The organism is Bradyrhizobium prioriisuperbiae, from assembly GCF_032397745.1.
Lineage (GTDB): Bacteria > Pseudomonadota > Alphaproteobacteria > Rhizobiales > Xanthobacteraceae > Bradyrhizobium_A > Bradyrhizobium_A prioriisuperbiae.
Map to the genome: position 1 here is coordinate 687,747 of NZ_CP135921.1, position 115,343 is coordinate 803,089.

The 115,343-nt window shown below is 64.1% G+C and carries 104 protein-coding genes and 2 pseudogenes (1 of these 106 only partly in view); 37 read left to right on the plus strand and 69 right to left on the minus strand.

Annotated elements, in window-relative coordinates; genetic code table 11:
- Positions 1–163: 163 nt before the first annotated feature.
- The 3 genes from RS897_RS03220 to RS897_RS03230 form a co-directional block, all read right to left on the minus strand.
- Entirely contained in the window at positions 164–1,024 is an 861-nt protein-coding gene (locus RS897_RS03220; RefSeq protein ID WP_315835161.1) for a 23S rRNA (adenine(2030)-N(6))-methyltransferase RlmJ, read from the minus strand.
- 192 nt (positions 1,025–1,216) lie between these two features.
- Positions 1,217–1,939 carry a ribonuclease T2 family protein gene (locus RS897_RS03225; RefSeq protein ID WP_315835162.1) on the minus strand — a complete coding sequence of 241 codons (723 nt, stop codon included), beginning with the start codon at positions 1,937–1,939 and terminating at the stop codon, positions 1,217–1,219.
- A 150-nt stretch (positions 1,940–2,089) separates the two neighbouring features.
- Positions 2,090–2,572 carry a hypothetical protein gene (locus RS897_RS03230; protein ID WP_315835163.1) on the minus strand — a complete coding sequence of 161 codons (483 nt, stop codon included), beginning with the start codon at positions 2,570–2,572 and terminating at the stop codon, positions 2,090–2,092.
- A gap of 167 nt (positions 2,573–2,739) precedes the next feature.
- On the opposite strand from RS897_RS03230, the gene RS897_RS03235 reads away from it, so the two are divergent.
- The 3 genes from RS897_RS03235 (at position 2,740) to RS897_RS03245 (ending at position 4,381) form a co-directional block, all read left to right on the plus strand.
- Positions 2,740–3,054: a hypothetical protein gene (locus RS897_RS03235; RefSeq protein WP_315835164.1), complete on the plus strand. Its 315-nt coding sequence runs from the start codon at positions 2,740–2,742 to the stop codon at positions 3,052–3,054.
- Positions 3,055–3,142: 88 nt separating this feature from the next.
- Positions 3,143–3,619: a DUF3617 domain-containing protein gene (locus RS897_RS03240; RefSeq protein ID WP_315835165.1), complete on the plus strand. Its 477-nt coding sequence runs from the start codon at positions 3,143–3,145 to the stop codon at positions 3,617–3,619.
- A 207-nt stretch (positions 3,620–3,826) separates the two neighbouring features.
- Positions 3,827–4,381 carry a DUF3617 domain-containing protein gene (locus RS897_RS03245; protein ID WP_315835166.1) on the plus strand — a complete coding sequence of 185 codons (555 nt, stop codon included), beginning with the start codon at positions 3,827–3,829 and terminating at the stop codon, positions 4,379–4,381.
- A 60-nt stretch (positions 4,382–4,441) separates the two neighbouring features.
- Here RS897_RS03245 and RS897_RS03250 read toward each other — a convergent pair whose 3' ends face one another.
- The 6 genes and pseudogenes from RS897_RS03250 to RS897_RS03275 form a co-directional block, all read right to left on the minus strand.
- Complete coding sequence (locus RS897_RS03250; protein WP_315835167.1) at positions 4,442–4,837, minus strand: thioesterase family protein; 396 nt, start codon at positions 4,835–4,837, stop codon at positions 4,442–4,444.
- A gap of 153 nt (positions 4,838–4,990) precedes the next feature.
- A pseudogene (locus RS897_RS03255) lies at positions 4,991–5,194 on the minus strand (tautomerase family protein); the annotation flags it as partial.
- Positions 5,195–5,245: 51 nt separating this feature from the next.
- Complete coding sequence (gene hisS / locus RS897_RS03260) at positions 5,246–6,712, minus strand: histidine--tRNA ligase (protein WP_315835168.1); 1,467 nt, start codon at positions 6,710–6,712, stop codon at positions 5,246–5,248.
- Between the two features lie 141 nt (positions 6,713–6,853).
- Positions 6,854–8,524 (minus strand): TadG family pilus assembly protein, encoded by a 1,671-nt coding sequence (locus RS897_RS03265; protein WP_315835169.1) that lies wholly within the window; start codon positions 8,522–8,524, stop codon positions 6,854–6,856.
- A gap of 464 nt (positions 8,525–8,988) precedes the next feature.
- Positions 8,989–10,656, minus strand: a complete 1,668-nt coding sequence (locus RS897_RS03270; protein WP_315835170.1) for a pilus assembly protein TadG-related protein — start codon at positions 10,654–10,656, stop codon at positions 8,989–8,991.
- An 11-nt stretch (positions 10,657–10,667) separates the two neighbouring features.
- Positions 10,668–11,111 carry a TadE/TadG family type IV pilus assembly protein gene (locus tag RS897_RS03275; RefSeq protein ID WP_315835171.1) on the minus strand — a complete coding sequence of 148 codons (444 nt, stop codon included), beginning with the start codon at positions 11,109–11,111 and terminating at the stop codon, positions 10,668–10,670.
- Between the two features lie 247 nt (positions 11,112–11,358).
- On the opposite strand from RS897_RS03275, the gene aptA reads away from it, so the two are divergent.
- The 3 genes from aptA (at position 11,359) to RS897_RS03290 (ending at position 15,389) form a co-directional block, all read left to right on the plus strand.
- Positions 11,359–12,705, plus strand: coding sequence for an omega-aminotransferase AptA (aptA, locus tag RS897_RS03280; RefSeq protein ID WP_315835172.1), 1,347 nt, complete (start codon positions 11,359–11,361; stop codon positions 12,703–12,705).
- A 163-nt stretch (positions 12,706–12,868) separates the two neighbouring features.
- On the plus strand, positions 12,869–14,377 hold the full coding sequence (locus RS897_RS03285) for an EAL domain-containing protein (protein WP_315835173.1): 1,509 nt from the start codon (positions 12,869–12,871) through the stop codon (positions 14,375–14,377).
- Positions 14,378–14,534: 157 nt separating this feature from the next.
- The gene (locus RS897_RS03290; protein ID WP_315835174.1) at positions 14,535–15,389 is read left to right on the plus strand and encodes a TIGR01459 family HAD-type hydrolase; all 855 of its coding nucleotides are present in this window, start codon (positions 14,535–14,537) and stop codon (positions 15,387–15,389) included.
- A 48-nt stretch (positions 15,390–15,437) separates the two neighbouring features.
- On the opposite strand, the gene mbfA is transcribed toward RS897_RS03290, so the two are convergent.
- From mbfA to RS897_RS03325, 7 genes are all read right to left on the minus strand, one after another.
- Entirely contained in the window at positions 15,438–16,409 is a 972-nt protein-coding gene (gene mbfA / locus RS897_RS03295) for an iron exporter MbfA (protein WP_315835175.1), read from the minus strand.
- Positions 16,410–16,592: 183 nt separating this feature from the next.
- Entirely contained in the window at positions 16,593–17,897 is a 1,305-nt protein-coding gene (locus tag RS897_RS03300) for an ABC transporter ATP-binding protein (protein ID WP_315835176.1), read from the minus strand.
- Between the two features lie 14 nt (positions 17,898–17,911).
- Complete coding sequence (locus RS897_RS03305; protein ID WP_315835177.1) at positions 17,912–19,645, minus strand: ABC transporter permease; 1,734 nt, start codon at positions 19,643–19,645, stop codon at positions 17,912–17,914.
- 3 nt (positions 19,646–19,648) lie between these two features.
- Positions 19,649–21,625: a carbohydrate porin gene (locus tag RS897_RS03310; protein WP_315835178.1), complete on the minus strand. Its 1,977-nt coding sequence runs from the start codon at positions 21,623–21,625 to the stop codon at positions 19,649–19,651.
- Between the two features lie 53 nt (positions 21,626–21,678).
- Entirely contained in the window at positions 21,679–22,125 is a 447-nt protein-coding gene (locus RS897_RS03315; protein WP_315835179.1) for a hypothetical protein, read from the minus strand.
- Positions 22,126–22,490: 365 nt separating this feature from the next.
- Positions 22,491–23,126 (minus strand): response regulator transcription factor, encoded by a 636-nt coding sequence (locus tag RS897_RS03320; protein ID WP_315835180.1) that lies wholly within the window; start codon positions 23,124–23,126, stop codon positions 22,491–22,493.
- A 49-nt stretch (positions 23,127–23,175) separates the two neighbouring features.
- Positions 23,176–24,180, minus strand: a complete 1,005-nt coding sequence (locus RS897_RS03325; protein WP_315835181.1) for a sensor histidine kinase — start codon at positions 24,178–24,180, stop codon at positions 23,176–23,178.
- A gap of 738 nt (positions 24,181–24,918) precedes the next feature.
- On the opposite strand from RS897_RS03325, the gene RS897_RS03330 reads away from it, so the two are divergent.
- The 4 genes from RS897_RS03330 to RS897_RS03345 all read left to right on the plus strand — a co-directional run bounded on the left by RS897_RS03330 (position 24,919) and on the right by RS897_RS03345 (position 30,606).
- Positions 24,919–25,101 (plus strand): hypothetical protein, encoded by a 183-nt coding sequence (locus tag RS897_RS03330; RefSeq protein ID WP_315835182.1) that lies wholly within the window; start codon positions 24,919–24,921, stop codon positions 25,099–25,101.
- Between the two features lie 278 nt (positions 25,102–25,379).
- Positions 25,380–25,850 (plus strand): hypothetical protein, encoded by a 471-nt coding sequence (locus RS897_RS03335; protein ID WP_315835183.1) that lies wholly within the window; start codon positions 25,380–25,382, stop codon positions 25,848–25,850.
- A 104-nt stretch (positions 25,851–25,954) separates the two neighbouring features.
- Positions 25,955–26,779, plus strand: a complete 825-nt coding sequence (locus RS897_RS03340; RefSeq protein ID WP_315835184.1) for a hypothetical protein — start codon at positions 25,955–25,957, stop codon at positions 26,777–26,779.
- 125 nt (positions 26,780–26,904) lie between these two features.
- Complete coding sequence (locus tag RS897_RS03345) at positions 26,905–30,606, plus strand: phage tail family protein (RefSeq protein WP_315835185.1); 3,702 nt, start codon at positions 26,905–26,907, stop codon at positions 30,604–30,606.
- Positions 30,607–30,723: 117 nt separating this feature from the next.
- Here RS897_RS03345 and RS897_RS03350 read toward each other — a convergent pair whose 3' ends face one another.
- The gene (locus RS897_RS03350; protein ID WP_315835186.1) at positions 30,724–31,119 is read right to left on the minus strand and encodes a response regulator; all 396 of its coding nucleotides are present in this window, start codon (positions 31,117–31,119) and stop codon (positions 30,724–30,726) included.
- 271 nt (positions 31,120–31,390) lie between these two features.
- On the opposite strand from RS897_RS03350, the gene RS897_RS03355 reads away from it, so the two are divergent.
- On the plus strand, positions 31,391–32,365 hold the full coding sequence (locus RS897_RS03355; RefSeq protein ID WP_315835187.1) for a bifunctional riboflavin kinase/FAD synthetase: 975 nt from the start codon (positions 31,391–31,393) through the stop codon (positions 32,363–32,365).
- A 16-nt stretch (positions 32,366–32,381) separates the two neighbouring features.
- Here the strand turns inward: RS897_RS03355 and RS897_RS03360 are convergent, their stop codons facing one another.
- Both RS897_RS03360 and RS897_RS03365 read right to left on the minus strand, forming a co-directional pair.
- Positions 32,382–32,747 (minus strand): DUF1048 domain-containing protein, encoded by a 366-nt coding sequence (locus RS897_RS03360; protein ID WP_315835188.1) that lies wholly within the window; start codon positions 32,745–32,747, stop codon positions 32,382–32,384.
- A 2-nt stretch (positions 32,748–32,749) separates the two neighbouring features.
- Positions 32,750–33,079, minus strand: coding sequence for a PadR family transcriptional regulator (locus tag RS897_RS03365; protein WP_315835189.1), 330 nt, complete (start codon positions 33,077–33,079; stop codon positions 32,750–32,752).
- Positions 33,080–33,489: 410 nt separating this feature from the next.
- Between RS897_RS03365 and ileS the strand changes: the two genes are divergently transcribed.
- From ileS to arfB, 6 genes are all read left to right on the plus strand, one after another.
- Positions 33,490–36,534: an isoleucine--tRNA ligase gene (gene ileS, locus RS897_RS03370; RefSeq protein WP_315835190.1), complete on the plus strand. Its 3,045-nt coding sequence runs from the start codon at positions 33,490–33,492 to the stop codon at positions 36,532–36,534.
- The gene (gene lspA, locus RS897_RS03375; protein ID WP_315835191.1) at positions 36,524–37,060 is read left to right on the plus strand and encodes a signal peptidase II; all 537 of its coding nucleotides are present in this window, start codon (positions 36,524–36,526) and stop codon (positions 37,058–37,060) included. Before ileS ends, lspA begins: the two co-directional genes overlap by 11 nt.
- A gap of 154 nt (positions 37,061–37,214) precedes the next feature.
- A complete protein-coding gene (locus RS897_RS03380) occupies positions 37,215–37,928 on the plus strand; it encodes a hypothetical protein (protein ID WP_315835192.1) in 714 nt (237 codons plus the stop codon).
- Positions 37,929–38,206: 278 nt separating this feature from the next.
- On the plus strand, positions 38,207–39,583 hold the full coding sequence (locus RS897_RS03385; protein WP_315838506.1) for a M16 family metallopeptidase: 1,377 nt from the start codon (positions 38,207–38,209) through the stop codon (positions 39,581–39,583).
- 20 nt (positions 39,584–39,603) lie between these two features.
- Complete coding sequence (locus RS897_RS03390; RefSeq protein ID WP_407654526.1) at positions 39,604–40,962, plus strand: M16 family metallopeptidase; 1,359 nt, start codon at positions 39,604–39,606, stop codon at positions 40,960–40,962.
- Between the two features lie 76 nt (positions 40,963–41,038).
- Complete coding sequence (gene arfB, locus RS897_RS03395) at positions 41,039–41,455, plus strand: alternative ribosome rescue aminoacyl-tRNA hydrolase ArfB (protein ID WP_315835193.1); 417 nt, start codon at positions 41,039–41,041, stop codon at positions 41,453–41,455.
- Positions 41,456–41,666: 211 nt separating this feature from the next.
- On the opposite strand, the gene RS897_RS03400 is transcribed toward arfB, so the two are convergent.
- Complete coding sequence (locus tag RS897_RS03400; protein WP_315835194.1) at positions 41,667–42,521, minus strand: LysR family transcriptional regulator; 855 nt, start codon at positions 42,519–42,521, stop codon at positions 41,667–41,669.
- Positions 42,522–42,636: 115 nt separating this feature from the next.
- Here RS897_RS03400 and dapA point away from each other — a divergent pair, with 115 nt between their 5' ends.
- Both dapA and mutL read left to right on the plus strand, forming a co-directional pair.
- The gene (gene dapA / locus RS897_RS03405) at positions 42,637–43,539 is read left to right on the plus strand and encodes a 4-hydroxy-tetrahydrodipicolinate synthase (protein WP_315835195.1); all 903 of its coding nucleotides are present in this window, start codon (positions 42,637–42,639) and stop codon (positions 43,537–43,539) included.
- Between the two features lie 95 nt (positions 43,540–43,634).
- Positions 43,635–45,488 (plus strand): DNA mismatch repair endonuclease MutL, encoded by a 1,854-nt coding sequence (gene mutL, locus RS897_RS03410; protein ID WP_315835196.1) that lies wholly within the window; start codon positions 43,635–43,637, stop codon positions 45,486–45,488.
- A 42-nt stretch (positions 45,489–45,530) separates the two neighbouring features.
- Here mutL and RS897_RS03415 read toward each other — a convergent pair whose 3' ends face one another.
- Positions 45,531–45,671: a hypothetical protein gene (locus RS897_RS03415; RefSeq protein WP_315835197.1), complete on the minus strand. Its 141-nt coding sequence runs from the start codon at positions 45,669–45,671 to the stop codon at positions 45,531–45,533.
- Between the two features lie 206 nt (positions 45,672–45,877).
- On the opposite strand from RS897_RS03415, the gene RS897_RS03420 reads away from it, so the two are divergent.
- Entirely contained in the window at positions 45,878–46,969 is a 1,092-nt protein-coding gene (locus RS897_RS03420) for an alpha/beta hydrolase family protein (protein ID WP_315835198.1), read from the plus strand.
- A gap of 103 nt (positions 46,970–47,072) precedes the next feature.
- Here the strand turns inward: RS897_RS03420 and RS897_RS03425 are convergent, their stop codons facing one another.
- Positions 47,073–47,627 carry a MarR family winged helix-turn-helix transcriptional regulator gene (locus tag RS897_RS03425; RefSeq protein ID WP_315835199.1) on the minus strand — a complete coding sequence of 185 codons (555 nt, stop codon included), beginning with the start codon at positions 47,625–47,627 and terminating at the stop codon, positions 47,073–47,075.
- 354 nt (positions 47,628–47,981) lie between these two features.
- On the opposite strand from RS897_RS03425, the gene RS897_RS03430 reads away from it, so the two are divergent.
- Both RS897_RS03430 and RS897_RS03435 read left to right on the plus strand, forming a co-directional pair.
- Positions 47,982–49,502 (plus strand): porin, encoded by a 1,521-nt coding sequence (locus RS897_RS03430; protein WP_315835200.1) that lies wholly within the window; start codon positions 47,982–47,984, stop codon positions 49,500–49,502.
- A 322-nt stretch (positions 49,503–49,824) separates the two neighbouring features.
- A complete protein-coding gene (locus RS897_RS03435) occupies positions 49,825–51,822 on the plus strand; it encodes an alpha/beta hydrolase domain-containing protein (protein ID WP_315835201.1) in 1,998 nt (665 codons plus the stop codon).
- A gap of 79 nt (positions 51,823–51,901) precedes the next feature.
- Here the strand turns inward: RS897_RS03435 and rsmD are convergent, their stop codons facing one another.
- Complete coding sequence (gene rsmD / locus RS897_RS03440; protein WP_315838508.1) at positions 51,902–52,471, minus strand: 16S rRNA (guanine(966)-N(2))-methyltransferase RsmD; 570 nt, start codon at positions 52,469–52,471, stop codon at positions 51,902–51,904.
- A 120-nt stretch (positions 52,472–52,591) separates the two neighbouring features.
- Positions 52,592–54,721 (minus strand): pseudouridine synthase, encoded by a 2,130-nt coding sequence (locus tag RS897_RS03445; RefSeq protein WP_315835202.1) that lies wholly within the window; start codon positions 54,719–54,721, stop codon positions 52,592–52,594.
- Positions 54,722–54,998: 277 nt separating this feature from the next.
- Here RS897_RS03445 and RS897_RS03450 point away from each other — a divergent pair, with 277 nt between their 5' ends.
- Positions 54,999–55,445, plus strand: coding sequence for a nucleoside deaminase (locus RS897_RS03450; protein WP_315835203.1), 447 nt, complete (start codon positions 54,999–55,001; stop codon positions 55,443–55,445).
- Between the two features lie 100 nt (positions 55,446–55,545).
- Here the strand turns inward: RS897_RS03450 and RS897_RS03455 are convergent, their stop codons facing one another.
- The 6 genes and pseudogenes from RS897_RS03455 to RS897_RS03480 all read right to left on the minus strand — a co-directional run bounded on the left by RS897_RS03455 (position 55,546) and on the right by RS897_RS03480 (position 60,221).
- Positions 55,546–55,992: a GNAT family N-acetyltransferase gene (locus RS897_RS03455; RefSeq protein ID WP_315835204.1), complete on the minus strand. Its 447-nt coding sequence runs from the start codon at positions 55,990–55,992 to the stop codon at positions 55,546–55,548.
- A gap of 3 nt (positions 55,993–55,995) precedes the next feature.
- Positions 55,996–56,898 carry an alpha/beta fold hydrolase gene (locus tag RS897_RS03460; RefSeq protein ID WP_315835205.1) on the minus strand — a complete coding sequence of 301 codons (903 nt, stop codon included), beginning with the start codon at positions 56,896–56,898 and terminating at the stop codon, positions 55,996–55,998.
- Between the two features lie 132 nt (positions 56,899–57,030).
- Positions 57,031–58,311, minus strand: a complete 1,281-nt coding sequence (gene purD, locus RS897_RS03465; RefSeq protein WP_315835206.1) for a phosphoribosylamine--glycine ligase — start codon at positions 58,309–58,311, stop codon at positions 57,031–57,033.
- Positions 58,312–58,369: 58 nt separating this feature from the next.
- Positions 58,370–58,672 carry a winged helix-turn-helix domain-containing protein gene (locus RS897_RS03470; RefSeq protein WP_315835207.1) on the minus strand — a complete coding sequence of 101 codons (303 nt, stop codon included), beginning with the start codon at positions 58,670–58,672 and terminating at the stop codon, positions 58,370–58,372.
- Entirely contained in the window at positions 58,665–59,219 is a 555-nt protein-coding gene (locus RS897_RS03475; protein WP_315835208.1) for a hypothetical protein, read from the minus strand. The genes RS897_RS03470 and RS897_RS03475 overlap by 8 nt, the downstream gene beginning before the upstream one ends.
- Positions 59,219–60,221 (minus strand): annotated as a pseudogene (locus tag RS897_RS03480) (alpha/beta hydrolase). The gene RS897_RS03475 and the pseudogene RS897_RS03480 overlap by 1 nt, the downstream one beginning before the upstream one ends.
- A 128-nt stretch (positions 60,222–60,349) precedes the next feature.
- Here RS897_RS03480 and xseA point away from each other — a divergent pair.
- Together xseA and RS897_RS03490 are read left to right on the plus strand one after the other, a co-directional pair.
- The gene (gene xseA, locus RS897_RS03485) at positions 60,350–61,969 is read left to right on the plus strand and encodes an exodeoxyribonuclease VII large subunit (RefSeq protein WP_315835209.1); all 1,620 of its coding nucleotides are present in this window, start codon (positions 60,350–60,352) and stop codon (positions 61,967–61,969) included.
- Between the two features lie 119 nt (positions 61,970–62,088).
- The gene (locus tag RS897_RS03490) at positions 62,089–62,313 is read left to right on the plus strand and encodes a DUF2093 domain-containing protein (RefSeq protein WP_315835210.1); all 225 of its coding nucleotides are present in this window, start codon (positions 62,089–62,091) and stop codon (positions 62,311–62,313) included.
- A 179-nt stretch (positions 62,314–62,492) separates the two neighbouring features.
- Here the strand turns inward: RS897_RS03490 and lpxK are convergent, their stop codons facing one another.
- The 6 genes from lpxK to RS897_RS03520 are packed head-to-tail and all read right to left on the minus strand — an operon-like array spanning position 62,493 to position 68,055.
- Positions 62,493–63,509, minus strand: a complete 1,017-nt coding sequence (gene lpxK, locus RS897_RS03495) for a tetraacyldisaccharide 4'-kinase (RefSeq protein WP_315835211.1) — start codon at positions 63,507–63,509, stop codon at positions 62,493–62,495.
- Positions 63,502–64,806, minus strand: a complete 1,305-nt coding sequence (locus RS897_RS03500; RefSeq protein WP_315835212.1) for a 3-deoxy-D-manno-octulosonic acid transferase — start codon at positions 64,804–64,806, stop codon at positions 63,502–63,504. The genes lpxK and RS897_RS03500 overlap by 8 nt, the downstream gene beginning before the upstream one ends.
- A complete protein-coding gene (locus RS897_RS03505; protein ID WP_315835213.1) occupies positions 64,796–65,503 on the minus strand; it encodes a lysophospholipid acyltransferase family protein in 708 nt (235 codons plus the stop codon). Before RS897_RS03505 ends, RS897_RS03500 begins: the two co-directional genes overlap by 11 nt.
- Before the next feature lie 21 nt (positions 65,504–65,524).
- The gene (locus RS897_RS03510; RefSeq protein ID WP_315835214.1) at positions 65,525–65,770 is read right to left on the minus strand and encodes a DUF4170 domain-containing protein; all 246 of its coding nucleotides are present in this window, start codon (positions 65,768–65,770) and stop codon (positions 65,525–65,527) included.
- A 58-nt stretch (positions 65,771–65,828) separates the two neighbouring features.
- Positions 65,829–66,656, minus strand: a complete 828-nt coding sequence (locus tag RS897_RS03515) for a 3'(2'),5'-bisphosphate nucleotidase CysQ (protein ID WP_315835215.1) — start codon at positions 66,654–66,656, stop codon at positions 65,829–65,831.
- Entirely contained in the window at positions 66,643–68,055 is a 1,413-nt protein-coding gene (locus RS897_RS03520) for a TldD/PmbA family protein (RefSeq protein WP_407654424.1), read from the minus strand. The genes RS897_RS03515 and RS897_RS03520 overlap by 14 nt, the downstream gene beginning before the upstream one ends.
- A gap of 289 nt (positions 68,056–68,344) precedes the next feature.
- Here RS897_RS03520 and RS897_RS03525 point away from each other — a divergent pair, with 289 nt between their 5' ends.
- Positions 68,345–68,872, plus strand: coding sequence for a DUF6101 family protein (locus RS897_RS03525; protein WP_315835216.1), 528 nt, complete (start codon positions 68,345–68,347; stop codon positions 68,870–68,872).
- A 5-nt stretch (positions 68,873–68,877) separates the two neighbouring features.
- On the opposite strand, the gene RS897_RS03530 is transcribed toward RS897_RS03525, so the two are convergent.
- The gene (locus RS897_RS03530) at positions 68,878–69,438 is read right to left on the minus strand and encodes a carboxymuconolactone decarboxylase family protein (protein ID WP_315835217.1); all 561 of its coding nucleotides are present in this window, start codon (positions 69,436–69,438) and stop codon (positions 68,878–68,880) included.
- 76 nt (positions 69,439–69,514) lie between these two features.
- On the opposite strand from RS897_RS03530, the gene RS897_RS03535 reads away from it, so the two are divergent.
- A complete protein-coding gene (locus RS897_RS03535) occupies positions 69,515–69,904 on the plus strand; it encodes a winged helix-turn-helix transcriptional regulator (protein WP_315835218.1) in 390 nt (129 codons plus the stop codon).
- Positions 69,905–70,053: 149 nt separating this feature from the next.
- Here RS897_RS03535 and RS897_RS03540 read toward each other — a convergent pair whose 3' ends face one another.
- From RS897_RS03540 to RS897_RS03570, 7 genes are all read right to left on the minus strand, one after another.
- Positions 70,054–70,494, minus strand: a complete 441-nt coding sequence (locus tag RS897_RS03540) for an NfeD family protein (protein WP_315835219.1) — start codon at positions 70,492–70,494, stop codon at positions 70,054–70,056.
- On the minus strand, positions 70,494–71,492 hold the full coding sequence (locus RS897_RS03545) for an SPFH domain-containing protein (RefSeq protein WP_315835220.1): 999 nt from the start codon (positions 71,490–71,492) through the stop codon (positions 70,494–70,496). The genes RS897_RS03540 and RS897_RS03545 overlap by 1 nt, the downstream gene beginning before the upstream one ends.
- A 202-nt stretch (positions 71,493–71,694) precedes the next feature.
- Positions 71,695–72,732 (minus strand): ferrochelatase, encoded by a 1,038-nt coding sequence (hemH, locus tag RS897_RS03550; protein WP_315835221.1) that lies wholly within the window; start codon positions 72,730–72,732, stop codon positions 71,695–71,697.
- 103 nt (positions 72,733–72,835) lie between these two features.
- Positions 72,836–74,017, minus strand: coding sequence for a nickel/cobalt transporter (locus RS897_RS03555; RefSeq protein ID WP_407654527.1), 1,182 nt, complete (start codon positions 74,015–74,017; stop codon positions 72,836–72,838).
- 23 nt (positions 74,018–74,040) lie between these two features.
- Positions 74,041–74,691 (minus strand): DUF1007 family protein, encoded by a 651-nt coding sequence (locus tag RS897_RS03560; protein ID WP_315835222.1) that lies wholly within the window; start codon positions 74,689–74,691, stop codon positions 74,041–74,043.
- 121 nt (positions 74,692–74,812) lie between these two features.
- Positions 74,813–76,408, minus strand: coding sequence for a gamma-glutamyltransferase family protein (locus RS897_RS03565; protein WP_315835223.1), 1,596 nt, complete (start codon positions 76,406–76,408; stop codon positions 74,813–74,815).
- Between the two features lie 75 nt (positions 76,409–76,483).
- Positions 76,484–78,571 (minus strand): M3 family metallopeptidase, encoded by a 2,088-nt coding sequence (locus RS897_RS03570; protein WP_315835224.1) that lies wholly within the window; start codon positions 78,569–78,571, stop codon positions 76,484–76,486.
- A gap of 309 nt (positions 78,572–78,880) precedes the next feature.
- On the opposite strand from RS897_RS03570, the gene RS897_RS03575 reads away from it, so the two are divergent.
- The 5 genes from RS897_RS03575 (at position 78,881) to RS897_RS03595 (ending at position 84,552) form a co-directional block, all read left to right on the plus strand.
- Positions 78,881–79,135, plus strand: a complete 255-nt coding sequence (locus RS897_RS03575) for a hypothetical protein (RefSeq protein ID WP_315835225.1) — start codon at positions 78,881–78,883, stop codon at positions 79,133–79,135.
- Positions 79,136–79,811: 676 nt separating this feature from the next.
- A complete protein-coding gene (locus RS897_RS03580) occupies positions 79,812–80,954 on the plus strand; it encodes a type III PLP-dependent enzyme (RefSeq protein ID WP_315835226.1) in 1,143 nt (380 codons plus the stop codon).
- A gap of 113 nt (positions 80,955–81,067) precedes the next feature.
- Positions 81,068–81,661 (plus strand): GNAT family N-acetyltransferase, encoded by a 594-nt coding sequence (locus RS897_RS03585; RefSeq protein ID WP_315835227.1) that lies wholly within the window; start codon positions 81,068–81,070, stop codon positions 81,659–81,661.
- Between the two features lie 279 nt (positions 81,662–81,940).
- Positions 81,941–82,930 carry a cation diffusion facilitator family transporter gene (locus RS897_RS03590; RefSeq protein ID WP_315835228.1) on the plus strand — a complete coding sequence of 330 codons (990 nt, stop codon included), beginning with the start codon at positions 81,941–81,943 and terminating at the stop codon, positions 82,928–82,930.
- Positions 82,931–83,115: 185 nt separating this feature from the next.
- On the plus strand, positions 83,116–84,552 hold the full coding sequence (locus RS897_RS03595; protein ID WP_315835229.1) for a homospermidine synthase: 1,437 nt from the start codon (positions 83,116–83,118) through the stop codon (positions 84,550–84,552).
- Positions 84,553–84,696: 144 nt separating this feature from the next.
- Here RS897_RS03595 and RS897_RS03600 read toward each other — a convergent pair whose 3' ends face one another.
- The 11 genes from RS897_RS03600 to RS897_RS03650 form a co-directional block, all read right to left on the minus strand.
- On the minus strand, positions 84,697–85,440 hold the full coding sequence (locus tag RS897_RS03600) for an acetoacetate decarboxylase (RefSeq protein ID WP_315835230.1): 744 nt from the start codon (positions 85,438–85,440) through the stop codon (positions 84,697–84,699).
- 139 nt (positions 85,441–85,579) lie between these two features.
- Positions 85,580–85,972 carry a hypothetical protein gene (locus RS897_RS03605; RefSeq protein ID WP_407654425.1) on the minus strand — a complete coding sequence of 131 codons (393 nt, stop codon included), beginning with the start codon at positions 85,970–85,972 and terminating at the stop codon, positions 85,580–85,582.
- 101 nt (positions 85,973–86,073) lie between these two features.
- Positions 86,074–86,790: an MgtC/SapB family protein gene (locus RS897_RS03610; RefSeq protein ID WP_315835231.1), complete on the minus strand. Its 717-nt coding sequence runs from the start codon at positions 86,788–86,790 to the stop codon at positions 86,074–86,076.
- 107 nt (positions 86,791–86,897) lie between these two features.
- Complete coding sequence (locus tag RS897_RS03615; protein WP_315835232.1) at positions 86,898–87,920, minus strand: WD40 repeat domain-containing protein; 1,023 nt, start codon at positions 87,918–87,920, stop codon at positions 86,898–86,900.
- Positions 87,920–88,978: a CobW family GTP-binding protein gene (locus RS897_RS03620; RefSeq protein WP_315835233.1), complete on the minus strand. Its 1,059-nt coding sequence runs from the start codon at positions 88,976–88,978 to the stop codon at positions 87,920–87,922. The genes RS897_RS03615 and RS897_RS03620 overlap by 1 nt, the downstream gene beginning before the upstream one ends.
- A gap of 77 nt (positions 88,979–89,055) precedes the next feature.
- Positions 89,056–89,934 carry a metal ABC transporter substrate-binding protein gene (locus tag RS897_RS03625; RefSeq protein ID WP_315838512.1) on the minus strand — a complete coding sequence of 293 codons (879 nt, stop codon included), beginning with the start codon at positions 89,932–89,934 and terminating at the stop codon, positions 89,056–89,058.
- A 39-nt stretch (positions 89,935–89,973) separates the two neighbouring features.
- Entirely contained in the window at positions 89,974–90,843 is an 870-nt protein-coding gene (locus RS897_RS03630) for a metal ABC transporter permease (RefSeq protein WP_315835234.1), read from the minus strand.
- 5 nt (positions 90,844–90,848) lie between these two features.
- The gene (locus RS897_RS03635; protein ID WP_315835235.1) at positions 90,849–91,601 is read right to left on the minus strand and encodes a metal ABC transporter ATP-binding protein; all 753 of its coding nucleotides are present in this window, start codon (positions 91,599–91,601) and stop codon (positions 90,849–90,851) included.
- 2 nt (positions 91,602–91,603) lie between these two features.
- Positions 91,604–91,786 carry a hypothetical protein gene (locus RS897_RS03640; RefSeq protein ID WP_315835236.1) on the minus strand — a complete coding sequence of 61 codons (183 nt, stop codon included), beginning with the start codon at positions 91,784–91,786 and terminating at the stop codon, positions 91,604–91,606.
- Positions 91,787–91,953: 167 nt separating this feature from the next.
- The gene (gene crcB / locus RS897_RS03645) at positions 91,954–92,328 is read right to left on the minus strand and encodes a fluoride efflux transporter CrcB (protein ID WP_315835237.1); all 375 of its coding nucleotides are present in this window, start codon (positions 92,326–92,328) and stop codon (positions 91,954–91,956) included.
- A 157-nt stretch (positions 92,329–92,485) separates the two neighbouring features.
- Positions 92,486–93,085, minus strand: coding sequence for a superoxide dismutase (locus RS897_RS03650; protein WP_315835238.1), 600 nt, complete (start codon positions 93,083–93,085; stop codon positions 92,486–92,488).
- 258 nt (positions 93,086–93,343) lie between these two features.
- Between RS897_RS03650 and RS897_RS03655 the strand changes: the two genes are divergently transcribed.
- Both RS897_RS03655 and RS897_RS03660 read left to right on the plus strand, forming a co-directional pair.
- Positions 93,344–93,871 (plus strand): GNAT family N-acetyltransferase, encoded by a 528-nt coding sequence (locus tag RS897_RS03655; protein ID WP_315835239.1) that lies wholly within the window; start codon positions 93,344–93,346, stop codon positions 93,869–93,871.
- Between the two features lie 180 nt (positions 93,872–94,051).
- The gene (locus RS897_RS03660) at positions 94,052–95,458 is read left to right on the plus strand and encodes an MATE family efflux transporter (protein WP_315835240.1); all 1,407 of its coding nucleotides are present in this window, start codon (positions 94,052–94,054) and stop codon (positions 95,456–95,458) included.
- Here RS897_RS03660 and RS897_RS03665 read toward each other — a convergent pair.
- Complete coding sequence (locus RS897_RS03665) at positions 95,455–96,609, minus strand: DUF3095 domain-containing protein (protein ID WP_315835241.1); 1,155 nt, start codon at positions 96,607–96,609, stop codon at positions 95,455–95,457. The genes RS897_RS03660 and RS897_RS03665 overlap by 4 nt on opposite strands.
- 390 nt (positions 96,610–96,999) lie before the next feature.
- Between RS897_RS03665 and RS897_RS03670 the strand changes: the two genes are divergently transcribed.
- Positions 97,000–97,470 carry a DUF2147 domain-containing protein gene (locus RS897_RS03670; protein ID WP_315835242.1) on the plus strand — a complete coding sequence of 157 codons (471 nt, stop codon included), beginning with the start codon at positions 97,000–97,002 and terminating at the stop codon, positions 97,468–97,470.
- Positions 97,471–97,506: 36 nt separating this feature from the next.
- On the opposite strand, the gene RS897_RS03675 is transcribed toward RS897_RS03670, so the two are convergent.
- The 5 genes from RS897_RS03675 to RS897_RS03695 all read right to left on the minus strand — a co-directional run bounded on the left by RS897_RS03675 (position 97,507) and on the right by RS897_RS03695 (position 103,028).
- Positions 97,507–98,481 (minus strand): Bug family tripartite tricarboxylate transporter substrate binding protein, encoded by a 975-nt coding sequence (locus RS897_RS03675; protein ID WP_315835243.1) that lies wholly within the window; start codon positions 98,479–98,481, stop codon positions 97,507–97,509.
- A 121-nt stretch (positions 98,482–98,602) separates the two neighbouring features.
- The gene (locus RS897_RS03680; RefSeq protein WP_315835244.1) at positions 98,603–99,808 is read right to left on the minus strand and encodes an FAD-dependent oxidoreductase; all 1,206 of its coding nucleotides are present in this window, start codon (positions 99,806–99,808) and stop codon (positions 98,603–98,605) included.
- A gap of 19 nt (positions 99,809–99,827) precedes the next feature.
- The gene (locus tag RS897_RS03685; protein ID WP_315835245.1) at positions 99,828–101,090 is read right to left on the minus strand and encodes an MFS transporter; all 1,263 of its coding nucleotides are present in this window, start codon (positions 101,088–101,090) and stop codon (positions 99,828–99,830) included.
- A gap of 129 nt (positions 101,091–101,219) precedes the next feature.
- A complete protein-coding gene (locus RS897_RS03690) occupies positions 101,220–102,416 on the minus strand; it encodes an amidohydrolase family protein (protein WP_315835246.1) in 1,197 nt (398 codons plus the stop codon).
- Between the two features lie 27 nt (positions 102,417–102,443).
- On the minus strand, positions 102,444–103,028 hold the full coding sequence (locus RS897_RS03695; RefSeq protein ID WP_315835247.1) for an amino acid synthesis family protein: 585 nt from the start codon (positions 103,026–103,028) through the stop codon (positions 102,444–102,446).
- Positions 103,029–103,099: 71 nt separating this feature from the next.
- On the opposite strand from RS897_RS03695, the gene RS897_RS03700 reads away from it, so the two are divergent.
- On the plus strand, positions 103,100–103,771 hold the full coding sequence (locus tag RS897_RS03700) for a DUF4286 family protein (protein ID WP_315835248.1): 672 nt from the start codon (positions 103,100–103,102) through the stop codon (positions 103,769–103,771).
- Positions 103,768–104,469, plus strand: coding sequence for a GntR family transcriptional regulator (locus RS897_RS03705; protein WP_315835249.1), 702 nt, complete (start codon positions 103,768–103,770; stop codon positions 104,467–104,469). Before RS897_RS03700 ends, RS897_RS03705 begins: the two co-directional genes overlap by 4 nt.
- A gap of 48 nt (positions 104,470–104,517) precedes the next feature.
- Here the strand turns inward: RS897_RS03705 and RS897_RS03710 are convergent, their stop codons facing one another.
- The 8 genes from RS897_RS03710 to RS897_RS03745 form a co-directional block, all read right to left on the minus strand.
- Positions 104,518–105,573, minus strand: coding sequence for a 2-oxoacid:ferredoxin oxidoreductase subunit beta (locus RS897_RS03710; RefSeq protein WP_315835250.1), 1,056 nt, complete (start codon positions 105,571–105,573; stop codon positions 104,518–104,520).
- A complete protein-coding gene (locus RS897_RS03715; RefSeq protein ID WP_315835251.1) occupies positions 105,570–107,405 on the minus strand; it encodes a 2-oxoacid:acceptor oxidoreductase subunit alpha in 1,836 nt (611 codons plus the stop codon). Before RS897_RS03715 ends, RS897_RS03710 begins: the two co-directional genes overlap by 4 nt.
- Positions 107,396–109,177, minus strand: a complete 1,782-nt coding sequence (locus tag RS897_RS03720; RefSeq protein ID WP_315835252.1) for an FAD-dependent oxidoreductase — start codon at positions 109,175–109,177, stop codon at positions 107,396–107,398. The genes RS897_RS03715 and RS897_RS03720 overlap by 10 nt, the downstream gene beginning before the upstream one ends.
- A gap of 230 nt (positions 109,178–109,407) precedes the next feature.
- Positions 109,408–110,691 (minus strand): adenylate/guanylate cyclase domain-containing protein, encoded by a 1,284-nt coding sequence (locus RS897_RS03725; RefSeq protein WP_315835253.1) that lies wholly within the window; start codon positions 110,689–110,691, stop codon positions 109,408–109,410.
- Positions 110,692–110,883: 192 nt separating this feature from the next.
- Positions 110,884–112,410, minus strand: coding sequence for a hypothetical protein (locus RS897_RS03730; protein WP_315835254.1), 1,527 nt, complete (start codon positions 112,408–112,410; stop codon positions 110,884–110,886).
- Positions 112,400–113,731, minus strand: coding sequence for a 2-hydroxyacyl-CoA dehydratase family protein (locus RS897_RS03735; RefSeq protein ID WP_315835255.1), 1,332 nt, complete (start codon positions 113,729–113,731; stop codon positions 112,400–112,402). The genes RS897_RS03730 and RS897_RS03735 overlap by 11 nt, the downstream gene beginning before the upstream one ends.
- A 13-nt stretch (positions 113,732–113,744) precedes the next feature.
- Positions 113,745–114,875 (minus strand): trypsin-like serine peptidase, encoded by a 1,131-nt coding sequence (locus RS897_RS03740; protein WP_315835256.1) that lies wholly within the window; start codon positions 114,873–114,875, stop codon positions 113,745–113,747.
- A gap of 302 nt (positions 114,876–115,177) precedes the next feature.
- Positions 115,178–115,343, minus strand: partial view of a LysR family transcriptional regulator gene (locus tag RS897_RS03745; protein ID WP_315835257.1) — the 3' end only. It continues 764 nt past the right edge of the window; 166 of the gene's 930 nt are visible here — the last part of the coding sequence; its start codon lies off the right edge, out of view; the stop codon is at positions 115,178–115,180.

Sequence of the window (115,343 nt, forward strand, 5' to 3'; positions counted from 1 at the left end):
CTGCCCTGACAATCCAGAAACCTTCTCACTCCGCCACGACCATTCGCGGACGCGGAACGTAAAGCCCGCCCTCACGTGACGAGCATAATACGCTTCCATGCAAATTGACTATGGCTCAATTGCAAAAATGGATCGGTCGCAGGAAATCATCCCATTCCGATTGTCAGATCTTGCCCGTTTCAACCCGAAAGCGCGCTGCGCCGCCTTGGCCGAGCGGTTTCTGCAACTCGGGCAGCAGGGTTTTCAACTCGCCGGCGAGTGTCCAGGGCGGGTTAACCACCAACAGCCCCGCCGATGCCAGCGGACCATCGACAGTCTGGGGCGCGACGCTGAATTCAATGCGCAGCACCTTGTCGTCGCCGGGCTTAGCCGCCGCAGTCTGCACCACACTTCGGGCCAGGGTTTCGGTCGCCCGCCGTTCTTTGACGGGATACCAGAGCATGTAGCTGCCGGTCGGCCATTTCGCGAACGCCCCGGCAAAGCCATCGGCGAGCCGCGTGAACTCGTCTTTGGCCTCGAACGGCGGATCGATCAGCACCAGGCCCCGCCGTTCGTTGGGCGGCACGAAGGCCGGCAGCGCCGTCCAGCCGTCGAGATCGACCACCCGCCCCTGCTCGTCCCGGCGCAGCGCAGAGATCAGGCGCTTGCGCGCCTGCTCCTCGACCTCACAGGCCACCAGCCGGTCCTGTGGACGCAGCATGGCGCGGGCGATCAGCGGCGATCCCGGATAGGTCTTGAGCTGTCCCGGCGGATTGAACGCCCGCACAATGTCCAAATACGGGCCGACCAGCGGCTGTGCGGCTTCCGAAAACCGCGCCTGCATCAGGCGTGCGATCCCGGTCAGCCATTCGCCGCTGCGGGTCGCCTCGGAGCCCGTGAGGTCATACAGGCCGGCGCCGGCATGGGTGTCGATCACCCGAAACGCCGCCGGCTTGTCCTGCAGATAGCTGAGGATCCGCACCAGCACGATGTGCTTGATGACGTCAGCGAAATTTCCGGCGTGAAAGGCGTGACGATAGTTCATATCCAAGGCCTAAAGCATTTTGCGCTGGAGTGGAAACGTTCGGCGGGGACGCCCCCCCCCCGGACTCCACGACAACCACCGGACAAAAAAACGCCCCCGTGTCCGACACGAGGGCGTCAGTTGAGGCCAACATGGCGTTGGCGCGAAGAAGCATTGGGCGCGAAGAATTGGAACCGGGTGCGAGGGTCAGCGTCAGCTGCCGCGCATCGGCGGCATTTCCACCTTGTCGCGGCGGCAGGCGCGGCGGTCGATTTCCTCGCAGGCGCGGAACTGCAGGTCTTTGCTCAGGCAGACCCGCACCTCGCTGAGCCGCCGGCTGTCGCAGGTCACCGAAATCGCCGCAGTGCTGAGGCCGGGATTGGCCTTGACGAAGGCGTCCTCGAGGTCGGCCGGCGTCACCATCCGGCTCTCCGACAGATCAAGGTATTCGGCCGGGATTTTCACCGCCGCGCGGGCCTTGCGGACCGTCTCGAAATAGGCGCGCGCGCCGAGCCCGGAGCAGGTGCCGTGCTTGTCCCATTCATTGAAGATCAGCCCCGGCGCCGGCATCAAATCCAACATCGACGACACGATGTTGCGGTCGAGCCGCGGCGCGGGCCGCTGGCAATAGTTCGGGAAGCCGCGGTCGTATTGCGGCCACAGCCCGTGCACCACGAACGAATAGGGCCGGCCACCGCACTGGATCTGCTGATTGCGCCCGGTATTGCCGCGCTCGCTCGCCGCCTCGCAGAACGACGGCGACCAGGACAGCGACAGCACATAGAAATCGAATTCGCCCGGCGCATTCTGCCGGTGATCCTGCGCCCGGGCCGGATTGAGGGCCAACGCGCTCCCCAACAGGGCTATCAGCGCCAGGAAGACAAAAGCTTTTGAAATGCCGCGGATCGAGAAACGCTGAGACGGAAACTGGATCATGGCAACGCCCCTTACAGACACACAACCACCTTGAACCACTCCTCAAGCCTAGCCAGCCAACGAGAACATTTCAAGAACAAACTTAAACGCCGCGCGCTTCACAGCACGCGGCGTCAAAATCTGGCTCAAATCTCGAGTGTTCAGAAGTGGTTACGGACGGGCAGCCTTGCAGGCCGGATTGTAGGCCCAGTTGCGGTCGAGCCCGGTGACGCACCATTCGACGCCGGAGCCGTAGCCGGCGAAGCCACCGTCCTCGATGATCGAATAATGCACCCAACGTGCCTTGCCGTCGCTCAGCATGGCGTGCGCGGAGCAGAAGCGGCGCGGAATGGAGTTCGCTGCCCAGGGCCGGAACGCGACCTCACGCACTTTCTCATAACCCGTGATCTGCAGGCTGGAATTCCAGTACTTGCCTTCCTTTTCGGAAAACCGGGACGAGATGGTGTCCAGCGCCTGCTCGCAGGCCGGCACGTTGCTGTCATAACGCGGGCCGGACAGCCAGAAGTTCATTTCCAGCGGATTGGCCGCCTCGGCCGCGGTGCCGAATGCCAGCAGGCCAAGAAGCAGAGCAAGACATGCGGCGAATGCCGCACCGGCGCTGGATTTGCTGAAGGATTTGAAAAGCTCGCGCATGGACCGCCTGCCGATTGTTGATTGCGGCGGACGGTGCCGCGAAGCCGGCAGCAGGTCAAGTGCACGACGGCAACACCGGCCAACTACTCCCCCGCAATGCCGCATCCCGGCTTCTCAGCGCCCCGGCCGGCCGGTAAGTTAGGCGCTGGAATCGAATGGAGATCGAGATGCGAATGAAAACCACCGGCGCACTGGCGGCCGCCTTGGGAGTTGCCTTGGGAGTTCTGCTGTCCGCAGCAGCGACCAGCACGGCACGCGCATATTGGGTGCCGCCGTTCAAGGGCAACGACACCGGTGGCATCATTTCGTATGAGCTGGTCCGCCGGGCAGACGCCAGGGCGATGGCGATCGATCACTGCGCGCAATACGGCAAGGTCGTGAAGCTGACCGGGATGCAGCCGGTGTATGGCGGCTATCTCTCGTTTGCCTGCATCTGGCCGCGGGCGGGACGCGCTGACCACGCGTTGCGCGTTCGCTACTGACATCGTTCTGAGAAAATCATCGGTTAAACGCGGGCGCACCGATCAATCGGTCGCCCGTTTTTATTGTTCATTTGGAGGAGAGATTTTCATGTCGAGTTTCTTCCCGTCTCGCGCGCTCGGCGTGCTCGTGCTCTGCACCGCCCTTCCCACGCTCGCCCATGCCGTCGATCTGCCCACGCGCAAGCCTGGATTGTGGGAGGTCAAGATGATCATGGCCGGCGCAAAGACGCCGGCGATGACCATGCACGAATGCACCGACGCCAGCACCGACAAGGAGATGACCTCCTCGTTCGCAGGAACGGACAAGGACGCCTGCACGAAAAACGACATCAAGAAGACGGCGACCGGCTTCGCGGTGGACTCGCAGTGCAAGGCCGACGGCGCACCGATGACCATGCAGGCCGACATCTCCGGGGATTTCAACTCCGCCTACACGGTGAGGGTGAAGTCGAAAGTCGGCGGCAAGGCGCCGCAGAGCACCGATGTGACGATGGACGCGAAGTGGATCGGCGCCTGCCCGGCCGGCCAGAAGCCCGGCGACGTGGTCCTCCCCGGGATGAAGTAGCGCCTGCTTTCTGCCGCCGGGGCACGGCCGGTTTCCGGTGGCCATCTCTCATTTGCGAGTATCTCGCCACCTGCACGGCAGGTAGAACGGCCACCGCACATTCGCTGCGACATAATTCCCGGTCGAATCATGCTGTAGCTCCGGATGCGCGTCACCGGCTCTGCGCCGGCCGATCCATATTGATGTTGATTTGAGGAGCTATTCCCGATGCGAAGCCTGCTGACCCATGGCGCGATCAGTGCCGCGCTGATCTGCCTCGCCCTGCCCGCAACAGCCCACGCCGGGGAACTGGAGCTGCCGACGCGCAAGCCCGGCCTGTGGGACATGAAGATGTTGTCCGCGGAAAGCCAGAAGACGCCGATCTCGATGCAGCAGTGCACTGACGAGGCAACCGACAAGGTGCTGATGGCCCGGATCAACTCGCAGCCGGTCAGCGCGGCCTGCAGCAAGCGCGACATGCAGAAGACCGCGACCGGCTACATCATGGACACGGAGTGCGGCACTCCGGGCATGACCATGAAGTCGCACACCGAGATCACCGGCGACTTCAACTCCGCTTACACCATCAAGATGACGTCGCAGCATCTCGCCAATGGCGTGTCGCGCGACACCAACATCACCGTCGAAGCCAAGTGGGTCGGCGCCTGCGCCGCCGACCAGAAGGCCGGAGACATGATCATGCCCGGCGGCGCAAAGATGAACGTCAAGGATCTGGAAGAAGCCGCACGCAACATGAAGAACAACATGATGAAGAAGCAGTGAGACGCGGCAGTCGCCACTGCATCCATCAGCGGCCCATGGTCCGCCGCAGCCGCGCGGCGATCATGTGCCGGGGAACTGCTTCCTGAACTTCACGACATCGACCACGCCGCGCCGGTGGGTGCCGTCACCGATCTTGCGGTCGCCGTCGAAGGCTGTGACCTCGAACAGCACGCTGCGGGCCTCGACCTCGATCACCCGGGCGATGGCGCGCACCACGCGCCCCACCGGGGTCGCCGCGAGATGCCGGACATTGACCTCGGTGCCGACGCTGACGAAACCCTCCGGCAAATGCGGCGCGATCGCCGCCGCCGATGCGGTTTCCATCAGCAGGATCATCATCGGCGTGGCGTAGACTTTCGGCATATGCGCCACGAAATGACCGACGGTGAGTTCGTCGGTCACCGTCACGCTGTCTTCGCCGCTCATGCCGACAGCGATGGCATCCAATGCGCTCATTCAATCGCTCCGAAATGAAGTGAAAACCCTCATCCTGAAGAGCGGCCTTTTGGCCGTGTCTCGAAGGATGAGGCCCGCATGCAGAGACGTGTCGGCCTCATGGTTCGAGACGGCGCACATGCGCCTCCTCACCATGAGGGGGCATCGGTCGCGTTACGTCTTCGTCTGGCGTTCGAGGAAGGTCTGGCCGTTCTTCATCTTGTCGGTGAGCTTGGCTTCGATGATCTGCACGGTGACGACGTCGGAGGGGACCCCGAGGTTCTTCACCAGCGCCTGGGTGATATCGAGCATCATGCCCTTCTTCTGCTCGTCGGTCCGGCCGGCGGCCATGAACACGTGGACTTCAGGCATTGTTTGCTCCTTTTGTTGGTTGGACGTTACTCGTGATGAACGTCGGTTGCCCCGAAATCAACCCCAGTTCACGTCATGGCGCGCCAGCACGTCGCGCACGGCGTTGACGAGATTGTCTTCCCTGGCCGCGAACTGGGCCGGACGGGTTTCCCGCCATTCCTGATTGGAGGCTATGGCGGCCGCGGCCTTGGCGCCTTCGATCAGATCCTTGATCTGGACTTCGCCGCGCGCCTTTTCGTCCGAACCCTGGATGATGACGCACGGCGAATTGCGCCGGTCGGCGTATTTGAGCTGGTTGCCCATGTTCTTGGGATTGCCGAGATAGAGCTCGGCGCGGATGCCGGCTTTGCGCAGCACCGTGACCATCGCCTGATAGTCACCGATACGATCGCGGTCGAACACCGTGACCACCACCGGGCCGAATTCCGGCGTGGTGTCGAGCTTGCCGATCAGAGTGAGCGCCGCCTGCAGCCGCGACACGCCGATCGAGAAACCGGTGGCCGGCACGGGTTCGCCACGGAAGCGCGAGACCAGACCATCGTAGCGGCCGCCGCCGCCGACCGAGCCGAAGCGCACCGGGCGCCCTTTCTCGTCCTTGGTCTCGAGCAGCAGCTCAACCTCGTAGACCGGGCCGGTGTAGTATTCGAGACCGCGCACGACCGACGGATCGATCTTGATACGATCCTCGCCATAACCGCCCGCGGTGACGAGTTGCCTGATCTGGTCGAGCTCGGCCTGTCCCTCGGCGGCGAGTTTCGACTCGCCGCCCGGGCGACCTTCGGTGAACGCGATGACTTGCTCGATGGCCTCCGGCGCGAGCTCGGCGCCCTTGGTGAAATCGCCGCTTTCGTCCTTGCGACCCGCGCCGAGCAACAAACGCACGCCATCGGTGCCGAACTTGTCGAGCTTGTCGATGGCGCGCAGCACTGTGAGCCTGCGGCCCGCATTGGTCTCGCCGCCCAGCCCGATTGCCTCCAGCACGCCGTCGAGCACCTTGCGGTTGTTGACCTTCACCACATAAGCGCCGCGCGGAATGCCGAGCGCCTCCATGGTGTCGGCGGCCATCATGCAGATCTCTGCATCCGCCGCCGGCGAGGCGCTGCCCACCGTGTCGGCGTCGAACTGCATGAACTGGCGGAAGCGGCCGGGGCCCGGCTTTTCGTTGCGATAGACATAGCCGGCGCGATAACTGCGATAGGGTTTCGGCAGCGTCTCGAAATTTTCCGCCACATAACGCGCCAGCGGCGCCGTGAGATCATAACGCAGGCTGATCCACTGCTCGTCGTCGTCCTGGAACGAGAACACGCCCTCGTTGGGGCGGTCCTGATCGGGGAGGAATTTGCCGAGCGCGTCGGTGTATTCCATCGCCGGCGTCTCCACCGGCTCGAAGCCATAGAGCTCGTAGACCTGCTGGATGGTGGCGATCATGCGCCGCGTCGCCGCGATTTCGGCGGGACCACGATCGGCGAGGCCGCGCGGCAGCCGGGCCTTGAGTTTCTGAGGTTTTTTGGATTTTTCGGACATGTCACTCGGATCGGGCCGGCAGGCCACCCGGTGCCGCGGATGCGGGGCACCGACCTGCGAATTCCGCTCCGGGTTACCAGCCGAAAGAGGCAGGGGCAAGCATATCGACCGCATTCGCGGACATGCCTGCCCCGGCCGGCCTCAGTTCACCAGCACCGCGCTGTCGCAGCGGATCCCGGTGGTCCAGACGTCGGCCTGGCCAAGACTGACGCCGAGCGTCTGCAGCACAGAGGCCAGCAGTTGGTCGACCGGCGCCGTCACCGCGGCCAGGATATTGCCGACCAGTTGGAGCAGCGGCCCAAGATCCAGGCCCAGCCCGAGAATCGACACTCTCAAATCCAGATTGCCGAGCAGGCTCCCCAGCAGCGACGAGACGAACGAGGTGCTGTTCACGGTCTTCCTGGTCTGCGCCTGGATGTCGGCATAGCTGAAATTGACGCTGGTCGGCGTGGTGTTGCCGATCAACGCGTGGGCGCGACCGGTCACCTTCACAAGGCCAAGGACATTCACCAGGGTTGCGGCCGGCGGATTGGGCTGGACGCTGAAGTTGGTCAGCTCGGCCGTCGAGACGCCGCCGATCCAGGCGTCGACGACGCCCGGCTTCACCCCCAGCGTCACCGATGAGGTGCCGATGTCAGGATACCCGCATTGCAGGGCGTCCAGTGTCGCGGTGGCCGATGCGACCTCGACATACAGCGGCAGATTGACGACCGACGCCGCCCCGCTGCCAAGCAACTGGACCTGCAGCAGCACGCGGGTCTGGGCCGTGTGAACGCTGGCGCCTTTGGTCCCCACCGTGATCCAGCTCGTGCCCACCGGACGCTCGCCGACCGCAGCCTGCAGCTGCACGCTCGCAATGCCCGGTATATTCAGATTGAGCCCTGCGGCAATCTGATGCGTGCCGTTGCCCAGCACCGCGATCGCCTGCAACAAATCGAGCACCGATATCGGCAGGCCGAACAGCGGCTTCTGTCCCGCCTGCAGCACCGCATAAGGGCCGGGATCGATCAGGCTCTGCGGTACGATCTTGGTCAGCAATCCGATGAGGCCCTGGCTGACCTTCGAGAGTGCGATGGTCGCGGCATCGTTGCCGTTGGTCGAACGCTGCGCATTGAGCAGCGCCGCGACAAGATCCGGAAGCTTGACCTCCCCCTGCAGCAACTGGTCATAGGTCCCTGCGGTGAGATTGACCTGGGTCGCCAGCGCCGACAGGAAGCTGAATGCATCGACCTTGGCGCTGAGCAGGGCGTTGTAATCCATCAGTGACAGCGACAGCTTGGTGCCAAGCAGCGTTCCCAGCAGTTGATTGAGCACGCCGTCGTTCAGAGAGGCGAGCCGCGAGCCGATCGCAAACGAAGCCATCGCCGTCGTCGCCGCGGTTGCGGAGGTACGGATGTCATAGCTGTCCTTCCCGGTCAGTAGTTTGCCGAAAAACAGCGGCGTCTTGGTCTGCACCGTCACCCGCACGGCGTTGGTGGTGGGTCCGGGAGCGGCCGCGGGCGTGAAGCGCTGCGGCACCGTCAGTGTGGCATCCGCAACATAGGTGCCGTACTCCACCGACACGAGCGAGTCGGCCGGGTAGTTGTTCTTCACCACCGCCGCCTTGGCCGCTTTGGCCGCGTTGGCGGGATCGCCCGCCGCAACGATCGCCGCGAGATCCGCGACGCTTTGGGTTTTTCGCCGGTCAGCGAAGATCGAACCGAGATCGACACCGAATGCAGCGAAACCGCACACCGTCAGCATCGTGAACGCGCCCATCATGGCAATGTTGCCGCGCTGATCGCGCCGAAAGCGTCTCAACAGGTCTCGCATCACGCTTGACTCCTGATATCGCCGCGTGCGGTCGCGGCTGAAATTGTTCTGAACGGCGCGAAACGCACGCCGACGGTGAACGGCTGATGATCTGGGGATTAGGTCGCCGGGAATTGGCGACATGGAACATGCGGCGGCTTATTTTTGCCGAGAGCTCCCCGGCTGCAGCCCGCGGTTTTTGAGACTGCTCGGTTCTGTCAGGGTGCTTGATCGCTGCGTGTGCCATGTGCCGATAGCAACACACAGCATTTAAGTGCAAATTAAACCAATACTAAACTCAGGGTAGCAGGATTATGCCGCTATTCCCTGCCTGAAACCCGTATCGAAGGCTTAAAAAAAGAAGGCTTTGAAAAAGAGGATTTTAAAAAGACAGCTCGAAAAACCGTCACGCCGGTTGCGATGGCAACCGCGCCGAGAAAACAGCACGGTTGTTCGCAAGAAACCACTTCAGGGAAAGGAAACGTTCAGATCACCAGCACGCCACCATCGCAGCGGATGCCGTTGACCCAGGTGGTGGCCTGACCGAGGCTGACCCCGAGAGCCTGCAACACCGACGCCAGCAGCGCATCCACCGGTGCAGTAACGGCCTGGATCAGCGAAACAAGGATCCCAGGAACCGGAATCGGAATGAACAGCACCTTGACCTGCAGATTGCCGAGCAGGCTGGTCAGCAATGACGAGAGAAACGATGAGGTGTTGGTGGTCTTCTTGACCGGTGGATTCGCGGTGATGTCGGCGTAGCTGAACGTCACCGCGGTCGGCGTGGTGTTGCCCATCGAGACATGGGCGCTCCCCGACACCAGTCCGATCAAGAGAATGCTGACGAGGTTGACGGGCGCCGGATTAGGCTTGGTCGTGAAATTCTTCATGTCGGCGGCCGACACATTGCCGATCCACGCATCGACGATCCCCGGCGTCACGCCAAGCGTGACCGAGGAGGTGGTGATGTCGGGATAACCACAGCTGATATTGTCGAGCGTCGCGGTGCCTGACGCGACTTCGACATAGATCGGCAAATTGACCACGGAAGCAGCACCGCTGCCCAGCAACTGGACCGTCAGTAGGACCCGGACCTGGGCGGTGTGCACACTTGCGCCTTTTGTGCCGACAGCCATCCAGCTGGTTCCGACCGGGCGCTCGCCGATCGTGGCCAGCAATTGCACGGTGGCGATGCCGGGGATATTGACGTTCAGCCCGGTCGCGATCTGGTTGGTGCCATTGGCGATTTGCGCAATCGCCTGCAGCATGTCGAGCACCGACACCTTCACGCCGACCAGCGGTTTCTCGCCGACCTGCAGCGTCGCATACGGCCCGAGATCAAGCAGCTGCTGCGTCGAGATTTTGGTCAGCAGCGCCAGGACGGCCTGGCTGACGCTGGACATGGCGATGGTCCCTGCATCATTTCCGTTGGCAGTTCTCTGTGCGTTCAGCAGTGACGTGATCAGATCGGAGAGCTTGACCTGCCCTGTCAGCAATTGCTCATAGGTGCCGGCGGTCACGTTGAGCTGGGTGGCCAGCGCCTTCATGAAATCGAAGGCATCGACCTTGGCGTTCAGCAGCGCATTGTAATCCGCTACCGACAGCGACAGCGTGGTGCCGAGCATGCTGCCGAGCAACTGATTGAGCAGCCCGCCGTTCAAGGACACCAGTCCCGAACCGATCGCGAACGACGCCATCCGGGTGGTGGTCGCGGTCGCGGTGGCCTGCACATCGTAGCTGTCCTGGCCGGTCAGCACCTTGCCGAAAAACAGCGAGGTTGTGGACTTGACCGTGACACGAACGGCGTTGGTGGCCGCTCCGGGCGTTGCTCCGGCGGTGACGGTGAAGCGTTGCTGCGCGCTCAGCGAGGTGTCGGCAACGTATGTCCCGTACTCCACGGACACGAGGGAATCGGCAGGATAATTATTCTTCATCACCGTCGCCTTGGCGGCAGCCGTCGCATTGGTGAGATCGCCCGCCGCGACGATCGCCGCGAGATCGGCCGTGCTCTGCACCCTGCGCCTGTCGAGGAAAACCGAGCCGATATCAACGCCGAAGGCCGCGAAACCGCACACCATCATCATGCTGGCCGCGCTCATCATCGCGATGTTGCCGCGCCGGTCACTCCAAAACCGCCGGACCAGTTGCCGCATCGTCGTGCTCCCTAGTAGCCACCGCGCGGAATCGCTGCCGAACGCACGATCGTCTTGGACGGCGCAGGAACGAACGTCGGCAGCGAATAGATGAACATGTCGGAGGCATCGTAATTGACCGTCACGACGAAGACGTTGGCATCGCTGGCCGACGCCGCGGCGTTCACCGTCAGATGACTGACGTCCAGCAACGGATAGGAATTGGCATTGGCCGTCACGTAACTCGTCGCACGCGTGGCGCGCTCGGTGGGAGTCAGTCCGGCAATCGAATTGCGCGCGGCTTCGGCTGCCAACTGCTGGACACCATGAACGGCCGCGAGATAGGCGCCGTATATGACGATGCCGAACACCAGCATCAGGAACATCGGTGCGATGATGGCAAATTCAACCGCGGAAGCCCCGCTGTCGCTGGTCCGGAATCGACGAAACCGTTGCAAAGGGGATGCGTGTGCCATGCCGCGCATCCCAACACACAACCTTTAAGTGCGAATGAATCCAACCATTACTCAGGGTAGTAGCGTGATGCCCACAGCGATCCGGCAAATCCCGTATGATGGATGGCGCCGATCTGCGCGCAATGCGCTCGGACTGCGCACGCGCCGCACTTCCGTGCTGCCTCCAACCTGATAGGGTTGCGACCGTCTCCCCCACCACAGGCGAAAGACATCGCCTCAAGAACCGTTTCAAGAACAGCAGGTCATCATGTCCCCGAACAGCAGTGCCGCCCTCGCATCCGCCGCCCCGAACGATCTCGCCGCCTACTGGATGCCGTTCACCTCGAACCGCGCGTTCAAGCGCGCGCCGCGGATGGTGGTCGGCGCCAAGGACATGCACTATTTTACCTCCGATGGCCGCAAGCTGCTCGACGCCGTGGCGGGCATGTGGTGCAGCAACGCCGGCCACAACCGCGACCCGATCACCGCTGCGATCACCAAACAGGCCGAAACGATGGACTATGCGCCGCCGTTCCAGTTCGGCCATCCCCAGGCTTTCGAGCTTGCCAGCCGGATCGCGGCGCTGGCGCCGAAGGGCCTCGAGCACGTATTCTTCTGCAACTCCGGATCGGAAGCGGCCGACACCGCGCTGAAGATCGCGCTCGCCTATCACAACGTGCGCGGCGAAGGCGCAAGGACCCGGCTGATCGGCCGCGAACGCGGCTATCATGGTGTCGGCTTCGGCGGCATCTCGGTCGGCGGCATGGTCAACAACCGCAAGATGTTCGGCAGCCTGCTCTCCGGCGTGGACCACCTGCCGACCACCTACAATCACGAGCAGCAGGCCTTTTCCAAGGGCGAGCCGGAATGGGGCGCGCATCTTGCCGACGACCTGGAGCGTCTGGTCGCCCTGCACGGCGCCAACACCATCGCCGCCGTGATCGTCGAGCCGATGGCGGGATCGACCGGCGTAATCCCGGCTCCGAAGGGCTATCTGCAGCGGCTGCGCACGATCTGCGACAAGCACGGCATCCTGTTGATCTTCGACGAGGTCATCACCGGCTTCGGCCGCCTCGGCTTCAGCTTCGCGGCGGAACGTTACGGCGTGCTGCCGGACATGATCACCTTCGCCAAGGGCGTCACCAACGGCGCGGTGCCGATGGGTGGCGTGCTGGCGCGCGATGCGGTCCATGACACGTTCATGACGGGCCCCGAACATGTGGTGGAATTGTTCCACGGCTACACCTATTCGGCGCACCCGCTGGCCTGTGCCGCCGGCCTCGCCACCCTCGAGCTCTACCGCCAGGAAGGCCTGTTCGAGCGCGCACGCAAGCTGGAGCCGGTGCTGGCGGATGCGGTGATGTCGCTGAAGGATGCGCCGAACGTGATCGACATCCGCACCGTCGGCCTCACCGCTGCCATCGAGCTTGCACCGAAGGGAAATGCCCCCGGCGTTCGCGGCGCCCAGGCGCTCGACAGTTCGTTCCACGACCACGACCTGATGCTGCGAGTCGCGGGCGACGCGCTGGTGATCACACCACCGCTGATCATCAGCGAAAGCCAGATCGGCGAGATGGTCGACAAGTTCGGCAAGGTGATCCGCGCCGTCGCCTGACGCCGTACACATTGCGACACAGAGCAGAGCCTCTCCCGGATCATTCCGGGGGAGGCTTTTTTACGGCGACAATTTCGACGTCGAATCAACAATAGTGCTAGTGTACCGGCCGAGACGTTCCCCCAAGGGGAAAAGCGTGCTGGGGGCAAGGTTTTAGTCGGTCATGATTCGCATTTCGACGATTTTCATCGCCATCTGCATGGTGCTGATCGCGGCATCACTTGGCTTGGTGCTCCATGCACTGGCCGGCTTCAGCGTCTCGGAATCCGCCATCGTGGCGCTGGCAGCCCTGACCTTGCTGATTCTCTACAATGCAGTCTCGATGCGACTGCGCGACCGCACTGACGTCAACAAGCAGATCACCGATCTGTCGCACGGCACGGCTGAACTGGCGCGCCAGGTCGGCGAGTTCGGACGCCGCCTCGCTGCTATCGAGCAGCGGACGACCGCGCTGGACGCCACGTCGCAGGAGCGGGTGCAGACTGCGCTGGGCGAAATCAACGAACTCGGCGCGCTGGTCAAGCAGCTGGCGGTGTCGACCGCGGCCCATGAGGAGCAACTGGCCGGGAAACCGCACGTCCTCGAGATCGAAGCGCCGACTGTCCAGGCTCTCCTGAGCCAAATCTCCGAATCTGAGGCGTCCTTGGCGGCCGACGGCGGCAGCAGGCAGGCCGCACCGCCGGCAGCCTCCGACCTCGAATGGGTGGAATCGCCGCTGCCGCCGCAGCCGGCCATCGTTGCGGCTCAAGCCGCCGCCCCGGTCTCCCCGGAGAAACCTCAGGGCCCGCCGCTGAACGCCCAGCAGGTGCTCGCCGCCGTGAAGAGGGCTGTCGACACCAACCAGATCGATCTCTACCTGCAGCCGCTGGTCACGCTGCCACAGCGCAAGGTGCGTTTCTATGAGGCGGTGTCGCGGATTCGCGACGACAACGATCAGTTGATTGCCGCCAGGGATTTCATCGCGGCCGCCGAGACGAGCGGCCTGATGGGCCAGATCGACCGCATGGTCCTGCTCCGCTGCATCCAGGTGCTGCGCCGGCTGATGGTGCGCAACAAGGACGTCGGCGTGTTCTGCAACATGTCCGCCGCGACGCTGGGCAATGCCGATGCCTTTGCGCAATGCCTCGACTTCCTCGAAGCCAACCGTGCGCTGGCACCCTCCTTCGTGCTGGAATTCAAGCAGGCGGCGTTGCGCACGCTCGGACCGGTGGAAAGCGAAAATCTTGCCGCGCTGGCCCAGCGCGGCTACCGTTTCTCGGTCGACCACGTCAGCGATCTGCGGATCGAACCGCGCGAACTGGCCGATCGTGGCGTCCGCTTCATCAAGGTGCCCGCCCACCTGCTGCTCGACCAGAAGCAGATGTCAGCCGCCGACATCCACCCAGCCGATCTGTCCGACCTGCTCGGACGTTTCGGCATCGACCTGGTGGCGGAGCGCATCGAGGGCGAGCGCGCGGTGGTCGATCTGCTCGACTATGACGTGCGTTTCGGCCAGGGCTTCCTGTTCGCACCGCCGCGGCCACTGCGTCCCGAAGGCGCGGCGAGCGCGAACGGCGCGGCCGATGCCGGGAAACCCGATGCAGTGAAATCCGATACGGTGAAATCCGTTCCCACTGAGGCCGCCGCCCGCACCGGCAAGGCCGCACTGGTACCCCGCTTCCGAAGTTCGTAGTGCGCCGCGGCAACCTCTCACACGAAGTTCGGACGCATATAGAGTATCAGAATTCGAGTTTTCCAGTGTCCTGACCGAGCTCGAAGTTCGTGATAAGGGTGTCACGATCCGGCCGTCCCGCCGGACCGAACTCAATATCCGAGATGACACCGATCACATGACATCGATCCGATTTATCGACCACCTGAACGAGCTCGCGCGCGACGTCGACATCATCCTCAGCGATATCTGGGGCGTGATCCACGATGGCCTGGTCGCATTCCCCGAGGCGTGCGCCGCCTTGCAGACCTTTCGCGAGGGGGGCGGCACGGTGGTGATGATCACCAATGCGCCGCGGCCGGCGGACTCGGTGCAGCGGCAATTGCGCAAGCTCGGTGTCGCCGACGCGACCTACGACGCCATCGTGTCCTCGGGCGATCTCACCCGGCAGTTCATCACCGGGCATCGCGGCGAGAGCGTGCACAAGATCGGTCCCGAGCGCGACAATTCGATCTTCCGGGAGCTCGACGTCACCTTCGCTCCGCTGGATCAGGCTGACTACATCGTCTGCACCGGGCCGTTCGACGACGAAACCGAAACCCCGGACGATTACCGCGACATGATGCAGCAGGCGCTGGCGCGAAAACTGACGTTGATCTGCGCCAATCCCGACATCGTGGTCGAGCGCGGCGACCGGCTGATCTACTGCGCCGGCGCCATCGCCGAGCTCTACCGCTCGCTCGGCGGCGAGGTGATCTTCTACGGCAAGCCGCACCGGCCGATCTACGACCGGGCGCTCGGCATCGCCCACGAGTTGCGCCGGAACACCACCGGCCGGGTGCTGGCGATCGGCGATTCCGTCCGCACCGACCTGACCGGCGCCAATGCGATGGGACTCCATTGCGTGTTCCTGACCCGCGGCATCCATGCCGACGAGTTCAAGGGACTCGATCGGCTCAATGAGAAGGCCGTGCGCAAATTCTTCGGCGACACCAAGCCGCCGCTGGCGCTGATGCATGAGTTGAAGTGGTAGATCAGATAGTCCGCCGTTGCCATCCGACGTCGACAAATCAAGAGCTATCTAGGCCGCACCTATCGCAATGCCTACGCCGAGCACGATGATGCCACCGAGCACGATCTGGAACACCGCCTGCATGAACGGCGTGTCCATGTAGCGGGCACGGATGTAGGCGATGGCCCAGAGTTCGAAGAACACGACAACAGCCGCGATCGCCGTGGCGATCCAGAACGCGTTTGACCATGAATCGGGAACGAGATACGGCATCGTGTGACCGAGCCCGCCGAGTGTCGTCATCAAGCCGCAGATCCCGCCGCGCAGCCAAGGCGAGCCGCGCCCCGTCATCGAGCCATCATCGGACAAGGCCTCGGCAAATCCCATGCTGATGCCCGCTCCGATCGAAGCCGCAAGTCCGACCAGGAACGTCTGCCAGTTCTGGTGAGTGGCGAAGGCCGCAGCGAACAGCGGCGCGAGGGTCGAGACCGATCCGTCCATCAGCCCGGCAAGACCGGGCTGCACGTACTGAAGAACGAACATCCGCTTGCGGGTCTTGTCTTCCTCCGCGCGAACATCCGGACTGAGGATTTTATCTGTCAGTCTCGCCGCAAGGCTTTCGTGGCCTTTTTCCAACTCGGCGAGGTCGCCGAGAAGCTTGCGAACTCCCACATCGGTGGCCTGCTCCGCGGCCTTCGCATAGAAACGCTCGGCCTCGAACTCCATCGTCTCGGCTTCCTTGCGGATGGCATCGAGCGAGAGATTCTTGGTCAGCCAGATCGGACGCCGGCGCAGGAAACCTTTGACATCGCCGCGGCGGATCGGAGGCAGATTGGGTCCGAAGCGCTGCTCGTACATTTCGAGCAGCAGATGACGATGGCCTTTTTCCTGTTCAGCCATCTCCTCGAATATTTTTGCGGAATCCGGATATCGCCCGGCCAGATCTTCGGCGAAGCTCATGTAGATGCGGCTGTCTTCCTCTTCCCCCGAAATCGCGACAGCCAGGACTTCCCGCTCGGTCAACTCGGAAAATGCCTTCACTTCTTGACCCTTTTTCACACTTTAGAATAATTCTAAAGTGATTTATAGAGTCGTTTTGGCGGCGGTCAAACCTTTTGTGCGGCAACGGCAATCGCCCGAACGGTCCCCGCTGGGGCTTTTGCATTCGATTTGAAATTTTGCGCCGTCCCGGCCGGACCGCGAGGGCTCTTCAATCGCGTCGAGCTAATGCGGGTTCTCCAGGCTGAATAGCTCGGACTGCTCGTCATAGGCGAACAGTTCGGCGTAGCGGCCCCAGGACACGATGGTGTGCAGGGTCTCGTCGGCATACTCCTCCGACATGTAGTCCTCGAGCTCGTTGCGGAAACGCGCGGCGGGGGCGGTGTGCGAGGGGCGTTCGTCCAGCACGCGGCGGATCAGGCCGATGACAGGCACATAGGCGACGAGATGCTCGGCGAACAGCTTCTTGCGCGCATCGGTCGCGAGATTTGCAAAGTGCCGGCCGGCCTCGGTCAACATCAGATCGCCTTCACTGAGCTGGGCGAACCGCAGCAGTTGCAGTGCTTCGCCCAGGTGAAACAGCTCGTCAGCTTCCAGTTGCAGGCTTTCCGCCAGCACCGGCAGATCGGCGTGCCCGTTGTAGGGAGGCCCCGCCAGCGTCTCGATCAGGCCCGAAATCAGGTTCGACGACACATGGTTCAGGATCATGCCGACGCCGGTGCCATGAAAACCCTCGACCGCCGGCGCGCGCGGCTCCGCGCGCTGGGTCATGCGGGCATAGATGCTGTCGACGAGTTGCCGGAACACCGGATCGAGACGGTTGCGCGGATGCGGCAACTCGACCTTGATCTCCGCCGCCACCCGTCCCGGATTGGAGGAAAACACGAGAATGCGGTCGCACATCAGCACCGCCTCCTCGATATTGTGCGTCACCATCAGCACCGACTTGATCGGAAGCCGCCCTTCGATCCACAGATCGATCAGGTCGGTGCGCAGCGTCTCCGCAGTGAGCACGTCGAGCGCGGAAAACGGCTCATCCATCAGCAGCAGGTCCGGATGCACCACCAGTGCGCGCGCAAAGCCGACGCGCTGGCGCATGCCGCCGGAGAGCTCCTTGGGAAACGCCGATTCGAAACCGTCGAGGCCGATCAGATCGATCGCGGCGAGCGCCCGCTTGCGCCGCTCGGCCCGCTCGATCCCCAATGCTTCCAGGCCGAGCTCGACATTCTGCAGCACCGTCAGCCAAGGAAACAGAGCGAACGACTGAAACACCATGGCGACGCCGTGCGGCGGCCCCTGGATGGTTTCGCCGCGACAGAGCGCGCCGCCCGATGAGGGCGAAATCAATCCGGCGATGATGCGCAGCAGTGTCGACTTGCCGGATCCGGAACGGCCGAGCAGGCCGACAATCTCGCCGGAACGGATGGTGAGATCGACATTGTCGAGCACCAGCAGATCCTCGCCGCTGCCTTTTGGAAAGGACCGGCAGACATGGCTGATGTCGATGAGTGGCTTGGCGATGTCGAGCATGGGGATCTCCTGAATTATCCAAGACGAAGGCGGCGTTCACCGAAGGCATAGAGCGGCCTCCAGAGCAGACGGTTGAACAGCGTGACGAACACGCACATGACGGTGATGCCGAGCACCACGCGCGGAAAGTCGCCGGCCTCGGTCGCCTTGGCGATATAGGCGCCGAGCCCGGTCGCGGTCAGTTTCTCGTCGCCCCAGCTCGCCACCTCGGCCACGATCGAGGCATTCCACGATCCGCCGGACGCGGTGATAGCGCCGGTCACGTAGTATGGAAAAATGCCGGGCAGGATCACCTTCAGCCACCAGCGCCATCCGCGCAGATGAAAGCTGCCCGCGGCCTCCTTCAGGTCGGTCGGAAACGCGCTGGCGCCGGCGATGACGTTGAACAGGATGTACCACTGAGTGCCCAGGATCATCAGCGGGCTCAGCCAGATGTTCGCATTCAAGCCGAAATGAACGATCAGGACGACGAAGGCCGGAAAAGCCAGGTTCGCCGGAAATGCGGCCAGAAATTGCGCCAGCGGCTGGATTTTTTCCGCCAGTTTCGGCCGCAGGCCGATCCAGACCCCGATCGGGACCCAGACCAGGCTTGCGATGGTCATCAGCACAATGACGCGGACCAGAGTGATGAAGCCGACGCCAATGGCGGTGACCACATCGCTCCAGGCGAGCGTATCAGCGAGATAGCTAACCGCCTGCCATCCCGCATAAAGCGTGCCCACAACGATCAGTGCGATCCAGATGGCATCGCCAAAACGCGACGGCGGCCCGGGCCTGACCGGCAGCCGAAGTTGTCGCGGCCAGCTAAAATTCGCCGAGGAAATCGCCCGGTTGAGGACCACGAACGGATAGGACAGCGCACGCAGCGCCCGCGTGCGGCGAAACAGATCGAGCATCCAGGACTCCGGCGCGGTGGCCGATGCCGTCTGCTCGAAACGGAATTTGTCGGCCCAGGCCACGATCGGGCGAAACAGCAGCTGATCGTAGGCAACGATCACGCACAACATGGCCAGCACCGCATAGCCGATGGCGGCGAGATCCTGCTGCTTGATCGCCAGCGCCACATAGGCGCCGATGCCCGGCAGTGTCACAGTGGTGTCGCCGACCGTGATTGCTTCGGACGCGACGACGAAGAACCAGCCGCCGGACATCGACATCATGGTGTTCCAGACCAGGCCGGGCATCGCAAACGGCACGTCCAGCCGCCAGAAGCGCTGCCAGGGCGTCAGATGGAAGCTCTGCGTGGCCTCCTCCAGATCCTTCGGCACGTTGCGCAGCGCCTGGTACATGCTGAAGGTCATGTTCCAGGCCTGGCTGGTAAAGATCGCGAACACGCACGCGAGCTCCGCACCGAGCACCCGCCCCGGAAACAGGTTCATGAAAAACACCACGGTGAAGGTGAGAAAACCGAGAATCGGCACCGACTGCAGGATGTCGAGAATCGGAATCAGCACCATCTCGGCGCGCCGGCTCTTCGCCGCCAGCGCAGCGTAGAGGAAGGTGAACACCAGCGAACAGACGATGGCGGCGAGCATGCGCAGGGTGGTCCGCAGCGCATACATCGGCAGGTTCGACGGATCGAGCGAGACCGGCGCCATGTCGAGCACCGACAGTGGCGCGTTGGTCTGCTCGGCACCGTAGGCGATCAGAACCATGGCGCCGATGATCAGCACCAGCGCGATGCCATCCCAGATGTTCGGCAGCAGGGTGCGGCCGAGCGCCGGCGGCGAGATTTTTTGCAGGGCCATCGGTCAAAACTCCGCGTGCACGCGTCCGGAGAAAATCGACACCGGCCCGCGGTCCGCATTGTAAGCGGGGTTGGCGATCAGCTGATAATCGGCGGTCAGCGTCACGCTCTTGTCGATGGCGAAGGCGTAATAGGTCTCCAGAATCTTCTCGGTCGAATAATTGAGCCGGCCGTCGCCGATCAGCAGGCCATTGCCGCCGGCGGCAAGGAAGTCGCGGTGCGCGCGCGACAGGCCGTTGACGGCGCCGCCGAAGCCGATGGTGTCGTTCGGGCGGCCCCAGTAACTCCCTTTCACCGAGATTCCGCCCGACAGGCTGCGGTCGATGTCGGTGAAGGAGAGGATTTCGTTCTGTCCGTCGTTCCAGCTGAAGCGGCCGAACAGGCCGATGTCGGTCGCGACCTGCTGTTCGCCGTTGAGATAGAAGCCGTACTTCCAGTTCTCCTTGCGGATCGCCGCCGTCACAGCGTTGATATCCAGCGCCGGATCGGCGACCACGATGCCCAGCGCATCGCGATAGTTGGCGGTGTTGCCGCGGGTGCCGAACACCCCGAGGCGCAGCTTGCCGGGCTGACCGAGGATCGCGTAACGCTCTTCCAACTCGACCACGCCGCCGCCGCTGTTCCAGGTCAAAGAATCGCTGTTGGGTTGCGACGGCACCTGGAAAACGCCGGCGCGCAGCGCCCAGTCTTTCTTGTTGAGTTCGACCACGGCGCCGCGGGTGAAGCCGGGCAAATCGGCCGGGAAGTCATAAGCCGCGGACGCCCACATCGCCCAGTTCATGAAGTCGGCGCGCGGGTCCTTGGCGTAGGAATTGCCGTCGAAATAATCGCCCACCGCAAACCGCCCAATGGTCAGTGTAACGCGATCGATGTCGCGCTTGCTGGCCAGTTGCATCGGGCCGTCGGCGACATCCTCCTGTTCGCCGCCGAGGCCGAAGGTCTGGCGGAAGATGTAGCGCTGCGGCCGGAATTTTGGATACTCCGCGCCGCCCTTCTGTGCCTCGCCATTGGAGAAGCCGGCAAGGCCCAGCGTGCTGCCGATGCCGAAGCCCTGTGCCAGCTCCGGATTGAAATAGAGCTCGCCGCCCTGCCACAGCCGCACGCCGATGAAGGCGTCCACGGTCCAGGTCTCGCGTCCCCGGCCGAGGCCCGGCAGGCTGTTGCTGCCCTGATAGGGCGCACGGAACGTCGGATAGGCCTGGGTGATCAGCGTGGTCTGGCCATGCACATTCCAGTTGGTGGACTCCGGCAGCACGAGTTTCGGCGCCACGCCGGACTGCCACGGCGGGGTGTCCCAGAGCCGGTAGTTCAGCCCGAGCTTGAGCATGTGCAGCTTGGGATCGACCCGCGCACCGAATGGCGGGGCGTCGAACGCGAAGTCGCGCGCGCCCAAATCGATGTAGTTGTATTCGAGCTTGCCGCTCCAGCCCTGGCCCAGCGCGAGTTCGAGGCCGGCGCCAGCTGCCCAGCCGACATGCAGCCGCGCATTGTGGCCGGCCACGCTGCCATCGGCATCGTTGACGTCCACGACCGTGCGCCCCCAGGCGAGGCCGCCGGTGACATACGGCAGCCACGCGCCGGTGGCGTAGCCGATCCGGCCGCGTACGGTGCCGAGATGATCGAAGGTGGTGTCGAACGGCGCCGGTGTCCGCTTGCCCTGGTCGATCGGCCCCATGAACGACATGTCGGCCTCGAGGCCCAGCACCACGCGGTTCGGCAGTTGAACGTTATAGCCGGCCTGGAAACCCCCGGTCATGCCGGTGAGGCTGTGCGGCAGGAACACGGCCTGCAGCGGCAATCCGTTGCTGTCCGGCCCGAGGTTGCCCGCGCCATAGCCGACATGGCCGCCGAGATAGAGGCCAGTCCAGTTGATGAAGGGGACGGGGGCGACGGCTTTCAACGGCAAATCCGCGGCCTTCGCCTGATGGCCCGTCATCAGCGCGATCAGGATGGCGTTTGCAAATACGATGGTCTGTTTCATGAATCACTCGGCTTGTCGTCGGTGTCAGTTGGTTGGCTGTTGTGCGGGAGAAGTCATCGCCACAATCTCCAGCTCAGGCGGCGCAATCCTGCGCTTGCCTCCATCAGCAACCTGATGCCGGCGCGACCGATCACTCCGGCAAGGACAAAACGGAGCGTCAGCTTCAGCAGCCATTCAGCCGCGGAAAGCAGGACACTTGCAGCCGTGAGCCGCATGCGCTCGCACCGGCGCCGCGTGCGCGAGGCCCGAGAGAAAGACGGCCAAGCGGCCGGAGGCGTGCGCGGCGGCGGCAAACGATCGGTGTTTCGACCGGCTTCGCTGTCGCGCGCGGCTCGCATGTGCTGAACGGGAAATTTGTGCGCTTGTACAGCAGACGCGCTCACGAACGCCGCGTTCATGAAGCGCACGAGAACGATACACTCGTCTCGCGTGGCGATCGCTTCGCAGTTTCGTACAGAGGTCGTTGAACGGGATCGAAAATCGACGGGAATGATTGTCATCGCTGGCTCCGTTGGCTGGCGAGCGGCCAGCACGGAACGAGCGAACGCCTGTCGCTACGACAAGGCAGTCCGCACAGTGCCGCGGAAATTGTGGCCGTGGGAGATCGTGAATGATTTCTGAGTCAGGCCCATGCGCCTTGCAGCATCGCGCGCTTGGCGGACGGGCAAGCGTCTACTTCCCTCGATCATGTCGCCTCCTTCGTGATGCAGTTGCGGATCAGGACATCCCGGCACCGGGATTGTCTTCAGCGAACTCTTGATGCGTCGCGGAAATTGCACATTCGGACCGCAAAGGCGATTATACCGAGGTATCGAATTCAAAAAATTTACTCTCGCGATTCAGTCGCATGAACATGTCCGGCCTTTTATCGGGGTTTGGCGGCCGCATCCGAGACGGCGAGGCTGTCGGCCATCCTGACCAGATCGACCACGGATCGGGCCTGCATCTTGCGCATCATCTGGCCACGATGGACCTTGACGGTGATTTCGCTGAGCCCGAGCGTCGCCGCGATCTGCTTGTTGGCCTGGCCCGCAGCGACAAACGCCATGATCTCCCGCTCCCGCGACGTCAGCAACGCACACCGGGCCTGCAAGTCCCCGAGTGCGCGATCCCGGTGGCGGCGCGCACGATCCTTCTCGAACCCGGCCTGGATCGCGTCGAGCAGATCCCCGTCCTGGAACGGCTTCAACAGGAACTCGATGGCGCCGGCCTTCATCGCCCGCACCGACATCGGTACATCGCCGTGGCCGCTGATGAAGACGACCGGCAGGCCGATGCCGTGCGAGACCATCTCGCGCTGGAAATCGAGGCCGTTGATGCCTGGGAGCCTGACGTCGAGCACAAGGCATCCCGGGACGTCGGGAAGCTTGCTCCGCAGCAAGGCATCGACGGACTCGAAGAATATCGCGCTCAGCCCGACCGATTGAAACAGGCTATCCAGCGCCTCGCGCACGGCCAGATCGTCATCGACGACAACAACAATGGGAATCTCGTCCGTCATTGAAGGTCCGCTCGGGCCATGGCAGCAAAGGACTGCTGCTGTCCCTCTCTCATCCTGCCCTGGTATCTACACGCCTGACCGGCAGGGTAAACCGGAAAATGGCGCCGCGCGGCTGTCGCGACGCAGCCGAGATCGCTCCGCGGTGCGCCTCGATGATGGTGCGGCTGATCGCGAGCCCCATCCCCATGCCCTGCGGCTTGGTGGTGTAGAACGCATCGAACAGGCGGTCGCGCGCTTCGACTTGAAAACCAATTCCGGTGTCTTCGATCGTAAGCGAAACTGCCGCGGCACCTTCGTCGGCCGTTCGCAGAGTCAGTATGCGCTGGCCGTCCACCACCGATCCCATGCTCTCGATCGCGTTCATGATCAGGTTGAGGACAGCCTGCTGTAGTTGCACCTTGTCTCCGCTTACCGGCGCGATGTCCGCCTGCAAAATAAGCTGCAGCGAGACCTCGTGTCGTTGAATCTCACCGCGGATCAAGGCAAGCGTGTCGACGACGAGATCGTTCAGACTCAACGGCGCATTGCCCGGCGTCGCGTGCCTGGCAAGGGCACGGACCCGTCCGACGATCTCGCCGGCACGGTTCGCATCCCTGACGATGCGCTCAAACGCCTGTTTCGCTTTGTCGAGATCCGGCGTCGCATTGGCGAGCCAGCGCAGGCCCGCGTTGCCATTCGTGACCACCGCCGCCAGTGGCTGGTTCACCTCATGGGCAATCGAGGCCGCCAGTTCCCCCAGGGTCGTAACCCTGGCGACATGGGCAAGCTGGGCGCGCGCCTCCTCGGCCGCGATCCGCGCCGCTTCCATCCTGACAACGAGATAGGTCGTCGCCGCGATCGCCAACAGGCTGATGACGCAGTTGATCAATCCTGATCGGGGCGAGCCGGACGGCGTGATCAGATAACTGACCAGTGTCAGGGCCACGCAGATACCGCCAATCAGAAGGATGCCGCGTCTCTGGCAGAAGCCGACCGATAGCAGGATGACCGCCACATAAAACACGGCGGCGGCGATTTCGAGATCGGTGATGGTGTCCAGGGCGAAGATCGCCATCGCCAGCACCGCCGCGACAAGCGGCAGCACCGGCCCGCGGCCGTTGGCCCAGATGCTCGCGCGACGTGTCTTCGGCAACACCGGTCTCCCCAGGCGATTCGAAAGGAATTCGGATGTTAGAGCATGATCGGGGCAAGGGGATGCCAGTTTCTGCGGCCGCGAACCGGCCCTCTGATTGCAACGCGTTCAGGAAGCAGCCAAGCCGCCGCTGGCGCTGATGCATGAGTTGAAGTGGTAGGCAGGCATTCCGAGGCGTCGCGAAGCGACGAACCAACGTCCCTCATCCTGAAAGGCTGACCGGATGAGGTGCCGTGCAAATGACCGCAACGTGGCCATGTTCGGTGATAGTAGCACCTTTTAACGAACACCTCATCACTCTCAGCGTCACCCGCGGGCTTGACCCGCGGGTCCAGCTTAAGCGCTCAAGCTGTGTTTTGATATCGTTGAAGAAAGCTGGATCACCGCCCGGTGATGACGCAGAAATTGGTGATACGCCTCGTCGCGCGCCAATTCGCAGCGTGCCGCAATCAGCAGTAAACAATTTTCTGTCGTATACGGCACATGCCGTATCGCTGACGCGGGCTATTGTTTGCCATGGTGCGGTGTCACCCAGATCATTCGCCGAACATCTCATCTCCCCGCCATGAGCCGTGTCAACCGATCGTCACGCGACATGACCGCAAGAGACATGTCTCTCGGAGGCATGACGCGAGGACATCCATGGGCCGGACATCTGCGATGAACTGGCTGCGCGACTGGTTCAACCGCGCAAGCGACAGGGATATCACCGCTATCGTCGCAACGTTCATTGCGACGGTAGCCTTCGTCCTCTGGATGGGGGTGATTGGGGTGTCCTATTATCGCAGCATGATGCCCTGCGGCAGTGCATGCCTAACGGATTTCTCGGCAAGCCGGCGCTAGGCCGCCGCGCGCAAAAAAGCATCAATGGCCAGGCCTTGGCCGGCGCGTGTGTTGTGCACCAAATCGCAGCGTGCAGAAATAAGCAGTAAACATTTTTTGTGCCGTATACGGCATATGCCGTATCGCTGACGCGGGCACTGCCTGCCATGGTGCGGCGTCATCCAGTTCGTCCGCCGAACATCCCCGCCATGAGCCGTGTAGACCGATCGTCACGCGACATGACTGCAAGAGACGTGTCTGTCAGTGGCATGACTCTCGGAAACATGACTCGCAGAAGCATGGCTGTCAGAGATCTGCCGATTGGCAGACTGCTCGCAGCCCTCTGCGTGCTTCTGCTCGCGGTCGCGCGGCCGGCCGCGGCACAAACACAGGACACCACGCCCTCGGGCATGGTGGCGTTCTTCGCGGCGGCGGACCCGACCACCGGGGCATGCCCGGCCGGCTGGTTCGTGCCGCCGCAGGCGCAGGGGCGGCTGCTGGTGGGCGTCGGCGACGCTGGCACCGTTGGGATCACCTCGGGGACACCGATGGCCAACGCCAGCGATCCGACCCACATCCACGGCTATTATCCCAGCATCACCCTGGCGGGGCAGGCCATCCTCGGAGCATCCGGCGGCAAGGACCACGAAGGGGCCCATAACGGCACCTACACCCTGCAAACGGGCTCGCCGCCCGTGGCCTCCGTCTTCACCCAGCCTTCGCCGTCGAACCTGCCCTACATCCAGCTCATCGTCTGCCAGAAACAATGAGGCCTTGCATGATCCTTTGCGTGATCTCTTGCATGCACCTCTGCAGGACTCTTTGTAGGACTGTTGGCAAGACCCTTGGCAAGACGCTTGGCAGGACTCCGAACATGACCGCGACGACATTCTGGTGCGCGGCGCTGGTGCTGACCGGCCTCGCAAGCCCCGCAGCCGCCGCGCCGGTGTCGGAGGACGCCTATCCGCTCGGGACGGTGGCGTTCTTCAATGCGCAGAGCTGTCCGACCGGATGGCAGACGGCGTCGAAGCAGAGCGGATTCACCCTGGTGCCGTTCACGTCGATCCCATCGGGCGCGCAAGGCAGCACCACGAATGCCGCGCTCGGGAGCGGCCAGACCTTCGGCCACAGCCATGCCAGCCTGTTGTCGAGCATCACCCTTCGCACCAACAGATACGGCGGATTCTCAGGCCACGGCGACCACTCCACCTCGAAGAGCGGAACGCTGCCGGTCAATGGCGGCACCGACTTCGACGACGCTAATATTCCCTATCTGCAACTGCTGATCTGCGCGAAGGTCGCATTCCAGTCCCTGCCGAATCCGCCCGTCGGCCTCCCGCCGAACATCGCCGCGCAATTCCTGCTCGACGCCTGCCCGGGGGGCTGGAAGCCGTTTGCAGCCAGCAACGGCCGCTTCCTGGTGGGCCTGCCCGCCGGCGGCACGCCGGGCACGCAGTTCGGCGGCCCCGCGTACACAAGCATCGGCGCCAACAACACCCACGTCCATCCCTTTTCGGGTTCGTTCAACGTTCCTTCGACCAGCGTCGCGCTGGCGCCATGCTGCAACGGCAGCTACGGCTCCGCAGGCGCGTATCCGTTCCAGGGCATCACGTCCGCCGCCCTCATTCCCGTTCCCTACGCCGCCGTGTCGCAGTGCATGCCATGCGCGGCCAACGACCCGGCCTGCAACTCTCAATAAAGCCGGAGCGCGATGACACCGCGCTCCAGCTTTCTTCAACTGGCGCGTCATCTCCGCGCGACAAACGCGACGCGTTTGCGCGGGGATCATGCGCGGTCCCGTTCACCTTTGCCCGGAGACAGACCATGGTTGCGACTGCCAGCGATATCCAGATCACCGCGAGCCTGATCGACGACTACCTCTTGACCATGGACGCTCCGGTCGGCCCGAACCCGAACGGCCGCTTTGTCGCGGTGCAGGACCCAACCGCGACGGCGCAGTGGGCGAGCCTGCTGGCGGTGGATTCCTCCGGTGATAATCTGGTGCTGTTCACTCCGGACTCCAGCTCGCATTCGGGCTGGTCGACCGCCACCACGAGCGGCGTGCCGGTGCCAAGCGGCGCCTCCGGCGAGATCGCGCGGCTCGCCGCCTTCGCGCAATTGGGCACCACCCAGGCACTGGCCTATTTCCCGATCAGCACCCCCATCGGCAACGGCAATGCGGCGACATGGATGCAATGGAGCGCGGCCGGCGGCTGGACCGCGGCCGCCCTGACCGGCAATGCGCAGAACGCGCTCGGCTTCACCTTCCAGACCGACACCTATGTCGACGCCGCCGGCAACGCCTATCTCTACGGCGTCTCCGGCAACATCAGTGACGGCCAAGGCAAGCACCACACCGGCGCGTTCTTCGTGGTCGGGTACGATCCGAGCGGCGGCGACGGCACCGGCGCCTGGGATGTGCTGTACGAACAACTGCTTGATATCTTCACGCCGAAGATCACGACCGGTGCCGCGTTCCGCCTGCTGCCCGGCAACGATGGCGGCGTCAACGTGGTGTGGATCGACCAGGACATCATCTATTGCCAGGGCGCCACCATCGCCATCGACCCGACAACGTCGAGCCCGAGCTTCGCCATGCCGGGCACCCCGTCGTCCTTCGCCTCCAGCCTCACCGGGCTGACCGTCAGCGCGATCGTGCCGCTGCCCGGCAGCGCGGGCGCGGACAATCTGCTGATCGTCGATGGTATGGGAACGCTGTACATGGTCCTGGGCTACACCCAGTCGATCGGCGCCGTGAGTCCCCTGACCGGCGTCGACGACAGCCAGCCGGCCGGCGTCGTGTCGGCGTCAGCCGGCGTGGACGCGACCGGCAATCTGCACGTGATGGTGTCGGAGACGACAACGCAGATGCTGTGGATCCTGCGCCAGTCCGGCAGCAACGGCAACACGCCGAGCTTCGACGCGTGGGTGCCGCTGGGCAACACGGTGAGCGCGATCGCTGCGCCGGCTGTGATGGCGGGCGGCCCCGAGCTGTTCCTGGTCGATCCGAGCCTGACTGCCTATCACATGACGCAGAACCTGACCGACCTCACCTGGTCGACGCGGGCGATCGCGGCGCCGGCCGCGAGCACCGCGACGCCGACCAACATCGCCGGCACATCGATGAACCTGACGGTGGTGGACGCCAACCAGGTGCCGATCCCCAAGGCGCTGATCTCGGTCTCAAGCGACCAGCCGGTGGTGCTGCTGGTAGCCGGCGTGTCCTATCCGATCGGCCCCGGGACGCCGCCGGTGCAGATCCAGGCTGATCCTGTGGGCCAGGCCTGCGTGCTGATCGAAACCACCACGCTGTCGATGCCGCCTTTGCTCTTCCAAGTGACCAACACCGACGGCTCGACCGCGCAGCGCAGCTGCCAGGGCGACCAGGTGGAGTTGAAGCAGGGCGAGACGCTACCGGTGCCGGCGCACGCGCCGGCCTGCGTCGCTTCGCGCCTCGCCGGGCAGGACCCGAACTGGCCGCTGACCGCCAGCACGCTGCAGAACCCCACTCCGCCGCTGCTCCCGCTGCTCAACACGACGTATCCGGATCCCTCCGGGATTGTGACGTCGATCAACAACGCCGGGCAATGGCTGCTGCCGCAGAATGTCGACACCACCACCAATACGCTGTCGCTTGCCAATGTGGCGGTGAAGCACTGGAGCATCGATTTCGGCCGGGACGGCGAGGCGGCAAAATTTCAGGTGCTGAGCGAGGCCGAGGGTTTCGCCGCCAGACAGCATGCGCAGGCACAAACCGCGGTCGGCAGTATCATCGGCACGATCTTTGGCGACGTCGCCAACTTCTTCAAGCACGCCTGGCAGCAGCTCGAAAAGATCACCGTCACCATCGGCACCGAGCTGACGGTGATTTTCAACGACGCGCTGCCGCTCGTGGTCAACACGGTGCGCGAGGCCGGCCAGGCGCTGGAGACGATCTTCAGCCGGATCGTGCAGGGCGTGGCCGGCGCCGCGATCGACGCCTATGACGCGGTGAAGAACGCGATCAACTGGCTGAAGCAGCTGTTCGAGTGGGACGACATCCTGATCACGCAACGCGTGATCAGGAAGGCGGTGACGTCCGGCCTCACCGCGGCGCAGGGCGCGATCGGCACGGCGGAGAGCTTCGTGCAGGCCAAGTTCAGCACATTGCAGGGCGACGTCACAGATTTCTTCACCAACCTGGAATCGTATTTCGAACAGACGCAGACCTTCAACACCATGGCGAGCGGCGCCGGATCAAGTCCGCTCGGCGGGACGGGCGGCGCGCTCGCCGGCCAGCCGGCCTCGACCGCCTACAACCAGAACGGGGCGCGATCGAACTACGTGCACAACCATATGAAGGCGTATTACAGCAGCACCAGCAGTAGCAGCGGCGGCGGCAGCGGCACGGGCTCGATGCAGAGCGTGCTGAGCCTGATCCAGAGCAACGTGGCCGGCGACACCTTCAACGGCCATGTCCATACGCTGCAGACGACGCTCCAGGCGCAGGTCAGCGACTTCCGCCAGTTCTTCGATATCGTCATCGTCGACCTGCTGAAGGCGCTGAACGACCTCACCAACTTCGCGCTCGGCGCCATCGAAGACATCATCATCGCCATCCTGAAGCTGCTCAGCGACGCGATCGACGCCATGCTGGGGATCTGGAGCAACACCACGCTCGATATCCCGATCATCTCCTGGCTCTTCACGCAGATCACCAAGACGACGGACAATCCCGCCGGCGAACCCTTCACCATCCTCAACGCGCTGAGCCTCGTGCTCGCCGTGCCCTGCACGATCCTCTACAAGGTGCTGATCAGCAAGGGCGTGGCGCCGTTCACCGAAGCGGAGGCCGTGGACATCGAGACCAACGGACTGCCCTGGCCGCAGCTCGCAAGCGCGCCGGCGATGCTGGCGAAACGTCCGCAGCTCACCGCCGCGGCCGTGCCGACTTACATGCGGACGGCGGGCGTCATCGCCGGCCTCGCCAACCTCCTCCTCATGGTGACGTCGACAGGCGCGGACGTTCTGGCCTTCCAGCCGGAGGAGGAGGAGGAGGAGCCGCTGCCGGACTTCAAGAAGTACTTGTCCTGGGGGACGCTGTTCTGCAGCGCGACGGCGCAGGTCTTGAGCGCGCCCTTCAATCTGATGAACGGCCTGTCGGGCGCGGCGGACGGCTGGACACTCGGTGTCTGGCTCGGGTCCCTGTTCCCGTTCGGATGCGATTTGATCGCCACCGGCGCGACGGGCGGCCTGATGCGCTTCACGGATCAGTACGGTCCGCCCATCGATACCTGCTTCGGGGCGGTCATGATCACCGTGGCCGCGATCGCCCTGCATGAGCAGGGCGACGACAAGGCGGCCTATACGGGATGGGACCAGGCCAACATCATCGTTCCGCAGATCGGACGTCTGTTCAAGTTCCTGATCATGACCAAGGACAGTGCGCCGACCGCCGCCGTCGCGCTGCCGACACTGGTCGCGCTGGACGTGCTGCTCGGCCTCGGCAGCACGGTGACGCAGCTGGGTGCCGCGATCGACGGGTGATGCATCGACGTCGCAGCGGTCGTGCGGGGAATGCTTGCCGTACAACCATCACAAACAACAACGGCCGGGACAAAGCCCGGCCGCAAATCTATCCAGCAGTGAAATCCGTCGCGCGTCTTACGCGTTGGCGTGATCCGGGAATACCGCTTCGATCTTGGTCTTCAGCGTCGCCGCGTTGAACGGCTTGACGATGTAGTTGTTCACGCCGGCCTTCTTGGCGGCGATGACGTTCTCGGTCTTGGATTCCGCGGTGATCATGATGAACGGGGTCATCGCCAGATTGGGATCGGCGCGGACCTCCTTCAGCAGGTCGTAGCCGGTCATCGGCTCCATGTTCCAGTCGGAAATCACCAGACCGTACTTCTTGCCGCGCATCTTGTTGAGCGCCGCCGAGCCGTCGCTGGCATCGTCGATGTTCTCGAACCCGAGCTGTTTCAGAAGATTCCGAATGATGCGGATCATGGTGCTGTAGTCATCCACCACCAGAACCGACATCGACAAATCCATCGCCATCACATGTGCTCCCTGTCGCCGTCCTGGCGCGCCCCCGCTGATGCCGCGGTGGGATGGCCCCGCCGGCTTGGCACCGCGATGTCACGGCCCCTGCGGAAAATGCCGGGGCTGTTCCACTCGCTCTCAACACCTAGCATCAGCCCTTAAACAGCACGTTAACCGGCCACCATCGGACCCGCTCCTGGAACGGCGCCCTGCCGGCTTGACTTCCGGCACGGGGAGGCTTCACCGTCGCCCGATCATGACCGCTCCTTCGCCTCCGCAGACTGCGATGCCGACCGATTTCACCGTTATTCGCGACAACACTCCCCTCGACGCAATCCCCAGGGGCGCCGTGGTGGCGCTCGGCAATTTCGACGGCGTCCATCTCGGGCACCGGGCGGTGATATCGGCCGCGCTCGATATGGCCCGCGTCCGCGGCCGGCCGGCGCTGGCCGTGACGTTCGAGCCGCATCCGCGCAGCTTTTTCAGCCCCAACACCCCACAATTCAAACTTACCGACCTGCCGGACAAGCTGCGGCTGCTGGCCTCGACCGGGCTCACCGGCGCGGTGGTGATGACTTTCGACGCCGCGCGCGCCCGCACCACCGCCATGGACTTCATTAACCACGATCTGATCGGGCGGCTCGGCATCAGCGGCATTTCGGTCGGCTTCGACTTCCATTTCGGCAAGGGCCGCACCGGCTCGCCGGCGCTGCTGGCGGCCGAGGCGCCCAAGCTCGGCATCGAGGTGCACATCCAGTCGCATATCGATGTCGAGGGACGGGCGGTGTCGTCGACCGCCATCCGCAATGCGCTGGGACAGGGCCAGCTCGATGAGGCCGGCGCGCTGCTCGGCTATCCCTGGTTCATCTCCGGCGAGGTGATCCATGGCGAGAAGCGCGGGCGCGATCTCGGCTACCCCACCGCCAATATCCGGCTCGATCCGGCCTGCGGGCTCCGGCACGGCATCTATGCGGTGCGGATCGGGCGCGGCAGCGAACGCTTCGACGGCGTGGCGAGCTTCGGCCGCCGCCCGACCTTCGACAACGGCGCCCCGCTGCTCGAGGTGTTCCTGTTCGATTTCAAGGGCGATCTCTACGGCAGCCGGCTCGATGTCGCCTTCATCGCCTATCTGCGCGAAGAGCTGAAATTCGAGGGCATCGAACCGCTGATCCGGCAGATGGATGACGACAGCGCCCGGGCCCGGGCGGCACTGGCGGCCGCGCCGGAGGCGTTTCCACCCCTTGGGATTGTCACGGATTGATCCCGATCTCCGTTCGTTACGGTTCATTGCCCGCGACGCGATCAATGGCCTCGACCAGCCGTTTCCGCTCCTTGTCGATCCACTGGCCCTCCGCGTAGTTCTGGAGAAACGTCTCCACGAACTCCACCGGGTTTTCCCCGACGATCGCACGGATCGGTGTTCCGCTCGCCGCGCTCTGCTCGAAGAGATCGACGAGATCCTCCAGCATCGACACCACGGTGTCGCCTTTCGTGATCCCGCCGAAATACGTCAGGTACCGATCCAGTGCCTCGATCGCCGTGCGATAGTTCGTAGGAAGCTGCTTCGTGCGCTCCTTGTACTGCCAGTAGCGCTTCTTCTGCTCAATCGACCCTGTGACCTTTTCGATCCACCCTGCAACCATGTCTAAGTCCTTCCTTCGCGAAGCTGTTCGAGTCGTTCTGTGAGGAAGCTCCACGTTCTCCAGAACTCGTCGAGATACTCTCGTCCCTGCGCGTTGAGCGAATACACCTTGCGCGGCGGCCCCTTCTCGGACGGGATCTTCTTCACGTCGACAAAGCCGCGTTGCTCGATCCTGATCAGCAGGGCGTAGACGGTGCCTTCGGCGATGTCGGAGAAGCCCTGTTCCCGCAACCGTGCCGTGATCTCGTAGCCATACGCGGGCTGCACGGACAGAAGCGCGAGGACGATGCCCTCCAGCGTGCCCTTGAGCATCTCCGTCATCTGCTTGCCCACGGGACCACCTCCTCGATCTACTAAGCGTTACTAACTACTAGTATATAGCGTCACTTAGTAGTTGCCGTCAAGCCTACGCAGCGACGGGGCCGGGACGTGTCGGCTCTTGCCACCTCAAGGTCCGAACAGCAGGTATCGTCAGACCATCAGCGACGGGTGCACCTAACCCAGAGGGGCAGACTCCCCTTGGGAGCCGAACGCCGAACTTTTGAGCCCGTTGCGGGCCTTTCCGATGCCCCGTCGGTTTGCTAATGAGCAGCCTATGACCGCGCGGCGCATCATCAGCAGCATTAGCGGCCCGGCTTCCGCCTGAGCGTCACGCTCGCGCGCAAGACCGGGATGGCCTCGTTACCCCCTGAAATTCCGCGCTGAATCGCTTTTTCGCGCCGTACCGCCGAGCCTTATTCATCATGACCGACAAGCCGACCAAGACCGACGCTCCCGCCGAGGGGCATGACTATTCCAAGACCCTGTACCTGCCGCAGACGGAATTCCCGATGCGCGCCGGCCTGCCGCAGCGCGAGCCGGAAATCCTGAAACGCTGGACCGAGATCGACCTGTACGGCCAGTTGCGAGCAACCGCGAAGGGCCGCGCCAAATTCGTGCTGCATGACGGGCCGCCCTATGCCAACGGCCACATCCATATCGGGCATGCGCTGAACAAGATCCTGAAGGACCTGGTGACCCGCAGCCAGCAGATGCTCGGCTTCGATTCCAACTATGTGCCGGGCTGGGACTGCCACGGCCTGCCGATCGAATGGAAGATCGAGGAAGAGAACTACCGCTCCAAGGGCAAGCAGAAGCCGGACCTGAAAAATTCCGCCGCGATGATCGCGTTCCGGCGCGAATGCCGCGCCTACGCCACCCACTGGCTCGACGTGCAACGCGAGGAGTTCAAGCGGCTCGGCGTGGTCGGCGACTGGGCGCATCCCTACACCACCATGAGCTTCCCGGCGGAAGCCCAGATCGCGCGCGAGATCATGAAGTTCGCCGCCAACGGCACGCTGTATCGCGGCTCCAAGCCGGTGATGTGGTCGGTGGTGGAAAAGACCGCACTGGCCGAAGCCGAAGTCGAATACGAGGACTACACCTCCGACGCGGTCTGGGTGAAGTTTCCGGTGGCGCAGATTGAACTCGCCTCGGGCAAGGACGCCTCGCCCGCCGTGGTGCAGGCGGTCACGCACGCCGCGGTGCTGATCTGGACCACCACGCCCTGGACGCTGCCCGGCAACCGCGCCGTCAGCTTCTCGTCGAAGATCGCCTACGGCCTGTATCGCGTCACCGACGCGCCCGCCGACAACTGGGCCAAGACGGGCGATCTCCTGATCCTTGCCGACGCACTGGCGGAGGCCGTGTTCAAGCAGGCGCGCGTGACCAGCTTCGAGAAGGTCGGCGACCTGCCGGCCTCGGTGCTGGCCGCCATGGAATGCAGCCATCCGCTGGCCGGGCTCGACGGCGGCTATCAATTCCGCGTGCCGCTGCTCGACGGCGACCATGTGACCGACGACGCCGGCACCGGTTTCGTGCATACCGCGCCCGGTCACGGTCGCGAAGACTTCGACATCTGGACGAGCAATGCCCGCGCCCTCGAAGCGCGCGGCATCAGCTCGACGATCCCCTACACGGTGGACGAAAACGGCGCGCTGACCGAGCAGGCACCGCACTTCACCGGCAAGCGCGTAATCAACGACAAGGGCGAGAAGGGCGACGCCAACGAGGCTGTCATCAAGGCGCTGAGCGCGCGCGGCATGCTGCTGGCGCGCTCGCGCCTGAAGCACCAGTATCCGCATTCCTGGCGCTCCAAGAAGCCGGTGATCTTCCGCAACACGCCGCAATGGTTCATCGCCATGGACAAGCCGATCGCCGACAACGGCACGGCCAAGCCCGGCGACACGCTGCGCGCACGCGCGCTGCATGCGATCTCGGTGACCCGGTGGGTGCCCCCGCAGGGCCAGAACCGCATCAACGGCATGATCAGCGGACGCCCGGACTGGGTGGTGTCGCGCCAGCGCGCCTGGGGCGTGCCGATCGCGGTGTTCGTGCGCGAACAGGGCGACGGCTCGGTCGAAATCCTCAAGGACGACACCGTCAACCTGCGTATCGCCGAGGCCTTCGTGCAGGAAGGCGCCGATGCCTGGTATGCCGAAGGTGCGCGCGAACGTTTCCTCGGATCGCTCGCGGCGGACGACTGGCACAAGGTCGACGACATCCTGGACGTCTGGTTCGATTCCGGCTCCACCCACGCCTTCGTGCTGGAGGACGCGCAGAATTTCCCGAGCCTCGCCGGCATCAAGCGCAAGATCGACGGCGGCCAGGACACCGTGATGTATCTGGAGGGTTCGGACCAGCATCGCGGCTGGTTCCACTCCTCGCTGCTGGAGAGCAGCGGCACCCGCGGTCGCGCGCCCTATGACGTGGTGCTGACCCACGGCTTCACGCTCGACGAGCAGGGCCGCAAGATGTCGAAATCGATCGGCAACACGGTGGAGCCGCAAAAGGTGATGGCGCAGTCCGGCGCGGATATCCTGCGGCTGTGGGTGGCGAGTTCCGACACCGCCGACGACCAGCGCATCGGCCCGGAAATCCTGAAGAACACCATCGAGACCTATCGCAAGCTGCGCAACACCATCCGCTGGATGCTCGGCACGCTGCGTCATTTCACCCCGGACGACCGGGTCGCGGTGACGGCGATGCCCGAACTCGAGCGGCTGATGCTGCACCGTCTCGCCGAGATCGACGCCGTGGTGCAGCAGGCCTATGCGGACTTCGACTACAAGACCGTGGTCTCAAGTCTTGCCGCGTTCATGAACACCGAACTGTCGGCGTTCTACTTCGACATCCGCAAGGATACGCTGTACTGCGATCCGCCGTCGTCGCTTCAGCGCAAGGCGGCGCTGACCACCGTCGACCTTTTGTGCGACGCCATCCTGAAGTGGCTGGCGCCGATCCTGTCGTTCACTTGCGACGAAGCCTGGCTGATGTATACCCCCGACGCCGAGCCGTCGGTGCACCTGACCACGTTCCGCGACGATCTCGCTGATTATCGCAATGATGCGCTGGCGAACAAGTGGGACACCATCCGCGCGGTTCGCCGTGTCATCACCGGCGCGCTGGAGCTGGAGCGCGCGGCCAAGCGGATCGGCTCCTCGCTCGAAGCCTCCCCGCTGGTCTATGTCGCGGACGAAACGGTGTTCGAGATCCTGGCCGGCGTCGACCTCGCCGAGGTCGGCATCACCTCGAACGCGATGCTGAGCACCGAGGATCCGCCAGCGGACGCTTTCGCCCTGAGCGACGTGCCCGGCGTGGCGGTGGTGATCGAAGCGGCCGTCGGCACCAAGTGCGCGCGCTCCTGGAAGATCCTGCCGACCGTCGGCAGCGATCCGGAGTATCCCGACGTTTCGCCACGCGACGCGCAGGCGCTGCGTGAATTGAAAGCGCTGGGCCATGCGGTCTGACACCGGCAGCGCAACGGCGGCTCCCGCGACCTCGTCTTCCCTGCGCTGGGGCGTGGTCGCGGCGCTGGCCACGATCGTCATCGACCAGGCCGCCAAATCCTGGCTGCTCTACAGCTTCGATCTCCCCCGCCGCGGGGCGGTGGCGGTCACCCCGTTTTTCGACCTGGTGCTCGCCTGGAATACCGGCATCAGTTATGGCTGGTTCCAGAACGAGGGACCGCTGGGCCAGGCCATCCTGGTGGGGGTAAAGATCGTGGCCGTGGTCGCACTAGCGATCTGGATGGCCCGTTCCCAGGCCTGGATTGCGACCATCGGCCTCGGCCTGATCATCGGAGGCGCGATCGGCAACGCCATCGACCGGCTGATTTATGGCGCGGTGGTCGATTTTGCCCTGTTCCACGTCCAAATCGGGGGAGAAACCCGCAACTGGTATGTGTTCAACCTCGCCGATGTGGCGATTGTTGCCGGGGTCGTAGGCCTCTTGTATGATTCCTTTTTTGGAAAAGTCGCCGTAAAAGCGCCCTGATGCCGGCCGAATACGGCTTGGGCGGCGGCCCAGTGGCCTGTGCAAGTTATTGAAGCAGAGCCGATTTCTGCGACCGTTGAAACGATGTGATCGGGATTACAGCACGATGCGCAAGACCGAAGATGTTGGTCGGTATTTGGGTTGGCAGTCGCCCATGTCGAAGAGCTCGCTGACGCGCAGCCTGCGCGTGGCGGCTTGTGTGCTCGGCATCGGGCTTTGTCTCGCAACCGGCGCGGCGCGGGCGGGCGATGACGACGAAGACGATACGCCGCTCGAAGACCGCATCATGAAGAACATCATGAGCGGCCTCGGCGGCACCAACATGGACAACAAGGGCATCGATTATCGCGAGCGCTCGCCGCTGGTGGTGCCGCGCTCGACGGATTTGCCGCCGCCGGAGGCCGGCAAGGCCGAGGCGACAACGCCCGCGAACTGGCCGAAGGATCCGACGGTTGCCCAGCGCAAGGCTTCGGCCGAAGCTGCCAAGCAGGCGAAGCCGGACATGTTCGAAATGAACCGGACGCTGACCCCCTCCGAACTGGCGCCGAAGCGGAGCAAATCGGCGCGCTCGACGACGGTCCAGCAGCCCGGCAGCACGCCCGACGCCTACGGCGGCACCGGCAGCGGACCGATGCTGAACCCCAATCAGCTCGGCTTCAGCAGCAGCATGATTCCCAGCCTCTTCAAGGGCAATTCGACCGAGACCGGCAGCTTCAAGGGCGAACCGACCCGCGATAACCTAACCCAGCCGCCGGTGGGCTACCAGACGCCATCGCCGAACTATGCCTATGGCTCGGGCCCGATGAAGCCGCTCGACCAGCAGACCCCCAATCCGCTCGATCCCAATTCGGGCGTCAAGCGCAACTAAGATCTGGCGTGCTGAGCCGATGCACGCGCGCGCTTGAGACACGAAGTCTTGAGATTTGGCCGGCATGTTGCGGCTCGACAAATCCGCAACCGTCCGCATGATCAGCCGCGGGATCGTCGTCATCTGCTTATCTTCGAGCCAACTTACTTTGAAATGTATTGCGCGTATCCCGATCGCACAGCCGGCGCCCTTCCCGCGCACGCCGCGCTAGACTGCGATCCATCAGCGAGAGCATGAACCTGTCCCATCGTGTTGCCGACCTCATCCGCCCCGCAACGATGCTGATGGCGGCGTCGCTGTCGCTCGTGTCCGTCATCTCCGCTGGTGCACAAACCGCGCCGCCACAACAGGCCTCGCAGGCCACCGCAAGCCAGCAGCCCGCGACATTCACCCTTGCCAACGGCCTGCAGGTGGTCGTGGTCCCCGATCATCGCACGCCGGTTGTGACCCAGATGATCTGGTACAAAGTCGGCTCCGCCGACGAGACGCCGGGCAAATCCGGGCTCGCCCATTTTCTCGAACACCTGATGTTCAAGGGCACGTCCAAGCATCCCGCCGGCGAATTCTCGCAGACCGTGATCCGCATCGGTGGTAACGAGAACGCCTTCACCTCCACCGACTACACCGGCTATTTCCAGCGCGTGCCGCGCGACCAGCTCGCAAAAATGATGGCGTTCGAAGCTGATCGCATGACCGGCCTGACGCTGAAGAACGAGGAAGTGCTGCCGGAACGCGACGTGGTGCTGGAAGAGTACAACATGCGCGTCGGCAACAGCCCGGATGCCCGGCTCACCGAGCAGATCATGGCTGCGCTTTATCTCAACCATCCCTATGGCCGGCCCGTGATCGGCTGGCACCAGGAGATCGAGAAGCTCAATCGCGAGGACGCGCTGGAATTCTACAAGCGCTTCTATGCGCCGAACAACGCCACCCTGGTGATCGCCGGCGATGTCACCGCCGAGGACATCCGTCCGATGGTGGAGCAGACCTTCGGGCCGATTGCGGCCCAGCCCGCCATCCCGGCCAAACGCATCCGTCCGCAGGAGCCAACACCCATTGCGGCGCGCACGGTGACGCTGGCCGATCCGCATGTCGAGCAGCCCGGCGTGCGCCGTTACTATCTGGTGCCGTCGGCGACCGCCGCGGGCGACGACAGCACCGCGCTGGACGTGCTGGCCCAGGTGCTCGGCAGCGGCAGCAATTCCCTGCTTTACCGCGCACTGGTGGTGGACAAGCCGCTCGCGATCTCGGCCGCGGCCTGGTACCAGGGCACGGCTGTCGACGCCACCCAGTTCGCCATCGCGGCATCGCCCAAGCCGGGCGTCGAGTTCGCGCAGATCGAGCAGACCATCGATGCGGTGATCGCCGAAGTCGCGCAGAACGGCGTCTCCAGCGAAACGCTCGAACGCGCCAAGACCCAGCTGATTGCGGAAGCGGTCTACGCCCAGGACAGCCAGAGCACGCTGGCGCGCTGGTATGGCGCGGCACTGACCGTGGGGCTGTCGCTCGACAACGTGATCGACTGGCCGCGAAAGATCCGTGCCGTCACCGCCACCCAGGTGCGCGACGCCGCACGGACCTGGCTCGACAAGAAGCGGTCGGTCACCGGTTATCTGGTCAAGGAAGCGCCGCGGCGCGAGGAGAAGCGCTCGTGAAGCTGAGCCGTCACCAATTCATGCGCGGCGCTCTCGCGTCCGCAGCCCTGCTCGTCATGCTGCCGCTCGGCATGCCCTCGGCGAATGCCGCCACCAAGATCCAGCGCGTGGTGTCGCCCGGCGGCATCGAGGCCTGGCTGGTGCAGGATGCCACCGTGCCGCTGGTGGCGATGGAGTACGCCTTCAGCGGCGGCGCCGCGCAGGATCCGGCGGACAAGCCCGGCGTCAGCGACATGATGGCCAACCTGCTCGACGAAGGCGCGGGCGAGCTGGATTCCAGCACGTTTCACGACCGCCTCGAACGCCGCGCCGTCCAGATGACGTTCCAGACCTCGCGCGATTATCTGCGCGGCGCGCTGCGGATGCTCAAGGACGATCGTGACGAGGCGTTCGACCTGCTGCGGCTGGCCCTGACCGAGCCGCGCTTCGATGCCGAGCCGGTGGAGCGCATCCGCTCGCAGATGATCTCGGCGCTGCGCCGGGAAAGCACCACGCCGACCTCGCTCGCAACCCGCGCGTTCTGGAAGCTAACGTTTCCCGATCATCCCTACGGCAAGCCGTCCAACGGCACGCTGGAAACCCTGCCGACGCTGCAGGTCGCCGATCTCAGGGTCTACCAGCGCCGGGTGCTGGCAAAGGACACGCTGAAGATCGCCGTGGTCGGCGACATCGATGCGACGAGCCTGGGCAAGCTACTCGACCAGACCTTCGGCAAGCTGCCGGCGAAGGCGGAGCTGACTCCAGTGTCGGAGGTTGCGGCCGCGGCGCCGCCGCAGCGCCTGTTCGTGCCGCTGGACGTGCCGCAGACCGTCATCATGTTCGGCGGCCCGGGATTGAAGCGAGCCGATCCGGACTTCATGACCGCCTATGTGCTGAACCACATCCTGGGCGGTGGCTCGCTGTCGTCACGGCTCTACAAGGAAGTTCGCGAAAAGCGCGGCCTCGCCTACTCGATCTATGAATCTCTGCTCTGGATGAATCGCTCGGCGGTGTTCGTCGGGTCGACCGCGACCCGCGCCGACCGCGCCGGCGAGACCGCCGACGCCGTGGCCAGTGAAATCCGCCGGATGGCGGACGAAGGCCCGACCCAGAAGGAGCTCGACGAAGCGAAATCCTATCTCAAGGGGTCGCAGATGCTCGCGCTCGACACCTCGTCGAAGATCGCCGGCGCCCTGGTGCAATACCAGCTCGACAATCTCGGCATCGACTACATCGAAAAGCGCAACAGCCTGGTCGATGCGGTCACGCTGGAGGATGCCAAACGCGTCGCCAAGCGATTGTGGGGCCCCGGGCTGCTGACCACCGTGGTCGGACGCGCGATGGAGGCATCCGCACAGCCGGCCCAGCCGCAGACGGTGCCGCCGACCGGCAAAAATTGAGCCGGTCAATCCTCGCATAACGCGGTATGTTGGGGACCGAATCCCATCTGGGGATTCGGTCAATGCCGGTTGTGCCATGCTGCGGATTACCCATTCGATCTCGATCGACGAAAACGACATCGAGATCAGCTTTGTCCGCGCCTCCGGCCCGGGCGGCCAGAACGTCAACAAGCTCTCGACCGCCGCGCAGCTGCGTTTCGACGCCCGCCGTGCGGCGCTGCCGACCGACGTGGGCGTCCGGCTGGAGCGCCTCGCCGGCCAGCGCATGACCAAGGACGGCGTCATTGTCATCCATGCGCAGCGCTATCGCACCCAGGAGCGCAACCGCGAGGACGCGATCGAGCGGCTGGTCGATCTGTTGCGTGATGCCGCCGTGCGCCCGACCCCGCGCCGCGCCACCAAGCCGACATTCGGCTCGAAGCAGCGCCGCCTTGAAGGCAAGAAGAAGCGCGGCGACGTCAAGGCGATGCGCGGCGGCCGGATCGACGATTGATTGCAGGAGACGAAACATCCCACTGCTGTCATCACCGCGCTTGTCCCGGTGATCTCGCTTGGGAGGGCAGTGCGTCCCTAAGCGGGGTTGCCGGGACAAGCCCGGCAACGACAAAAGAACGCGATGTGTCGCGACGAGGCCGCATCAGAGAGAAGTGTGAATCCGATAGCCGCAGAGCTGGGGTATGCGACCAGCCCGTATAGTCGGAACCTTACAAATTCGCAGCGATGCAGCGCCGCGCATGATCGGCGAAGGCCAGCACCACGGGTTTCGGATTCGCCACCTGATAAAGATTGATCTTGAACGTCGGCAACTTCGGCAAACTCTTGCTGGTCAGAATCTCGAGAGAGTCCGGCACCGAATGGCCGAGCAGCGGCGCGACCGCGAGGTCCGCCTCCAGTGTCGCGCGCACCGGCTCCATGTTGCTGACCTCGCAGACCGCAAGCCATTCGCGGCGCGCCTTGCGCAGCGCCGCGATCGCGATGGGGCGGAACACGCAGGCGTCGGCGCCGAGCGACACCGGCAAGGGATCACGCCGGTGCGCCTCGCCGCCGCGGGCACCGGCCCAGACCAGCCGATCACTGCGCAGGGTCTCGCCGCCCTTGCCGCAGCCGAGCTCGGTGGTCAGCGCCAGATCGATATTTCCGGCCTTCAAGTCCGACAGCAGCACCACCGAATCCTGGCAGATCAGCGTCACCCGGATAGCGGGGAAAGCCTTGCTGAAACGGCGCAGGATCGGCGGGGTGTAGCTGCCGATGATGTCGTAGGGCGCGCCGAAGCGGACCTCGCCCTGGAACACCGGTTGGCGCAGCGACGCCCAGAGCTGGTCGTTGGCGGCAACGAGCTGCGTCGCCGATACGGTGAGGTTGCGCCCCTCCGGTGAGAGAATCAGGCGGCGGCCGGCGCGGGCGAACAGCGCGTGGCCGGACAGCTGCTCCAGCCGCTTGATCTGCTGGCTGATGGCGCCCTGGGACAGGTTCATCAGCTCCGCAGCGCGGGTGACGCTGCCGGTTTCTACCACCGCAAGGAAGGCGCGAACGATGGTGATGTCGATGTCCCGGTGCATGTCTCGGCCAATCTATTAGATATTCTAATGTAATTCTTTAAGTACATTAGATATCATAAATCTGGCCTCTGGCCTAGATTCCGGGCCTGGATTGTCTGCCATCGGGATCAGGACCATGACCACACTTACCGGCGTCTTCGCGCCGCTGATTACGCCATTCAGGGACGGCGCCATCGACCTCACGAGTTATCGCCGCCTGATCGACCATTTCCTCGCCGCCGGCGTGTCCGGGTTCGTGCCGCTGGGAACCACCGGCGAAGCGCCCGCTCTGGACGACGACGAGATCGACACCCTGGTGGCGGAGACGGTCGAAGCGGTGGCCGGACGCGCGCCGGTGTTTGTTGGCATCGGCGGCAACGCCACTCACAAGGTGATCCGCGCGGTCAAGCGGCTGTCGCGCCACGGCTTCACCGGCATCCTCTCGGTCTGCCCTTATTACAACCGCCCGACCCAGGACGGATTGCGCCAGCACTTCACGGCGATCGCGGAGGCCACCGACCGTCCCATCCTGATCTACAACATCCCCTACCGGACCTCGGTCAATCTGAGCAACGACACCCTGCTGCGGCTAGCGGAGCTGCCGAACATCGTCGGCGTCAAGGACTCCTCCGGCAACATGGCGCAGTCGCTGGAGCTGCTCGCCAACCGCCCGAAGGGCTTTTCAGTGTTGACCGGCGAGGACGAGCTGTTCCTGTCCAACCTCAGCCATGGCGGCGACGGCGGCATCCTCGCCTCCTGCCACCTTGCGACCGACGCCTTTGTGGACGTGTTCCGGCTGCATGTCGCCAACGATCATCGCGGTGCGCTGGCGACATGGGCGCCGCTGATGCGGATGATCCCGGCGCTGTTCAAGGAAGCCAATCCGATCCCGCTCAAATACTGCCTGTGGCGCCAGGGCCTGATCGCCTCCCCCGAATGCCGCCTGCCGCTGACGGCGGTGTCGCAGGGATTGGCGGAGGAACTCGACCGGCTGCTGGAACAGCTGCCCTCGCCGCTCCGGCACACGGCTGCGGCCTGAATTGAGGCACGGGGATAAAGCCCCATTCGCCCTCCCGCAGACGGCCCAAAACCCCTAAATTGGTGGGCCGTTCCGCGAGTCGTCCCTAGCCGCCCATGCCCGTCCGCCAACTGCCCGAAATCATCGTCAACCGCATCGCCGCAGGCGAAGTGGTGGAGCGGCCGGCTAGCGCCGTGAAAGAGCTGGTGGAGAACGCCATCGACGCCGGCGCCAGCCGGATCGACATCTTCACCGAAGGCGGCGGCCGGCGGCGGATCGCCATTACCGACGACGGCCATGGCATGACCAGGGACGACCTCGCGCTGGCAGTCGACCGCCATGCCACCTCCAAACTCGACGACGAAGACCTGCTGCGCATCCGCACCCTGGGGTTTCGCGGCGAGGCGCTGCCGTCGATCGGGGCGGTGGCGCGGCTTGCCATCACCACCCGCCATGCCAGCGAGCCGCATGCCTGGGGCATGACTGTCGAGGGCGGCGCGAAATCCGCCATCGCGCCCGCGGCGCTGACCCAAGGCACCCGTGTCGAAGTCAGCGATCTGTTTTTCGCCACGCCCGCGCGACTGAAATTCCTCAAGACCGACCGCACCGAGGCGGAAGCGATCCGCGAGATTGTGCGCCGGCTGGGCATGGCCCGCCCTGACGTCGCCTTCACCCTCGCCGGCGAAGAGCGCGCGCCGGTGACCTGGGCCGCCGCATTGCCCGGCGCGCCGGGGCGGCTGACCCGGCTCGGCGACATTCTCGGCGCGGACTTTCGCGCAAGTGCGATCCAGGTCAGCGCCGAGCGTGAAGGCACCGTGGTGGAGGGCTACGCGGCGGCGCCGTCGCTGACGCGGGCCAATGCGCTTGGACAATACCTGTTCGTCAATGGCCGCCCGGTGCGCGACAAATTGATTCTCGGCGCGGTGCGCGCGGCTTATGCCGACTACCTGCCGCGTGACCGCCATCCGGTGGTGGCGCTGTTTGTGACGCTCGACCCGCAGGAGGTCGACGCCAATGTGCATCCCGCCAAGACCGAAGTGCGTTTCCGCAACGCGGGCCTCGTACGCGCACTCATTGTGCATGCGTTGAAAGAAGGCCTTGCCCGCGAAGGTCGGCGCACGGCCGCCAATGGCGGCGATGCCGCGGTGGCGGCGTTCCGGGGCGGCGTCAACAGACCGCTGAACTGGGACTGGCAACGTTCGCCGTTTTATCCGGCGGCAACGCCGTTCGACCGTACGGCCGCAGTCGCGGAGTCCGCGTTCGCCGAACCAGCGTTCACCGCACCGGCTCAACCGGGCTTCCAGGCCTCGCCGCAACCGCGTTTCGATGTCGGCGCGCCGACCGCCGACGTGCGCGCGGCGATGGCTGCGCCTGCGCCAGACCTGCTCGACCGGCCGCTCGGCGCCGCGCGCACCCAGATTCACGAGACCTATATCGTTTCGCAGACGCGCGACGGCCTGGTGGTGATCGACCAGCACGCGGCCCATGAACGCATTGTCTATGAAAAGCTGAAGGCGTCGCTGGCGCGCGATGGCGTGCAGCGGCAGATCCTGCTGATCCCCGAGATCGTCGAGCTGGACGAGGCGACCGTGGAGAAGCTGCTGGCGCGCGCCACCGAGCTGGAAACATTTGGCCTCGCCATCGAGTCGTTCGGCCCCGGCGCGGTGGCGGTGCGCGAGACGCCGTCGCTGCTGGGCAAGACCAATGCGGCGTCGCTGTTGCGCGATCTCGCCGACCATATGGCGGAGTGGGACGAGGCGCTGCCGCTGGAGCGCCGGCTGATGCACGTCGCCGCCACCATGGCCTGCCACGGCTCGGTGCGCGCCGGCCGCATTCTCAAGCCGGAAGAAATGAACGCGCTGCTGCGCGAGATGGAAGTGACACCGAACTCCGGCCAGTGCAATCACGGCCGTCCCACCTATGTGGAGCTGAAACTCGCCGACATCGAACGGCTGTTTGGGCGGCGCTGACGCCGGACTCCATTGCGTGTCGACTTCAAGTGAGTCTCGATTTCATGCACGCAAATGGTGTATGCGGCGGAAACGCAACCCGATATCGACATCAACGGCAACAATTTTGACATCAGCGGCGATATCGATGCGCCATGCCGTGCCGTTGAGCACCGGCACGATGAGAAAACCGGCATCGCTCATACATTATTTGCTTGATCAATAGCACCGACGACGGATTAGTGAGGCTCATCGACCGATACGAGGGGCACGTGTCAGAGACGATAAAAAGATGTCACCCGCTGGCCGCAGCGGGAGGACGCAGCATATGTCCCTCAACCGCTTCCTGCGCGGAGTGACTTGCTGTGTTTCTCGACGTGTCTCTGCTCCGCTCCGATCCTACCGCCTGGATGCGCTGGCCCCGGAATGAACATTACTGCCTGCAGTTCCTGCGCGTACTGGGCGCGTCGCAGGACGGCGGCAGCACAATTACCGAATGTTGCCAGACGGCGAACCGGATTACGCCCGGCGACGATGAAAGCTGGCATCGGGAATGGAAGATGATCGCCGACATCAACAAGGAGCGCGGCGATCTCGCGCTCGCCGACGGCAACATCTGCACCGCGCAGAACAACTGGCTGCGGGCGGCGAACTACTATCGGGCCGCGGCCGCCTTTCTCGGCGATGACGACCTGAGACATCCGACGCTGGCGGACAACCTGCGATCGTGCTCGCACCACTACCTCGCGCAACTGCAGCCGGCAGGCGAGATCGTCCGGATTCCCTATCGGGAAGACGGCTACGTGCCGGGCTACTTCCTGCGGGCGCCGTCGAGCGGCGCCCGCACGCCCGTCGTCATCTGCTTCGGCGGACCGGCGTCCTGCAAGGAAGAGCATCTGTCGACTATGCCGCGCCACGCGCTGGCGCGCGGCCTGTCGCTGCTGCTGGTCGATCTTCCAGGCCAGGGCGCGATCCCGCAGAAGCGCAACATCGGACGCCATGACATCGAGATCTCCATCAGCCATTGCGTGGATTACCTGATCGCGCGCGGCGACGTCGACGCGCAGCGGATCGCGATCTATGGCGACGGCCTGGGTGCGGCCTTTGCGTCCCGCGCGGCAGCCCTCGATCATCGCTTCGCAGCGGCAGTCTGCGACGGCGGCATCTGGGATCTGCGCGAGCGGGCTTTCCTGCTCGGATGGCTTTCCGATGACGGCGAGGCCGACGACGTCAGGGCGCAGCTTCGCAAGCTGTCCCGGTTCGGCATCGCCAGGAGGATCAGATGCCCGATGCTGGTGGCGCTGTCGGAACAGGATCCGGCCCACGCCGGCGAGACCGCCGAACTCATCGACATCTACCGGGACGCTGGCCTCGACATCCGCGTGCGATCGTTCACCGGTCATGAAGGGGCCGCGCTACCGGGACAGAGCGTCAATCCGGCGATCGACAACGACTTCATCTATGACTGGATCGCCGCGCGTCTGGCGAACCGGCCAGCCTAGAGCCTTTTCCGTTCTGGTTGAATCACAACTGAGGCTCTAGCTTTTTGTTTTGACGCGTTTTCTTCACGCGAACCGGTATCCACTTCGCTCGAAACGCTCTAGATCAGCTCTCCGCGGCGAGCTTTAGCGACGCCTTTTCCAGCCTGCCCTCGAGCAATTTCAGCTTGTCGACGATATCCCGCAGGGCCTGATCGTCCAGGTCCGAGAAGATGAACGCGTCGAGGGACTGCTGACGGAGAGCCAGCGACTTGATCTCGTTGCGGGCCTTGTCGGTGACCGACATCAGCACGATGCGGGCATCTTCGGCGGACACGGTCCGGCTCATGAAGCCCTGCTTTTCGAGACTCTGGGTCTGCGTGGTGATGAACGAGCGATCGACATGGAGCTTCCTGGCGACGTCGCGGACCGACACCCCGCCGTCCTGATCGAGATCATGGATGGCCATCAGGATCAGCCATTGCGGGCCGCTGATGCCGAGGACGTCCGCCCAGGCGTAGCGAATGTCCTCAAAATGCATGTAGACGGCCAGAATTCCCCAGACGAACTCCCGGGCTAGGTCCTGCCGCCGCACAGCATCACCCTCGCCGCGAGCCGCTGCCTCATCGGAGGGCTCGTCAGCAGCCGTCTCACTGGGCGACGAACCCCGTCGGGCAGACATGTACCCCCCTCATGTTTTGTGAAGTCTTTGTTAAATGGGCCAAATAGCCAGCGCAAGGCGCCAGACCCTGCTGCTCCCGTAACATCCCTGTGACTATTTAATCACACTGGTCGCACAAAGAATTCATTTATAAACTCACGTATTGTAATCACATGTTTTACTCACGCATTATTGACCCAACGAAGCGGGGGGCTTTCCCGGGATCGTTCCGTCTGGGCGTTGTCGCCGATGTCGTCCGAGGGGCGTCTAAAGGCTCGGCGCCAGGCGGTGAATGGGGACAAGGGGACCATCCAGCTCGTGCGATCGCACCGACGGAACCGGAACTCTCCCTTTTTGAGCAAACTTGGAGGTTACATGAAGATGGTCAAGAGCCTTATGCTCGGCACCGCGGCCGGTTTTGTCGCGCTGACCGGCGCACAGGCAGCCGATCTTCCCGTCAAGGCCAAAGCGGTCGAGTACGTGAAGATCTGCTCGCTCTACGGCGCGGGCTTCTATTATATCCCGGGCACCGACACCTGCATCCGCATCGGCGGCGCGCTGCGCATCGACACCGCATTCAACGGCGGCGTCTACGATGCGCCGTTCTGGCGCGGCGGCGCGGGCGCTTCGGGCGCCTACTCGCGCGACTACTACACCACCCGCGCACGCCAGAACCTGTTCATCGACACCCGCACCGCCACCGAATACGGCGTGCTGCGCACCTACGCCAACATGCAGTTCGACTGGTCGCGCGGCCGTGAGAACATCGCGGGCGGCTTCGTCGAGGTCGACTTCGCGTTCATCCAGTTCGCGGGCTTCACCTTCGGTAAGGCGGTCTCGCAGTTCGATCCGCAGTGGGCGCTGTCCAAGCCGACCATTACCTCCGGCTTCCTCACCGGCTCGAACAACGCGACCGGCATCAACCAGATCGCCTACACCGCGTCGTTCGGCAACGGCGTGTCGGCGACGATCTCGCTCGAAGACTCGGTGCCCTATCGTTCGGCTGGCGTCGTCAACACGCTCGGTGGCGCGGCTTCGTTCATCGGGCCGTTCGGCGCCGTCGCAGGCACCTACGGCACGTCGGCGGTCACGTTCGCCGGCAATGCGCAACTCGGCGACCATGTTCCCGACGTCGTCGGCAACATCCGCCTCGACCAGGCCTGGGGTTCGCTGCACTTCGGTGCCGCCGCTCACGAAGTGCACGGCACCTACTACACCGCGGCCAACAGCGACACCGGCAAGCCGTCGTCGACCTGGGGCTATGCGGTCACCGGCGCCTTCGAACTCAAGAACCTGCCGACCGGCGTGGGCGACAGCTTGAAGGTTGAAGCCACGTTCGCCCATGGCGCAGCCAAGTACGTCTGGGGCGGCACCGTCGACACCACCGGCGGCGGTCTGTTTGCGATCGCGACCCAGAACACCCTGGGCTTCGGCTATGTGCTCGACGGCGTGTACGCCGGAACCAGCAGCGCGAACGGCACCGGCATCTCCCTCAGCAACGCCTGGGACGTGAGCGCCTACTACGAGCACTACTGGACCCCGCAGTGGCGGACCTCGGTGTTCGGATCGTACAGCCAGATCGACTACGGCTCCGCGGGCAATGCGCTGCTGCTCACGGCCGCCAACACCGGCGTCCTGAACACCGGCACCTTCGCCGGCACCGCCGGCGGCAGCTTCAAGCTGGCGGTCGCCCAGGTCGGCACCAAGACGTCCTGGACCCCGGTTCAGAACCTGACGCTGTCGGCTGAGTTCATCTACAGCCGCCTCGACCAGAACCTGACCGGCACCTTCACCAGCACCGGCACGGCGATCCCGGGCTATGCTGCCGGCTCCGCCTTCACGATGAAGGATCAGAACCGCTACAACGGCGCGGTCCAGATCCTGCGCAGCTTCTGATCAACAAGAAAGGAGGCTCTTCTCAACTCTTGTAGATCTCCAGAAGCCTCCGGCGGTGCCCCGCCGGAGGCTTTTCTTTTGCGCATATTTCCTTGATGTGAACCGGTATCCACCCCCGGATCAGGGGGCATACTTCGCTCGACGCAGGAGTGCGCCGCCATACGATCGACCGACGACGTTTGGGTGATTTCATTTGCGCAGGCCATGCCCTAACATCGTGGCATTGCCAGTGTTTATTTCGAGAGTAAATTGCCAATCAGTTGTGCGGAAAACGCATAGCAACGAGCGACCACCAAGTCGCCGGACCAGGGAGGCACTGTTCATGAAGAAGAGGTCGCGGGCCGCGCTTGCTGGCCTTGCCGTAGTCGCGTGCATCGCGGCATCCACGGCGCAGGCCCGGATCACCAAACTCACCATCACCAAGGTGGAATCCCCGGCCTTCGAGGGCCGCAGCTTCGGCGGCGTCGGCACCTATGAGAAACTGACGGGACGCGCGACCGGCGAGGTCGATCCCAGCGATCCGCGCAATGCGGTCATCACCGACATTGCACTGGCGCCGCGCAATGCGCGCGGCATGGTGGAGTACGAAACCGATGTGATGATGCTGCGGCCGACCGACCGCGGCAAAAGCAACCACCGGCTCTGGTACGAACTGACCAACCGCGGCCGCGTGCTGTCGTTCGCGCAGTTCAACGATGCAGCCGAGACCAACACGCCGAGCAGCTCAACCGACGCCGGCAACGGCTTCCTGATGCGCGCGGGATACAACATCCTGATCAGCGGCTGGGACATCAGCGCGCCGACGGGCGGTGGCAGTTTCACCACCAAGGTCCCGGTCGCCGTCAATCCAGATGGCTCGCAGATCACAGGGCCTTCGATGGAAGAATTCGTCATCGAGGACGGCAAGACCCTCACCGGGGCGCTGACCTATCCTGCCGCCTCACTCGACAAATCGAAGGCCACCCTCACCGTTCGTGTGCGTTATGACGACACGCCGACGGCGATCCCGGCCGATCAGTGGGATTACGCCAACGAGGCCGGCACCGCGATCAAGCTCGCCGGCGGCGCGCCGTTCCAGCAGGGCACGCTGTACGAGTTCAGCTATGTGGCGAAAAACCCGGTGGTAGCCGGACTTGGTTTCGCCGCGGTGCGCGACCTCGCGAGTTTCGCCCGGCGCGCCGAGAAAGATGATGCGGGCACTGCCAATCCGTTCGCTGGCGACGTGCAGCAGGTCTACACCGCCTGCGTCTCGCAGCCCTGCCGCACCATGCATGATTTCGTCTGGCTTGGCTTCAATGCCGACGACGGCGGCGGCAAGGTCGTGGACGGCGTGGTCAATTGGGTCGGCGGCGCCACCGGCATGTTCATGAACCACCGCTTCGCGCAGCCGTTCCGCACCCATCGCCAGCACATCGGCCGGCACTATCCGGAATTCCAGGGGCCATTCACCAACCAGGTCGTGGCCGATCCGGTGAGCGGCAAGACCGACGGCCGGCTGCGCCGTTGCCTCGAAACCAACACCTGCCCGAAAATCTTCGAGGCCAATTCGGAGAACGAATACTGGTCGAAGAACATGGCCATGCTCCATGTCGACACGACCGCCAAGGACATCGGCGAACCGCCGAACGTGCGCTCGTACCTGGTGGCGGGCGCGCCGCATGGCGGTGGCGTGCCCAACACCGGCAAGGGCTATTGCCTCAGGGAGCGCAATCCGCTGGTCGGCAATGCGGTGCTGCGGGCGCTGCTGGTGGCGATGGACGACTGGGTGAGCCGCGGCACCGAGCCGCCGGCAAGCCAGTTGCCGCGCTCTGCCGACGGCACGCTGACCACGTCCGAACAATCCAAGATCGGTTATCCGGCTATACCCGGCGTTACCTATAACGGCCGCATGCACACCGGCGATCTCTGGGACTTCGGGCCGGAATTCGACAAGGGCCTGCTGTCGACGCTGCCGCCGCGGCTGGTGGGCACGCCCTATCCGGCGCTGGTGCCGAAGGTCGACGACGATGGCAACGGCATCGCCGGCATTCGCCTGCCCGACATCGCGGTCCCCGTCGCGACCTATAACGGCTGGGGTACGCGCGCCTCCGGCGACGGCTGCGATCACTACGGCCAGATCATCCCGTTCGCCAAAACCAAAGCGGAGCGGCTCACATCGGGCGATCCCAGGCTCTCGCTGGAAGAGCGCTACGGCAGCAACATCAACTATGCCAAGGCGGTCACCAATGCGGCGACCGCGCTGAAGGCGCAGCGGCTGCTGCTCGATGAAGATGTGCAGCGTTATGTGGTGAAGGCCGGCGAAAGCGGGGTCGGGAGATAAAGACGAACTGTCTCGTAGCCCGCATGAGCGCAGCGACATGCGGGGGCGGGAGCCCCGGATATCGCTCCGCTCATCCGGGCTACATTTCCGTTTGAGAGACCGCGCGCATGATGACGAACTCGGTGTCGTCATAGGCGCGCCGCTCCAGTTCCTCGAAACCATCAGGCACAACAAACGCGGCGGCTTTCGCCTCTTCCACGATCACCAGCGCGCCCGGGACAAGCCAGCCGCCGTCGCGCAGCGCGGCCACGGCCTTGTCGGCCAGACCCTGGCCGTAGGGCGGATCGAGGAATGCCAGCGCGAACGGCTCCATTGGGTGCGCCGGCCCCGGGGTGGTGGCGTCGCGGCGGTACACCTTGCTGACACCGCCGAGGCCCAGCGCCTCGATATTCTGCCGCAGCAGCGCGCGCGCCTCCGCGCCGTTGTCCACGAACAGGACAAAACCGGCACCGCGTGAAATCGCCTCGATGCCGAGCGCGCCGGTGCCGGCGAACAGGTCGAGGACGCGTGCGTCCGTGACGGGGTCGCCGTAGGCATGCATCAGGATATTGAACAGCGACTCGCGCAGACGATCCGCCGTGGGACGGATGTCGCGCGAGACCGGCGACGCAATGTTGCGGCCGCGCAGCCGCCCGCCGACCACCCGCATCAGAGCACGCTTGTGCCGGAGCACGATCGTGCTCTGAGTTTTTTATTGAGCATGATCTCCGCGCAAACGCTCTGCGTTTGCGCGAGGGAAAACCGGTTCCCACTTTTCCGGATCATGCTTTTAATCTTCTCGCGGCTTGATATCGCGTTTGCCGTGATAGCCGCGCTTGGGGCGGCTATAGGGTTTCTCCGCGCCACCTTCGCGCTCGCCGGAGCGCTCGACCAGCACGCGACGGCCCTTGCGATCGGCTACCGAGGCAGCCCTGGTGGGTCGCTTCACCGGCCTTTCGTTCAGCGGTTCGCGGCCCTCGATCTGATCCGGCTTTGACGGCGATCCGAAGTCCGCACCGGAGAGGGCGACGATCTTTTCGCCGAGCTGCTCACGCAGCACCCTGGTCTTGATCTCGTCGACTTCGCCTTCGCCGAGCTCGGCCAGCTGAAACGGACCGTACGACACGCGGATCAGCCGGTTCACCTCCAGCCCCAGATGCGCCAGGACGTTGCGCACTTCACGGTTCTTGCCTTCGCGGATCGCAAACACGATCCAGACGTTGGCGCCCTGGTCGTGCTCGAGCTGGGCATCGATCGAACCGTATTTCACGCCGTCGACCTCGACGCCCTTGCGCAACTCGTCGAGCTGGCCCTGGGTCACGGTGCCGTGTGCACGGACGCGATAACGCCGCAGCCAGCCGGTATCGGGCAATTCCAGCGCACGCGCCAGGCCGCCGTCATTGGTCAGCAGCAGCAGGCCTTCGGTGTTGAAATCGAGCCGGCCGATGCTGATCAGCCGCGGCAGATGCCCCGGCAGATTGTCGAACACCGTGGGACGTCCCTCGGGATCGTCATGGGTGGTCATCAGGCCGCGCGGCTTGTGATAAAGAAACAGCCGCGTGCGCTCGCGCTCCGGCAACGGCTGGCCGTCCACGGTGATGACGTCGCGCTCGGTGACGTCGAGCGCTGGCGAGGTCAGGACCCGCCCGTTGATGGCCACGCGCCCCTGCATGATCCACTCTTCGGCGTCGCGCCGCGAGCACAACCCCGCGCGCGCCAGCCGCTTGGCGATCCGTTCGCCGGGCTTTTTCGGCGCGGGCGCGGCCTCGGCCGGACGCTTGCTGCGCCGATCGGTTTCCTGCCTGCGCTCCCGATATGCGCCGCGGCCGCCGAACGCCGGACGCTTGGCGAAGATCTTCGACTCATCCGGCTCGCCGCGCGGCCGCTCGTCGCGCCCTTCGCTGCGCGGATGCTCCTGCCAGGCATTGCGCTCGCCACGCGGACGCTCAAAGCGGGGGCGATCGCCCGCGCCACGATCGTCGTCACGCGGCCGGCTGAACTTGCGCGCGCCGCGATCGTCAGCCGCACGCTCCGGGCGATCATCGCGCGAACGGGAAAAGCGCGGACGTTCGTCGCCGTCGCGGCGCGGGCGGTCACCGCGCGGCTTGTCGAAACGCTGGCCATCGCGCGCGGGCGCCTCGCGGCGCTGCCACGGCTTATCACCGCTGCGATCGCCGCCAGCAAAATCCTTGCGCGGTCCCCGCGAGAATGGCTTGTCCCCGTCCTTGCGGAATCCTTCACCTCTGGCGCCCGGCTTTGCACCGAACGGCCGCTTCTCGCCATCAGGACGCTTGTCACCGAATTTCTTCTCCGCAAACCGGCCGGCGGGACGCGTTTCGCTGCGATCACCACGTGGAGCCCGATCGTCGCGATTGCGCGGCGTGAACGGGCGCTCACCACCACGATCCTCCCGCGGCTTGAAACGCGGCCGATCCTCGCCGCCGCGATCCGGGCGCGGGGTAAATTCCTTGCGCGGCCCACGGTCCGGGCGCGGCGCAAACTCCTTGCGCGGCCCACGGTCCGGACGGTCGTCACGGCTGCGCTCTGGACGCTCATCGCGGTTGAAGCGGGGTTTCGGACGATCGCCATCATCGCGGAAACGGGCGCCGCCGCCAGCCCCCTTGGCCGCAAACGGCCGATCCGAGCGCGGGCGATCAGCGGCAGGCCGGGGCGAGTAAGGACGCTTCACACCGGGCTTGCGGTCTCCGAATGGCTTGTCGCCGAACGATTTCTTGTCTCCGAAAGACTTTTTTTCGCCAAATGACTTCTTGGCGCCGAACGACTTGCCGCCGCTGCGGGCCGGACGCTCGTCGCGCGAACCACCGCCATCGCGCCCCTTGCCGAAACTCTTTCCGGCATGGCGGCCAGCGCCGCGGGTGCCGCGCGGCGTGGCGTTGTTTTTATCTTTGTCGCGGGGCATGACGTCTCTCGCTGTAAATGATGGCGCTCGCTGAAGATTGACTCAACGCAGTTGAATCAGACTCTCGCGATTGTCGTTCTGAGGATGATCTTTAGCGCGTATTCCGCAAAAGTGGATACCGGTTTTGCGCAGGGAATACGCGCAAGTCTTTATGGTAAGTCTTTGAAGTAAAGCATCTTCTTGGGGCGAACCAAGGTCCGCGTCGCTGGAGGATGCTGAAACCGGTGTCTACTTCTCCGGATCATGCTCTAACAGAGTTATTGCTGCGAGACGAGCTATGACTGCACATTCTTTCATGGATTTGGCCCTCAAACAGGCCCAAATCGCCGGAAATGCGGGTGAAGTCCCGATAGGTTGCGTGATCGTGCGCGATGGCGAGGTCATTGCGAGCGCCGGAAACCGCACGCTGACCGACCGCGACCCCTCCGCCCACGCCGAAGTTCTGGCGATCCGGCAGGCCGCAGCCCTGCTCGGCAGCGAGCGCCTGATCGACTGCGATCTCTATGTCACGCTGGAGCCGTGCACCATGTGCGCCGGCGCGATCTCATTCGCCCGGATCCGGCGGCTGTATTATGGCGCCGCCGATCCAAAGGGCGGCGCGATCGACTCCGGTGTGCGCTTTTTCGCCTCGCCGACCTGCCATCACGCGCCGGAGGTGTATTCGGCCGTGGGGGAGATCGAAGCGGCGGCGCTACTGCGCGAATTTTTCAAGGCTCGGCGATGATGATCTGTAGGATGGGTTGAGCCAAAGGCGAAACCCATCATGGATCAATTGGCGTGGGACGATGGGTTTCGCTGCGCTCAACCCATCCTACGATTCATCATCACAGCTTCAGCTTCATGCCCTCGTGCGAGGCGACGAAGCCGAGGCGGCGGTAGAAGCGGTGGGCGTCGCGGCGGTCCTTGTTGGTGGTCAGCTGCACCTGCCAGCATCCCCTGGCGCGCGACATCTTGACCGCTTCCGCCATCATCTGTTCGCCGATCTTGCGGCCGCGAAACCGGCGATCGGTCCGCACGCTTTCGACCTGCGCCCGCCAGCCGCCGCGCTGCAGCAGCCCCGGCAGGAAGGTCAGCTGGAAGCAGCCGACGATCTCGCCGTCCTGCTCCCAGACATAGGTCGTATTGTTGGGGTCAGCGTCGATCGCATCGAATGCCGCCAGATACGGCGTCAGGTCGCCATTGGGATCGTCGCGCTGATCGCTGATCTGATCCTCGGCCAGCAGTTGCAGCAGGCGGGGAACGTCGTCTCGGACCGCTTCACGCAGGGACATCGTCTACTCCGAAAAGAACTTCAGCAGCGCGGCTCCGGTCGCATCCGGATTTTCCTCGGGCAGGAAGTGTCCGGACTCGATCGGGCCACCCGACACGTTGGTCGCCCACGCGCGCCAGCCGTCGAGCGGCGAGCCGCCCGCAGAGGCGAAACCAGTCTCGCCCCACAGCGCCAACAGCGGCGCGGTGATCTTCTTGCCGGCGTCGCGATCGGCCTTGTCGTGATCGAGATCGGCATAGGCGCCGGCGCGATAGTCCTCGCAGGCCGCGTGAATCCGCAGGGGATCGCGTAGCGCGGTGAGATAGTGCGCGACCGCACGCGGATCGAACGGGTTCGGCTTGTCCTTCTTCGCCCAGGAGCGGAAAGTGTGGCCGAAATACTCGTCCGGATTCGACTGGATCAGGTTCTCCGGCATGGGAGCCGGCTGCGCCAGGAACAGCCAGTGATAGGCGCGCAGCCCGAACGCACGATCCATCCGCGCCCAGTAGTCATAGGTCGGCAGGATATCGAGGGTGGCGAGCTTCGACAGCCGGCCCGGATGATCCAGCGCGAGCCGATAGGTGACACGCCCGCCGCGGTCGTGGCCGGCCAGCATGAACTGCGCATGTCCCAGCTTGTCCATCACCTCGATCATCGCCTGCGCCATGGCGCGCTTGGTGAACGGCGTATGGTCGGCATCGGTCTTCGGCACATCGGACCAGCCATAGCCGGGCAGATCGGGAATGATCAGCTTGAATTTGGTGGCGAGCTGCGGCGCCACCTTGTGCCACATCACATGGGTCTGCGGATAACCATGCAGCAGCATCAGCGGCGGGCCGCTGCCGCCGACGCGCGCGAAAATGCGGCCGCGGCTGGTCGAGATCCACTCGGAAGCATAACCGGGAAACAGATCGGCAAGATCGGACATGACGTTGCTCTCACATGATCAGGCGCCGCCGCCAGACCTGCGCAGCGCGACATCGATGGTTCAAGCACCGGCTGCCGCGGCTGGCAACACGCGCGATCGCATACGCGATCGTCACCTCCGCACGAGCGTTGCTTACGCGCCCGTTTCCCGCGCCACCGCCTGCCAGCCGATATCGCGGCGGCAGAAGCCCTCCGGCCAGTCGATCCGGTCGACAGCCTGATAGGCGCGCTGCTGCGCCTCGCGCACGGTCCGGCCCATCGCCGTGACATTGAGCACCCGGCCGCCATTGGCCAGAATTTGATCGCCATCGGCGCTGGTACCAGCATGGAAAATCTCGACACCCTCGATGCTCGAGGCCGCATCCAGGCCGGCGATCCCCGTTCCCTTGGCATAGTCGCCGGGATAGCCCTTGGCGGCCATCACCACCGTGAGCGCCGCGTCGGGATACCAGCGCAGGTCGAAATGCTTGAGCTGGCCGTCGCAGACGGCAAGCAGTGCCGGAACCAGATCCGACATCATGCGCAGCATCAGCACCTGGCATTCGGGGTCGCCGAAACGGACATTGTATTCGAACAGTTTGGGGCCCTGCGGCGTCAGCATAACGCCGGCATAGAGCACGCCGCGATAAGGCGTGCCGCGCGCCTTCATGCCAGCGACTGTGGGCAGAATGATCCGCTCCATGATCTCCGCATGGACCTCCGGCGTCACGAACGGCGTCGGCGAATAGGCGCCCATGCCGCCCGTGTTCGGACCTTCATCGCGATCGAAGACGCGCTTGTGATCCTGCGCGGAGGCGAGTGCAATCGCGGTCTCGCCGTCCGAAAACGCGAAGAAGCTGACTTCGCGGCCGGGCAGAAACTCCTCGATGACCACCTCGGCACCGGCCGACCCGAACGCACCGTCGAACATCATGGCAACGGCGTCTTCCGCCTCGCGCAAGGTCGTGGCCACGACGACGCCTTTGCCGGCGGCAAGTCCATCGGCCTTGACCACGATCGGCGCCCCCTGCGCACGAACGAACGCCAGCGCATCGGCGGCATTCGTAAAGCGACCGTACGCGCCGGTCGGGATACCGAACTCGGTGCACAGGTCCTTGGTGAAGCCCTTCGAACTCTCGAGCTGCGATGCCGCCTTGCTTGGGCCGAATGCCTTGATGCCGACCGCTGTGAGATCGTCAACAATGCCCGCCGCCAGCGGCGCTTCGGGTCCGACCATCACCAAATCGACCTTGTTGGCGCGGCAGAAGTCGATCACGGCCGCATGGTTCGTCACATCGAGCGCGATGCATTCGGCCTCTTGCGCGATCCCGGCATTGCCCGGGGCGCACCATAGTTTGGTCAGCAGCGGCGAGCCGGCGATTTTCCAGGCCAGCGCATGTTCGCGCCCACCGGAACCGAGAAGAAGGATGTTCATGGCGATCTCCTGATCCGTCCGGTTAACGGGTCAGGACGACTGAGACAAGGGGCTGTTATCAGCCGTTTCCGCCGGTTTCGATGATCTGGCGCAGCAGCGCCACATGGCGGGCGAACGCGCCCCGGCCGGCAGCCGTCGCGATCACTTTGGTCTGCGGCTTTTTCCCCACAAACGACTTGTCCACTGTGACATAGGCGGCCTTCGCCAGGGTCTCGATGTGCGCCCCGAGATTGCCGTCGGTGGCCCCGGTCAGTTTCTTCAGGCGGGCAAATTCCAGCCCCTCGCCGGCTGGCAGCGCGTGCAGGGCCGCCATGATGCGCAACCGCAGTGGCTGGTGAATGATATCGTCGAGATCAGTCACGGCGCATCCAAAGGCCGCCCAGAATCAGACCGCCGCCGTTGACCAAGGCCATCCAGAGATCGAACCAGGGCCCTGCAAAGAAATACCCGATCAGGGTCAGAACCGTAATGCTGATGCCGATCGCGACAAAGGCAAGCCCGACCCACAATCCGACCAGTGTGTAGGCCAGCATGACATAGGTCGCCCAGAATGCGCCGAGCTGACGCCCGCTGAAATGTGCGAGCCCGCTCGACCAGAGCACGCCGAAAGCAAAGAACAACAGGAAAGCCAGAAACAGCCGCGCCTCGAACTTGCGAACATGCGGTTTGCCGCGCTGCATGACAGCGATGACGAACGAGCCTCCAATCCCAAGCACGTTAATCGTGTTCCAGACATACATTGGGCTGACTGGACGAAGCTGGTTGAGGACGTAACCGACGAAGATCAGCACGCCCCAGAGCACGAGAATGAGACTGGCGCGCTGGTAGAACAGCGATTGCCTGACGCGGCGCGAGATGTCGTCGATCTCTACCAGCGTTGCCGCGGCGTCACGTGGATCGATGGCCATCATGACCTCACATCGGTTCTGGCAACGTCCTCGGCAATGCGCGCGATGGCGGCGGGATCGCTGACGATGCCCATGTGATTGACGCCGTTCAATGAGGGTGACGATGGCGCGGTCGCCGACCGCGGCCTGGTATTTGTCCGGGAACATCAGTTCGTCGGCGGCACCGGAGAAGATCGCGACGGGCCTGGTGGCGCCCGCGAAATCGTGCCGGAAATCCCGTGAGACCGCAAAGTTGCGCATCAGGCGGTATGAGTAGGTTTGCGTCAGCGTCTTGCCTGAATTGGGCGGCACCGCGAACGCAATGGTCGGCAGGGATTCAGCCCATGGAAAGCCGAGACCGCGCAGCACCGACAACGCGATAAAACGCGGGATGTCGGCGCTGGCCCAGCCGCCGGAATTGGGACGGGTGGTCGGCGCGTCGTAGCCGAGATAAGGCGCCAGTAGCACCGTACGCGCGAACAAGGCCTGGATCGGCGAACCGGCGACACGGAGCGCAAAACCGCCACCGGACGAATGACCGATCAATGTCAGCGGTGCGGATGGGCGCGTTTTACGAATTTCACCGACGAGATCGGCGAGGTCGTCCTCGAGCTGCCCGAGATAAGCGATGTCGCCACGGGTTCCCGACGCGCCATGACCTCGGATATCCACCGCATAGGTTTCCACACCCCGTGCCACCAACCCCTGGGAGAGCGCGTGGATGGTCCCCCGGCTGGAGCCGCTTGACCCATGGATGACGATCGCGATGCGATTCGTGGCCGGCGTTGATGCGGCGGGGACGTAGTAGCGATAGGTCAGCTCCGTGCCATCGCGCGCCTGGAAACGCTCCGCGGCCGGCAGGGTGCTGAAATCGACCGTTTTGCGGGACTCCGAGATCGACGCCAGTTCAGGCGGCGGGCTGATCGGCCAGGCGATCAGTCCACCGAGCAGCAGGGCCGCCAAACCCGCAGCAGCCAAGACCCAACGACATGCCCCCAGCAGTCCACGCAGCGCGGCTCTCATCACGGCTCCTCCGCTTATATGGGCATTATAGAGTACTCTGCGTAACAGAGTAAAGGCCACAGTTTGACCCGATTGGCGCCGGGCGCGGGGAGAGCTTAGGTTTGCGGCACCCTTGGAACGCGATTCGAATGTCTGAAACAGCCCCGTCCCCCCTGCCCAATTCGCCGGAATTCACCGTCTCGGAGCTCTCCTCCGCCCTGAAACGCACCGTGGAGGACGCCTATGGCCATGTCCGCGTTCGCGGCGAGATCTCCGGCTTTCGCGGCGCCCATTCGTCCGGGCATTGCTATTTCGCGCTGAAGGACCAAACCGCCAAAATCGAGGCGGTGATCTGGAAGGGTGTGCACGGTCGGATGCGGTTTCGGCCGCAGGAGGGCCTCGAGGTCATCGCCACCGGCAAACTGACCACCTACCCCGGCTCCTCCAAGTACCAGATCGTGATCGAGGCGCTGGAGCCCGCCGGCGTCGGCGCCCTGATGGCGCTGATGGAGGAGCGCAAGCGCAAACTCACCGCCGAGGGGCTGTTCGACGCGGACCGCAAGAAACCACTGCCCTGGCTGCCGGAGGTGATCGGTGTCGTCACCTCGCCGACCGGCGCGGTGATCCGCGACATCCTGCACCGGCTGGAAGATCGCTTTCCGCGCCGGGTGCTGGTGTGGCCGGTGCGCGTGCAGGGTGAGGGATCCGCCGAGCAGATCGCGGCCGCCATCCGCGGCTTCAATGCCTTCCCGGAGCGCGGCCGGCTCCCGCGCCCCGACCTGCTGATTGTCGCGCGCGGCGGCGGCTCGCTGGAGGACCTGTGGTCGTTCAACGAAGAAATCGTGGTACGCGCGGCGGCGGAGAGCACCATCCCGCTGATCTCTGCCGTGGGCCACGAGACCGACGTGACGCTGATCGATTTCGCCGCCGATCGCCGCGCGCCGACGCCGACTGCGGCGGCTGAGATGGCCGTGCCGGTGCGCGCCGAACTCGCGGTCGAGGTGGCCGACCTGGGGCAACGCAGTTTTGCCTGCTGGCATCGCAGCCAGGAGCATCGCCGCAGCGACCTGCGCAGCGCGGTGCGCGCGCTGCCGAGCGCGACTGAACTGCTCGCGATCCCGCGCCAGCGCTTCGACGGCGCCACGGCGGCGCTGCCGCGCGCACTGAGGGGCAACACCCACGCGCATTTCCGCCACTTCGCGCAGACCAGTACACGGCTGACATTGCGCGTGCTCCGCGCGCAAGTGGATCACGCCGCCCATCGCCTGACCGTGACCGGCGACCGCCTGGCGCTGGGCGCACAGTCGCTGGTGCGGCGACGCCGCGACCGCTTCGCCGGCCTCGAAGTGCGGCTGAAAGCCTCGCGGCTCGCCAACGTCCAGGCGCAACGCAATGTGATCGCCCGCGACCGCGAGCGCGCACAGCGCCTCACCGAACGCGCGGCGCGGGCGCTGCGCACGCTGATCCAGCGCCATGATGCGCGGATCGCCCATGCCGGGCAGTTGCTCACCGCGCTGTCCTACCGCAGCGTGCTGGCGCGCGGCTTCGCACTGGTGCGTGACGCCGGCGGCGCGCCGCTGCATGCGGCGGCTCACGTGACCGAGGGCACCCGCCTCAGCATCGAGTTCGCCGACGGCCGGGTGGGTGCTGTCGCCGATGGCAGCGCGGCTCAGCCCGTCGCATCGCCCGCTCCTGCCTCGCAGGCGCCCCCGAAACCCGCGCCGGCCAAGCGGGCGGCCAAGGTCGACAATCAGGGCGACCTGTTCTAACCGCCCCGTTCGCGGCTTCCGCCGTCTGGAAAAGCCGTTGAGCCGTGCACATTTATGCTAGACTAGACCACTCAATCCGACCTTTCACATCCATCCAGGGAACCAGCAGGGGAACCCGCGTGCTCAACAAGTTCAGCTCCTCCGGCCAAGGCGAAGCCAAAGTGCAGTATCTCGACGGAGATTTCCGCGTGATCTCACCGGGAAGCTACGTGGTGTGCGCGATCACGGGCATCCACATCGCGCTGGACGAGCTGAAGTACTGGAGCGTCGACCGCCAGGAGCCCTATGCAACGCCCGCGGCGGTGCTGGAGCGGCACTATCCCGGCGAATTGAAATCCGGTTGAGGACTGCTGCGCCATATCTCCTCATGGTGAGGAGCGCGGCACGCGTGTCTCGAGACGATGCTACCCATCGCTCGGAGAACCATGAGGCCCGAATTGCGGCACCTGTGGCCTCGTCCTTCGAGACGGCGCTTCGCGCCTCCTCAGGATGAGAGATTAAGTTTGTATATGACGCAATAGGATTAGGACGCAGCCACGCGTCGTCTCTTCAAGACATCGGCAACAATGGTTCGCAGCGCAACGCCATCACCGAGGTCGAGGCTGACCTTGAACGGCATGATTCCACTCGCATAGACCGCTAAACGCGAATCACTGCACAAACGAACAAAGTCCTTTTCCGTCGTCACCAGCGTGAGCCCCTCCCGCGCCGCCTGCTGTTCAAGCGCCTGGATTTCGGAGGGCGAAAACGGATGATGGTCCGCAAACGCTCTCTGGTTCGCGACATCGACGCCGCTGGCGCGCAAGGTCGCGAAAAAACGGCGGGGATCGCCGATGCCGGCAAAGGCGAGCACGCGCTTGCCGACCAGCGCCGATACGGACGCCGGATCCGGCTTCAATCGCACCGAGAGCACCGGCTTGTTGCGCGCGGCGACCGCACTTGCGACCGTCTCAGCGGCATGGCCCTCACCAACCACGATCAGCGCATCGGTGCGCGCAAGCTGCGGCGCCAGCGGCGCGCGCAGGGGACCGGCGGGAAACACACAACCATTGCCAAGCCCGCGACCGGCATCGATAACGATCAAAGCGACATCCTTGGCCAGCGCCGGGTTTTGAAATCCGTCGTCGAGCACGATCACGCTGGCGCCCTGCGTGCGGGCCAATTGCGCACCCGCGACACGATCGCGCGCCACGATGACCGGCAAAGAGGCGGCCAGCATCAGCGGCTCGTCGCCAACATCGGCGGCTGTATGCTGCGCCGGGTCGACCGCGACGGGCCCCGCAAGCCGTCCGCCATAGCCGCGGCTCACCACCCAGGGCCGCTCGCCAAGCTCCGTCAGCAGAGCCCCCAGCGCCAGCACCGTCGGGGTCTTGCCGGCGCCACCGACATGGTAGTTGCCGACACAAAAGACCGGTACGCCGACTCGTTGCCCTGCCCTCGTCATCCGCCGCGCGGTAATGGCGCCGTAGAGCCCGCCAAGCGGCGACAACAACAGTGATTGCCAGGATGAGCGCGCCTGCCAGAAGGCCGGCTCACGCATGATGCGCCCCGCGCTCGATCCGCAGCTGCATCAGATAGGGTTCGAGCGCACTCAGCGTGCGATCCAGCGCGCCGCCGAGCCGGTCGACCACGCCGTGGCCGGCTTCGACCGCGCGCTGCCGCGCCACCTGATCGGTCAGCCAAAGCCCGATCTGGGTCGCCAGCCCTTCGGCCGTCTCGATCTGCCCCGCACCACGGGCATCGTCGAGCGCACCGTACACATCGGTGAAATTGAACACATGCGGTCCGTGCAGCACCGCTGCGCCGAGCTTGATGGCCTCGATCGGGTTCTGCCCACCGTGCGCGACCAGCGAGCCGCCCATGAACACGATCGGCGCCAGACGATAGAACAGGCCGAGTTCGCCGAGCGTATCGGCGACATAGATATCGGTATCGGCCGCCGGCAATTGCTCCTGCGAGCGCACCGACACGTGCAGGCCAGCGGAATAAGCCATCTGCGCGATCGCCGGACCGCGCGCCGGGTGGCGCGGCACGATGACCGTAAGCAGTTTCGGGAATTCGCGAGACAGCCGCTGGTGCACGTTGGCGAGGATCTCTTCCTCCCCTGCATGGGTGGAGGCGGCGACAATCACCGTGCGGTCGCGCGTGACCGCCTGCAGCCGCTCGAGCTTGGCGTGATCCGCCGGCGGCGCCTGCACATCGAGCTTCAGATTTCCGGTCGCGACCACATCACGGCCGCCCAGCGCCGCGAACCGCTCCGCATCGGTCTCCGATTGCGCAAGACAAAGATCGAACCGGCCGAGCAGCGCGGAGATGGTGGCGTAGGCGCGCTGCCAGCGCGGGAACGAGCGATGCGACATCCGGCCGTTGATCAGCACCATCGGAACGCGGCGCGCCGCGCTCGCCATGATGAGATTCGGCCAGAGATCGGATTCGATAAACAGCGCCAGCGACGGCTGCCAGTGATCGAGGAAACGGGCCACATAACGCGGTGCATCGAACGGCACGTATTGATGGATCACATCGGCTGGGAAACGTTTGGCGACGATCGCCGCCGAGGTCACGGTGCCGGATGTCAGCAGGATGCGGACGTTGAGCGCACGCAGCCGCTCGATCAGCTCGGCCGCCGCCAGCACCTCGCCGACGCTCGCGCCATGGATCCAGATCAGCGGTCCGTTGGGACGATCGACGCCGGCAAAGCCGCGCCGCTCGCCGACACGGGCCGCTTCTTCCTTGCCCTGCTTCAGCCGGCGGCTCAGCAGCAAGCCCGAAACCGGCATCGCCATGGCCGACAGCTTGCGGTAGGCCCGCAATGTCAGGGGCACATCACGCGACATGCAGGCCCTCGTCCGGACATCCGACGATCGCGTAGGCGCGACGGTTGACTTCGTTCAGGCTGGCTTCGAGCTGCACGCGAAGCGTCTCCATGGCGGCATCGTCGGCATCGGCCGGCACCGTTACCGCTTGGCCGATAGCGACGACACCACGACCGAACGGCAGATGAATCACCGAGCGATCCCAATTGTTCAGCCGCTTGAACCGGCTGGTGGCGATCGCGGCCGGTATAATGGGCCGGCCGGACTCCCGCGCAAGCATAATAATCCCAAGACCCGCAACGCGGGACACTTTGGGAACGTCGGCGGTCATGGCCATGCTGCCACCGCTCTGCAGATGGCGCAGGATCGCCTTGAAAGCCGGAACGCCGCCTTTGCGGTGAAACGACGATCCATGGTCGCCCGATCCGCGCACGGTGCCGATCCCGAACTGTTCGACGACAATGGCATTGATTTCGCCGTCACGATGACGGGAGATCAGCACCTTGAAGCGATGATGCCTGCGCGTGCCGAACGGCATCAGGAAATGCTGACCGTGCCAGAATGCAATGATCACCGGCATCCTGGGCTCGATCTGCTGATACAGATCGGGCGGATCGTAGCTGATGCGATTGGTCAACCAGACGACGCGCAGAATTTGCGCCGCGACAAATCCGGCGGCGTGCTGGAACCAGCTGGAGCGCGTTATGTTTCGAAACATGAAATATGCAGTGAATTCGGCTCAATGAGCCGCTTTGGCGTCGGTCCCGGGATCGAGCAGGCGATGCAGGTGCACGATGAAATAGCGCATATGGGCGTTATCGACCGTCTGCTGGGCCTTCGATTTCCAGGCCGCATAGGCCGATGCGTAGTTCGGATACACGCCGACGATCTCGACCTTGTCCAGATCCTTGAAAGTGATGTGTTCGAGATCGATCAGCTCGCCCCCGATGACGAGGTGAAGCAGTTGCTGCGGGGTATCGGACATGAATCGTTTTCCTGGAAAGACGGTTTCCGGCCGGACGACTGTAAAGCCAAGAACGTTTCTAGAACAGTGGATGTTGCCTGAAGTGCTCGACAACGCGGGCGTGGCGCGCTTGCCCCGCCGCCACCAGGGTCTCGTGCTTCACCTCAGGGCGGTTGTAGACAATGACATCGCCGGTCAGCGCGGTCATGAGCCCGCCGGCTTCGTGCACGATTAAATCGGCCGCCGCAAGGTCCCAATCCCGGCTATGACCGCCGGCAAATGCGACGTCAAGCCGTCCCTCGGCCGCACGGCAGATTTTCAGCGCAAGCGACCCGATCCGAGGGTGAATCTTGCCCGGTTCTAGGGCATCGCCCAGGCGTTCGACCAGCGGCTTTGGCCCGACAATGCGCGCGGGATCAAGTTTTGCGCCCGGAGCGGTGTGAATGATGCTGCCGTTGCGGGTGGCACCTGCCCCGCGGGTTGCAAAAAAGAACTCATCAGAGGTCGGCACGAACACCGCGCCGAGCACCGGTATCCCATCCTCGACCAGCCCCACGCTGACACACCAGTCCTCCAGGCCCGCCAGATACGAGCGGGTGCCGTCGATCGGATCGACGATCCACACCCGTCGCTTGCCGAGGCGCGCCGGATCGTCGACGCTCTCCTCCGAGAGCCAGCCGTAGTCCGGCGTCGCGTCGCGCAGGCGACGCTCGAGCAGATCGTTGACGGCGATATCGGCTTCTGACACCGGGGACGACTTGCCCTTGATCCAGTTGCGCAGTTCGGTGCGAAACAGGCTGAGCGCCAGGGCACCGGCTTCACGGACAACGCCGGTCAGCAGGACCGCGTCGCGGGCAAAAACGCCATCGGCAACAGCGTGATCGGAAACAGTCTCAGCGTCCGGCAATCGTCAGCCCTTCGATGCGCACCGTCGGCGCGTTGACGCCGTAACGGAACTCAAGATCGTTCGCCGGCGTCAGGGACTTGAAGATCTCGAACAGATGACCGGCAATCGTGACCTCGCTGACCGCGTAAGTGAGCTCGCCGTTCTCGATCCAGAAGCCGGCCGCGCCGCGGCTGTAATCGCCGGTGACGCCATTGACTCCCGAGCCGATCAGGTCGGTGACATAAAAGCCCTGCTTGATGTCCAAGATCAATTCCTTCGGCGACAGCGATCCCGGCTCCATATGCAGGTTGTATGAACCGGGTGACGGTGATGACGACACGCCGCGCTGGGCATGGCCGGTGGTGACAAGGCCGAGTTCGCGCGCGGTCGCGCAATCCAAGACCCACGACGTCAGCACGCCCTGATCGATGATCGCGAGCTTCTTGACCGCGACGCCTTCGGCATCGAACGATTGCGACCGCAGCCCGCGCACGCGCAGCGGATCGTCGATGATGCGGATGCTCGTGTCGAACAGCTGCTTGCCCAAACTGTCCTTCAGGAAGCTGGTCTTGCGCGCGATCGATGCGCCGTTCACGGCGCCGACCACGTGACCCACCAGCGAACCGGAGACGCGGGGATCGAACACCACCGGCGCCTTGCAGGTCGCAACCTTGCGCGGATTGATCCGCGCCACCGTGCGTTCTCCCGCGCGGGTGCCGATGCTTTCGGGCGACAGCAGATCGGAGCCGTGGATCGCCGATGTGTAGTCGTAGTCGCGCTCCATGCCGATGCCCTGGCCAGCAATCGCCGTCATCGAGATGCCCTGGCTGGATCGCAGATACTTGCCATGAAACCCGGTGCTGGTGACCAGCACCATGCCGCCGATGCCGCACGAGGCGGATGCGCCGCCGGATTTGGTGACGCCCTTGACCGCAACACCGGCCGCTTCCGCCGCCAGTGCGCGACGTTCCAGTTCGTCGGTCGAGGGCATATCCGGATCGAGCAGATCGAGCGCCAGAAAATCTCGCGCCAGCAGCGCGGGATCGGCGAGCCCGACATAGGCATCGTCCGGCGCCACCCGCGCCATGGCGACCGCACGTTCGGCAAGTTTGGCGGCGCCATCACCGGAGACATCGTTGGTGGAGACCACGGCCTGTCGCCGACCGACAAAAACCCGCAGGCCGACATCGTCGCCTTCCGAGCGCTCGGATTCCTCGACACGGCCGTCGCGCACCTCGACGCCCTGCGACATGCCGCGCACCGCGACGGCATCAGCGGCGTCGGCGCCCGCGCGCTTCGCGGCCTCGACCAGGCGCTGGGCGAGATCGCTCAGGGCCGACTGATCGAGCAGATCGGACGCAGCTTTAGATGCAGCGGTTTGGGAGGCAGGCAATGATGGCGCGTTTGGTGAAGAGATCACGAACACATCCCGAATCTGGAGCAAGTTGAAGGCGGGAACCGCCCCACAAAGCATGGCATGGGAACGGCCGGCCGCAAACGCGGCAACCACTCAGATGTGCCGATTCCACGCGCGTTTCAAGCATACCGGAGTCTGGAAATAAAACAAATTTCGGCTCCGCGGCAAGGCTTCGTCAATCATGTCGCCGGATGAGAGACGATTAACCAGCCTTCTTAAGCGGTTTCGGGCCTCACCCGTGGCAAGGTCCTCGCATCGATCGGGAGCATAATCTCGACGGGGAGATAAAATCTTGAGGCGTCAATTCGGAGCTGGCGGGACACCCGCCGGGTCGAGCCGCGTGCTGCGGCTCGACCCATTTTCCTTGCCCTTACGGTTCGACACGCGCGACGCGCGCGCCGACGGCGGCATGCGGCAAGTCGAAATCAGTCGTGATCGCGTGGTGCTTCGCCGCGCGGTGCGCGGCATGCGGATGGCGATCAACGTTCGCGTCAATGATTTTCTCGGCATCGCGGTGCGCGAAGCCGATGACGGCCAGATGCTGGTGCTCGTCCATCGCGATCCGTCCTTATCGATCCCGCTGCTGGTCTCGACCGACGACACCGAGATCGAACAGGCCTGCGATGCCTGGGGCGAAATTTTCGCGCTGCCGCGGATCAGCGAAGACACCGAGCAGGTGCGTGAACCGGCCCCGCGCCGGCGCCGGCACAACGTCATCAAGACCCGCCGTCCGAGAATCCTGATGCGCCGTCGCAACAACCGCCTGCTCTCGGAGATGGCGGTGCATCGCGACGAGCGCGAAATCGTCGCTCGAGACTAGCAACCTCAAACCGGGAAACGCGCCGCCGTGGCTTCCAGCGGAAGAGCCAGCGCATTCGCGAAGCAGGAGACCGTTCGATAAAAACCGCAGAGCTGGATGATTTCGAGAACCTGTTCATCGCTGTAATGGCGCTTCAGCGCCGCGAATTCCGTTTCCTTCCAGGTGGTATGATGATGCAGAGCGTCGACGGCGGCAATCAGGGCCTGCTCCGCGTCGGACCAGCAGGCAGCGTCGGCTGCTTCCAGCACGGTCGCCCGCACCTGCGCGTCGGTCAGCCGCGCGCGTTCGGCAAAGATCGCGACGTGAATACCCCATTCGTACTCGCATCCGGCCAGCGCGCAGGTGCGATCGATCACGATTTCCCGTTCCCGCAGCGACAGCGGCCCGCGATCGAGCAGGCTGCCGGCACTGAATTTGCGCCAGGCGCGCTCGCTGGTGGCGATGGTGCGAAACAGCAGCAGCGGCGGCACACCGGGCGGCATGATGCGATCGAAATGCGCCTCCAGCTCGGGCGTATAAGGGGGCTCCAGCGGAGCGATGCGTGAGGCGGCCTGCGATTTTTCCATCTGCAATTTCTCCGGCGCTGCTACAATATCGGTAGCAACGCTACACTTTATGTAGCAAGATGCAAGAAGGCATATGATGAGCGCGCACCGCAAGACGAACGGAACCAAGGCCGTTCGCGGATCGAAGTCCGGGCGTCCGATCATGGCGCTGCTCGATCTGCTCGGGCGGCGCTGGACACTGCGGATTATCTGGGAATTGCGCGACCACGCGCTGACCTCGCGCGCACTGCGGCAGGCCTGCGACGACGCCTCGCCGACGGTGCTGCAGGCGCGGCTGGGCGACCTGAAAACTGCGGGCCTGGTGGAAAGCGTGCCGGCAGAAGGTTATTGCCTGACTGCCGCGGGGCGCGAGCTGCTCGGCGCATTTGCGCCGCTGAATGCCTTTGCCGAGCAGTGGAGCGTCAAGAGCGGTCGGCGTCAGAGGACTGCTACGAAGGTGGCGTCGGGGCGCGGGAAGTCTGCGTAACCATCCCCTCATGGTGAGGGAGCGGCCTCTTAGCCGCGTCTCGAACCATGAGGCCACGGAGCCGCAGCGTCACCGGCCTCGTCCTTCGAGACGACGCTTCGCGCCTCCTCAGGATGAGGGTTTAGGACCTCAATTCTCGCAAGGACGCTTTACGCCGGCTCCACCCGAAGACTGGCGCCATCGGCCGCCACGATCTTGACCTGGCTGCCGGCCGGCGCATCGCGGCCGGCGACACGCCACACGGTGTCGTCGATCCGCACCACGCCCGAGCCATCCACGATCGGGCGCTCCAGGGTGAACACCCGCCCCACCAGTGCGTCGGCGCGGCGGTTGAGGAACGGCTGATCGGTCTCAACGTGCGTTCGGCCAATGCGGCGCCAGATCGGCACCGCGGCCAGCGCAAACGCTGAGAACGCCAGCAACTGAACCTGCCATGACCAGCCGATGAAAAACGACAGCAGCCCGACCAGCAGCGCGGCGAGCCCGAGCCACAGCATGAAGACCCCGGGCGCCAGCATCTCAATGCCCACCAGAACCAGGCCGACGATCAGCCAATTCCAGGTTCCCAGTGAGCTCAACAGATCCGCCATCAATTTCCCCCCTGTGACGAGCCGGGCCCCGGCCCGGTGTTCGGGACGGTCGGCCGGCGCGCGGCGGCTGCGGCCGAGGCTGCGCTTTCGCCGAATGTCGCCTTGGCAATTTCGCCGATGCCTGCTAGCGACGACAGGATGCCGGTGGCCTCGATCGGCAACATTACAATCTTCTGGTTGGGCGAGTGCGCGATCTCGCCGAACGCCTTGATGTATTTGTCGGCGATGAAGTAGTTCAGCGCCGCGACATCGCCGCTGGCGATGGCGTTGCTGACCATTTGGGTCGCCTTGGCTTCGGCTTCCGCCGAGCGTTCACGCGCCTCGGCGTCGCGGAAGGCAGCTTCCTTGCGGCCTTCGGCCTGCAGGATCTGCGATTGCTTCGCGCCTTCCGCGCGCAGGATTTCGGACTGCCGCTGGCCTTCGGCCTGCAGGATGTCGGCGCGCTTGACGCGCTCGGCCTTCATCTGCCGGCCCATGGCTTCCACGAGATCGGCGGGCGGCACGATGTCCTTGATCTCGATGCGGTTGACCTTCAGGCCCCACGGCGACACCGCGGCGTCGACCACCCGCAGCAGCCGCTCGTTGATCTCGTCACGGTGCGACAGCACCTGATCGAGATCCATCGAGCCCATCACCGAACGGATGTTGGTCATGGTCAAAGTGACGATAGCCTGGTTGAGGTTGGAGACCTCGTAGCTCGCTTTGGCGGCATCGAACACCTGATAGAACGCGACGCCGTCCACGGTGACGGTGGCGTTGTCCTTGGTGATGACCTCCTGCTCGGGAATGTCGATCACCTGCTCCATCATGTTGATCTTGCGCCCGACGCGATCGAAATACGGGATGATGAAATTCAGGCCGGGCCGCAGCGTGCGGGTGTATTTGCCGAACCGCTCGATGGTCCAGTCATAGCCCTGCCCGACCGTCTTGACCCCGGCAAACAGCGTGAGGATGACCAGCAGCACCACGACAAGCGCAAAAATATCGAATCCGGACATGATGGCTCCCTGCGTGACCAATCCACGGCTGCAACAGCCGGATCATTTAGTCGCTGAGACAGGATGGACGGTTCGACGCCAGCCGTCGAGAGGCAAAACTGGCGCAGTCATGAATGACCCGTAGCCCGGATGAGCGGAGCGATATCCGGGAGCGATGGTGCGGTTGCTCCCCGGGGTCGCTTCGCTCGCCCGGGCTACAGGACTAGATCCAGCCTTGCAGCTCGCGCAGCACGAGCTGGCGGATCACGTCCATGCCGCCGTCGCTGTCGTTCAGGCAGGGAATCGCGGTGAACTGCTCGCCGCCGGCATGCTTGAAGATCTCGGCGTTTTCCTGCGCGATTTCCTCGAGCGTCTCCAGGCAGTCCGCAGAGAAGCCGGGCATCACCACGGCAATCCGCCGTACGCCGTCCTTGGCCAGCCGTTGCATGGTCTTGTCGGTGTAGGGCTGCAGCCATTCGTCGAAGCCGAAGCGAGACTGGAAGGTCAGCAGCAGCTTGTCCTCGCCGAGGACCATCCGCTTGCGTAATGCATTCACGGTGGCGACACATTGCGCCTGGTAGGGATCGCCCTTGTCGACATAGGCCTGCGGCATGCCGTGGAACGAGGCCACAATCACCTCGGGCTGGAACGGCTGCGTCGCGAGATGCTGCTGGATCGAGACCGCCAGCGCCTCGATGTAATCGGGATCGTCATAATAGGGCGGGGTCACCCGCAGTGTCGGCTGCGCCCGCTTGTCGGCCAGCACCCGGAACACTTCGTCGCAGACCGTGGCGGAGGTGGCGGCGGAATACTGCGGATAGAGCGGCACCACCAGCAGCCGGTCGCACCCCTGCGCGATCAGCGCATCGAGGCGCGAGCGGATCGACGGATTGCCGTAACGCATCGCCCAGTCGACCAGGACATGATCGTGGTCGGCGATCGCCGCCGTGAGCTTGTCGGACTGCGCGCGGGTAATCGTCTTCAGCGGCGATTCGTTCTTCTCGGTATTCCAGATCTTCTGGTAGTCGCGCGCTTTGCGCCGGGGACGAATCCGCAGGATGATGCCGTTCAGCACCAGCTTCCAGTACAGCCCCTGGTTTTCGATCACGCGGGGATCGGACAGGAACTCCTTGAGATAGACCCGCACACCGGCGGCATTGGCGCTGTCGGGAGTGCCGAGATTGACCAGCAGCACGCCGACGCGCTCGCGCGCTGGGGCGGCGGCGGTTCGATGGGCATCGATGGAAACGACCACGCTCATGATGCTGATGGCATCGCGCGCCGTTTAGAACTTGTCAAGAATGGCTATCAGGAACTGGCTTGGTGGGAACCGCCACAGCACACGCAAGGCTCAGAATCCGCGCTCAAAAACACGTGACCCGCTCGGCTGCGACATAACCGAGCAGCAGGCCGACGCCGAACAGCAGCACCAGGCCAGCGGCACCGAATTCGATGCCACGCAGGATCACGGCACCGCCGCCGTCGCGGCCCGCGCTCATCCGCCGCGCCAAGCCCTTCGCCGTAACGACCATGATCGCGATGGCAGCCACCGTGATGGCGGTGCCGAGCCCCATCAGCAGGGTTGCGGCGATACCGGCCCAGAACATGCCCTGGGCCAGCGCAAACACCAGCACCAAGATCGCTCCCGAGCAGGGACGCAGACCGACCGCGAAGATCGCGCTCAGGCCGCGCTGCCAGCCGCCGGGGCCAGCGAGCTGATCGGGCGTGGGGCCGTGGTTGTGGCCGCAATGTTCGTCATGAACATGGCCGGGCTCGCCGTGCGCCGGAGCATGCACCGAAGAATGGGCCGCATGATCGTGGTGGTGATCATGATGATGATCGTGCACGTGGCCGTGCGCATGGTGGTGGTCGTGCGAACCGGAATGGCGATGCACGGCCTCGTGAACCTGCTCCGCCACCGGGGCCATGGCCGGCGCCAGCGCCGGCGAAGCCACCGCGCCGAGCGGAAACCGCAGCGACTGCAGCGCACGAAGGAAGCCGCCGCCCTTGGTCCAGCACAGACGCACACCGAATGCGGCGATCAGCGCGTAGCTGGCGATCTCAATGACCCGCTCGGCACCGCACATGGTTTTCGCCGTGGCGTTGAGCAGCCAGGCGCCGACGCCAACCACGAGGATGGCGACCAGCGCCTGCAGCAGCGCCGAGGCGAACGCCAGCACAATGCCGCGCCGCGCAGTCTCTTCATTGGCGATGAGGTACGATGAAATCACCGCCTTGCCATGGCCGGGGCCGGCGGCGTGAAAGATACCGTAGGCAAACGAGATCCCCAGCAGCGTCCACACCGCGCTGCCGTCGCTTTTGGCGGCGCGAATGGTCGCCGACATCTGGCGGTAGAATTGCGATTGCTTGTCGAGCAGCCAGCCGATCACACCGCCGACTTGGGGATCGGCCGTGCCGGGACGGCCGACGCCGAACGGCGATTGCGCAAGGACAGCGTGCATCAGCCCGTCGCCCCACAGCGCGACAGCGACAGCAGTCAGCAACATCGCCGGCAGACGCAGATCGACCTTGCAGCACGGCGGCATCGAACCGCTGGCGTTCGCAACGCTCATGGACAGTCCACCGTCACCTTATTGGCGAACATGGCGCCGTAGTTGGAATTGTCGCCGTTGAGAAAGTTCTGCTCGCCGAGGGTCTGCGCCTGGGCGGAGCCGTCGGTCGGCCGCTCGATGTTCAGCTTGCAGTCCGCCGGCGCCCCGACCAGCTTGATCGGATTGTCCTTGGCCAGTGCGAAATCGACGAAATAGGTCGGATCATAGATTTCGACCGCCATTTGCCTGGCCTTGACCGGGGTCTTCAGCGGCAAGGTGAAATGCAGGACCAGCGCGCCGTCCTTGTGCTCGAGGTAATAATCGACCGGATCCTCGAACTTCTGTTTCTTGCGGCTGCCGCCGTCGCCGATGCGGGCAAAGGTGAAGAAGCCGAACTCCTTCAGGGATTCCACATTGGTCTGGGCCAGCGGCGCCAGTTCCTCACGGGTGAAGACGCCCTTGGTCTTGGTCTCGATGCCCTGCACCGCATAGGTCGAGAACATGTCGTCGAAGGTCCAGGCATGCCGCACGCCGGTGAGCGAGCCGTCGGGCGCATAGATCAGCTCGCTGGTGGAGGTGACCCAGACATGGGGATGCGCCCACGCCACGCTGCCCGTCAGGCAGAGGGCGCAGAGGGCAGCGAAAATGCGCGTGATGCGGATGATCATGAAACTGAGAGAATCCTGATTCCGGCGATGCGCGATGTTACCCGGAAGTGGGGCCGAAACGAGACGTCGTTTTCACATGTCCCGATCAGAAACACGCGATCATATCGGGCCGAAACCGGCGTCAAACGCCCGCCGCCCCACCATCCGCGCGCGGATCGTGGCCGCCTTCCAGGCCGCCGTTGGGATGCAGCACCACTGCGCCGGCATGGCCCATGGTGTCGGAATAGGCCTCCGGCACAACCTCGACATCGTGCCGCGCCGACAGCAGGCGATCGACCAGGTTGCCGTCGAAACGGGATTCCAGCCGCAAGTTGGTGTGGCTGGATCCCCAGGTGCGGCCGAGCAGCCAGCGCGGCTGGTCCAGCGCCAGTTCCAGCGGCTGGCGGAACGGCACGTGGCGCGAGAAGATCATGGCCTGGGTCTGCGGCTGGCCGTCACCACCCATGGTACCGTAGCCCATGATGCGGCCATCCCTGAGCACGGCCAGCGCGGGATTGAGGGTGTGGAACGGCAGCCGTCCCGGGCTGAGCGGATTGGCGGCCTTCGGGTCGAGCGAGAAGCTGGCGCCGCGGTTCTGCATCAAGACGCCGGTTTTCGGCAGCACGCAGCCGGAGCCGAACTCCCAGAAGATCGACTGGATGTAGGACACCACGAGACCGGAGGCGTCGGCGGCGCCCATCCAGATGGTGTCGCCCTCGCTCCAGGTCGACGGCCAGGGCGCTGCTTTCTTCATGTCGATTTTCCTGACCTCGGCATCGAGGAAAGCCGGCGCCAGAAAACGATCGAGCTCGGCGGTGAGCCGGCGCGGATCGGTGACAAAGCGATCACGGACACGGAAGGCGCGCTTGGTGGATTCGACCAGGCCGTGGATGTAGTCGAAGCCCTCGGCCTCCTGCACGCGGAGCCGATCGAACAGGCCGAGGATGATCAGCGACGCCAGGCCCTGGGTCGGCGGCGGGGCGTTGTAGAGCGTGCCGGCACCAATCGTGGTCGACAACGGCTCCGCCACCCAGGCCTTGGCGGCTTCGAGATCCGCGCGGGTGACCGGACTGCCGATCCGCTCCAGGTCGGCGGCAATCTCGCGGCCGACATCGCCGCGGTAGAAGTCGTCGAGGCCGGCCTGTGCCAGTTGCTCCAGCGTTGCCGCCATCGCCGCCTGCTTCAGGGTCGCGCCCTCCTCGGGCACCTTGCCGTCGACCAGGAAGGTCTCGGCGAAGCCCGGCGCGTCCTTCAGCTCATCCAGCTTGCTGCGGGTCAGTTCGACCTGGCTGCGCGTGGCGACATACCCGTCGCGGGTGCTGCGGATGGCGGGCGCCAGCAGCACGTCGAGCGGCAGCTTGCCGCCCAGCGCCTTGGCGGCTTCCAGCGCCAGCATCCAGCCACCGATCGCGGCCGGCACGGTGAGCGCCGCCAGCGGCCCGCGCGGCGGGATCTGGTCATGGCCGTGTTCTTTGTAGAATGCCGGCGACGCCTTGCTGCCGGCGGGCCCCGCGCCCATCAGCGCGCGCACCCGCCCCGATGGCTCGCGCACCAGCCAGAAGCCGTCGCCGCCGATATGGTTCATGTGCGGATAGACCGCGGCGATCGACGCCGCCATCGCCACCATGGCCTCGAGCGCATTGCCGCCCTCGGCAAGAACATGGCGCCCCGCCTCGACGGTGGCGGAATGGGGCGCAGCGACGACGCCCCGGCGATGTCCAGAGGAATGCAATGTCATGATCTCAATCCGCGAGCCGAGAAAACCGAGCCAAGGAAACAAGGAGCCCCGGGCGGGGCTCCCCTTCAGGGGTCTTTATGCAGCTTCCGGGGTGTCCAGCAACCCTCGGCCACGCAACAGCGCGTCGACTTGCGGCGCTCGGCCACGGAAGGCGATGTAGGCGTCCTCCGGATCGCGCGAGCCGCCCGACGAATAGATGTCGTCGTGCAGACGTTTGGCCACCGCCGGATCGAAGATGTCGCCTGCTTCCTCGAAGGCGCCGAAGGCATCGGCGTCCATCACCTCGGACCACATGTAGCTGTAATAGCCGGCGGCATAATGATCGCCGGAGAAGATGTGGCCGAACTGCTGGGGCCGGTGCCGCATCACGATCTCCGCCGGCATGCCGATCTTGTCCAGCTCCTGCCGCTCGAACGCCCGCACGTCGGTGATAGTGTCAGCCGGGTGCGAGTGGAACTCCATGTCCATCAGTGCCGAGGAGACGAACTCCACGGTGGCAAAACCCTGGTTGAATTTTCGCGCAGCCAGGAAACGCTTCAGAAGGTCGTCGGGCAGCGGCTCGCCGGTCTGGTAGTGGCGGGCGAACTGCTGCAGCACTTCGGGCCGCGTCTGCCAGTGCTCATAGAGCTGGGACGGCAGCTCGACAAAGTCAGTGAACACGCTGGTGCCGGACAGCGACGGATAGACCACGTCCGACAGCATGCCGTGCAGGCCGTGGCCGAACTCGTGGAACAGCGTGCGGGCGTCATCCGGCGACAGCAAGGAGGGATGTCCCTCCGAGCCCTTGGCGAAATTCATCACATTGATGACCAGCGGAGCGACGGTGCCGTCGAGCTTCTGCTGGTCGCGCAGCGAGGTCATCCAGGCGCCGGAGCGCTTGGAGGCGCGGGCGAAGTAGTCGCCATAGAACAGCGCCTTGTGGGCGCCGGCGGCGTCCTTGACCTCCCACACCCGGACGTCCGGATGCCAGACTGGGACATCCTTGCGCTCGCTGAAGGAGAGCCCGAACAGCCGGTGGGCGACATCGAACGCCGCCTCGATCATGTGCTCCAGCACCAGATACGGCTTGATCGCCGCATCGTCGAAATTGGCGCGGCGCTGGCGCAGCTTCTCGGCATAGAAACGCCAATCCCAGGGCTCCAGCGCGAAGTTGCCGCCGTCTTCCCGGATCAATTCCTGCAGCGCGTCGCGGTCGGCCAGCGCCTTGGCGCGCGCCGGCGCCCACACCCGCTCCAGCAGGCCGCGCACCGCCTCGGGCGTCTTGGCCATGGAATCCTCCAGGCGATAGGCGGCGAAATTGGCGTAGCCCAGGATCTTCGCCGACTCCTCGCGCAGCGCCAGAATCTGGCGGATGGTCGCGCTGTTGTCGTTGGCGTTGCCGTTGTCGCCGCGCGCGGTGAAGGCCTTGAACACTTTTTCGCGCAGGTCGCGCCGGGTCGAGCTCTGCAGGAACGGCTCGACGGATGAGCGCGACAGCGTCACCACCGCCTTGCCCCCAAGGCCCCGCTCGGTGGCGGCGGCCTTGGCCGCGGCCACGAACGCCGGGCTGAGGCCGTCGAGGTCATCAGCACCGAGCTCGAGCGTCCACTCCTGCTCGTCGCCGAGCAGATGATGGCTGAAGGTGGTCGAGAGCTCCGCCAGCTTCTCGTTGATGGCGCTCATGCGCGCCTTGGCCGCCTCGTCCAGGCCGGCGCCGGCGCGGTGCATGCGGGTGTAGAGCCGCTCCAAGAGCCGCTTCTGCTCGCCGGTCAGCGTCAGCGTGTCGCGGTCGTGATGCAGCCTGGCGAGCCGGCCGAACAGCACCGCGTTCATCATGACCGGATTCCAGTGCCGCGCCATCCGCAGCGCCACTTCGCTTTCGATCGCCAAAAGCTCAGGGCTCGAGTTCGCCGACACCAGGTCATAGAACACCGCCGCGACCCGGTTCAGCAGCTTGCCGGAGCGCTCCCAGGCGGTGACGGTGTTGTCGAAATCCGGCGCAGAGGGGTCGTTGACCATCGCCGCGATCTCCTGGGCATGGTCGGCAAAGGCCTGCTCGAACGCCGGCATGAAGTGTTCCGGCCTGATCTGCGCGAACGGCGGCGTCTCCAGCGGCGTCTGCCACGCCTGCAGCAGCGGGTTGGCGGTGTCGGGGGCGGTCGAAACGTCGCGGACTTCGGTCATGAAAAAACCTGCATATGTGCTTCTTGGAGCCAAATTGGACGAAGCACATATATAGCATCCGGTGTCCCGAATCCGAAGTTCGCCCAGCCTAGCGGCACGCTCTGTCGGCGAACTTCGGATTCGATAAGGACACCGGGAAAACAACGATTTTCGTGCGGTTTATGGTTCAGAAATTCCCTTGAAGAACTTGCGGAAGCGCTGAAGGGAATTTCTGAACCACCGCACGAATGGCCTTTTTTGGGCCATTCCGCGCTTGATCAGGGGGCCGATTTCGACGAGATTGCCGCCCGCAAACAGGATCTTCAGCCCATGAGCTCGCCGACCCCGTCTTCCGCCCGCAGCCAGATCTACTGGCCGAGCGTCGTCACCGTCCTCTCTGCCGCGATCCTGATCGGCGCCGAGGTGTTCGGCGCCGCCTTCGCCGGCGGCTGGGCGCTCGCGATCCTGTTCGACCTCGGCGACACCGGCGCGCACGTCATGCAGGCGGCGCTGTTCGTGCTCGGCGTCATCATCATGGCCTACTTCATCCGCAACGCGCGGCGCATCGAGCCGTTTTCGCGCTGACACTGGAAAACAAGGCTCGCGCGCACGCGCGCCACAGCTCGATCAGCCACTGAAAACCGCTCGCCACGCTGACGCTTCGTTAAACAACTTTAACATCCGTTCATCTACGCGCGCTCAAGCGCGCTCTCACGGCAACAGATCGCACGCATCGTGGAAAAAACTTCCACTTGCCTAAAAAAAATGTTGCGCAGCGGAGTCAAAAGACCTATTTCCCGTTTTGCCCAATTTCGCACGTGCCTGTGGTCGTGTGTCGGTCGGTAGGTATCCGGACAAGAGGCCGGACAGCCGCCAAGGGAATGAGAAGCCCAGCGTCTCTCTCAAAGAGATGCGTCAAAGAGGCCCTCACTTCCTTGCAACCGTGATCGGCAGCCGGAGGCGAACCGGCGCACCCCGCGCTCAACGGGGGACGCGACTTAAAGCAACGACGGAGCGGGCTTTTTTGGTCTCTGCCAGCTTTCCACCAGCTGGCGCGAATACCGAAGAGGCTTGTCCTTCATTGCCAGGTGTGCGGATGGGTCACCCCCTCCAATCCACGGCAGCACAATTCGGTTCGAGCTACAGGCTTTGTCGCGCCTCCATCGCGTGACCCGGCCCAAAGCGCGTATCCGAACACATTTTTCGACGGCCCGTTGCTGGGCCGCTCGACGGCCCGTCGCTGGGCCGTTTGGAGGGTGCTATGACCGATCGCATTCAGGAATTCCTGCGCAACCGCCGCAGCGAGGGCCAGGACACCGAGCCGTGCCTCGTGGTCGACCTCGAAGTCGTGCGCGACAACTACCAGACCTTTGCCAAGGCGCTGCCGGACAGCCGCGTGTTCTATGCCGTCAAGGCAAACCCGTCGCCTGAGGTGCTGTCGCTGCTCGCCTCGATGGGCTCCTGCTTCGACACCGCGACCGTCGCCGAGATCGAAATGGCGCTGGCCGCCGGTGCGACGCCGGACCGCATCTCCTATGGCAACACCATCAAGAAGGAGCGCGACATCGCGCGCGCCTTCGCGCTCGGCATTCGCCTGTTCGCGGTCGACTGCTCCGCCGAAGTCGAGAAGATTTCGCGCGCCGCACCGGGCGCCAAGGTGTTCTGCCGCATCCTCTATGACTGCGCCGGCGCCGAGTGGCCACTGTCGCGCAAGTTCGGCTGCGATCCGGAGATGGCGGTCGAAGTGCTCGACCTTGCCAAGCGCCTGGGCCTGGAGCCGGTCGGCATCTCGTTCCATGTCGGCTCGCAGCAGCGCAAGGTGAAGGCGTGGGACCGCGCGCTGTCGATGGCCTCGACGGTGTTCCGCGACTGCGCGGAGCGCGGCATCAGCCTCTCCATGGTCAACATGGGCGGCGGATTCCCGACCAAGTACCTCAAGGACGTACCGCCGGTGCTGCAGTACGGCCGCTCGATCTTCCGTGCGCTGCGCAAGCACTTCGGCAACCAGATCCCGGAAACGATCATCGAGCCGGGCCGCGGCATGGTGGGCAACGCCGGCATCATCGAGACCGAAGTCGTTCTGATCTCGAAGAAGAGCGACGAGGACGAAGTGCGCTGGGTCTATCTCGACATCGGCAAGTTCGGCGGCCTCGCCGAGACAATGGACGAATCGATCCGCTACGCCATCCGCACCCCGCATGACGGGGCGGACATGACGCCGTGCGTGCTCGCGGGCCCGACCTGCGATAGCGCCGACGTGCTCTACGAGAAGGTGCCGTATCCGCTCCCGGTGACACTCGAGATCGGCGACAAGCTGCTGATCGAAGGCACCGGCGCCTATACGTCGACCTACTCGTCGGTGGCCTTCAACGGCATTCCGCCGCTGAGGACCTACCACATCTGAGCTTTTCGAAGCTCTGACCTCGCGGGGCCGGCTTGCCGGCCCCCATCCTGTCACCTTCCATTTGATGACAACACTTCGCCGCCACCACGCGGAGGAGTGGGGACTGACGTGCCATGACTGCGATCAAAACGACTGTCCAGACGACCCCAGCCTCGACTTCGCAGGCCGTTCCGTACGCGATCCGTGCGGAACGCACCTCCGACGTCACGGCGCGAGAGGCGCTGCTCGATGCATGCTTCGGCCCCGGCCGGTTCGCACGCACCTGCCAGCGCCTGCGCGACGGACGCATGCCCGCGGAAGGCCTCGCCTTCTCCGCGGTCCGCAAAGGACGGGTCATCGGCTCCGTGCGGTTGTGGCACGTCAGCGCCGGGGGCGCCCCGGCGCTGATGCTCGGACCGCTGGCGGTGGATCCCGCCTGCCGCGGCCTGGGCCTTGGCGCGGCGCTGATGGCGCATGCGCTCGCTGAAGCAGCGGCCCGCGGCCACCGTGCCGTGCTGCTGCTCGGCGACGCGCCCTATTACACCCGCTTCGGCTTCTCGCTGGAGAAGACGTCGGAGCTATCGCTGCCGGGCCCGTTCGAACGCGAGCGCCTGCTCGGCTATGAGCTGGTTGACGGCGCGCTCGATGGCGTGGCGGGCATGATCGTCGCGACCGGCGCTGCCGAAGGCGTTGCAAAGCCGCGACGGCGCGGCGCGCTCGCGGCGTAGACCAACCAGAGCGGGATGGGTTTGAGTTGAATCAACTCCGTCATCCTGAGGTGCGAGCATAGCGAGCCTCGAAGGATGCACGGCACGGGCCGTCGCCCTTCGAGGGCCGCGCTTCGCGCGGTCACCTCAGGATGACGGATTACATTGAGCAAACCATATCTGCGCTCAAACAACCGACACGCCGCGCAGCCTGCTACGTTATATCATCGCATTGATCACATTTGCCGCGGCCGGAGTGATTCCAGGTTCGCGCGCACGATCCCGTGATAGGCTCGCCTGATGAGCAGTCACGAACAGCATACCCATTCGCACGATCATTCTCACAATCATGCGCAAGGTCATGATCACGGACACGCGCATGGGCACTCTCACGGTTCTGGCGGGCATGTGCATGCGCCGGCGAATTTCGGCCGCGCCTTCGCAATCGGGATTGCGCTCAACACCGTCTTCATCGTGGTCGAAGCCGCCTACGGCTTCCTGTCCAATTCAACAGCGCTGCTCGCCGACGCCGGGCACAATCTCTCCGACGTGCTTGGCTTGGTGGTCGCCTGGATCGCCGCGGTGCTGTCGCAGCGGCAGCCGACGCCGCGCTTCACCTACGGCCTGCGCAATTCCTCGATCCTCGCCGCGCTGATCAACGCCGTGCTGCTCTTGATCGCCTGTGGCGCCATCATGCTGGAAGCAGTGCAGCGGCTGCTCAATCCCGAGCCGGTGGCGAGCCTGACCGTGATCATCGTCGCGACCATCGGCATTGGCATCAACGGCATCACCGCCTGGCTGTTCGCCTCGGGCAGCAAGGGCGACATCAACATCCGCGGCGCCTACCTGCACATGGCGGCGGATGCCGCGGTGTCCGCGGGCGTGGTGATCGCTGGCTTTCTGATCATGTGGACAGGATGGTTGTGGCTGGACCCGCTCACCAGCCTGCTGATCGTGGTGGTGATCGTCTGGGGCACCTGGGGCCTGTTGCGAGAGAGCACGGCGATGTCGCTCGCCGCGGTTCCCTCCAGCATCGATCCCGCCGCGGTGCGCGCCTATCTCGCCGGCCTGCCCGGCGTGGCCTCGATCCACGACCTGCACATCTGGCCGATGAGCACCACCGAGACCGCGCTGACCGCCCATCTGGTGACACCAGCGGGCAATCCCGGCGACGCCTTCCTGCTGGACACCTGCCGCGAGTTGAACAAGCGTTTCGGCATCGGCCACACCACGCTGCAGATCGAGACCGCCACCGTCACCTGCTCGCTGGAGCCGGATCACGTGGTGTGACGACGGTATGACAGCACGTCTCTTGCCGGTTGTTTAAGCAGGCTTTTTCACGGATCGGCCGATCACCAGCGTTCGCAGAAAATGCGAAAAACCCTTGATTTCATCGGCCATTTGTCGTTTTGAACGCACTGCGTCCGCGCCTGCCGCGGTTCCTTTTCAAGCCACCCGTCAGCTGGAGATTTTGGATGACCTCATCCGTGCATGCGCGCATCACAGGCCCCATCGTCATGGTCGGCTTCGGCTCCATCGGCAAAGGCACGCTGCCGATGATCGAGCGGCATCTCGACTATGACAAGTCGCGCATTACCGTGATCGATCCCAAGGACGAGGGCCGCAAGGCGCATTGCGAGAAGCACAATGTACGCTTCATCCAGAAGGGCGTGACCAAAGACAATTACCGCGAATTGCTGACCCCGCTGCTCACCGAAGGCGGCGGCCAGGGCTTTTGCGTCAATCTCTCGGTCGATACCGGCTCGACCGACATCATGGAGCTCTGCAACGAACTTGGCGCGCTCTATATCGACACCGTCAACGAGCCCTGGCTCGGCTTCTACTTCGATTCGTCGAAGGGGCCGGAAGCACGCTCCAACTATGCGCTTCGCGAAGTGACGCTGGCCGCCAAGAAGGCACGCCCCGCCGGCTCGACGACGGCTGTCTCCTGCTGTGGCGCCAACCCCGGCATGGTCTCCTTTTTCGTCAAGCAGGCGCTCATCAACGTCGCCGCCGATCTGAAACTCAATGCGCCGAAGCCGAAGACCAGGGCCGAATGGGCCGACCTGATGCGACAGGCCGGCATCAAGGGCATCCACATCGCCGAGCGCGACACCCAACGCTCGAAGACGCCGAAAGAGCCGGACGTCTTCGTCAACACCTGGTCGGTGGAAGGCTTCCTGTCGGAAGGCGTTCAGCCGTCCGAACTCGGTTGGGGCACGCATGAAAAATGGATGCCGGAGAATGCGCGTACCCACGAAGCCGGTTGCGGCGCCGCCATCTATCTGATGCAGCCCGGCGCCAACACGCGCGTGCGTTCCTGGTGCCCGACCCGCGGCCCGCAATACGGCTTCCTCGTCACCCACAACGAGTCGATCTCGATCTCCGACTACTTCACCGTGCGCGACGCATCGGGCGCGGCGATCTACCGGCCGACCTGCCATTATGCCTATCATCCGGCCGATGATGCGGTGCTGTCGCTGCATGAACTGTTCGGCCGCGCAGCGCGGATGCAGGCCAAGCACCACATCCTCGACGAGAACGAAATCGTCGACGGCATCGACGAACTCGGCGTGCTGCTATTCGGCCATGACAACAATGCCTACTGGTACGGCTCGCAGCTCTCCATCGAAGAAACCCGCAAACTCGCGCCCTATCAGAACGCGACCGGCCTGCAAGTGACCTCTGCCGTGCTCGGCGGCATGGTGTGGGCGCTGGAAAACCCGAACGAAGGCATCGTCGAAGCCGACGAGATGGATTACGACCGCCTGCTTGAAATCCAGATGCCGTATCTCGGCCCGGTGAAGGGTTATTACACCGACTGGACCCCGCTGGAGGGCCGTCCCGGCCTGTTCGCCGAGGACATCGACACCAGCGACCCCTGGCAGTTCAGGAATATCCTGGTTCGGTAAGTCATCTCGCACCAAGTTACTGTTCAAATGGCCGGGGCTCGCTCCGGCCATTTCGATTCGTAGCCCGGGTGAGCGAAGCGACACCCGGGTTCTATTGGCTCGGTTTCCCGGATATCGCTGCGCTCATCCGAGCTACGCGTTCAGCTACTTCTCAGCCAGATAATCGTACGCGACCTCGCCCAATCCCAGCGTGAGGTCGACCTTGAAGTGCAACGCCGAGACCACCTCGCGCACCGGCAGCCGCGCCACGTCCGCAAGCGCGTGGGGGAACAGGCCGAGCGCGGCGGGGCCGGTCCAGGCTTCCTTCAGCACCACATCCTGCAGATGGAAGCGCACCAGTTCGCAGATCCGCGGCGTGCCGTCGACATGCGGGATGATTTTCAGAATGTAGTTCGGCGTCTGCAGCGCATGCATCACCGCCGCCGGATCGGCCGGGCGGTGCTTGTAGCCCATGGTGCCGCTGGCACAGAGCACTGAGCCATAGTGCAATGTGCCCACGAGCACGTCACTCTCGGTGACGATTTTCGGCGATGCCAGCTTTTTCGGAAAACCCCACAATTCGCGGCCGCCAGCGATGGGCGCGTCATCGTCGAGATACATCGCGTGGGTGTAGACGCCCTCCTCGCCGTTGAAACGCACGGGGATCGCCTGCCCGGTCTCGGTGTAGTCGCCAAAGCCGGTGGAGTCCGGCATGCGGATGAACTCGTACTTCACCAGTGGCTCGACCACCTGCAACGGCTCCGGCACCACGGCAGCCAGCGCTTCGGGATCGGTGCGGTAGGTGATGATGAAATATTCGCGATTGAAGAAGCGGTAGGGGCCGGGCGGAAACGATGGATTGGTCAGCGGCATCGAATAGGCAGTTCGTTTCACGTCCTCGATCTTCATGGGCCAGTCTCCGATCCATCGCACACGTCGTGCATGCGCATTATGGAACAGGGACCAAAGGCAGGCGAGGCTTTAAAATCGGCAGCCGTCATCAAAGCGTGATCACGCATGTCACATCGGCGTGCGCCGCGCGTGAGCGCTATTTGGTGTTGATCGGTGGCGCGCTTTTTTCCGCCGGTGCAGGCGGCAACGCCGAGGGCGCGCCGGACTTCTGCGCGTCGGCATCCGGCCGCGCCGGCTCGGGCGCAGGCGTGGTCGGGCGAGTGCCGCCGGGCTTGGATTCGGCGGGCGCGCTGGAGCCGGGGGACTGACCGGTGGTGGCTCCTGATGGGGGCTGCGTTTGGGCCGGCTGCTGCAGGCTGGGAGACGAAGCCTGCGCCATCTGCATATCGCCGGCGGCAATGCGGGCCAGCGAAACGCCTGATAACGCCAGTCCGGCCGCGAACAGGCCGATCCCGAGCCCCATCTGCAGCCGCAGATCCTGCCGTCGTCGGACGATGTCTGTACGGTCGTTATCCTGGCGCAGCGTCATTTCTGCCTCCGAACCTTCGTTCAGAGGGGAAAACGGGCCGACGCCATGAAAGTTCCGGAAGCGCTCCACGGGCACTCCCAACAGAATACCGTCGTTAACTTTTAATCCCGGGTGCTTGCTTCCCAGGTCGCATGACGGACGCCGGCTTGCCGCTCCATATCGGCGACCACCACGTCGAGCTCCTTGGGATCGACCGCGGTGCGGGTCAGACGTGCGACGATCTCGGCCGCGCCGTTGGCGCGGTCGACCACCTCGACATCGCCAACCGGATAGTTCGCAGCTTCCAGTTTCTCGACCAGCAGGTCGCGCACATCAGCCATCGCCGGCGCATCTGCCGTCACCTTGACGTCATAGTCCACTTCCGAGGACTTCTCATCGAGCGGCGAACGGTTGATGGCATTGACCAGCGGGCGCAACAGGGTGTTGCCGGCCAACACGAACATGGTGAGCGCCACCGCCTGGGCAGCGAGATCGGCCCCCGCGCAAGCCCCGACCGCGGCCGAACTCCACAGCGTCGCCGCGGTGTTGAGGCCGCGCACATTGGTGCCTTCCTTCATGATCACACCGGCGCCGAGAAAGCCGATGCCGGAGACCACATAGGCGATCACACGGGTCGCGCCGTCCGGACCCGCGAGATGCATTGCCAGATCGACGAACGCGGCCGCGCCGATCGCCACCAGCACATTGGTGCGCAGCCCCGCGGTCCGCAGGCGATATTGACGCTCGGCACCGATCAGGGTGCCGAGCACAAAGGCCACCGCCAAGCTTGCCAGGGTGTCGATGAAGTCAGCGGTCTGGAAGGTCTCAATCAGGCGCATAGCATTCATGGTCCGGAAGGGCGGATATTCGCCACCCGTAGAACCATGATTTCAGCCGCAGGCCAAGAGGCGAGCGGCGAGCGGCGAGGACAGGACAAATCCGCGCGCTAGAAGTCCAACAGCCCCGCGTCGCCACTTTCGGTGGCGAAGGCCAGCCGCTCGCCATTGCGATTCCAGGCAAGCGCGGAGACCGGGGCGCCGTCATTGCGGCGGACCAGAATCTCCGCACCATCGACCATGCGAACCATCAGGATGGTGCCATCGCCATAACCGGCGGCGACCACGTCCTGCTTGGGATGGCAGGCGACCACAGCGACCCGGGACGGCAGCGGCGCCAGCATCGCCGGCTCCTTGCCCATCGGGCCGTCCTTGCTGGCGAACGGCCAGATGATCATGGTGTCGGCGCCGGAGGTCGCCAGGCCCTTGCCGCCGGCGGTCCACGCCATCGAGCGGACGCGGCCGGGGTAGCCGGTCATGCGCATATGCTTGTTGTCGGCAAGCCGCCAGCCATGCAGCGCAGATTCATGCATGGTGGTGACCAGGAAGCGGTTGTCGGCGCTGAAGGTGACGCCGAGATGGGAGCCCTTCCATTCCAGCAGGTCCGGCGTCGCCGCCATGTTGGGAAACCACAGCGTCACGCCGTTGTAATGCGCAATCGCCAGCCGCAAGCCCTTCGGCGCAAACGCAAGACCGCCAACCGTCGAGGGCGCGTCGAACGACTTGTCCTCGTGCTTGGGCGCGCGGATGAACGCGGTCTTGCCCGCCGACCACGCCACCGCGCCGTCGCCATGCAGCGCCACATTGTCGATCCAGCGCCGCTTGGCTTCGGTCGCGATCACCTCGACCGCGCCCTTGGCATTGATGGAAACCACCTTGCCGTCATCGCCGCCGGTCACCACGCGCTTGCCGTCGGAGGTGGCGCACAGGATGCCGCCGCCGTGCACTGCCGCTGGCGATGCCTCGCCTTCCGCAGTCACCAGCGTAATGGTCTCTTCGGCACCGACGAAGGCGGCGATGTCGCCGAGGAAATGCACGGATGTCGCCGGGGCGCCCAGCGTGACCGGGCGGACGCGGTCGGTGACGGAAACGATCGATGATTCGGCCTTGCCGCGCGGGTCGAGGTCGCTCATCACGCTGCGATGCACTTCTCGAAGCCGTCGCGAATCGCCTGCTCGGGCAGTTCGCGACCGATGAAGACGACCCGGCTCTCGCGCGCCTCGCCCTCTTTCCATTCGCGCTGATGATCGCCTTCCAGCATCATGTGCACGCCCTGGAACACGTAGCGGTCGTCGTCGTCCTTGAACGACAGGATGCCCTTGGAGCGCAGGATGCGGGCGCCGTCCTTGGCGACGAGGTCCTGCAGCCACGGCATGAACTTGTTGGCGTCGATCGGCTTGGAGGTGCGCAGCGACAGCGACTGCATGTCCTCGTCATGATAGTGCTTCAGGCCGTGCCCATGGCCGTGGTCGTGGTGATGATCATGACCGTGATCATGATCGTGGTGGTGATGGTCGTGATCATGGTCATCGCCGGCCTCGAGGAATTCCGGCTCGATCTCCAGGATGCGATCGAGATCGAAGGCGTTACGCTCCAGCACGTCCGAGAGCGCCACCTGGCATCGCTCGGTGCGGTGCAGCTTGGCGTAGGGATTGATACCGCGGATCCGTGCCTCGACTTCGGCAAGTTCGGCCTTGGAGACGAGATCGGTCTTGTTGAGCACGATCACGTCGGCGAAGGCGATCTGGTTCTTGGCTTCCGGGGCGTCCTTGAGGCGATCACTCAGCCACTTCGCATCAGCAACGGTCACCACCGCATCGAGCCGCGACTTGGCCTGCACGTCCGCATCGACAAAGAAGGTCTGCGCCACCGGCGCCGGATCGGCGAGGCCCGTGGTCTCCAGGATGATGGCGTCGAACTTGCCCTTGCGCTTCATCAGCCCTTCCATGATGCGCACGAGGTCGCCGCGCACCGTGCAGCAGACGCAGCCATTGTTCATCTCGAACACTTCTTCGTCGGCCCCGATGATGAGATCGTTGTCGATGCCGATCTCGCCGAATTCATTGACGATCACGGCGTATTTCTTGCCGTGGTTTTCCGACAGGATGCGGTTGAGCAGCGTGGTCTTGCCGGCGCCGAGATAGCCGGTCAGCACGGTCACGGGGATTTTGTCAGAGGCGGCTGTGGACATGGAAACTCCGGATGGGCATGGACCGCGCGGCCCGTGTGTTAGCCCAGATATCTGTTAGCTTAGAAGTCCTTGGGGAACTAGCTCGACAGCGCGCTGGCCAGGGTCTTTATATTGTGCCTGACCATGTCAATGTAAGTGGGGGCATCGCCCTTTTCGCCGGTCAGGGAATCCGAATACAGGGTGCCCCCGATCCGGGCTCCCGTCTCGGCCGCGATCTGGCGCATCAGCCGGGGATCGGTGATGTTTTCCAGGAACACGGCCGGAATCTTCTCGGCCTTGATCTGGCGGACAATGCCGGCGAGATCCCGCGCGCTGACCTCGGATTCGGTGGACACGCCCTGCGGCGCAATAAAAGTAATGCCATAAGCGGCAGCGAAATAGCCGAACGCGTCGTGGGTGGAGATCACCCGGCGGCGCTCGGGCGGAAGCTTGTCGATTGCAGCGCGAACCTCGCCGTCCAGCGCCTCAAGCTTCGCCAGATAGGCTGTCGCATTGGCGCGATAGATCTCGGCCGCCATCGGGTCGGCAGCGATCAGCGCATCGCGGATGTTGCTCACATAAACCTTGGCATTCGGCACCGACTGCCAGGCATGGGGATCGAAGGCATGGCCGTGATCGCTGCCGGGCGCGGGCTTGCGGGTCACGATGCCCTTGGTGGCGGTGGCGATGATGGCGCGGTCGCCGGCCGATTTCACCAGCCGCGGCAGCCAGCCCTCGAGCCCAAGCCCGTTGACGATCACGAGCTTCGCCTCCGACACCCGTTTGGCGTCGTCGGGTGTCGGTGTGTAGACGTGGGTGTCGCTGTCGGGGCCGACCAGGGACGTGACATTGACGCGGTCGCCGCCGACATTGCGGGCGAAGTCGCCGAGGATGGAAAATGTCGCCACCACATTCAGGCGCGGCTGCTCGCTCGATTGAGCCCACGAGGGCGCGACCATCGTCGCGGCGATGCACATCGCGGTGAATGTGACTGCGAATAACCGACGGAACATGAATCAGGCCTCGAGATGGGGAGCGGGAAACAGTTGCCGCACCACGCCGCCGGCGCGGCCGAACAGCAGCGAGACGACATACAGCACGGCGGCAACCAGGATGATGGCCGGGCCCGACGGCACTTTGCTGTGGAACGACAGCACCAGCCCGGCGTATCCGGAGACCACAGCTGCAGCGACAGCGATCACGATCATGCCGCTGACGTCGCGCGACCAGAACCGCGCAATGCCGGCCGGGAGGACCATCAACCCCACCGCCAGCAACGTGCCAAGCGCCTGAAAGCCGTTCACCAGATTGACCACCACCAGCGCCATGAATGCCAGGTGCGCCGGTGCGCCGGCGCGGCTGACGGTGCGCAAAAACAAGGGGTCGACGCACTCGATCACCAGCGGCCGCCAGATCACCGCAAGCACCAGCAGCGTGACGGTGGCGTTGAACGCGATCACCAGCAGCGTCTGGTCGTCCATCGCCAGCACATTGCCGAACAGCACGTGCAGCAGATCGATATTGGTGCCGCGCATCGAGACGATGGTGACGCCAAGCGCCAGCGACACCAGATAGAACGCCGCCAGCGACGCATCTTCCTTCAATTCTGTGATTCGGGTGACGACACCGGCGAGGATCGCCACCGTGAAGCCCGCGATCAAACCACCGAAGGTCATCGCAAACAGATTGAGGCCCGACAGCAGAAAGCCGATGGCCGCGCCGGGCAGGATCGCATGCGCCATGGCGTCGCCGACCAGGCTCATCCGGCGCAGCATCAGGAACACCCCGATCGGCGCGCCGCCGAGCGCGAGCGCAAACGCGCCGGCCAGCGCACGGCGCATGAACTCGAACTCAGTGAACGGAGCGACCAGAATGTCGTACAGCATGGACATCACGCCGCCCGCGGCGGTGTTTCGCTGCAGGCGTGGGCGGTGTCGTCGAACGCCTCGCACATCCGCCGCGCCTCCAGAAGATTATCCGACGTCAGCACCTCGCCGGTCGCGCCCCATGCCACCGGGGCGCGCGCCAGCAGCAGCGTTTCCGGAAAACTGGTCTTGACCAAATCGAGGTCATGCAGCGCCGCCAGCACTGTGCGCTGTTCGCGATGCCATTGCTTGACCAGATCGAGCAGGTCGGCCGAGGTCCGTGCATCGATGGCGTTGAACGGTTCGTCCAGCACGATCACCCGGGCATCCTGCAGCAGCACCCGGGCAAACAGCATGCGCTGGGTCTGGCCGCCGGACAGGGTGCCGATCGGGCGGTTTTCAAAACCGTTGAGGCCAACCGCGGAGACGGCGTGGGCGATCTGCGCCTGGTCACGCTTGCCGAGGCCACCGAACGCCCCACGCGCCCGCCACAGTCCGGTGCCGACGAAATCGAACACCGAAATCGGAAAACTGCGGTCGATCTCGGCGATCTGCGGCAGGTAAGCGATATCGCGGGGATGCAGGTCGCCGCGGGCAATGGAGCCTGCGAGCGGCTTCAGGATGCCGGCAATGCCCCGGAAGAGCGTCGATTTGCCGGCGCCGTTGGGCCCGACCACCGCCACCAGCGCGCCGGGCGCCACCTCGCCGCTGAGGTGATGCACCGCCGGGTGGCGGTCATAACCGAGCGTCAGGTCGCGAAACTGCAGTTGCGGTGCCATTGTCACCTCATCGCCAGCAACACCACGGCCCAGAGCAGCGCACTGGCGGCCAGTGCGACACCGAGCCGGGGCAGCACGCCCATCCGTAGGATCGACCATGGCGCCGGCTGAGGCGGGTGCGCATGGGGGGCGTGATGGTGCCCGTGGTCATGGGAATGGTCGTGATGGGAATGCGCGTGAGCCACAGGCAGCCGTCCGGTCTAAGGGGTGAATGTTATATTGTAACATTCCCTGCCGCAGCAACCCCTTCCTTGAGCGGGACAGAGCCCCGCCGACAGCCGGGATTTCCCTGGAGAGGGTCTTTAAGCGGCTCACAGGGGCGGTTTCGGGAATCCGGTTCCTGGAGGACCGGTCAGGCCAGATGGCGCACCAAGGTCAATCCCGCGACCAGCCCGGCGATCGAGATCACCACCGAGCCGATCACATAGAAGGCCGCGAGGCCGATTTCGCCCCGCTCATAGAGCAGAAACGAATCCAGCGAGTATGCGGAGAAGGTGGTGTAGCCGCCGAGAATGCCGGTCATGAGAAACAGCCGCCAGGGCTGGGCGGCGTCGCCCTTCAAGGCGAGGTAGCCGGCGATCAGGCCCATCACGGTCGAGCCCGTGATGTTGATGATGAAGGTGCCCCAGGGAAAGCCGGTGCCGATGCAGCGCGCGCAGAACATGTTGATGGCATGGCGCAGCGTGGCACCGAGACCGCCGCCGACAAACACCAGAAGATAACTCATGGCCGCTCCGCACCATGCGCCGATGATGGCACCGTCATCGACATGTCGTGCCGCAATCCATCCGCAATCGCAAGCGCCGAGAGATCCAAACCCGCAAGCAAAAAGGCGGCCCCGATCCGGGACCGCCTTGCCTGCGAGACTACGAAGATGAAGAGACTCAGCCCGCCTTGCTGTACAGCTCTTCGACGTATTCCCAGTTGACGAGATTGTCGACGAACGCCTTCAGATAGTCCGGACGGCGGTTGCGGTAGTCGATGTAGTAGGAGTGCTCCCAGACGTCGACGCCGAGGATCGGGGTCGCGCCATGCACCAGCGGGCTTTCGCCGTTCGGTGTCTTGGAGATTTCGAGCTTGCCGTTCTTGACCGAGAGCCAGGCCCAGCCGGAGCCGAACTGACCGACGCCCGCGGCGACGAAGTCTTCCTTGAACTTGGCGAAACCGCCAAGATCGGAATCGATCTGCTTCTGCAGCTTGCCCGGCAGCTTGTCGCCGCCGCCGTTCGGCTTCAGCCAATTCCAGAAGTGCAGATGGTTGTAGTGCTGGCCGGCATTGTTGAAGAGCGGCGCATTCTTGCCGAACGATCCCTTCACAATCTCTTCGAGCGATTTGTTCTCGAATTCGGTGCCTTTGAGCAAGTTATTGCCATTGGTGACATAAGCCTGGTGATGCTTGTCGTGATGGAATTCCAGCGTTTCTTTCGACATATACGGCTGGAGCGCATCGTGGGCATAAGGCAGGTCGGGGAGTTTGAAGGTCATGGGGGGATGTCCGCGATAATGGGAGACGATCTGTCAACACGGAACCGTTACAGAAGTTTCCGGGCGAAGTGAATATGGGAGCGCCGCGGCCAACCGCCAGCTTGCGTCACGACACCGACAAACATCGCAAGAATTTTCCACCGAAGCCGCGGTCAAGCTGCGAAGTTGGGCACTCGTTCGATTTGGGACAGCGGCTGTGCCGCGAACACCCCTGTAGTTGCGATTAATTCGCAGGAAGAAATATAAACCGGACAGCACATGAGTATCGACATTGAAATTTTGAACGGCGACGCATCGTGGCCGATGGCGGAGCCGCTGCTCAGCGCCGTATGGCCGCCCGAGGTCAAGGCAACCCTGCCGTGGGGACAGATCCCGATGGCCCCTGCCGATTTTCGCGTGCTGGTGGAAGCGGAAGATCAGGGCCTGGTTTGCCATGTCGGCATGCTGCGCCGGCGGGCAACGCTGAACGGCCGTCCCGCGCACGTCGGCGGCATCAGCGGCGTGGCGACCCGTCCCGATCATCGCCGCCAGGGCCTTGCCACCATCGCGCTCAATGCCGCTCTGCAGACCCTGAAGCACGAGGGATCGCTCGGCTTCGCATTGTTGTTCTGCGAGCCGCACAATTTTGCATTCTACAGTGCGCGCGGCTGGCACCCGTTCGAGGGCGAAATTCTCGCCGAACAGCCTGCTGGCCACGGCCGCTTCGATGCGCTCGCACCATTCGTGTTCGATCTGGTGCAGAAGCCGCGCAAGGGCGTGATCGATCTCTGCGGACTGCCGTGGTGACGCGAGTTCTGCGACATCAACGATGATCCGACCACGCGTGCCGTGACCCGCGCATAGCTCGTATCCGTTTACGCATCATCGGACTCTCAGCCGCCTTGCCCGGACGGCATGAGGCCTGTCATATGATCGTTCAAAACAAGCGTCGCCGCTGTTGAAAAGGCCGCGCACCGGGGAGAGGCAATGACGGATCTGGGAGTGGCGGAGCTGCAGGCGATCGAACCGCTTCCGCTCGCACCATCAATTTCTCCCGCCCCAAATCCGCTGCTGGACGGCCCGCTGCTGTCGACGCTGCTCAAGCTGGCCGCGCCCAATGTGGTGGCACTGAGTGTCGGTGTCTGCGTTGCGATTGCGGAGACTTCCTACATCGGCCGGCTCGGCATCGAACCGCTTGCCGCGATGGCACTGGTGTTTCCCTTTGTCATCCTCACCATGACCATGTCCGGCGGCGCGATGGGTGGCGGCGTGGCCTCGGCGATCGCACGCTCGCTCGGCGCTGGGAACGTGGAGCGCGCCTCGGAGCTCGCCATCCATGCCATCATGATCGGCGCCTGCTTCGGGCTCGCCTTCACCGTGGGCATGCTGACATTCGGCCCGTATCTGCTGGAATTGCTGGGCGGCCGCGGCCGGGTGCTGACTGAAGCGATCGGCTACATCGAGATCTTCTTCGGCGGCGCCATCATCCCCTGGCTAATGAATACGCTGACCTCGATCTTGCGCGGCACCGGCAACATGAAGTTGCCCTCTGCACTCATTCTGCTCTCCGCCACCATCCAGATCGTGCTCGGCGGCGCGCTGGCTCTGGGCGTCGGACCCATTCCGCAGTTCGGCATGCGCGGCGTCGCCTGCGGCACGCTGATCGCCTACGCCACCGGCTCGACGATCAGCTCATGGTATCTGCTCAGCGGCCGCAGCCGGCTCAATCTTACCGCAGCCCCGTTCAAATTCCGGCGCGAGATGTTTTTCGACATTCTGAAAGTGGGCGCCGTCGCCTGCTTCTCGCCGCTGCAGGGCGTGCTGGCGATCACCATTTTCACCCACATGCTGGCGCGCTTTGGCACCGAAGTGCTGGCCGGCTACGGCATCGGCGCGCGGCTCGAATTCATGCTGACCTCGATCGCCTTCGCGATCGGCGTCGCCTCGGTGCCGATGGTCGGCATGGCGGTCGGCGCCGGACGCATCAAGCGAGCCCGGCGCGTCGCCTGGACCGGCGGCACCATCGCATTTGCCGGGGTGGCGGTGGCCGGGACGATCTTCGCGGCCTTCCCCTGGCTGTGGGTCAGCATCTTCACCGACGATCCCGGCGTGCGCGCCGCGAGTTATCAATACCTCGGGATCGCAGCGCCGTTCTATGCGTTCATTGGGCTCAACATCGCGCTGTATTTCGCCTCTCAAGGCGCGGCGAAGATTATCGGCCCGGTGCTGGCGCAAACCGCGCGGCTCATTTTCATCATCATCGGGGGCAGCTGGCTGGTCGCCATCGGCGCCAGCGCCACCAGCTTCTTCATCCTCGCCGCCTGCTCCATGGTGCTGCTCGGCTTGTCGTGCGTCACCGCGGTGAAGCTGACGCCATGGGGTGCGCGGAGTTAGCTCGCCGCAGCAGCTTTCAGTGCCGTCGCCGCCGACGCATAGCCGCCGCGCGCACCATCAATGAAATGCACATGATCGCTGCGGCTCGCCGCCGGCGTGAAGCATGTCATCATCGCAGCATCCTGGCGATGCACGCCGTAGCGGATGGTGCCGGCAGCAGCGGCGGCTGCGAGGCGATCCTCGAGCTCCTGCGCAAGCTCCGGCGTGCAGTCGAGAACCATGCGCAGCGCATCGTCAAATTTACGGAAATCCGAGTTCGCGACCGCCTGCTCCACATACGTCTTCGGCACGAAGCCGCCGACGCTGATGCCGAAACGCATGATGACAAAAGCGAACAGCGTCCATCCCAGCACCGAGATCCGACGCAACACCAGCGGGCCCTTGTGGGCGGCGCGCGCTTCGTACTCGAGACCCTGCGGCGGCCAGCGCAGCGGTGGACCGGCCGACGGCACAGGACGGCCGGCGTCCGGGCTGCGTTCGACCAGTGCGATGACGTCCTCGACCACGCGGCGGAAGGCATCCGGCGCGGCATCCTTGTCCGGCACCACCAGAACCGACACGATCTGGCCTTGCCGGGCCGGGATCTCCTCGAACCGGCACGACAATCCGGTGAGATCGGGCAAGGTGCCGGGCGCGGCAGGCGCCACCGTGAACTCGCCGCGCTTCATCGCACTCTCGGCCCATCCGAGCCCGCCACCGGAAAACATCGCATAGGAGACATAAGGCGACGGCGCGTAACGCGCGACCCGCACATCGAGCCCCTGCGCACGAACATCCCTGACCGGCACCAGCGCGACCCGCATCGCGAGGTCGAGATCCTGCCGCACCCAGCTTGCGGTCGACGCCAGCGCGTCCCGAACGAGATCCGCATCACGCGGCGCGACCGCGAAACCGGCACCGTCGCCGCCGAACACAAACGGGAATTCACGACCTTCGAGCGCATTGGTGACCGCGGCGATGACAGCCGCGCCAGCCATGTTCACGGCCTTGTAGCGCTTGTCGGCAATGGCTTTGGTCGAATCAACGATGTCGGCGACACCGACGAGCCAGTCATCCGGCAGCGGCAGATAGAGCGCCGGATCCATCAGGTTCTTGAAGCCGTGAAAGACCGGTACACTTTGGTAGAACGAGTCCTGACCGGTCGCTGTCACCTGAAATCCCCTGCCTGGAAGGCCTTCTAGGCGCTCTATACGGCCGATACGCGGCATCGTTACCTTTGGTTTCGCGATCTTGATAAGACCATGCCGGATATGCTTGTGTTCCCGGTTCGAGTCCCGATTTCCCCCAAAGCCTATTTGACGTGTACCGCGTGCCGCGCCCAAATGACGCACTTCATGACGTACTTGCAGGTGACGCACTTATAAGCGACGCATCCGGATGTCCCCAAATCATCTTCAGGCAATCCACCTCAGGCAAGGTGGTGGACAGGCTGGGTCGCCCTTCGGACATACCATCACACTTCTAACCCCTTGGAATAGCTTCACCCCCTCCCAAACCGGGCAGCAACCTGCCCGCCCCTCTCATTTGAATGGCCTCCTCCCATGCGAATCGACGTTCGTCCACCTGCCGCCCTTGCCGCCTCGTTTGTCCTGACTGCTGCCCTTCTGCTGACCAACGCCGTCGGCGTCGCCCACGCGGCGCCGGATGCCAGCCCGGCCGGGGTCTGGGTGACCCAGGCCGGCGATGCCAAGGTGCAGGTCAGCCGCTGCGGCGGCGCGCTCTGTGGCAAAGTGATCTGGCTGCGCGACCCGATCGACAGCGCCACCGGCAAGGCCCAAGCCGACAACAAGAACCAGAATCCCGCGCTGCGGACGCGGCCGATCATCGGCATCCAGCTGTTCATGGATATGAAGCCGTCGGCGCCGAACGCCTGGTCCGGCCGCATCTACAATGCAGATGACGGCCAGAGCTATGCCAGCACCGTGACCCAGATCGATGCCGGACGGCTGGAGGTCAAAGGCTGCGTCGGCGCGCTGTGCGGCAGCGAGACCTGGAGCCGGGCGGCGCGGTGAGTTCGACCGGCAGCCGCCGGCGAGCGGCGTCGAGCCTTACTGCTGCTCCACGCCGGCGGCCTTGACCGCTTCGGTCCAGATCGTGATGTCGCTCGCCAGCATCGCCTTGTATTCCTCCGGCGTATTGCCGAGCGGATCGGCGCCATACTCCGTCAGCCTGCGGGCGAATGCCGGATCCTTGACGGCGGTGGCGATCTCCTTCGCGATCCGGTCGATGATGTCAGCCGGCGTGCCGGCCGGCGCCATCAGGCCGTTCCAGGTCAACGCCCTGAAACCGGGATAACCGGATTCCGCAACCGTCGGCACCTGAGGCGCCAGCGGTGCCCGCGCGTCGCCGGACACCGCAAGCATTCTCACGGTGCCGCCATTGGCCTGCGGCAGGGCGTCGGAGAGGTTCGAGAACATCGCCGGGATCTGCCCGCCGATGACGTCCGCCAGCGCCGGCGCATTGCCCTTGTAGGGCACATGCGTCATCTCCAGACCCGCCTGCTTGAGAAACAGCGCCATCGACAGATGATTCAAGCTGCCGATGCCGGCCGATCCGTAAGCGAGTTCGCCCTTGCGAGCCCGCACATAGTCGACGAACTCCTTGAGCGTCTTGACCGGAAGATCCTTGTTCACGACGAGCGCGAACGGATTGGTGGCAATATTGCTGATCGGCGCGAAATTTTTCCGCGCATCGAACCGCACCTTGTTGATCGCAGGCATGATCGCCATCACCGGCAGCGGCGCGATGAACAGGGTGTAGCCATCCGCCGGCGCCCTGGCGGCGGCTTCCGCGGCGATGGCCCCGCCCGCGCCGGCACGGTTCTCCACCACAAACGCCTTGCCGAAAGCCTCGCTCAAGCGCTGTGCCGTCATGCGCGCGATGCCGTCGGTGTTGCCGCCGGCGGCATAGGGCACGATCACGGTCACCAGCTTTTGCGGCCATTGCTGCGCAAAGGCGCGAGGAACAAACGCCGTCGCCCCCAATCCGGCGCCGAGACACAAAGTCGTTCTTCGAGAATACATCACCTCACTCCATCGTTCGGCCGACGCTTGATCCTCGCGCCGCCCAGCCCCGCGCGCCTGCGGTTCATCCTGCAGGCGCCTTCCCCTCCCGAGCTTCCCCTCAAAATCTTGTTGTTCGCCGCTATCGCCGCACGCTTTCGAGAAGTGACGTTCGCATCAGAAACGCCCGGTGCGATTTCGGATCGGACGCCGTGGCACGCAAAGCAGCAAAACTCGCTGAACGTGCCGCCTCGTCTTTCTCTTCGAGGCGTTTCTTGTTGGCGATGGTCTGCTGCTGGACATATTCGACGTTCAAGGGCCGCCGAACGGCGTCGTACTGCGCAAGATCATCCTGCGGCCGCTCTCCGTGCAGCACGCCCGACAGCAGGTTGGCGAGATAGACCGCGTCGTGGATGCCGCAATTCAGCCCGAGGCCGCCGATCGGATTGTTCACGTGGGCGGAATCGCCGGCGAGGAAGACGCGTCCCTGGCGGAAACTCGCCGCCACCCGCTGATGCACGTTGTAGAGATTCTTGTGAACGATCTCGTAGCAACCGTCCTTCGGAAAGAACTTCTGAAGACGGGCTTCGGCCGCGACATCGCTGAGCACTTCATCATCCGTCTGCCCGGGGATGGTCGGAAACACCACACGCCACCGGCCGAGGCCATCGTCGCCGGAGACCTTGAACAGGTTGGTCCACTCATCGGGGTCGGAGAAGTAGCAGCGGAAGGCCGCGCCGAATTCGGTGGCAAAATCAAACAACGTGGTGAGCACGAGAAAGCGTTCGGGGAAGGTGTAGCCTTCGAAATTTATTCCCAGCGCCTTGCGCACGGTCGAGCGGCCGCCGTCGGCGCCCACCAGGTAACAGCCTTCGTGGGTCTCGATGCCCCGCTCGGTCTGCACCGTGATGACAACTCTGTCGCCCCGATCTTCAACGGAGCTGACGGGCGATGTCATGTGCAACTGGGCGTGCGGAAAATCGCGCAAACGCGCAATTCCCATGTTGGCGATCTTGTGCTGCTCGCACTGCACGACGAAGGGATATTGCGTGTCGTCTTTGAGAATGTCGTGATCGAACTCGGTAATCAGCTGCCGGCCGGGACGATCCCAGAACTGAAAGGTCCGGGCGACGAGCCCCCGTGCGATGATCTCATCCATCAGGTCGAGCGCAGCCAGCATCTCCAGGGTTGCGGGATGCAGGGTCGACGCCCGTGGCGCATCACTGACAGTGGCAGCAGCCTCGAAGACGCGCACGGGAATGCCGCGCCGGGCAAGCGCCAGCGCCGTGATGATCCCGACAGGCCCGCCGCCCGCGATGAGGACGGGAAGATCAGATGGCTTGGTCATATGATTTGTCCTTTCGGGCTTAATGCGCACGCATCAAGGGAACCATCAGCAAACCGCCGATCGCCGTGGCCGCGACCAGCACGAGGAAGGCCGCATCGAAACTGCCGGTGCGGGACACCACGATCCCCATCGTCACCGGCGCCAGCGCACCGACGAGATTGCTGAGACCGTTCTTGAAACCAACGGCGGTGGCGACCGCGCCTTCCGGCACGATGTCCATGATCAAGGCATAGCTGACGGGCGTCACCATGCCCCAGAACAATCCGCTGAGGCCGATCATCAACGCCGCGGTTTGCGGGGTGGGCATCAGGGACACGAAATACATCAGGATGCCGGACATCATCAGACCGACGCCGGCGATCACGGCCCGCTTGCCCAGCCAATCGGAGAGATAGGACCCGCCGATCTGACCGACAACGACAAGAATGAAAGGCAGTGCGGCGTAGATGCCGGCCTGCGTGGGCGCCAGGTGCCGCTGCTTGATGAGGTAGCTCGGCAGCCAGCTGTTCAGGCCCCAGAGATAGATCAGGGTGCCGCAGGACGCGACAACGACAAGCCAGTAGCGCCAGTCGGTCACGAACAGCCTGACACCCTCCCGATAGCTCAGTTGCGGCCGGCCCGGCACAGCGGAAGGGGCAACCGGCATGCCCGGCGCCCGGTCACGCACATACAGCAATGTCAGCGGCAGGATCACGACAAGGTTGAGGACTGCGAGTGCGAAAAACGACTCGCGCCAGCCATAGGCCGTCACCAGCCACGTCGTGACCGGGAAACCGATCGCCGAGCCCAACGGGCTGCCGACGGTCCACATCGCGTTCGCGCGCGCCCGCTGGTGCGGCGGAAACCAGCGCGCGACCACGGCATTGGCAATGCTGAACTGCGGCCCCTCGGCGAGACCCAGCAGCGCACGAAGCGTGATCATCATGGCAAATGATCCGGCACATCCCATCAATGCCATCAGCACGCCCCACACGACAACGCTGACATTGAGCGTGCGGCTTGGACCGAACAGATCGACGAGCGCGCTCAGGACAACGTTCGACAGACCATAGGCGATCAGGAAACTGGTCATCAGAAGCCCGAGCCGCGCCGGGTCAAACCCGGTGCCCATCGCAGTCTGGAACTCGGTATCGGTAAAGAGAACGGCGATGCTGATCCGGTCGAAGAAGCCGGCGATCACGGTCAGGAACAGGATCGCAGCGACAAGCCAACGCCGCGTGCTGTAGCTGTTGCCCGCGGCCGCACTGACCAGCGCCGGGATGTCTTTCTCGACAACGCTCATTTCAAGCCTCTCAAGCCCGCTGGCATGAATTCTCTTTGTCACGTCAGCGCGCAAGCGATCTGCTCGGCGTTGACGCGCATCGAACTCATCGATTTCTTTTTTGCAGTCGTCCTCGCTCCGCAATCCGCGTTAATGCGCAGGCGCTGCGAAGTCGTGAAGGATCCTGTTCTCGGCAACGACGACCGGGTGCATGGTTTGGGGCGTATTGCGCGAGCGGCCGACAAAGCGCGGCACGCCGTCGCTGATCACGGCGCCAACCGCAGCGATATCGCCATTGGCAAGCGCGGCGCAGGCATCGTTTTTCGATCCGCCCGCGCAGGCGTCGATCAGGATGACGTCAGCATCACGCCCCGGCGCGATCACGCCCGAGTTGAGGCCGTAGACGCGCGCGTTGTTGCCGGTCGCCGCCGCAATGGCGAGCTCCGGCGCGATGCCGGCGAGGCTCGCGAGATGGGAGATCGTGTAGAGCATGCCAAGCGGCATGATGCCGCTGCCGGTTGGCGTGTCGGTGGCAACCAGCAGCCGAGCGAAGGCGTCGGCCTCGGTGAGCAGCCGGGCGCAGAGCAGCGTGGTGCGCAGATTGCCGGCGGTGCAGACCTGCAGGGCCATGTCGGATTCGTAAACCAGACGCGGATAGTCCGCGTCGGGCATGGCGATGGGACCGCCATTGGTGTGAAACGACACGTGAGGCCGCAGCCGCAGCAGATGATCGGCCCAGATTCCGGATGAGCCCGGAATTGAGGCGCCGCCGGTGTGGACCAGGGTGATCATGCCGAGCTCGCGCGCCCAGGCGATGGTCTCCTCGTAGTCATAAGGCGTCGGAAAAGCGCCGAAGCCGGCCTTGGCCAGCCACACGCCCTGTTGCCGGATCTCCGCGAGATCCGCCCGGGTAAGACCAGGCTCCAGGATCACCGCGCCGGCATGCACCCGCATGCCGCCGGGACGATAGGTCTCAAAACACCTGCGCGCCGCAACCGCCAGTGCCTTGACGCCGGCGGGATCCTTGGGCCGGCCGGGAACATGTACTTCCGACGCGCTGATCGCCGTCGTCACGCCGCCATGCAGATAACTTTCCAGAAAGCCGACGGTGCGCTGCCGCGGTGTGTAGTCGCCAAACGTAATATGCACATGGCTGTCGATGAGGCCGGGGATCGCCGTGGTCCCCGCCGCGTCGATGATCACATCGCAACCGGCGAGCGCGGTCTTGTCGGCACTCCCGACATGCTGGATCGCGCCGCCGTCGCAGACAATGCAATCGCCGGCAACGACAGGCTCGCGCCAGTCACCGGACACGATGCGGCCGATATTGACAAGGGCTATGCGCATGGGAGCGATCCCTGAGTTGTCGCTGATTTAGCCTTGCCGGACGGCAGAGGCCTTCACGGACTCTGTATAGCCGAGCCCGCCCACTCGCGCGTTGAGTCGCCCGCGGTTCGCCACACAGAAGATCAGCGCAATCTCTTCCGGCAGCGGACCGCCGGGCAGCATCAGGCTCATGCCGTCATAATGCGAGCGGACATAGACATCGGTCTTGGCGTTCATCGGCACGTCGATCAGCGCGCCAGGTGCGGCGACCTTGGTCATCGACGAAATCCAGGCGGAGGCGCCACCCATGGCGTCACGAAACGGCTCGGCGAAGGTCGTGGTAAGGAGCGCATTGGCATGCTCCTGTTCGCCGGCCAGGCCAACGATCCCGCCCTTGCCATAACTCTGGATCTCGTGCGGCCCCATGGCGGCCAGCGCCACCTTCGCCATCTGCGCTCCGATGCCTCTGCTCGCCTCGATCAGCGGCGTCAGATCCTCGACATAACGGCCGACATGCGGATTGGGCACCACCGCGATGACCGCCACCTTCCGTTGTAGCGGATCGGCAAGCCGGCCCGCTTCCTGGAATTTGTCGTCCACGACAGTCAACAGACGTCGGATCGAAAGATCCATTGGCAAAGTCTCCTCGATTTGGTATTGTTTGTAAATCATATTGTCTGACAATTTGTCAATAGGAAGCGGACATGAATCTGCAGGGCGAGACGATCCTCTTTTCCGAGATGACCCCACCCGGGGACCAGGAGGTGGCGTTCAACGAATGGTACGATCACGAGCACATTCCGCTACGCATGGCCGCGCCGGGCTTTCGCAGCGCCCAGCGCTACCGCGATGGGCAGAGCCTGAACTATCTCGCGGTGTACGAAATGAACGCCCCGGACGCTCTCACCACGCCGGAGTACGGCCGGATCAAGAACCAGCCCTCGGACACGACCCGCGCCATGCTCGGATCGGTCTCCGGCTTCACGCGCTACATCGGCCGGACCATCGGGGCGCATGGCCGATCCGGTGCCGAACTGCTGTCGGCTCCCGTGCTCTATGCCGTGTTCTTCCAGATGCCGGCTGAACGCACCGCGGAATTCGACTCATGGTATGCTGAGGACCACGTTCCGCTGCTGCTGGACGATCCGAGGTGGATCGGGACACGCCGCTTCGATGTTCTTGATGGCTCTCCCCACGGCTACAACAGGCTTGCCTTGCATTACCTCGCCGATCGGCTGGCTCTGGATTCGGACGCGCGGGCAAAGGCGCGCGCGACGCCATGGCGCGCCCGCCTGGCGCAGGAGCCGTGGTTTCAGGGCAAGTATCTCGTGTTCGACAGCATCCGTTCACGCCAAGTCGCGCAGGCCGCGGCATGACTGAGCAGCCCGCCGATTTCCTGACGCTTGTGAGGTCGCCCGTCGCGGTGCGCGAGCTCGCCGCGGACACCCTGCGGCAGGCCATCATCCGCGGCGACCTGCTGCCTGGCGGGCGGCTGGTGGAAGCTGAGCTGTCGAAGCGGATGGGCGTGTCGCGCCCCTCGATCCGCGAGGCGCTGAGCCAGCTTGCCGCCGAAAAGCTGGTGACGATCGTGCCCAACAAGGGCCCGTCTGTCGCCAACATCAGCTGGAAGGAAGCGCAGGAGATCTATCATGTGCGCAGCCTGGTCGAGGGCGAGGCGTCCTTTCTCTTTGCCGGTCGCGCCAGCAAGGCAGATCTCGCCGGGATGCGCACGGCACTGAAGGCGTTCGAGCGGGCGATGGCGCGTGACGACACCTCCAGCCTCGTCGCCTCGACGGGCGCCTTCTATGGGATCATGCTCAATGGCTGCGGCAACGGCATCATCACCGAACTGCTTGCCGGGCTGAATGCCCGGATTGGCGTGCTGCGCGCCCGCTCGATGTCGCGGCCTGGCCGCGCCCGCCATTCCCTGGCGGAAATGACGGCCATGCTCGAGCGCCTGGAAAACGGTGATGCGGAAGGCGCCCGCGCCGCCACCCACAGCCATGTCCGCGCCGCGGCAGCCGCGGCACGCGAGAGCTTCGAGCAGCTGGCGCAGCAAAAGCAACACGGCTGACGTCACCGCGGCTCGTGATTCAGCGCAACGTTTTAACGAAGACTCGTTTTAACGAAGACTTGCGTTGATCTTGTCCAGCGCCGACGCTCCCGGGCAGAGCGCTGCGGTGTCCAGCTGGTTGAGCGGCGTCTCGACCGTGTCGAGATTGCTGTGCAGATCGTCAGCATCGGCCTCGACATACAGCAGGCCGGTCACGATCTGGCCCTGGGCGGCATGCCGCTGCAGGAAGTTCATGGCGGCGAGCCGATCGTGCGGATCGTACTCGTCGTTGAGCTTGCGCAGATTGAGCACCGAGCCGTCGTGCTGGGTCACCGCCGCGACTTTGCCCGGCGCATAATTGACCGTGATGGGATCGCGGCCGACCATGATATCCAGCGCATTCACCGCTTCGTTGTGCTCCCTGACGTAATCCAGGCTCTTGGTCGAGCCGGCGTGATTGTTGAAGGCGATGCAGGGCGAGATCACGTCGATGAAGGCCGCACCTTTGTGAGCGATCGCGGCCTTGATCAACGGCACCAGCTGGCCCTTGTCGCCGGAGAAGCTGCGGGCCACGAAGGTGGCGCCGAGTTGCAGCGCGATCGCGACGAGATCAATCGAGGAGTCGCTGTTCAGCGCGCCTTTTTTGGATTTCGATCCCCTGTCAGCAGTAGCCGAGAACTGCCCCTTGGTCAGGCCATACACGCCGTTGTTTTCGACGATATAGGTCATGTTGACGGCGCGACGCACGGAATGGGCGAACTGGCCGAACCCGATGGAGGCGGAATCGCCATCGCCGGAGACGCCGAGATAGATCAATTCGCGGTTGGCAAGATTGGCGCCGGTCAGCACCGACGGCATGCGGCCGTGCACCGAATTGAAGCCGTGGGAAGCACCGAGGAAGTAATCGGGCGTCTTCGACGAGCAGCCGATGCCGGAAATCTTCGCCACCCGATGCGGCTCGATCGACAGCTCGAAACAGGCCTCGATGATCGACGCCGAGATCGAATCGTGGCCGCAGCCGGCGCACAAAGTCGAGGTGGAGGCCTCGTAGTCGCGGCGGGTGAAGCCGATCTCGTTTTTCGGCAGCGACGGATGGTGAAACTTGGGCTTGGCGAGATAGGTCATGACAGCGCCTTTCGCAGCGGCGTGACTTTCAGCGTGTCGAGCCGGTCGCCGATGGTATTGGAAATGAAACGGGCGGTGATCGAGCTGCCGTCATAGTGCAGCACCGGCACCAGGCGCACCGGATCGATGCCGAGCTCGTTGACGATCAGCGAGCGCAATTGCGCGTCGCGGTTCTGCTCGACCACGAACACGAAATCATGATCGGCGATGAAGCTCGCCACGTCCTGGTGGAACGGGAAGGCGCGGATCCGCATCAGGTCCAGGCTGTGACCACGCTTGGCGAGGATTTCCGCCGCCTCGCTCATCGCAGGCGCAGTCGAGCCGTAATAGATCACGCCGAACCGGGTCGGCTTGTCGGCATTGCTGCGCAGCGGCTTCGGCAGGATGCCCTTGGCGGTGTCCAGCTTGCGCAGCAGGCGCTGCATGCCGTCGACATAGGTCGCACCATTCTCCGAATAGCGGGCGCGCGCATCATGGGAGGTGCCGCGGGTGAAGAAGGTGCCCTTGGTCGGGTGGGTGCCCGGATAGGTGCGATAGCCGATGCCGTCGCCGTCGACATCCATATAGCGGCCGAAATCCTTGGCCTTGTCGAGATCCTCGGCCGACAGCACCTTGCCGCGATCGTAGGTCTTGCTGTCGTCCCAGGAGAGCGGCCGGCACAGCCGATGGTTCATGCCGATGTCGAGATCGAGTAGCACAAACACCGGTGTCTGCAGCCGGTCGGCGTAGTCGAAAGAGCTGGCGCCGAATTCGAAGGCTTCGGTCGCATCCTCAGGCAGCAACAACACATGCTTGGTGTCGCCGTGAGAGGCATAGGCGCAGCTGATCAGGTCGCATTGCTGGGTCCGGGTCGGCATGCCCGTGGAGGGACCGGCGCGTTGCACGTCGAATACGACAGCGGGAATTTCCGCGAAATAAGCAAAGCCGAGAAACTCCTGCATCAGCGAGATGCCGGGACCTGAGGTCGCGGTAAAGGCACGCGCGCCATTCCACGCCGCGCCGATCACCATGCCGATGGAGGCGATTTCGTCCTCCGCCTGCACGATGGCGTAGCGGGCCTGCTTGGTTTCCGGATCGTGACGGAATTTCCCGCAGTATTTGGCGAACCCCTCCGCCAGCGACGACGACGGCGTAATCGGATACCAGGCGCAGACGGTGGCGCCGCCATAAACCGCACCCAGCGCGGCCGCCGCGTTACCCTCGATCAGGATCCGATCGCCGACCTTGTCGGTGCGCTTCAGGCGCAGCCCGATCGGACAGGCGAAATTGGCCTTGGCATACTCGCGGCCGAGATGCAGCGCATGCACGTTCGGCGCGATCAGCTTGTCCTTGCCTTTGTACTGTTCGCCGATCAGCTTCTCGAGCTCGGCAAAGTCCATGTCGAGCAGCGCCGACAGCGCGCCGATGCAGATGATGTTCTTGAACAGCTGGCGCTGGCGCGGATCGGTATACTCCGCGTTGCAGATCTGGGTCAGCGGAATGCCGATCACGGTGATATCCGCGCGCAATTGCCCGGGCGGGATGGCGCGGGTCGAATCGTACATCAAATAGCCGTCGGGCTCGATCGAGATCACGTCGGCATTGAAGGTCTGCGGGTTCATCGCCACCATGAAATCGGTGCCGCCGCGGGCACCGAGATGCCCTGCTTCAGTGACACGGATTTCGAACCAGGTCGGCAGTCCCTGGATGTTGGAGGGAAAGACGTTGCGGGGCGCCATCGGAATGCCCATCCGCATGATGGCGCGGGCGAACATTTCATTGGCGCTGGCCGAGCCGGAGCCGTTGACGTTGGCGAAACGAATGACGAAGTCGTTGACGGCTGCTAGCGGCATGCTGGACCTGCGTGAGTGACTTCCAGATAGAACTTGTTCATGTCCCAAGCACCGGTCGGACAGCGCTCGGCACACAACCCGCAATGCAGGCAGACGTCTTCGTCTTTCGCCATGATGCGGCCGGTCTTCAGGCCGTCGGCCACGTAGATGTCCTGGGCCAGATTGAGCGCCGGCGCACGCAAGCGCCCGCGCAGGTCCTCTTCGTCACCATTCTCGGTGAAGGTGATGCTGTCCATCGGGCAGACGTCGACGCAGGCATCGCATTCGATGCAGAGCGGCGCCGAGAACACGGTTTCGACATCGCAGTTCAGGCAGCGCCCCGCTTCCGCCAGCGCCAGCTTGGCGTCGAAGCCGAGTTCGACCTCGGCCTTGATGCTGCTGAGCGCCGTGGCATTGTCCTGATGAGGCACGGCGTAACGCTCGTCCAACACCACTTCGTTTTTGTAGCTCCACTCGTGGATACCCATTTTCTGGTTGACCACGGTGACTGCGGGTAACGGACGCTGAGCGATATCCTCGCCATGCAAGAGTTTGTCGATCGACACCGCCACTTCGTGGCCATGCGCGACCGCCCAAATGATGTTCTTCGGGCCGAACGCGGCGTCGCCAGCGAAAAACACCTTCGGGTTGCTGGACTGGAAGGTGACCTTGTCGACCACTGGCATGCCGTGGTCGTCGAAGGCGATACCGGCATCGCGCTCGATCCAGGGAAACGCATTTTCCTGGCCAACCGCCACCAGCACGTCGTCGCATTCAAACAGCACGTCAGGCTCGCCTGACGGCACCAGCTTGCGGCGGCCCTTGGCGTCGAACTCCGCCTTGACCTTTTCAAACAGCACGCCGGTGAGCTTGCCGCCGTCGTGCTTGAACTCCTTCGGCACCAGGAAATTGTGGATCGGAATGCCTTCGCGCGCGGCGTCTTCCTTTTCCCAGGGCGAGGCTTTCATCTCGTCGAAGCCGGAGCGCACCACCACCTTGACGTCTTCGCCGCCAAGCCGACGCGCGGACCGGCAGCAGTCCATCGCAGTGTTGCCGCCACCGAGCACGATGACACGCTTGCCGATGCCGTGGATGTGATCGAACGACACGCTGGAGAGCCAGTCGATGCCGATGTGAATATTGCCGGCGGCCTCCTTGCGGCCGGGAATATCGAGATCGCGACCGCGCGGCGCGCCGGATCCGACCACGACGATGTCGTAATCCTCCGCAAGCAGGGCTGCCATGCTCTCGACGCGGGTGCCGGCGCGGAATTCGACGCCGAGATTGAGCACGAAGCCGGTTTCCTCGTCGATCACGCTGTCCGGCAGACGGAATTTCGGAATCTGTGAGCGCATCATGCCGCCGGCGCGCTTGTCGCCGTCATACACCACACAGGTGTAACCGAGCGGTGCGAGATCGCGCGCCACTGTCAGCGAGGCAGGGCCCGCACCAATCAGCGCGATGCGTTTGCCGTTTTTCACCGCCGCCGGTTGTGGCATCCGGCGCGTGACGTCGTCTTTATAATCAGCGGCGACGCGTTTCAGCCGGCAGATCGCGACCGGCTCATCCTCGACGCGAACGCGGCGGCACGCCGGTTCGCAAGGACGATCACAGGTGCGCCCCAGAATCCCGGGAAACACGTTCGACCGCCAATTGATCATGTAGGCATCGCTATAGCGGCCCGCGGCGATCAACCGGATGTATTCGGGAACTGGCGTATGTGCGGGACAAGCCCACTGGCAATCGACCACTTTGTGAAAGTAGTCGGGTGCAGCAATATCAGTCGCTTTCATTCTTCCCCGTCCACGCGGACGCGAGACCGCGCAGCCTTTTATCGTTTCCCACTGAACGCTCAGGCGGCGTTCTTGTTGTTATCCAGATGGATAATTAGAAGCATTCAACATGATCCGCGCCATGCTGAAAAGCCAAATTTGTTTGATTTGCTATTGCCCTTTGGTCGCAGCTTAGGATTCTACCGCGCCGCGGAAGAAATTATGCGGCAACGCAATATCGCCTTGTCGTTTCAGCTGTTGTCGATCGCCGCCGTCTGGGCCTGTAAATAAAGATCATAACGATCGGCCAACATGTCGCCGCTCCTGATCTCCGGATCCAGCGTGAACAGATCCTGCGCCTGTCCGATGCCACGCAATGCAAAACGTCCGGTCGACACAAAATGGTTGCGCCCCTCAGCGTCCAGGCCGATCAGAAACGCCGATGAGATCAGAAGTTCACGATCGACCGAATTACACATCGACGCAATGCGACTGACCTCGTTGACGGCCGGCCCCACCACGGTGAAGTCGAGCCGATCCTCGCTGCCGATATTGCCGTAGAAGACTTCGCCGACGTGCAATCCAACATAGGCGGTGGTCGACGGTCTGTCTTCCGAGAGCCGGCGACGATTGATCGCCTGGATATTCTTCCTGAATTGATTCTCCGCACGCAGCGCCGCATGCTTGGCCATAGCCAGGTCCTCGGTATTGAAGATCGCCAGCACGCCGTCGCCGATCAGCTTCAGCACATCACCGCCCGCATCATGGATCGCGCTGATCGCGGCATCGGCATAGTCATTGAGGAACGGAATGATCTCCGCCGGCTCCATCGCGCCGCTGATGGCGGTATAGCTGCGCAGATCGGAAAACCACAGCACGGCCTTGATGCGGTCGGCCACGCCGCGCGAGATGCGTCCGCCCAGCACGCGCGCGGCGGCGTCGCGGCCGAGATAGACCTGACCGATGGTGCGGGCGACGCGGGTGAGCGAACGGGCCTTGACCGCAAGCCCGAGTACCGGCACGAGGTCGCGCAACGCGCCGAACGCCCGGTCATGAAAGCCGTCCTGGTGGCGCAGCGTCCAGTAGGAATAAACGCAATCCATCTCGCCAATGACGTCGCGGGTTTCGAACCGGTGCACGAAGGCAACGAGATCCTTGTGGCCCTTGGCGGCGATGTCGCCGATCATGCCGAAGTCATAGGCTTCGAGATTGCAGAGATCGATCCGCAGTTCGCTGTGCCCCTGTTCCAGCATGGCGTAAAACATCGAACGCCGCCAGTTCTGCGCCGCCTCGCCCTCGCTGGTGGAGCCGTATTCGAAGGTGTCGCTCTCCTCCTCGTTGCCGTCGGTCCAGCGGAAACCGCGTCCCTCGAAAATCGGGTCCAGCGTGTCGATGAACACAAGTCCGCGCGACAGCTCCAGCCCTGCATCCCGGCAGCGTTCGCAGAAGCCGCGAACAAGATCGTTCTCGGGAAGCCCGGCCAGCCCGGCGCCCACCAGCCAGTTCGCAATCTCCAATTGTGACGTCCGATCCATCTCGCCTCTGTCCAGTCATGTCGTGTCCATGCGCTTCGCGGCACAGACCGCCGTCCCGGCGTCCGCAGGCATGCCCCGCTCTGTCGTTGTGCCCGTGCAATGGGGTGGTAGGTCGCAGTCTACCGTGCCGCGCTCTGTTCGGCGAGCCGTCTGTCCGACGGGATCAAGCACAAGATTGGCATGCCCGCGCCGTTACTGAGCCGCGCCGGAGAGATCGGTCCAAAGCTCGACAACGCCGGGAAAATTTCTCGAGCCTGCCTTTGCGGTGAGATCCACCACATGGATCGGTACCGCCCCCTGCGGCCCCATCGCCTTGATATCAGCCACAAGCTTCTCCGCCGAGGTCTTGTCGGCGGCGTAATAATAGCGGATCTCGTTGAGCCCCTTCGCCAGATCGGTGCTTTCCACGCCCGGAATACGATAGCCCAGCGCCTTCAATTTCTGAACGAAGGGTTGCGCGACCGCCGCGCCGCCGGTGGCATATTCGACATAAACGATGGGTTTGTCAGATGGCTGGACCTCGACCTGTGCCCAGAACTGGTTGGTCGTCGGGGAGACGGCCGGTGCGCCTGCTGGCGCCGGGCCCGATTTGGGATTGAGCAGGCTCGCGGGCGTGGGGCGCCCGTAAGGCTGGGGGGCGCTGCGCAAGGTCACGACCGTCTGCTCCGGAACAACGCCCGCGCTGGTGGTCTGGATGTAGTCGGGTGACGGCAGTCCCGACCTCAACACCAGATTCTTGTTCACGATGTAAGTTGATCCAACTGTTGCTGCGGTCGGTTTGACCGGTGCCGAGGTCACCGGATCCTGCAGATTTGGCAGTGGATCGGAACCAAGCCAGATGTACCCCAGCTGCGAGGCGGCGGTGGGCGACTGACCGCCGGCAATTCGCGCGCTGGCCTCTGCCCTCAGCACGGCATCGGGCACCGTTTCGGAAATTTCGGCCGACACCGCGACCCTGCGGCTGCTGAGTTGTTTTTCCAATTCTGTGATCTTGGTCTGCAGGTCCTGCACGTCCGCGTCATTCTTTTGCACGACCTGATTCGATCGCTTTTCCAATTGCTGGGCTTCCAACTGAGCGATATGCGCCTTGCTCTTGGCGTTATCCCACAGGGAGAACCACAACCCGGCGACCAGCAGGAGAATGATAGCCGCGACAGACATCGTAAGAAAAATATTCCGCTTCCTGGCCTTGGCCGCAGCTTCGCTCGCTTTCACCAGTTCGGCGATATCCGGATCGGACGCCGCGAACGCGGATGCATCCTCTATCGCCTGGCCATACAGAAGATAACCTTCCGAGCGACCGGAATCCCGCCACAGCCGTGCCGTGGCCGCGAGCTGGATCTGCTTGCGCGCATCGCGACGTTTCTGCGCGGCAGCCTCATCGTTCGCCGGAGCGCTCTCGCCGCCCGCCCTGGTCTGATCGAACGGGGCGAGTTTCGGCGGCGCCCATTCCTTTTCGTTGATGTCCGAAAGGCTGATGGTCTCCACGCTCCAATAGTCGAGGATGTTCTGCGCCGCCTGCCGCTCCGTCTCCTTCGCAAGCACGGCGCCGGTCTTCTGGCCCCGCGCCACGAATGCGGCGATCTCCGGCACGCCCGACGGCGCCGCGTCGCTTTTCTGGTTGGGCTTCAGCGCCCGCATCAGCGCGAGGTGCGCCTTCTGCATCTCCTCGAACGAACCAAAGCCGTCAACCGCGATCGTCTCGGACTCAAGCGTCATCGGACAGCGCCTTCATTATGGATCGGAGCGGAACACCTATTTCGACGAGCGAACCGCAGTCCTGCTTCAGCAACTCGTCGATATAGAAGAACCTCATGCGGGCGGAACGGCGAAAATCATCATAGAGGCGGCCGAGGCTGTTTTTCTCCGGCACGCCATCCACCGGTGCGGTCTTTGCGCCGAGGCGGGCGAGCTCATCCTCGATGCGATCAGCATAATCACGAATGTTTTTTGCCCACTTCGCATCCGGATTAAGGTCCGCCAGGGTGCGAACCGTCAATCTCGTTTCCGGCCACAGCGACATGAAATCGTCGGTCTGGTTCGCGGACTGGCTGAACACCTTGTCCAGCGACCACAATCCGCTGTCGATCCCCTGCCACATGTCGTGCTCGGCCACCCGGCTTCGCAAAGCCGCCGCCAGATTTTCGAGCGCAGCCTGGGCGTCGGAAATCGCCGCTCCGTCCGCCCCCGCAAGCGGAACGACCGATTTCAACGCCGCCGACAGTTGCGCCAGCGGCAACGCCTTGGCGGCCGCAAAGATCAATTCATTGAGCCGCGGCGGATGGGTCTCCAAAACCCGAGCGAACTTGTAGGCCGCCAGCGTCGCCATCGATCCGTTGCGGTCGTCTATCGCCTTCTGGAAGATCGTGACGGCCCCATCAAGCTCATTGATCCACTTCAGCTCCAGCGACCTGACCGCTGGTTCGTTCGGCAGCCGCCCCACCGTCAGACGCGCGGACTCGACCGTCGTCTGCACCTGCTCCTGATATTCGCGCAAGCTGTCGATCTGGGCATCATCCTTGTCCATCGTCCGGGCCGATGACAGCAGGATGGAGAATTGCCGGAGCTGGATCCGATGCAGGCTGTCATGAAGGTTCTTGTAGCCATCCAGCCGCGACAGCTCTCGCACGACGAACTCGAGTGTTTCCTTCGACTCGCCGATCGCCTTTCTGATCGCCGGGTCGTCGAGCTTGCGCTGAGCCTGCTCCAGGGCCGAGATGACGCCTCCGACCTGCGACTTCAGATCAGGCACCTCGATCAGCGCGTCCGGGAAGGCCTCGGCAACCACGGCGCGCAGATCAGCGACGTCGACGCGTGAGGCCACGATATAGGCCAGGAAAATCTTGGTGATGCCGAGCTCTTCCACCCGGTCGACGCATTTGCGGGCGATGACGCGCCGCGGCTCCACCGCATTGGCAATGTCATTGATGATCCGGTCGCCCGCACAGCGATAGAGAATCGCATCGAGCTCGAGAAACGGGAATTGATCGCCGATCACGTTGCTCAGCGGTTCGAGCATTTTGGGCGGAATTTTTGCCATTACCGCCTTCCGGTCACGCTCCCAGGAACTTCAGATGGCCGTCATCGGCGATCTTGCTCCGAATGAGGGTCGCCGGCACCCCCTGATTATACGCCGGAGTTTTGTGCCATGCCGGATCCCCGTAATGATGCAGAGCGACGAGATCCCATTCCATGGTGAAGCACGGCGATCCGGAGGACCCGGCTTCGGTGTTGGTGGTATAGCGAATGCGCGTTCCGTTCGGGTTGGTACTGATGAAGGCGTCGGTATCCATTGCCAGTTTCATCGGCGAACCATCGGGATGCTGCACGATCAATAAAGGATCTCCTGGTGACAGCGTCGCCACCTCAGTCGGAAGCTTGATCCAGCCGCGAGGCTGGCCGCCTGCCGCCGTCTCGCCGATCGGAGCGGCCAAGCGCAACAGCGCATAATCCAGCTGATCCGCGGTGGGCAGCGGCGTATCCGGAGTCTGCGTCGCTTCCGCCGGGCTGTAGGGCGTGCTGGACAGGCAGCCGTCGGCATGCAGACCGACCAGCTCGCCCTGCTGACGGGCACCATTTTCAAGACGCAGATAATCGAAACGACAGCCGAGGTCGGCCAGCGTTCCGACTTTCCTGACGCCCTCGACCACATGCCAATTGGTGAGAACGACCTCGGGCCCGACCAGGAAGCCAGTGCCGACGGCATTGCCTCCGACCTCGATCCGGCAGACCTGCCGTTCGATCCGCGCAATCTTGTCGACCCAGATGTGGATGTCGAGCTTGACGAGATTCGGCCTGACGTTGCGTTGCAGGCCCGGCGCCGCCACCCGGGTCGGCCCCGATGCCTGCGGCTGGCCGGCGCGCTGCACCTCGATCTCGGCTCCACTGTCGGACCCGCTGACGGCGGCTTCCGGGCAGAGCCGCCGGATCGCGTCCACGACGTCCTGGTTCTTCAGGCGACGCGAGTAAACGGCAGAGAGAAAGAGATGCGTCGTGCCCTGCTGCTGCAGGGCCACCAGCAGCTTCTGGATCGTCACGCGTTTGGGATCTCCGGTCGGCACGTACTCATCGAACAACCGGTCGCCGAGGCTGGCATAAACGATGGTGTCCAGGTCATTGATATTAAGTGCATCCGACAGGACTTTGGACAGCCCCTCGATGTCTTCACCCGTCAGCTTGCACACTGGACCTCCGCATCCGCTCGCGACGAATAGTTCAGACAAGCATGGTCATGATTTGGCACAACACACCTGCAGACAATGTGACACATGCTCTCGAACGTCGGTGCCGAGCCTCTCATTGCGGAGATTTCAACATCAGTCGGGCTCAGCAGCGCCTTAAACGGCGCGCAAATCATCTTTTGAATAAAAATCTTTATCGCACAGTCGCCAGTGGCAACTACAGCTTCTAACGGCACGGATTTCAAGTCATAAATGATGCAGCGCAGTCGCAGCCAGGTCCTCCGAACGGTGACGCGTGCGACGGGTCAGCCTGCCGTCACGTCGCTCTCGACGCTGAATTTCTTTGCCGTCTGCCTGACCATCTCTGCAAACCGGCGGACCGCGGCGGACGGTTCACCGCGGCGGGTCGCCAGACGAAGCGGCGCGATCGGCTGAATGGAGCCCTTGAGACGACGAAACACCACGCCGTCC

Bases quoted from the DNA above. Each gene is read 5' to 3' on its own strand.
- RS897_RS03460 (WP_315835205.1), bottom strand. From the start codon at position 56,898: ATGTCCGATCTTGCCGATCTGTTTCCCGGTTATGCTTCCGAGTGGATC.
- RS897_RS03305 (WP_315835177.1), bottom strand. From the start codon at position 19,645: ATGGCCCTGCAAAAAATCTCGCCGCCGGCGCTCGGCCGCACCCTGCTG.
- purD (WP_315835206.1), bottom strand. From the start codon at position 58,311: ATGAACATCCTTCTTCTCGGTTCCGGTGGGCGCGAACATGCGCTGGCC.
- RS897_RS03670 (WP_315835242.1), top strand. From the start codon at position 97,000: ATGCGAATCGACGTTCGTCCACCTGCCGCCCTTGCCGCCTCGTTTGTC.
- RS897_RS03290 (WP_315835174.1), top strand. From the start codon at position 14,535: ATGACATCGATCCGATTTATCGACCACCTGAACGAGCTCGCGCGCGAC.
- RS897_RS03545 (WP_315835220.1), bottom strand. From the start codon at position 71,492: ATGTCCGGATTCGATATTTTTGCGCTTGTCGTGGTGCTGCTGGTCATC.
- arfB (WP_315835193.1), top strand. From the start codon at position 41,039: ATGCTGCGGATTACCCATTCGATCTCGATCGACGAAAACGACATCGAG.
- RS897_RS03300 (WP_315835176.1), bottom strand. From the start codon at position 17,897: ATGCTCGACATCGCCAAGCCACTCATCGACATCAGCCATGTCTGCCGG.
- dapA (WP_315835195.1), top strand. From the start codon at position 42,637: ATGACCACACTTACCGGCGTCTTCGCGCCGCTGATTACGCCATTCAGG.
- RS897_RS03285 (WP_315835173.1), top strand. From the start codon at position 12,869: ATGATTCGCATTTCGACGATTTTCATCGCCATCTGCATGGTGCTGATC.
- RS897_RS03610 (WP_315835231.1), bottom strand. From the start codon at position 86,790: ATGCGCCTGATTGAGACCTTCCAGACCGCTGACTTCATCGACACCCTG.
- RS897_RS03505 (WP_315835213.1), bottom strand. From the start codon at position 65,503: ATGTTTCGAAACATAACGCGCTCCAGCTGGTTCCAGCACGCCGCCGGA.
- RS897_RS03385 (WP_315838506.1), top strand. From the start codon at position 38,207: ATGCTGATGGCGGCGTCGCTGTCGCTCGTGTCCGTCATCTCCGCTGGT.
- RS897_RS03680 (WP_315835244.1), bottom strand. From the start codon at position 99,808: ATGACCAAGCCATCTGATCTTCCCGTCCTCATCGCGGGCGGCGGGCCT.
- RS897_RS03590 (WP_315835228.1), top strand. From the start codon at position 81,941: ATGAGCAGTCACGAACAGCATACCCATTCGCACGATCATTCTCACAAT.
- aptA (WP_315835172.1), top strand. From the start codon at position 11,359: ATGTCCCCGAACAGCAGTGCCGCCCTCGCATCCGCCGCCCCGAACGAT.
- RS897_RS03710 (WP_315835250.1), bottom strand. From the start codon at position 105,573: ATGACCTATCTCGCCAAGCCCAAGTTTCACCATCCGTCGCTGCCGAAA.
- RS897_RS03500 (WP_315835212.1), bottom strand. From the start codon at position 64,806: ATGTCGCGTGATGTGCCCCTGACATTGCGGGCCTACCGCAAGCTGTCG.
- RS897_RS03315 (WP_315835179.1), bottom strand. From the start codon at position 22,125: ATGACAATCATTCCCGTCGATTTTCGATCCCGTTCAACGACCTCTGTA.
- RS897_RS03715 (WP_315835251.1), bottom strand. From the start codon at position 107,405: ATGCCGCTAGCAGCCGTCAACGACTTCGTCATTCGTTTCGCCAACGTC.
- RS897_RS03240 (WP_315835165.1), top strand. From the start codon at position 3,143: ATGTCGAGTTTCTTCCCGTCTCGCGCGCTCGGCGTGCTCGTGCTCTGC.
- RS897_RS03615 (WP_315835232.1), bottom strand. From the start codon at position 87,920: ATGAGCGACCTCGACCCGCGCGGCAAGGCCGAATCATCGATCGTTTCC.
- RS897_RS03595 (WP_315835229.1), top strand. From the start codon at position 83,116: ATGACCTCATCCGTGCATGCGCGCATCACAGGCCCCATCGTCATGGTC.
- RS897_RS03475 (WP_315835208.1), bottom strand. From the start codon at position 59,219: ATGGCCATCGATCCACGTGACGCCGCGGCAACGCTGGTAGAGATCGAC.
- RS897_RS03605 (WP_407654425.1), bottom strand. From the start codon at position 85,972: ATGACGCTGCGCCAGGATAACGACCGTACAGACATCGTCCGACGACGG.
- RS897_RS03575 (WP_315835225.1), top strand. From the start codon at position 78,881: ATGAGCTCGCCGACCCCGTCTTCCGCCCGCAGCCAGATCTACTGGCCG.
- RS897_RS03510 (WP_315835214.1), bottom strand. From the start codon at position 65,770: ATGTCCGATACCCCGCAGCAACTGCTTCACCTCGTCATCGGGGGCGAG.
- RS897_RS03320 (WP_315835180.1), bottom strand. From the start codon at position 23,126: ATGACGGACGAGATTCCCATTGTTGTTGTCGTCGATGACGATCTGGCC.
- RS897_RS03540 (WP_315835219.1), bottom strand. From the start codon at position 70,494: ATGGCGGATCTGTTGAGCTCACTGGGAACCTGGAATTGGCTGATCGTC.
- RS897_RS03435 (WP_315835201.1), top strand. From the start codon at position 49,825: ATGAAGAAGAGGTCGCGGGCCGCGCTTGCTGGCCTTGCCGTAGTCGCG.
- RS897_RS03560 (WP_315835222.1), bottom strand. From the start codon at position 74,691: ATGATCATCCGCATCACGCGCATTTTCGCTGCCCTCTGCGCCCTCTGC.
- RS897_RS03720 (WP_315835252.1), bottom strand. From the start codon at position 109,177: ATGAAAGCGACTGATATTGCTGCACCCGACTACTTTCACAAAGTGGTC.
- lspA (WP_315835191.1), top strand. From the start codon at position 36,524: ATGCGGTCTGACACCGGCAGCGCAACGGCGGCTCCCGCGACCTCGTCT.
- RS897_RS03390 (WP_407654526.1), top strand. From the start codon at position 39,604: ATGCGCGGCGCTCTCGCGTCCGCAGCCCTGCTCGTCATGCTGCCGCTC.
- RS897_RS03695 (WP_315835247.1), bottom strand. From the start codon at position 103,028: ATGGATCTTTCGATCCGACGTCTGTTGACTGTCGTGGACGACAAATTC.
- RS897_RS03625 (WP_315838512.1), bottom strand. From the start codon at position 89,934: ATGTGCATCGCCGCGACGATGGTCGCGCCCTCGTGGGCTCAATCGAGC.
- RS897_RS03685 (WP_315835245.1), bottom strand. From the start codon at position 101,090: ATGAGCGTTGTCGAGAAAGACATCCCGGCGCTGGTCAGTGCGGCCGCG.
- RS897_RS03335 (WP_315835183.1), top strand. From the start codon at position 25,380: ATGGCTGTCAGAGATCTGCCGATTGGCAGACTGCTCGCAGCCCTCTGC.
- RS897_RS03620 (WP_315835233.1), bottom strand. From the start codon at position 88,978: ATGTCCACAGCCGCCTCTGACAAAATCCCCGTGACCGTGCTGACCGGC.
- mutL (WP_315835196.1), top strand. From the start codon at position 43,635: ATGCCCGTCCGCCAACTGCCCGAAATCATCGTCAACCGCATCGCCGCA.
- RS897_RS03655 (WP_315835239.1), top strand. From the start codon at position 93,344: ATGAGTATCGACATTGAAATTTTGAACGGCGACGCATCGTGGCCGATG.
- RS897_RS03360 (WP_315835188.1), bottom strand. From the start codon at position 32,747: ATGGTTGCAGGGTGGATCGAAAAGGTCACAGGGTCGATTGAGCAGAAG.
- RS897_RS03330 (WP_315835182.1), top strand. From the start codon at position 24,919: ATGAACTGGCTGCGCGACTGGTTCAACCGCGCAAGCGACAGGGATATC.
- RS897_RS03555 (WP_407654527.1), bottom strand. From the start codon at position 74,017: ATGCCGCCGTGCTGCAAGGTCGATCTGCGTCTGCCGGCGATGTTGCTG.
- RS897_RS03735 (WP_315835255.1), bottom strand. From the start codon at position 113,731: ATGGCAAAAATTCCGCCCAAAATGCTCGAACCGCTGAGCAACGTGATC.
- RS897_RS03270 (WP_315835170.1), bottom strand. From the start codon at position 10,656: ATGCGGCAACTGGTCCGGCGGTTTTGGAGTGACCGGCGCGGCAACATC.
- RS897_RS03275 (WP_315835171.1), bottom strand. From the start codon at position 11,111: ATGGCACACGCATCCCCTTTGCAACGGTTTCGTCGATTCCGGACCAGC.
- RS897_RS03445 (WP_315835202.1), bottom strand. From the start codon at position 54,721: ATGCCCCGCGACAAAGATAAAAACAACGCCACGCCGCGCGGCACCCGC.
- RS897_RS03660 (WP_315835240.1), top strand. From the start codon at position 94,052: ATGACGGATCTGGGAGTGGCGGAGCTGCAGGCGATCGAACCGCTTCCG.
- RS897_RS03230 (WP_315835163.1), bottom strand. From the start codon at position 2,572: ATGCGCGAGCTTTTCAAATCCTTCAGCAAATCCAGCGCCGGTGCGGCA.
- RS897_RS03425 (WP_315835199.1), bottom strand. From the start codon at position 47,627: ATGTCTGCCCGACGGGGTTCGTCGCCCAGTGAGACGGCTGCTGACGAG.
- RS897_RS03325 (WP_315835181.1), bottom strand. From the start codon at position 24,180: ATGGCGATCTTCGCCCTGGACACCATCACCGATCTCGAAATCGCCGCC.
- xseA (WP_315835209.1), top strand. From the start codon at position 60,350: ATGTCTGAAACAGCCCCGTCCCCCCTGCCCAATTCGCCGGAATTCACC.
- RS897_RS03690 (WP_315835246.1), bottom strand. From the start codon at position 102,416: ATGCGCATAGCCCTTGTCAATATCGGCCGCATCGTGTCCGGTGACTGG.
- RS897_RS03700 (WP_315835248.1), top strand. From the start codon at position 103,100: ATGAATCTGCAGGGCGAGACGATCCTCTTTTCCGAGATGACCCCACCC.
- RS897_RS03245 (WP_315835166.1), top strand. From the start codon at position 3,827: ATGCGAAGCCTGCTGACCCATGGCGCGATCAGTGCCGCGCTGATCTGC.
- RS897_RS03455 (WP_315835204.1), bottom strand. From the start codon at position 55,992: ATGTCCCTGCGTGAAGCGGTCCGAGACGACGTTCCCCGCCTGCTGCAA.
- RS897_RS03530 (WP_315835217.1), bottom strand. From the start codon at position 69,438: ATGGAAAAATCGCAGGCCGCCTCACGCATCGCTCCGCTGGAGCCCCCT.
- RS897_RS03400 (WP_315835194.1), bottom strand. From the start codon at position 42,521: ATGCACCGGGACATCGACATCACCATCGTTCGCGCCTTCCTTGCGGTG.
- RS897_RS03725 (WP_315835253.1), bottom strand. From the start codon at position 110,691: ATGGATCGGACGTCACAATTGGAGATTGCGAACTGGCTGGTGGGCGCC.
- RS897_RS03675 (WP_315835243.1), bottom strand. From the start codon at position 98,481: ATGTATTCTCGAAGAACGACTTTGTGTCTCGGCGCCGGATTGGGGGCG.
- RS897_RS03220 (WP_315835161.1), bottom strand. From the start codon at position 1,024: ATGAACTATCGTCACGCCTTTCACGCCGGAAATTTCGCTGACGTCATC.
- RS897_RS03630 (WP_315835234.1), bottom strand. From the start codon at position 90,843: ATGCTGTACGACATTCTGGTCGCTCCGTTCACTGAGTTCGAGTTCATG.
- RS897_RS03635 (WP_315835235.1), bottom strand. From the start codon at position 91,601: ATGGCACCGCAACTGCAGTTTCGCGACCTGACGCTCGGTTATGACCGC.
- RS897_RS03250 (WP_315835167.1), bottom strand. From the start codon at position 4,837: ATGAGCGCATTGGATGCCATCGCTGTCGGCATGAGCGGCGAAGACAGC.
- RS897_RS03450 (WP_315835203.1), top strand. From the start codon at position 54,999: ATGACTGCACATTCTTTCATGGATTTGGCCCTCAAACAGGCCCAAATC.
- RS897_RS03600 (WP_315835230.1), bottom strand. From the start codon at position 85,440: ATGAAGATCGAGGACGTGAAACGAACTGCCTATTCGATGCCGCTGACC.
- RS897_RS03420 (WP_315835198.1), top strand. From the start codon at position 45,878: ATGCGCTGGCCCCGGAATGAACATTACTGCCTGCAGTTCCTGCGCGTA.
- RS897_RS03570 (WP_315835224.1), bottom strand. From the start codon at position 78,571: ATGACCGAAGTCCGCGACGTTTCGACCGCCCCCGACACCGCCAACCCG.
- RS897_RS03340 (WP_315835184.1), top strand. From the start codon at position 25,955: ATGACCGCGACGACATTCTGGTGCGCGGCGCTGGTGCTGACCGGCCTC.
- hemH (WP_315835221.1), bottom strand. From the start codon at position 72,732: ATGAGCGTGGTCGTTTCCATCGATGCCCATCGAACCGCCGCCGCCCCA.
- RS897_RS03430 (WP_315835200.1), top strand. From the start codon at position 47,982: ATGAAGATGGTCAAGAGCCTTATGCTCGGCACCGCGGCCGGTTTTGTC.
- lpxK (WP_315835211.1), bottom strand. From the start codon at position 63,509: ATGCGTGAGCCGGCCTTCTGGCAGGCGCGCTCATCCTGGCAATCACTG.
- RS897_RS03580 (WP_315835226.1), top strand. From the start codon at position 79,812: ATGACCGATCGCATTCAGGAATTCCTGCGCAACCGCCGCAGCGAGGGC.
- RS897_RS03350 (WP_315835186.1), bottom strand. From the start codon at position 31,119: ATGGCGATGGATTTGTCGATGTCGGTTCTGGTGGTGGATGACTACAGC.
- RS897_RS03730 (WP_315835254.1), bottom strand. From the start codon at position 112,410: ATGACGCTTGAGTCCGAGACGATCGCGGTTGACGGCTTTGGTTCGTTC.
- RS897_RS03380 (WP_315835192.1), top strand. From the start codon at position 37,215: ATGTCGAAGAGCTCGCTGACGCGCAGCCTGCGCGTGGCGGCTTGTGTG.
- ileS (WP_315835190.1), top strand. From the start codon at position 33,490: ATGACCGACAAGCCGACCAAGACCGACGCTCCCGCCGAGGGGCATGAC.
- RS897_RS03345 (WP_315835185.1), top strand. From the start codon at position 26,905: ATGGTTGCGACTGCCAGCGATATCCAGATCACCGCGAGCCTGATCGAC.
- RS897_RS03235 (WP_315835164.1), top strand. From the start codon at position 2,740: ATGCGAATGAAAACCACCGGCGCACTGGCGGCCGCCTTGGGAGTTGCC.
- RS897_RS03535 (WP_315835218.1), top strand. From the start codon at position 69,515: ATGAGCGCGCACCGCAAGACGAACGGAACCAAGGCCGTTCGCGGATCG.
- crcB (WP_315835237.1), bottom strand. From the start codon at position 92,328: ATGAGTTATCTTCTGGTGTTTGTCGGCGGCGGTCTCGGTGCCACGCTG.
- RS897_RS03415 (WP_315835197.1), bottom strand. From the start codon at position 45,671: ATGAGCGATGCCGGTTTTCTCATCGTGCCGGTGCTCAACGGCACGGCA.
- RS897_RS03310 (WP_315835178.1), bottom strand. From the start codon at position 21,625: ATGAAACAGACCATCGTATTTGCAAACGCCATCCTGATCGCGCTGATG.
- RS897_RS03705 (WP_315835249.1), top strand. From the start codon at position 103,768: ATGACTGAGCAGCCCGCCGATTTCCTGACGCTTGTGAGGTCGCCCGTC.
- RS897_RS03355 (WP_315835187.1), top strand. From the start codon at position 31,391: ATGCCGACCGATTTCACCGTTATTCGCGACAACACTCCCCTCGACGCA.
- RS897_RS03565 (WP_315835223.1), bottom strand. From the start codon at position 76,408: ATGACATTGCATTCCTCTGGACATCGCCGGGGCGTCGTCGCTGCGCCC.
- RS897_RS03225 (WP_315835162.1), bottom strand. From the start codon at position 1,939: ATGATCCAGTTTCCGTCTCAGCGTTTCTCGATCCGCGGCATTTCAAAA.
- RS897_RS03265 (WP_315835169.1), bottom strand. From the start codon at position 8,524: ATGCGAGACCTGTTGAGACGCTTTCGGCGCGATCAGCGCGGCAACATT.
- hisS (WP_315835168.1), bottom strand. From the start codon at position 6,712: ATGTCCGAAAAATCCAAAAAACCTCAGAAACTCAAGGCCCGGCTGCCG.
- RS897_RS03585 (WP_315835227.1), top strand. From the start codon at position 81,068: ATGACTGCGATCAAAACGACTGTCCAGACGACCCCAGCCTCGACTTCG.
- RS897_RS03650 (WP_315835238.1), bottom strand. From the start codon at position 93,085: ATGACCTTCAAACTCCCCGACCTGCCTTATGCCCACGATGCGCTCCAG.
- rsmD (WP_315838508.1), bottom strand. From the start codon at position 52,471: ATGCGGGTGGTCGGCGGGCGGCTGCGCGGCCGCAACATTGCGTCGCCG.